This is a genomic window from Nodularia spumigena CCY9414, from assembly GCF_000340565.2.
GTDB lineage: Bacteria > Cyanobacteriota > Cyanobacteriia > Cyanobacteriales > Nostocaceae > Nodularia > Nodularia spumigena.
Genome location: NZ_CP007203.1, coordinates 373,870 through 489,212, shown reverse-complemented (window position 1 = coordinate 489,212; position 115,343 = coordinate 373,870). Strand labels below are relative to the sequence as shown.

The following is a 115,343-nucleotide window of genomic DNA, read 5'->3' as shown; positions in this document are numbered from 1 at the left end:
GGCTCAAGCATTAGATGCGGTTGTGCTATTGGTAGCTCGTTATAATTCGCTGCTTTCTGCTGAGACGTTATTGTCTGCTAAACAGCTTGTGGGCGATCGCTTGGTGGGAGTTGTGATTAATGATATCCCTACCGAACAATTAGAAATAGTTGACGCTCAATTATGTCCGTTTTTAGAAAAGCAAGGCATTCCCGTATTAGCAACATTGCCCAAAAGTGACTTGCTACGCAGTGTTAGTGTTGGTAAATTAGTAACCCAGTTAAATGCTGAGGTTCTCTGTCGTCACGATCGCCTGGATTTGATGGTGGAAAGTTTGGCAATTGGGGCGATGAATGTCAATTCGGCTGTGAAGTATTTCCGCAAACGCCGAAATATGGCAGTAGTCACCGGAGGCGATCGCGTGGAAATTCAACAAGCCGCCCTAGAAACGTCTACACAATGCCTGATTTTAACCGGACAACTACCACCACCCGCCTTTATTCTCACCCGTGCCGAAGAGCTAGAAATCCCCATTCTATCGGTTGATCTAGATACTCTCACTACTGTGGAAATTATTGAGCGGACTTTTGGTCAAGTCCGGGTACACGAACCGATTAAGGTTCAGTGCATTCGCCAGTTGATGACTAAGCATTTTGACATTGATCGCTTGTTATCTAAACTCGGCTTAACTCCCGCCGGGGCATTACCTTAAAAGCACCGGAGCACCGGAGCACCGGAGCAGGGGGAAAGACACAGACAGAGCTTGTACCCCTTCCCCTCTGCCTCTTCGGTTCACCGGGATATTGATAAACCCGCCCCTACTTCTTGAACTGGTGTGACGAAGCTATTCAGCTACTGAAGCAAACATCAGGAAAATGTAGCAATATGTAACTCAAGTTGGCTTTTCACTTACACTCTGTTTGGTAGAATAGCTGGGTTGTTTAATCTGATTACATCCCCTCTTTGAGCCAGTCAACAGACCTTACCAACCTCGATACATTAGCGCAGGAACTGGCGACCATTCAGCAAACGGGTTCTAAGCGAATCGCCTTGCTGGGTTCTCGCCATGTGCCAATTACGCATCAGAATCTCATTGAAATGATGACCTATGCCCTGGTTCTATCAGGGAATAGGGTGATTACCTCTGGGGCCACAGGTACAAATTCAGCTGCCATTAAGGGAGCAATGCGGGCAGATCCCAATTTATTGACGGTGATTTTACCCCAAAGTTTGTCACGCCAGCCCCATGAATCACGGCAACAACTAGAGCAGGTGATGCATCTGGTGGAAAATCCCAGTAATGATAATCTGTCTTTAGCTGAAGCTAGTTATATTTGTAATAAGGAGATTGTTTCTCGCTGTCAGCAACTGATTTGTTTTGCATTTCACGACAGTCGCACTCTGCTCCAAACTTGTGGAGATGCAGAAGAACAAAGAAAAGTGGTAACGCTTTTCTACTTTGACTAAAGTGCAGTAAGTCCTTGTCCAGGTAATGATAGATATAGGAAACTGCGAATTGGTAATAGGTAGTTGGGTTCGCCAAATTACCTGTTACCTATTAATCACAGTTAACTAACAACTACTATTGATTGGTTTAATCATGCTATCGCAACTGCCTGTGTCTGTTATTTTGTTGTATTCTATTGCTGCTGCTGCCGTTCTGATATATCTGCCGTTTTTATTGGTAGCTTATGCTCGTGTGCAGATTGGCTTTGAGGCGTTAGCTACTCCTCGCGCCAAGTTTGATAAATTGCCCCCCTATGCTCAAAGAGCCACCTGGGCGCATCAAAATTCCTTTGAAGCATTTATGTTGTTTGCCACCGCAGCATTGATGGCTTATGTTACTGGTGTTGATTCTTCTACAGCAACAGTAGCAGCGATCGCCTTTGTTGTGGCGCGTTTGCTATACTCAATTTTTTATATTTTGAATATACCTCTATTGCGATCGCTAATGTTTGCCATTGGCTCTCTTGGCTGTGCGACTCTAATCACCTTGAGCATTATCCAAGCTAGTTAATTGGGGAGTGGGGAGTTGGGAGTTGGGAGTTGGGAAAGAAAGTTTTTTTGACTTTTGACTTTTGACTTTTGACTTTTGACTTCCCCCCAGGGGTTCTCCAATCTAAAATCCAAAATCCAAAATCTAAAATCTAAAATTGTTTATGGCTTCCACTTTTTATATTTTGAATATACCTCTATTGCGATCGCTAATGTTTGCCATTGGCTCTCTTGGCTGTGCGACTCTAATCACCTTGAGCATTATCCAAGCTAGTTAATTGGGGAGTGGGGAGTTGGGAAAGAAAGTTTTTTTGAATTGTGACTTTTGACTTCCCCCCAGGGGTTCTCCAATCTAAAATCCAAAATCCAAAATCTAAAATCTAAAATTGTTTATGGCTTCCACATATTCCTTTGACATTGTAAGCGACTTTGACCGACAAGAATTAGTGAACACTATCGATCAAGTTGTGCGAGATATCAAAGGTCGCTACGACCTCAAAGATACTCAAACTACACTGGAGTTAAAAGAGGAAAGCATTAATGTCAGCACTGACAGCGAGTTTACCTTAGATTCTGTTCACACCATCCTCCGCGAAAAAGCCGCCAAGCGTAACCTTTCTCAGAAAATTTTTGAGTTTGGCAAAGTTGAATCAGCTAGCGGGAACCGTGTCCGTCAAGAAATCACCCTCAAAAAAGGTATCAGTCAGGAAATTGCGAAACAAATTTCCAAATTGATTCGGGACGAATTCAAAAAAGTCCAAGCCTCAATTCAAGGTGATGCTGTCCGGGTTTCTGCTAAAGCTAAGGATGATTTACAAGATGTGATGCAACGGGTAAAACAAGAAGATTTTCCTGTGGCTTTGCAATTCACTAATTACCGGTAAAAAATTTATAGGGTAGAAAAAATCTACCCTACACTACTGGGGTGACAAGCTTAAAATAGTGCATTATGTTTCTCTTGTGGAACAGGCAAGATGCCTGTTCTGGGGGGACTAGTAGCCCACCCCACAATATTTATGCTTATGCACAAAATTAGCCTTGTCAGTCCACTACTGCAATTAATTAAGGCTGTCCGCCAATGCTTTTTTGAAACGCTGGACGTTCAGACATCCGCTTGATATAGTTCAACACGCCTGGATAGTCGCTCAGGTCTAATTTGAGCATGATGGGGATGTAAGCCAGGATAGACCCCACAGCTACATCAGCAACAGTGAATTCTTCACCCAGTAAAAAAGATTGTCGCTCAAAAATCTCATTCAAGGGAGTTAACAAACGGGGCATTTCTCGCTCTCGATTTGCTTCTACAAAAATCCCTGTAGCCAGGGTAGAATTGCCAAATAAGACCCATTGAGAAAATATACCCCGCGCTTCTGGTGAAAGTGGGGTTTTGCCGTATTTATCGGCAAGATACAGTAAAATTGCCCCTGATTCCCAAAGGTGGAAGTCACCATCGACAATTGCTGGGACTTTAGCCATTGGGTTAATCTTCAGGTATTCAGGCTGCTTGTGTTCGCCCGCCTGCATATCCAACATCACAAATTCATAGCTAACGCCCAGTTCTTCCAGATACCACTGGACAATTGAGGCTCGACTACGAGCGCCGCCGTAAAGTTTCAGCATAATTATTTTAAATTAAAGAACTTTGTGAGTATGGGAATGCTGTTTCACATTATCTTCTTTATTCACAACTCTAGCAGCATTGAGTACCCGCTTACGCTCAGTGGAATATTTAAAATCAGTGTAAGTTGTACCCAGAGGAATTAGGGACTTGGCAATTTCACGACGTTTGTAGGTGCGAGCTGCTGCAAACGCCCGGAAGGCGAATTCTTCTCCAAACTGAGTCGAATCTGGAAAACCATCTGGTAACACAGGTGTATTACCGTCTAGGACAGATCCTAGAGTGGTTGCACAAGCTAGGTGATAGGAGGTGGGAATACCTTTTAACAAGGCTTCTAAAGCAGCAGAGGGAATTGGTTCTACAACTTCAACTTGATAAACTTCGCCGTCTTCTTTGATGAAGCAGGTTGATAGACCTATAACGATATAATCGTCAGCAGCTAAATCAGGCGCATCTTGATAGGAAATTGCTGTGGTCATAAAAAATTTTCTCAATACTTAAAAATTACGCAGTGCTACCCTCTTTTGTCGCCTACAGCACTTAGTTAGGCGACACACCTGCACTTCCCGCCGTTCATCATACGCCAAACAGCAAGCAGCTATGGAATTGGGGCTTCTCAGTAATCAGCTCAATGAAGGGCTTATTGGCATTCTACCAATTTGTGGCTCTCACTACTTGATTAGTCTTTAAGATTGATATTTATTATTTCTGGAATTCAACTTACGGGTGACGTATTAATTATTAGGTTTGAGCATTAATTGTTTAAGTAAGGTGATTCAACTTTTTGTATGTAGTAGCTGAAATTCAGCCTTGTACTGACATTAAAGTAATCATAGACACCTTATTAACTGACACAGGGGCGCAACTACCATCACGACGAAAACTGTAATTTGATTTCACAGAGCAAGTAGCTCAGGCAATACAATATGAATAGCCATTCATTTTTAGCTTCTGGTAACCAGCAAAATAATCAATATAATTTTGTCTCAAATAGCAATTTTTATGCTAACAAGCAGGAGAATAACGGTAGCGGTGGATCTGCTTTAGGGGACGACTACTTACGCTCTTGCGCTTTGAGTTCAGCTCGACAAGGAAATTATACTGAGGCGATCGCTTTACTAACCCAATTAATTGATCGTCGTCCCCAAAATTCCGTTAACTATAACAACCGGGGATTGATTTATTTTCAGAGTGGCGAAATGCCAAAAGCTTTGGGTGATTACAACACAGCACTGCAATTGAATCCCAATTTAGCTAGCGCTTATAACAATCGAGCCAATTACCATGCAGCCTGTGAGGAATTCGCCGCAGCACTGGCTGACTACGACAGGGCGATTGATTTGAATCCTAGTTATGTCCGGGCGCGGATTAACAGAGGGATTACTTTACGTGATTTGGCACAATACGAAGAAGCAATTGAGAATTTTGAGGTAACAATGCTTTTCGGTCAACTAGAAGGTCATATTTGGGCAGAACGGGGCAGGACTTATCATCTTTGGGGTGATTGGAATTGTGCGATCGCTGACTATCGTCGCGCCCTGACTCAACTACCCCAACTAGATCGCAAAAAGGATATCTCTGGTTACCGATTGCGTTTACAGATCCAAAATTGGTTAAACGAGCTGTTGTTTCCTGAAAATCTCGATTAGGAGATTTTGGTCAGCCAACCTACGGGCGTGTCAGTGCTTGACTTCCAGCTTAAGAATTCCCAAAAAATCTTTGGAACTTTTAATTGTGAATTGGACTATCGCTAATGACTATAGCCGATGGTACTGCATACAAACATCCGGTATGTATAGGCAATAACGCCCGTCAGGAAATTCGATTTTTCTATATAAATTCTTCATATTTTTCTTAGGGTAATAACTCTAATACTTTAACTTCCTGACCATCTTGATTCACGAAGACTACTGGAAGCTGATTAGGGTCAAATCTATAGGCTTGCTGTTGTCTAATGCTATGAGCTTGTTGGGGATCGAAATTACGGTTAAATTCCGTTTGCAAACTCTCGACCCGTTCTTCCATCAGCTTTACCTCTGTACGGACTTCTCGCAACCTTTCTTGTTGTGTCCAGTGATAAGGTACAAGTTGCACTAGAGCAGATACTGCTGCTGTGGATATTGCCAAATTAACCGCTATCTTTGCTGTGGTTTCCAAGGCCATAACCTGGTAGGAACGTTGACGAAGATGCCGTTTTGGGCGAGGAACAGCCCGGCGTTGTTGTGGCGGTTGTAGCGGTGGTCTAGACGGTTGACTCGCGTTCATTATGCTAAATAGAACCTTACTGATTGAATGGCAATATCATAGAATGCACACTGGTAATGATTACAGCTTGATTTAGCTGCCATATTACTTCATTTTTCCCAAATTGCTACACGTATATTCAAAGTTAAAAAATAACTCAATGTACGTAAGTAGCTAGTATTCAAAAACTTTTGGCATCCAGCCACTAGCACCCTGTTTGCCAGATTATTATTCTTTTAAAAGATTCTGTCAATTCCGAGTTGTGGTGATATTTATGAATAGCTTTCTGAACTTTTCCTCTGTGTGGGAAATTCAAACGTGTTCCATTGTACTCAAAAAATATTTTTAGTTGCCATTTTTTAGCCTGTTAATATCGGCTAGTTTTGGTTGAAAGTTATATAGCTACCTTGCTATTTATGCCAAATTTTCTCTGGGCAACACTGCAATTACCGCAAAGATTGAGTCTTTAATTATACTTAAATATGAGGCTAAGAATATGGCGGTGAATTGATTTGTTGATGCTTACCGCGCTGGATTTTTTTTATTGTAAATACAACAACCAGGACTAGCCTGATTGTTGTTTGAGAGTGGGGCGATTTTGAATATGCCCCACTTACCATGTCACAAGGTGGCGTTATTTATAAAGTTCTGTTGCTAAACGCCAAGCCAGAATTCCTGGAATCAGGGCTACAGCTAGAGCAATGTACACTTGAGTGTCTGAGATAGGCATGGTCGGAACCCTCCTGAGCTTCAAATCAAATTGAACAGTTCGTTTACTACTTTTCACTGTTTTGCCAAGAATGTGGAATATCTTGTTACAAGATGCAACATAAGCAGTGATTAACCAGTAGCCATTCGTGATTTTTCAGCAAAAAAAATTTATAAAACTATGGGTTTTTATTTGGGGATCGATTTCGGTACTTCTGGCCTTAGGGGTGTGGTGATTAATCATGAAGCTTGCACCCAGGCAGAAATTAAGTATGCTTGGGCAGATGAGGCGGTTTCTGACTTAGCAACTGCTTGGGAGACGGCTTTATTTAGACTCCTGGCACAAATACCTGAGAATTTGCGCCGAGAAGTCAAGGCGATCGCTATTAATGGTACTTCATCCACAGTCTTGCTAACTGATGCTGCTGGTAAGCCTGTAGATACACCTTTACTGTACAACGATGCACGGGGATCAGTGGTGTTGGAGCAGTTGCGAAATATTGCACCACCGCATCACAATGTATTAAGTGCTACTTCCAGCCTAGCCAAATTATTATGGATGATGCAACAACCTAGTTTTAGTCAGGCGAAATATTTTCTGCATCAAGCTGATTGGTTAGGATTTCTGCTACATGGCTATTTGGGAATTAGCGATTATCACAACGCCTTAAAGCTCGGCTATGACGTAGAGCAGTTAAAATATCCAGCATGGCTAGAGAAACTGCAATTACCGATTCAGCTACCAAAAGTGTTAACTCCCGGTACTCCCATAGCCAAATTACGCCCGGAAATTGCCACTCAGTTTAATTTTCCTGGTGACTGTTTGGTGTGTGCTGGGACAACTGATAGTATTGCGGCTTTTTTGGCTAGTGGGGCTAAATCGCCGGGGGAAGCTGTGACTTCTTTGGGTTCGACGCTGGTAGTTAAATTATTGAGTCGGACGCGTGTGGAGGATTCACGATACGGTATTTACAGCCATCGTTTGGGTAATTTATGGCTGACTGGGGGGGCTTCTAATACTGGGGGGGCTGTGCTAAAACATTTTTTTAGTGCGGCTGAGTTGGAAAGGTTTAGTAGTCAGATTGATGTGACTACAGCCAGTGGGTTAGATTATTATCCGTTGTTGCAGGCAGGCGATCGCTTTCCGATTAATGATCCCGATTTATTACCACGATTATCACCACGTCCTGATGATCCTGTGGCATTTTTGCATGGGTTGTTGGAAGGTATGGCTAAAATTGAGGGGCGTGGCTATGGTTTATTGCAGGAAATGGGGGCGGATAGGTTAATTCGTGTTTATACTGCTGGTGGTGGGGCGGGGAATAGTGCTTGGTGTGCTATTCGGGAAGGGGTTTTAGGGGTGTCTGTGGTTTCGTCGGTGCATACTGAGGCTGCTTTTGGTTCGGCGCTTTTGGCTTTGCGGGGGTTGGGTTTTTTTTAACGAACCGCAAAGGACGCAAAGTACACGAAGGAAGAAGGAAGAAGGAAGATTAAGAGGTGAGAATAATGCGTTTGATGCCGTCTTTGAGGAGAGGGACGTTAAAGTTGATCAGGAGGGCGAGGGGGTGTTTAGTCATTTTTAGGTAGGATAGGACTTGGGCTTCGTGTATTGGGGCTAGGTTTTGGACGGCTTTCAATTCAATAATTAGCGAGTTTCCTACTAGAAAATCTAATTTCCCCTCACCGACTGGACGACCTTTGTAGTGTACTTTGACTGGATACTCAGACTGGTGAGGTATCTCGCGCATCAGAAATTCTTCTCTCAACGCCCTGTGATATACCTCCTCCAAAAACCCAGAACCTAAAATCCTATGTACCTCAATCGCCGCCCCAATCACTTCATAAGCCAGATTTTCTAGCTGACCACTTGGCTGTCTCATCTCTACTTTCCTCCTCTTCCTTTGTGTACTTTGCGCCCTTTGCGGTTCGTTTCCATCAAACCCTATGGCAAAATTTACTAAAGTCCTTCCAGAATTAGTATTCCCAGCATGACCGCAAACATTACCAACCTCCCCAGCCTTTACGACGCATTCACCACCGAAGCCAAATGGCAAAAATTTTGGCAAGAAAACCAAGTCTACAAAGCTGACCCCAACCACCCCGGTGAACCTTACTGCATCGTCATTCCCCCTCCCAACGTCACCGGCAGTTTACACATGGGTCACGCCTTTGAAAGCGCCTTAATTGATACCCTCATCCGCTACCACCGCATGAAAGGGCGCAATACCCTATGGGTTCCCGGAACCGACCACGCCAGCATCGCCGTTCACACGATGTTGGAAAAGCAACTCAAAAAAGAGGGTAAAACTCGCTACGAACTGGGACGCGAACAATTCTTAGAACGGGCTTGGCAATGGAAAGCCGATTCTGAAGGTACAATTGTGAATCAGTTAAAACGCCTCGGTGTCTCCGTTGACTGGACACGGGAACGCTTTACTTTAGATGCAGGTTTATCGCAAGCTGTTCTGGAAGCTTTTGTTAGTCTCTACGAATCAGGATTAATTTATCGTGGAGAATACTTAGTCAATTGGTGTCCAGCTTCTCAGTCGGCGGTGTCTGATGTGGAAGTGGATAATCAAGAGGTTGATGGAAATCTTTGGCATTTCCGCTATCCCCTCAGTGATAATTCTGGGTTTGTAGAAGTGGCGACGACTCGACCAGAAACTATGCTTGGTGATACAGGTGTGGCGGTTAATCCCAATGATGACAGATATAAACACTTGATTGGCAAAACCTTAACTCTGCCCATTATGAATCGGGAAATTCCGATTATTGGTGATGAGTTTGTTGACCCGAAATTTGGGACTGGTTGTGTAAAGGTGACTCCAGCCCATGATCCCAATGACTTTGAAATGGGTAAGCGTCACAATCTGCCGTCAATCAATATCATGAATAAGGACGGGACTCTCAATGATAACGCTGGGGAGTTCCAAGGACAAGACCGCTTTGTGGCTAGAAAAAATGTGGTTTCTCGCTTAGAAGCCGATGGTGTGCTGGTGAAGGTGGAGGATTATAAGCATACTGTTCCTTATAGCGATCGCGGTAAAGTCCCAGTTGAACCATTATTATCTACTCAGTGGTTTGTCAAAATTCGCCCAATGGCTGATAAAGCCTTAAAATTTCTCGACAATCAAAATACGCCGGAGTTTGTCCCCCAACGCTGGACTAAGGTTTATCGTGATTGGTTAGTCAAGTTGAAAGATTGGTGTATTTCTCGTCAACTATGGTGGGGTCATCAAATTCCGGCTTGGTATGCTGTCAGTGAAACCGATGGTCAAATTACCGATACCACACCCTTTGTCGTTGCTAAATCAGCAGATGAGGCTTGGGAAAAAGCTAAATCACAATTTGGGGCAGATGTCAAGTTAGAACAAGACCCAGATGTATTGGATACTTGGTTCTCTTCTGGACTTTGGCCATTTTCCACTTTGGGCTGGCCTGAACAAACTCCAGATTTAGAGACTTATTATCCTAACAGTACTTTGGTAACTGGCTTTGATATTATCTTTTTCTGGGTTGCCAGAATGACGATGATGGGGGGACACTTTACTGGGAAAATGCCATTTAATGATGTTTACATCCACGGGTTAGTGTTGGATGAAAACGGTCAGAAAATGTCGAAGACTAAAGGTAATGGTATTGACCCACTATTATTAATTGACAAATATGGCACTGATGCCCTGCGCTATACCTTAATTAAAGAAGTTGCGGGTGCGGGTCAAAATATTCGCTTGGAATATGACCGTAAAAAGGATGAGTCTGCATCAGTAGAAGCTTCGCGCAACTTTGCTAATAAGTTGTGGAATGCCGCCCGGTTTGTGATGATGAATTTGGATGGACAAACCCCAGCACAACTGGGTGAACCAATTCCTACAGAATTAAGCGACACTTGGATTCTTTCCCGTTATCATCAAGTTATCAACCAAACAAGTAATTACATTGATAACTACGGTTTAGGTGAAGCTGCAAAAGGTCTGTATGAATTTATCTGGGGTGATTTTTGTGATTGGTATATTGAATTAGTCAAATCCCGGTTACAAAAAGATGCAGACCCCGCATCCCGCAAGGTAGCACAACAAATTCTGGGTTATGTACTGGAAGGGATTTTAAAATTACTCCATCCTTTAATGCCTCATATTACTGAGGAAATTTGGCAAACTCTCACCCAACAACCAGCCGATTCTTTAGAAACTTTAGCTTTACAAGCCTATCCTGAAGCCGATAATAACCTAATTAATCCAGAGTTGGAAGCGCAGTTTGAATTACTAATTGGCACAATTCGCACAATTCGCAATTTACGCGCCGAGGCGGATATTAAGCCAGGGGCGAAAATCACCGCTAATTTACAAACTGGTAATCCCCAAGAACAGCAAATTCTCACTGCTGGACAGGATTATATTCAAGATTTGGCCAAGGTGGAGAATTTAACGATTGCTGGTGTTCCAGAAGCGCCTGAAACAGAGGCAAAAAGCCCTAGAGGTGCTGAGAAAAAACCTCAGAACGGTTTGAAGGCAATTGGCTTAATTATCGCGGCGGTGGTCTTTGTGAGGGTAGGTTGGGCTACGGGAAATACGATTGATCAAATTCCCTTGATTGGCACATTCTTTGAAATAGTTGGTTTGGGTGTTACATCTTGGTTTGTTGTGGAAGTTCTACTCAAACAGCAGACTAGACAAGAGTTTTGGGCTAAGTTTTTCCCCCCAACGCCTCAGAAAGAAATATCACAGACACAATTAGAACAGCCACAAGCACCAGAAAATGCTATATCTGGTGTTGTGGGGACTGTACAAGTGGTAATTCCTCTGAGTGGTGATGTAGTAGATATTGCTACCTTGCAGGCCAAACTGGAAAAAACCCTCAACAAAGTTGAAGCAGAGGCTCAGTCTTTGAGTGCAAGGTTAAGTAATCCTAAGTTTGTGGATAAAGCCCCGGCTGATGTGGTAAAAGGAGCGAGAGAATCTTTAGCAGAAGCTGAGAAACAAGCCGAAATTTTGCGCGATCGCTTGCGTAGTTTAGTATAGGTGCAATAGGTAACAGTTGATCTAAATCTTGTGGGGTGGGCAAAGATGCCCGCCCTTGTCTAAACTTAAAAAATATTTTGGCAATTCAAATCTGAAGCTAAAGCCATGCTATATCTAGCTCAAGTCAATAAAAATGAATTTTCAGATAAGTATCAGTTACGGTTGTTAGCACGTCAGGAAAGTCAAAACCTTTGGGTAGTTATCCCAGAAGAAAGTTTTATTTTATTAGAAAAAGTCACTAACATAAGTGACAACCTGCTGGTTTTAGTGCAGCTTTCCCCGACAGGTGAAATTGAAAGTTTAGCAGATGCTAGCAAATGGGTAGTGCATTTAGTGCAAACTTACCTCAGCAGTGGTATAACACCAGAACAGTTGCAACAAGAAGCAGAACGCGCCGAAAGTTGGCGACAGTCTCTAACTTTACAAAATCAAGACTTAGCACGTCGTTCTCTAGAGTTAGAAGCCCGTCGGGAACAAATTCAAGCTTTAGAAGAAAGTCTCAAACGTGACCGAAATCGTCACAATAGAGAATGAGATTAACTCTTAGCTCAATTTTATCCATTTTGGCTGAAATCAAGCAGCGTCAACGATATATAATGAAAGTAAAAATACCACAATAGTAGCGAAAAGTTTCAGTGAGTAACTTTAATCCGCAGTCACAACCACATAAGGTAGACCCTGATTCTAACTCTGTGCAGAGTTATATGAATATCTTGCAAGGGGTTATTGCGCGGATGGCAAATAATAGCGCCAACTGCAAAACTTGGTGTATTTCTCTGGTTTCGGCAACTTTAGTAGTATTAGCAGATAAGAATAAGCCTACTTATGCTTGGATATCTCTCATCCCCATTCTGCTGTTCTTTTTACTAGATTCATATTATTTGGGTCAAGAACGCAGCTTTCGGGATATATATAATAAATTTGTCAACGATTTACATTCAGATAAACTGACAATTGATCGGCTTTTTGATCTGAAGCCACCAAAAGGGATGAATGTTGTCAATTTATTATTTACCTCTAGTCTTTCTTTTTCTGTTTACCCGTTTTATTTAACATTATTAATCACCGTCATTATTGCCAGATATTTCATTTTATAATCGAGATACTTAGATCCCCGACTTCTTGAAGAAGTCGGGGATCTGATTTTTTATTCATTTCTCGATGATCATCAAAATTCAAATATATTTTTATTTTTACGAAGTAATTAAAAACTTATAAATTTTAATATTTTAGCCGGATCTCTATTTATAGCTATATAGAACAATGCTATGCTACGTATAGAACAAAACGCTGAAAAAATGCACATTTGTATTTGAATTGGCTAAAATTATGAAATAATTCACAGTGAGGCTATATTAATGACGGATTTGCGGTTTCGAGTAGGACTTTCGTTTGCTGGAGAATCTAGAGATTTTGTAGGACAGGTTGCTAACGAATTAGCAATGGAATGGGGTAGACAGAAAATTTTTTATGACAATTTTCATGAAGCCGAACTTGCCATACTTAATCTAGATAAACATTTACAAAATATTTATCATAAGCAATGTGATTTAGTTGTTATTTTTATTGGTAAAGATTATGAACAAAAAGATTGGTGTCGTTTAGAATGGCGCGCTATACGTGACTTAATAAAAACCAAAAATCAGGAATCACCTTTAGCAATTATGCCAATTCGCATAGATAGTGGTGATGTATCTGGTCTATTTTCAATTGACGGTTATATTGATATCAGAGATCGAAAACCTCATGAAATTGCTTCTTTGATTAATCAGCGATTGGCTTCATTAGGATATTCCCATTCTTCATTCACTACGCCACCTCCTTCACCTCCTCCACAAGATATACCTGATTCTCAGCCACTATTACAAAAATTCGAGTTTAAATTTGCTAAACTAACATCAAAACAATTTTTAGGTGTCAATAAAATTCAGCGTAATGATTATTTAGGAGAAGCTGAAGGCTTTACAGAAGATTTAGGTCAGGGTATAAACCTAGAAATGGTAAAGATTCCTGGTGGAATTTTTACGATGGGTGCTTCCAAAAAAGAGGAACGAAGTAGCGATGATGAACGTCCCGAACACCAAGTAACAGTTCCATCCTTTTATATGGGAAGATTCCTCGTTACTCAACCACAATGGGTAATAGTAGCTGCATCTTTTCCACAAATTAATAGAAAACTAGAGACTCGACCATCTCATTTTAAAGGAGATGACAATCTTCCTGTAGAGAGTATTTCGTGGTATGATGCAGTTGAGTTTTGCAAAAGACTGTCTCAAAAAACAGGTCGTGATTATCGACTACCCAGTGAGGCAGAATGGGAATATGCTTGTCGTGCCGGCACCTATACACCTTTTCATTTTGGTGATATAATTACAAGTGAAGTGGCTAACTATGATGGTAACTCCACTTATGGTAATAGCCTGAAAGGACAGTATCGGCAAAAAACAACGCCTGTAGGCAGCTTTCCTCCTAATGCCTTTGGCTTGTATGATATGCACGGAAACCTGTGGGAATGGTGTTTAGATACCTGGCACAGTAACTATAAAGTTGCGCCAAGGGATGGTAGTGCTTGGATTGATAATGATAATCAAAAGCTGCTGCGCGGTGGTTCCTGGTACTACTTTCCGAGGCATTGCCGTTCTGCGTTTCGTAACTACGTCGACCCGGACAATAGGAACATCCTCATCGGTTTTCGGGTTGTAGTTTCCGCCGCGAGGACTCTTTAGCCCTTTGCACTCTAGCCCTCTGCTCTTTGCTCTTTGCTCTTGTTCCTCTTTGCCCTTTCCTAGCGTAGTGAAACGGAGCGATCAATTTTTTTTGCAAAAATACACGCCTACAATTTAAGATAGCATATAAAATCTATTTTGTAAACCAAACAGCGAAATTCCTCAAATTTAAATGGAAGAATTACCAATTATCCAAAAAACCTACGACCTGATTAAATGGTACATCCCAATTCTGACTCGGTTGCCCAGAATTCATAAATTTACCTTGGGTGACAGAATGACCAATCAATTATATGATTTGCTAGAGGGCTTATTAACCGCTCGCGATCGCCAAGAAAAGCTTAGTGTGTTAGAACCCCTCAAAAGTATTATAGATATTTTAAAATATCAAACTAGGATATTATTTGCAGGACTTACGCAAAATTATGGAAAAACGAACCACGTTCGCGAAGCGTCTCCCCTTCTCCCTTTGGGAGAAGTTAAGAAGGTTTCAGAGAGTTCTTGCGTAAGTCCTAATTTGATTTTAATTTAATTCTCCCCTCTCCTTGATAAGGCTATCGTGTACACACAAGTATTCTCAAGTTACTTCATAACTGTTTGATCCCCCCTAACCCCCCTTAAGAAGKGGGGAAATTTTTCTTAAAGTCCCCCTTTTTAAGGGGGATTTAGGGGGATCAGATCACTTGTGTGTACACCGTAGTTCCTTGATAAGGAGAGGGGTTGGGGGTGAGGTTCTACACTCTTGCGGGTAAAGATGCTCTTGCAGGTTTGTTTAACGCATCACCTTTGCTGTTGTTGACTTCTTCCGCAGCTAATAACTCGCGAATTAACCGGGCGATGGCTTTTTGCGTCAAGCGATTGGTAATTTGTTGACCCAAACGCTGGACACCTGGATTTACTAACAATTGAGCGAGTTGGGGCGCAAGTTGTAGTGGGTCAAAACCACGGGTGGCTTGGAGAATATTTAAAATATTTTTAATATGCTCTAAGGTTTGTTGTTGTTCAACTGTCGCTCCTGGGGTTTCGTTAACTGCTGTCAAACCTACTCGTTCTCGTAGTACATAAGTGAAATTGTGTAGAATATTTTTGCCTACAGCATTGATTCCATTCAGAAATTCATCTACCAGCCTGTCGCGAATAAATGAACCGCGTTCAGAAGAAAGAAATTCTACGCCCTGGTCTAAAACTAGATTGAAGTCGTAATCTTGATTTTTCTTCGCGTTACGTAGCAAGTTTTCTAAACGATTCCACCGGAATTTTTCATCTTTAAACAGCAAGTTTTGCAGAGATGTTCTTAATTGCGGTGCTTGGTCGGTTAACAGGCGTTTCGCAACATAAGGATATGCTTCGCTGAGAACTTTAAATTCGGGGTCTATATATATCGCGATACCTTCCAATGTTACCAGGGAGCGAATAATTAAGGCGTAGTAGGGCGGTACACGGAAAGGATACTCATACATCAAAGCTGAGAGTTCATCTGTGATGCTTTTGATGTTTAAGTCAGCAACACTGGCTCCTTGAGCATCAGCGAACACTCTCGCAAATGCGGGAATAATTGGTGTTAAGTCTGTTTCTGGGGATAAAAAATCTAACTTTACGTAGTCGTTGGCTAAACCTTCAAAGTCACGGTTAACAACGTGAACGATCGCCTCAATTAAACCATATCTTTGGGGCGGCTGCACCTCACTCATCATCCCAAAGTCGAGATAAGCTAATTTCCCCTCTGGTGTAGCTAACAAATTACCTGGGTGGGGGTCAGCGTGGAAAAATCCGTGTTCTAGTAGCTGGCGCAGAGAACATTGTACACCCACTTCAATCAAATAACGAGCATCGATCCCTTGGGCGTTAATTTCGGCTGTTTGGGTTAATTTTGTGCCGTTTATCCACTCCATCGTCAAGACGCGACGATTGGTGTATTCCCAGTAAATTTTGGGTACGTAAATGTCTTCTATATGTCCATATAACTCAAAGAAGCGTTCGGCATTTTCTCCTTCATGAATATAATCCATCTCTTCAAAGATGCGATCGCCTAATTCATCGAGAATACCAACTAAATCACTACGAATTCTTTTAACTCGGTTTTTTACCCAAGCCGCCAGTTGGCGCAAAATAAACAAATCAATGGCAATTCTTTCTCTTAAATCAGGGCGTTGAACTTTAATGGCGACTTCTTCACCAGTTTTCAGTTTACCCTTATAAACTTGCCCCAAAGAAGCTGCGGCAATTGGATGACGCGAGATTTGGGCGTAAATCTCCTGGGGTGTTGCGCCTAATTCTTCTTCAATAAATTGGTATGCAATTTCGTTAGCAAACGGCGGTAATTGGTCTTGTAACCTGGTTAATTCTTCCAGGTATACCGGAGGAACCAAATCCGGTCTAGTGGATAAAGCCTGTCCAATTTTAATGTAAGCAGGTCCCAATTTCGTCAGTAATTCTCGCAACTGAACGGCTCGGCGGCGTTCTTTTTTCACGACTATTCCCCGGCGGCTGTCCCACCACAACCCAAAAACAAAGGAAATAGTCGGCCCCAACACTGCAAAAATCCGTTGTAAAACTTTCAGGGGGCGTTTGCGATAATATGCTCCTATCTCTTGGGGATCGTAAAGTATGGCATCGGTTTCTAAATTTTGGTTTATGCGTTTTGGTGAACGAACAACCAAAGTTGATGCGCCATTTTCTGTTACTACTTCAGTCACTTGTGGTTCGTCCTCGGTTTGTCGGGAAGTCGGGGGAAATGTCTTAACAATCATGAACTCAGCCATCGGTCGGATTAAGCTTGTAAATTATTGTAACAATAAGTTTACAAACAAGCATCTCTCCAAAATGGATAAAATTGTGGGGTAAGCTCTGTGCATCCCCCAGAACAGGCAAGATGCCTGTTCCACAAGAACATCATCATGCACTATTTTAGCTGTGTCAGTCCAGTGGGTTTTGTTCACTGCCGGCAATGGAAACCAAGTGTAGATTTTCCATTGCAAAGCGTTGTATCATAAAAATATACACAAAATGCACCAAAGACAGGTAACGAAAAGATAGTGCTGAGTATTGTGTAACTTAAAAGTCTCGGCATCTGCCCTCACGGAGAATTTGGCTTGATGTTGCTTTACCTGCGAATCCAAAATTTTGCCCTAATTGACCAACTGGAACTGGAATTTGGCGCTGGACTTAATGTGCTGACAGGTGAAACCGGCGCGGGAAAATCGATTATCTTAGATGCGATTGATGCGGCTTTGGGCGGTAAAGTCTCTAGTCGAGTGATTCGCACTGGTACGAATCGCTCAATGGTAGAAGCTACTTTTACATCGAATCCGGCCTTAACTGCTTGGTTGATTGAACAAGAAATCGATTTGATTGAAGATAACTGTGTCATAGTTAGCCGAGAAATTACCGCCACTGCTAGTAATATCCGCAGTCGGTCACGGGTGAATGGGGTGTTGGTAAATCGGCAAATTATGGGAGGTTTGCGCGATCGCCTGGTGGAAATTACCGCCCAAGGTCAAACTGTACAGGTGGGACAATCTGCCCAAGTCCGGGAATGGTTAGATGTGTATGGTGGTGACTCGTTACTACAACAGCGTCAAATTATCGCCACGGCTTTTACTGCTTACCAAAAAGCCCATCTGGTATTAGAAAAACGCCGGACATCAGAACGGGAACGTCTCCAGCAACTCGATTTACTTACCTATCAAATACAAGAATTGGGAGCTGCGAACCTCGATGATCCCCAGGAATGGGAACAATTGGTGCAGGAACGAGAACGGCTCAATCATGTCGTGGAACTGCAACATATGAGTTACAAGGTGTATCAGTCCTTGTATCAAAACGATAATGAAACCCCAGCCGCCGCAGATTTATTGGGGGACAGTGAAGCGACATTAATTGACATGGTAGAGTATGATTTCCAACTGCAACCTTTGTTAGATTTGGTGAGGGATGCTCAAACTGTGATGATTGAGGTGGGAAGACAAATTAATGCTTATGGAAGTAGTTTAGAAGCTGATCCCCAACGATTGGAAGAAGTAGAAGAGCGGATTCAAGAGTTAAAACAAATGTGTCGCAAGTATGGACCGACTTTGACAGAAGCGATCGCATATTACCAACGCATTCAAGGGGAATTGGCAGAACTCAATGATAGCGAACAATCGATTGAAAGTTTAGAACAACAGGAAGCTGCCTGTTTTATCCAGCTTACCCAAGCTTGTGCAAAGTTAACAAAATTGCGTCGTCAAACCGCCGCACATTTAGAATCTCAATTGCTGTGTGAACTTAAACCTTTAGCGATGGAAAAGGTGAAATTTCAGGTGGAGATAGCGCCGATTTCCCCCACAGCCGCAGGTGCAGATAAAATTACCTTTATGTTTAGCCCGAACCCTGGGGAACCTCTGCAACCTTTAATTGCGATCGCCTCTGGTGGTGAAATGAGTCGGTTTTTATTAGCACTAAAAGCGTGTTTTTGTCAAGTAGATGCCGCCGAAACAATGGTATTTGATGAAATTGATGTGGGAGTTTCTGGGAGAGTTGCTCAGGCGATCGCCGAAAAATTACATCAGCTCAGTCAAAATAACCAAGTATTATGCGTCACCCATCAGCCTTTAGTTGCAGCGATGGCTGATCGACATTTCCGTGTAGATAAACAAACAATTACCCAAAGTAATAATACAGAGCAGCGTACTGTGGTGCGAGTCACTAATTTAGAAAATCTCAGCCATCGCCGAGAAGAACTAGCGCAGTTAGCCGGGGGTAAATCTGCCACAGATGCGATCGCCTTTGCCGAGTCCTTATTATTACAAGCCGCCAATCATCGTCGCCAAGAAATAAATTAGCTCCAACTCCCCCCTCTCCTTAATAAGGCTAAGGCTACCGTGTACACAAAAATGATTACAGCGATTTTCGGGTAAATGAACCACATTTTTTTGTTTCACGCAGAGGCGCAGAGGCGCAGAGAGGAATCAAGAGTGTTGTCTAAATAGATGAAAACTGCTGTAAATTACTCAAAATCATTTTTTGTAGGGTGTGTTGTCGCGTAGCGCAACGCACCATCCTAGATTTTCGGTGCGTTAGGACTAACATCTGCTATGCTTTCTCTCCCCTCCTCGCTTGCACCGGAGGGGCTGGGGGTGAGGTTCTATACCACAGGTAAAGCCACATTCTGCAAAATAGTCATTGGCCCTTGTTCTTTGATAATCTGCATTTGTTGCTCATTCCGCACTAGCAACCCACCCGCAAATCCCAAGGAGTTGACAGATATAGAATCAAAATGCTCGTGCGATCGCGGTACAATTAACATCCATTCTCGTGTAGCTAAAAGATTGTACGCCCCAGATTGTCTATTGTCGTCTACAGCCTCTAAACCCACAGCACTCAATAAGCTCTGATATAGCTCCAGCGTTGCTGCTGCGGCTTCTAAGGGTGAATTACTCCAATTTGGGTCTAATTTCGCTAAAGCATGAATAAAGGGCAATTCCGGTACAGTTGTCACAGAATCTGTAAATTGTGCTGATTTCAGTAGCGGTTCTATCGGTATTTGCACCCCTGACGGTGTTAGTGGTAAGGGTACTATTTGCAGATGTTTATGTGGCTGACTTGCTCCAGCAATTTTACCACCATTGTAGAACGCCAAACCCTCAAACTCAGCTAGACACGCCCACATAGCTGCAAAATCTTCTAAGTTGAGTAATTTTTCCTGTTCTTCAAAGGCGCGGGTAATAATTAGCAGGTGATAGTCAACAACGTTGAATTTGTTTAATATACAAACATGAGTCTGGGAAATATCGGCGACGAATAAATCTTGCTCATAGGGAAGAAAGGGATTAGTTTTTTTCTCTTGCCGTTTGGCTGTGTCTTTGCGGGCAAGATTAGATAAAATTCTGACTAGAAATTTGCTCCCATTCTGCTCGACAAATTCAAAATCTGTTGGTATTGACAGCAAAGCTCCACATTTTAAGGCATTTTCAGTCTGCTCTTTGATACTTTTCCACAACGTTCCGGGTTTTAGTAAGATTTTTCCCTGTGCCATTTCTTTTTTTTGGGCATTGTGAAATATTTTATCAGTTTTGAGGAATTTAATTATTTATATATCAATACGGTTCAGTTAAGGGCAGCACTGACACAAAATTAAGAAGAAACGAACCACGTTGGCGCTAGTCTCTCCCTTTGGGAGAAGGTACGAAGGACACAAAGGAAAGAAGGTTTTAAAGAGTTTTTGCATAAGTTATCACAGGTTTTTTGATCTAACTGAACTGTATTTATTTATATATAGCGCTTCCGCCGTTTGTAGGTACTAATAAAGAATGATTTAATCACAGATGTAGACGCGTTAGCGTCTTGCCGTAGGCTACACAGATAATATCATACCTAGTAGTTGAGGAAACGCTATATTTGTTTTTAAGTTAGATGGTTCTATGTTTTTTTAATTCCATTTTGTTAAGTTTTTAGAAGAACATAATTTCACCTAATTCAACGAACATTTCTTCAAACATATCATCCTCTGTGTCTTGGTGCATATGGCGCAGGTTTACTGGACCACAGAGGAATTCTTTGATAGTGATTTTCTGCTCTCGGAATTCTTTGACAAAATCGCGGATGGCGGCGATTGTTTGAATTTCTGCTTCTACTTGTTCCGCCATACTTCCAATTGCATCTATTCCTTCTCTCGCGGCTTTTCGACAGTCCGAAACCATCGCGCCTTCTGGGGTTCTTTTGACTGAGCGAAGTTCCTCTTTTAATGTCTCATATTGATTTTTGAGGATTTCATTTTGCTGTGTTATCCTCGTACATTGGCGCGTTAAATCGTCTTCACTACTAATATCAATATTTGTGCCTATTTGATGTTGCTGTTCAATTTCCAATAGTCGAGCTAAGTCACCTTCTTGGTAGGCTTTATTAATTTCTTTCATGATTTCGGTATGACGCATTTGAGTTTCGCTATCTTTTACCTTGTCTGGGTGAAATATTTCTGCTAAGCTTAAAAATGTTTGCCGAATTTTTCTGGCTGCATCCGATTTTTTACTAGAAGAAAAGTCTAGATCCTCTGGCGTTTGTTGATATTGATGATTTTCTTCTGTATGCGTTCCTGAAAAATCATCTTCTGGGTCTTTAGTTTCAAATAATTCGTCTAGTTCTGTGTCTTCATCTTCTGAAAAATTTTGGGGTTTGGGACTGATAATTCTCGCTATTTGCAGTTGATAGTAAATTGCTTCAATATCTTTTTTGCTCTGCTTACCCAATTTTCTCCGAGTCAAAATTTCATCAAACAAAGTATGAATTTCTCGGTCGATATCTACGAGTTTTTGGAACTGGGGATGACATCTTTGAAATATATCTGCGGCTACAGAACGCATCTGTTCCACAAAATTTTGCAGTTCTGTGCGTTTTCTCTTAATTTGTTTCAATAACCACTGGTGTTCTTTACCTAAAGTCTCTAGACGGATATGGATAGATGAAAGCGCCAGTGATTTTGTCGTTGGGGACTGGGATGAAGATGTTGATTTTTTTGGCATAAGAGCGGCCAGTCTGAATAAGTTTACACCTTATTAAGATCCTACCGCCAAAACATTCAGTTAACTAAGTTAATCCAGGCGATCGCACTGGTAACAATTGCGAGAAACTGAAAGCAGATCATTCAGAATGGAGAACCTCATGACCTGGACTAAAGTTCTTGCGGCTGATGCGCTAGCATCAGAGGGGAGACAAGTGGTAAAAGTTGGTACAAGGAAAATTTTGCTTGTGAACCACGAGAGTCAGGTTTATGCTGTGGATAATACCTGCCCTCATTTAAAAATGCCGATGAAAAATGGTAAAATTACTGAAGGTGGGGCAATTGTTTGTCCTATTCATCGCAGTGCTTTTGACCTCCGTACTGGTGAGGTTCAGGACTGGTGTCCCTGGCCACCTGTTGTCGGTACAATTCTATCTAAGATTTCACAGTCAAAGACACTATCGGTTTTCCCTGTGCGTGTGGAAGAAGGTAGTATTTGGATTGACTTAGAGGAATAGTCACATTGCAAGCGATCGCTTTTCTTAGTCTAACCCAAATCGCGGGCGATCGCTTGCGCCCATATTTTCCCCGCCCCACATTTTGCCAAAATAACCCGAACATTGCTCAGAAACTACCGAGAAAAGCCCTGAGTCAATTAATCGCATCAAATCGGGTTGCTATAGTGAAAATACAAAGTTATCAGGGGAAAATTAAATTATGCTCGAAAATCGAGACTATACACTAATTATCGACAAAAGCGGTAGCATGGCTACCCCAGATCAAAAAGGTGGTAGAACTAGATGGGTATCAGCACAAGAATCCACTTTAGCCTTAGCGAGTAAGTGCGAGCAATTTGATCCAGATGGCATCACTATATATTTATTTTCCGGTAGATTCAAGCGCTATGATAATGTGACAGCCGCTAAGGTAACACAAATCTTTCAAGAAAATGACCCCTCTGGTTCTACAGACTTAGCATCTGTGCTGAAACACGCCACGGATGATTACTTTCAACGTAAAAGTTCGGGTCAAACTAAGCCCAATGGTGAAATCATCTTGGTAGTTACTGATGGCGAACCAGATGACCGCAAAGCGGTAATGAAGGTAATTATTGAAACCTCTCGCCGTCTGGATACCGAGCAAGAATTAGGTATTTCTTTCATTCAAGTTGGTACAGATGCACAAGCTACCCGCTTTCTGAAAATCTTAGATGATGACCTCCAAAGCGCTGGCGCTAAATTTGATATCTGCGACACCATTACAATGGAAGATATGGAAGATGTTAGTCTATCGGAAGTGCTACTCAATGCTATTACCGATTAGCACCGTTAGGCGTTCGTTAAAAGTCTCAAGGCTGATATAGCAGTTATCGCCTGTTTACGTACGCGTTCGCTTTTGCGTTCGCGTCTTCCTCGGCTTTGGGAGAAGGGGAGAAGAATTAATTAACCACAGATAAACACAGATATAGGACTTACGCAATAACTCTCTGCAACCCTCTTTCCTTCGTGTCCTTCTCCCAAGGGGAGAGGCTAGCGCCAACGCGTTCTTCTCCCTTGGCGCTAGCCTCTCCCTTTGGGAGAAGGGGAGACGCTACGCGAATGTGGTTCGTTTTTTCATGATTTTGCGTAAGTCCTGAGATAAACACAGATAATTCTTGACCTGGCAGGCTATTATACGCTATATAATCTGCTTTTTCAAGTTTTAACTTGTTACTCTATTTACGCCGTGACTTACTAATTTAAAAGCATGGATTCTATGGATAAGATACTAGCTGAACTCAAAGCTGAATATGAAGCCAAACCCGTAAAACCACAACCACAGAAAAATTCAGCTAAATCATTTACTCCACAACCACCAAAATCTTTATCTTTAGATGATAGGGTTTTGGCAGAACTTAGGGCTGATTTTGCAGCAAAAGATGAAGCTGAGGAGTTAAAAAAACAGCAAGAATTAGAACAGGAAAAAATTCGCCAAGCTCAAATTAAAGCCCAAAAACTAGAAGCTTTGAAGGTTGAAGCACAGAAATGGTTAAAGAAATTAGATCCGTTTTCTTCCGAAGGTCTTTGGTTTGAAAAGTTTGCTGAAAGTTACCCTTCAAAATTAGAGGCGGCGATTGAATATTTACAAAGTAACGGATAAATACAATTACAGCGTATTGCAGGTTTATGAGGTACTCTCAAAAATAATCAACCAGTTTCCCTAGTGGTGAGATTCGTGGGCAAATTAGATAATTCCTCTAGAAAATATCTAGAGGTTTTTATCAAAAAATAGGATGATTTTCTGACCAAAACTTTGCTCTCAATTAACTAAATTTGTAAGGATTTAAACCACTTATTCACAACTGTGTTAATGGTTTGTTTAATTTGATGTTTGCGATTCCACTTTTGAAAAGCCATTTCGTATTCTTCACCTTTGGTTTGAAAGGTATTCCAAATATCCAGCCCTAATGTCAAGCCGCAAAATAGTAAAAAATACAATGACCAAGCAAGACCGCCACCACCGACGATATCTAGCAGCATCAAAAAACTGTTAATAATTGCGTAATTACCAACACGTTTCTTAAATCTTCCTAGACGGTAGGAATTAAAAGCTTCTCTCTGTTGAATTTCGCTATGTTGCGATCGCCAGTCAATTTCTGCTAGATTTAGAGCATCTGGTGATATATCTAACTCTTTAGCAATTTCCAAAAGTTGCTGATAAGAAAATTCCTTATCTTGGTCATCAGCTTGACGAGCGATCGCTAACTGGAGAATTCGCTGCACATCCTCTTGGCTATAAGAACGAAGGCTCTGAGGTTCAAATGCCGTCATAATTATTATCTCTTAGTGTGAGCCACCATTAATCTTGTTTGTACTATCTTTACATTAGCAAATCTAGAAAAAGATATGGGGTGTTGGTTATCTACCTCAACCGCACCTTACCCCCAACTCCTCTGGGAAAAGACAGAACCTCACCCCCAGCCCCTCTCCTTATTAAGGAACCACGGTATACACACAAGTCCAAAAACCTTTCATTTGGTAGGGTGCGTTATGGACTTTAGTCCTAACGCACCCTACAAAAAAAGATTTGGGGTAACTCAATCATTTGTGTGTACACGGTAGCCTTATTAAGGAGAGGGGAGAATTAGATTACCGGGGTTGGGGTGGTTGAAAAGCGTAAATATCTTGAATGGCTTGTACCCAACCATCAGAGACAGATTCCAGGATGCGATCGCCTTTTTCCTTCGTTGCGGTGGTCGCGTCGCCAATTACACCACTTTTACTCACATCCCGCGTCGCCCAAGACACAGGTAACTTACCCTCTAAACTCAGTAAACTGCTTTGGGGTTGTTCTGGTGGATACTCTGCAACAGCTAAATCCATTTTGACCTGTTCTGGTAAAATCGCCAACATAATGCTAGTTTCCGCATCTCCCGCGTGCATTCCTTGAGTTGCTTCCTTCGGTGTTAATAATTCTTTGGTGATATGAGGCACACGCCAAGTAAACAAAGGAAACACCAAAAAATCATCATATTGAATATGCAAATCCCGCGCCACCATTTGCATAACTTGGGGTTGTCCGCCGTGGGAATTCATCAACACCAATTTTCTAAACCCAGCCCGGTAAATACTTTCACCCATTTCCATAATAATTGCTGTCAGGGTTTGAGTACTTAAAGTTATCGTTCCGGGAAAATGCCAATGCTCATTCGATTTACCATAATAGAGAGTGGGTAAAGCATAGGCGGGAATCCTAACATCCAGTTTTTTCAGGGCTGCTCCCAGAACTCCTACACCAATAGCAGCATCAACAATCAGAGGTAAATGAGGGCCATGCTGTTCAATCGCCCCCACTGGTTGAATGATTACCACATTTTCCTTATCCGGCATAGCCTGGATATCAGTCCAAGTTAGGTAGGGAAAAAACCGTTCTGGGGGAATAAAGCTGTGCATCTTACTACTATCGCGTCATTTTTATGTTAACGAGATTTGAGAAGAGGAACGGGGGCAGGGGGCAGGGTGCAGGGGAGAAGAGGAATGGTTTTTAAGTAACCGGAAGTTTAAAGTAACTTCTAACTCCTCCCTGCTCCGGTGCTCCCCTGCCTCTTCAGTCTCTAGTACACCAAGCAGTAAGAAGGAAAAAAGTCAATGGTTGAAGATCATGAATCTATTCGTACCCTATCAGTTGATATTGGCGGTAGTGGTGTCAAAGCGCTGGTTTTAGATATTACAGGAAATCCCATAACCAAAAGGATGCGTTTAGAGACACCCCAACCGGCTAAACCAGAAATGATTATTGATGCTATGGAAGTGTTAGCAGCATCTCAAGGCGAATTTCATCGCGTTTCCGTCGGTTTTCCTGGTGTAGTGCGCCAGGGAGTCACAGAAACAGCCGCTAACTTATATCGAGATTGGATTGGATTTGACTTAGAAACAGCATTATCACAACGTCTCAACAAGCCTGTACGAGTGATTAATGATGCCGATATGCAGGGTTTTGGGGCAGTAACAGGTAAAGGCTTAGAATTGGTAATTACCTTGGGTACAGGTTTTGGTTCGGCTTTATTTATCAATGGTAAACTTGTGCCAAATATGGAAATGGGACATCATCAATTTCGCAAAGGGAAAACCTATGAAGAACAACTCGGACGCACAGAGTTAGAAAAAATTGGTGATAAAAGATGGAATAAGCGTTTAGATAAAGCGATCGCCTCTTTACAAAGTCTGTTCAATTATGATTACCTTTACATTGGCGGCGGTGAAGCTGTCAGAGTAAATCTTGAGCTACCCTTAAACGTCAAACTCATCCCGAATATCACTGGTTTATTAGGTGGAATTGCATTGTGGAAAGATTAGCTAGGGAATGGGGAGTGGGGAGTGGGGAGTAGGGCGCGTTCATACTCTCTGAAATCTACCTTCTGCGTAAGTCCCACGAAAGATGTCCAAATTAATTATCCAACTTATGTATTTCGATATAATGAATCAGGACTTACGCAAAATTATGAAAAAACGAACCACGTTCGCGTAGCGTCTCCCCTTCTCCCAAAGGGAGAGGCTAGCGCCAAGGGAGAAGGAAAGAGGGTTGCAGAGAGTTATTGCGTAAGTCCTAATTTAATTCAACAACTCAAACGCCCAAGTATTCCTATGTGCTTAGTTTAATTTAATATGTGCTTGGTTTAATTTAAATTGTCGCGTAGCCGGGCTACGCCCGCTCCCTATTTGTGCCAGTTGCATCGCTTGTATAATACAAATGTACTTTAATTTAGCGTAGGCGTAGCCCGCCGCAGGCATCGCCTGTGCCAGTTGCGTAAGTCCTACATTTAAGTTATCTGTTTTCAGCAAAGATTAAGCAAGCAAAAATAGCTGAGTTCGGAGAGGTTATTTGCGATCGCCTTCTAAAACACATCAAATCATTTGAGAATATTTGTAGTTGTATGAAATAGCGATAGCGAAGCGCTCCGCAGGAATCGCCTAATCGCAGACTTGAGAAGATGATTGTTGAGGCGATCGCATTTTTATTCTCCTCATGGTTTACAGCCTTTTTTTATTTATCACTCCCTGAGTTCTGTAATCTGGTCTTGAAGTGAACCAAGGCTTATGTAAAACTGATGATCTTTCGCTTCAAAGCCTACATCAGAGGAACTAAAACATGGCGCGTCTAGCACTGCTGAGTGTATCTAACAAAACTGGTATAGTTGACCTGGCTCGTCGCTTGGTCGAAGAATTTAATTTTGATTTAATCAGTAGTGGGGGAACCGCCCAAACCCTCAAGGATGCGGGGCTACCTGTCACCAAGGTTTCTGATTATACGGGTTCACCTGAAATTTTAGGTGGTCGAGTTAAAACCTTACATCCTCGCATTCATGGCGGAATTTTGGCGCGGCGAGATATTCCCCAACATTTGACAGATTTAGAAAATAACCAAATTCGCCCCATAGATTTAGTGGTAGTGAATCTTTATCCCTTTGAGGAAACTATTGCTAAACCTGGGGTAACTTTATCTGAAGCGGTGGAACAAATTGATATCGGTGGACCGGCGATGTTACGGGCTGCATCGAAAAATTTTGCCCATCTCACGGTATTATGCGACCCAGCACAGTATGAGGAATATTTGCAGGAATTAAGGCAAAACAACAATTCTGCATCTCTGGAGTTTCGCCAAAAATGTGCTTTAAAAGGTTTCTCTCACACAGCTAGTTATGATCAAGCGATAGCAGCTTATCTCAGCCAACAATCTCAAGATTCTCTACCCCAGGAATATAACCTTTCTGGGCAGCAATTGCAATCTCTGCGTTACGGTGAAAACCCCCATCAAGCTGCTGCTTGGTATCAAAGCGGGACTACTCCCACGGGTTGGGCTGCGGCGACGAAATTACAAGGTAAGGAACTGAGTTATAACAATTTGGTTGATTTAGAAGCCGCCCGCCAAATTATTGCTGAGTTTACTGATACCCCAGCAGCCACGGTGATTAAACACACAAACCCCTGTGGTGTAGCTGTGGGAACTACCCTGGTGGAAGCATATCAAAAAGCTTTTAATGCTGATTCGGTTTCAGCTTTTGGGGGAATTGTGGCACTTAATCGCCCCATTGATGCAGCGACAGCGAATGAGTTAACTAAGACATTTTTAGAATGTGTGGTTGCGCCTGGTTGTGAACCTGAAGCCCAAGAAATTTTGGCGGCGAAATCTAAACTACGGATTTTGACATTAGCAGATTTGAGTAGTGGTTTCCAGGATACCGTGAAAGCGATCGCAGGTGGTTTTTTAGTCCAAGCTGCTGATGATGCTCAAGCTGATACCAGTAAATGGCAAGTAGTCACCGAACGTCAACCCACCCCGGACGAGTTAGCCGAATTATTGTTTGCTTGGAAGGTCTGTAAACACGTTAAATCCAATGCTATTGTGATTACAAGCGATCGCACTACTTTAGGCGTGGGTGCTGGTCAAATGAATCGCGTTGGTTCAGTTAAAATTGCCTTAGAACAAGCTGGCGCAAAAGCTCAAGGTGCAATTCTCGCCAGTGATGGATTTTTCCCCTTCGATGATTCCGTGAAAACAGCCGCAGCAGCCGGAATTACTGCCATTGTCCAACCAGGCGGCAGTTTGCGCGACCAAGATTCCATCAAGGCTGCAAATGAACTGGGTTTAGTCATGGTATTAACTGGTATCCGCCACTTTTTACATTAAATCTTGGGGATTTAGCTTGTGCCAGTTGATAAACTGTCACATCTTACACTTGTCTTTGGAGCAAACAGCAGTATTGTCTAGTTGTGTGTGAGGAGCAAGTTAAAAATAAAAAGCGTTTGGGGTGGAAACACGGCAACACTCCCAGGCGCTTTTTAATTTATAATTCGTAATGTGAAAATTGCGGTTTTGAGTGTGATAGAGATTTAAACGCAGCTATCAATTTATCAAAAATTGATTTGTCAAAAGCTGTCAGTTAGACAGTGTTAGTCTGTGGACTGGATAATGCAGACATTACCAGGATGAAGCAGAAAGTAAACTTCAAACCCTATCTAGTACAAGTTATCTATTAGACATCTCCGAAAACCATCTAACCTTGACCATGACTCAGGGTAAAGTCCATTGGCGCACCACCAACACTCAGATTATACTCTTCCCATTCTTTTTCTAACTCATCATGATGAGAAATTGCCGCCAGGGTTTGATATAACCTTGCGGGAGGGTTTTTACGTCGCCATTGTCCTGCTAATTGAGCAGCTGGCAAAGCATGGGCGCGATGATAAATAATTTCCCAACCATTTTGTGTAGCATTAACAATCACAAATCGATCTCCCGATTTTAAATTGTAATTTTTAGGAAGAATGAATTAACCACAGATAAACACAGATAAACACAGATACAGTTTTCTGCTAAATGTTTTGGTGTGGGCAAAGATTTATGCCCTGTTTACAAATAATGTTGTATATTCTTGACTAATACACAACATTTTTATTTACAGCAATTTGCAGGTATATGAGGTAAAAAAGCAATAGTGAAAATATTGTGGGGGAGGGCAAGGACTGCCCGCCAGAACCTACCTACAAAAATGAAATGTGCTGTATTTAAGATTTGCGTTCTAGGGGGTTAGCAATGTAGTTGAATGCTGGCTCAGAATTCCAAGGGCCACGCTGGTCTTTACCATCGCCATCTGTAGATAGATTGTAATAAATATCAACCGTTTCATCAGGTTGAATATTACCAAAGAATGGGTCGGTTAATTTACCTAATGAATCGAGGGCTTTCATAAACATTCGAGTATGAGAAACTTCTCGTGTTAATAGATGCACCAAAGTATTTTTCGTTCCTTGGTCTGTTGCTAACTTAATCAATTCTTCGTAAGTTTGACGAGCGCCAGCTTCAGCCGCAATATTAGCTCTCAAATCCCGAACTACATCCCCGCCTTCATTCAAGTAATTTGCCGTCCAAGCACTTCCTTGACTATCTAGAAAGTGAGGTCCCATACCTCTGACAGCGAACAGAGTGCTTTTGTATGCCTCTGTTTGATCCATATTTTTGGTATGACCTTCAATCAGTCTACCAACCATTTCTAAATGGCTGAATTCTTCCAAAGCAATGTCTTGGAGCATATCTCGAATTCCAGCATTTTCTACATGAAATGATTGTACCCAATATTGCAAAGCTGCTGATAGTTCTCCCGTTGCTCCCCCAAACTGCTCTAGCAATAATTGAGCAAAACGAGGGTCAGCTTCAGTAATGTTTACAGCGTGAATTGGTTCTTTTTTGTGGTAAAACATAATCTACCTCTTACAGAATTTTTAAAGCAAAAAAATAACGCAATCTGATAAAATTGTGATAGAATAAAGTGATTATAATTAGGTTTCAGCCTCACAACCTAAAAAGCCGCTAGAGATACTACCAAACGGTAGTATCGATGCGTTGGATTTAAACAATTAAGTTTTACGCTGAGAGAACGCCGCCATTATCGTTAGTTCTAAACTTGTGATATTCAGCTTACGAGACGATTCTGTGAAAAGGTTTAGCAGACGCACGCGTTCTTTCTCTAGTTCTTTCTCTATTTATCACCTAGCTGCTAATTTAAATTAGGCATTACTGCGGCTGGTAAACAGTCCCCACAAATAAATAGCAATCATTGAACCAATAACTGCTACAAAAAGACCAGGGATACTTAAACTAGCAGCCGTTAATTGCAGCGTTCCCGTTTGGATTAGCGAAAATACACTACCTCCAATAAACGCACCGATAATACCCAAAATCATTGTTGAGAGTATACCACCACCTTGAGAACCGGGATAAATTGCTTTACCGATTGCACCAGCCAAAAGTCCTAATATTACCCAAGCAATAAGATTCATAAATTTCCTCTATATCTCAACTGTATTCAGTTTATCAATTGCTATTTACAATTGTTTCTGTCAGAGGAAAGAGTTATGAAAATCAAAAGGTAGAGAAAATTTTATTTGAGTTTACTATATATTAAATTAAATCAATTAATCTGATTTCCGATGATGAATGTGTGGGCAATTGATGAATTGCCCTGAATCGCAACCACTTTATATTTAGCTTAAATTGCTCTAGAAAATCGCTGTTCTCTGGTTTGACTATAATTATCAAAGATAACAGCGATGTTTCTCACCAGTAACCTACCGATATCTGTAATCTGGATGTGGTTGGTTGATATATTGACGAGTTCATCGGCTTGCAGGTGCGCTAATGCTTTTAACTCATGGTGAAAATATTCATCGAAATTGATGTGATATTTCTCGGCAATATCTTGCTTATTCAGATGAAAATGAGACATAATACACATGATCACATCTCTTCTGATGATGTCATCTTGACTCAGTTTAATTCCTTTACTAATGGGTAAAATATCGGAGGCGATCGCCTGATAATAATCCTTTAATGGTTTGTGGTTCTGCACATAAGCATCATGAAGCATACTGATGGATGTCGCACCAAATCCTAAGAGTTCCGTTCCTGCGTGGGTGGTGTATCCTTGAAAGTTGCGCTGGAGGGTGTGATTTTGTTGTGCGATCGCTAATTCATCATTATCTTTAGCAAAATGATCCATCCCAATAAAAAGATACTTGTTACTCGTCAATTCTTCAATAGTCATTTTGAGAATTTGTAACTTTTCTTGGGGTTGCGGTAATGCGGCTTGCGGAATATTTTTTTGTGCTGGCTTCATCCACGGTACATAGGCGAAGTTAAACACAACAATCCGGTTAGGATCTAATGCAATTGTCTTGTTGACAGTTTCTTGAAATGTCTGGAGAGTTTGATAAGGTAAACCATAAATTAAATCTACATTCACACTGTCAAACTTGGCTGCTTTAATCCAAGTCATGACATCAAACAGTAATTCTTCTGGTTGGAGGCGATTTACAGCTAGTTGTACTTGGGGATTAAAATCCTGAATACCAAAACTAATGCGGTTAAATCCTACTTCACGCAAAAAGTAAATATACTCTTGATCAACATAGGCGGGATTAATTTCAATGGAAATTTCGGCTTGTGGATCAATATTAAAGTTTTCCGTGATGTGTTTCCATAAAAATTTGACTTGATCCTGATTTAAATAATTAGGTGTACCACCACCCCAGTGAATTTGCAGAACTTTTCTGTCTGAATCAATCAAGCGCGCCATGTTCTTGATTTCGCGCACCAAATGCTCTAAGTAAGGTTTGGCGATATTCTTATTTTGGGAAATTACTGTATTACAACCGCAGAAATAGCAAGCACTCTCACAAAAGGGGATATGGAAATATAAAGACAGAGGAGATTTTCGGTAATTGGAGGCGGCGATCGCATCGTGAAAATCAGTTACAGTAAATTCTGGGCTTAACTCTGTAGCGGGCGGGTAACTCGTGTATCTGGGTGCAGGATTATCATACTTTTTGATCATATCCAGATCAAATTTGACACTAGGCAAGACAAAAACCATCAAAACCTCCAAGAAACTGCGATTATTCCGCCTCATGTAGCGCTGCGGAAATCAAACTACCAATGAATCTGTATACTCTCTTATTTAGTGTAGAGAGTCGCGGGAGTGCGTGATGTGTTGACTCCAACCAAACAGCCTAAATAATTTGAAATGATCGGGTTTGTTGGTTTCGGCAATCATTTTTCTCTCACAGAATCATTTAACTATAAATATTGGTATAAATATAAAAATATTAATATTTCTTTAGATTTTTCCGGTTATGGAACCTCACCCCCAACCCCTCTCCTTATTAAGGAGAAGGGAGACTTTGATTAAGTAGTTATTAATTTTTGAGGGTGCATACTCGGTATCATAAGCGTAAAAACTCACAAATTCAGACTCTGTTAAAACCATATCCCCTCGTGGGTGTGGTTAACTAATGACTAATGACTAATGACTAATGACTAATCACTAATGACTCCCCATAGCGAGTTGACTTTTCAATATTTTAACTGATGTGTTGTTTCTATAATTTATGCTTATATAACTATTAAAAGGTAAAAAAAGAAAGCAGTCTCATGGTTAAGTCTCTCGAAACTTCCAACCCTGAATTACTGAAGCCAGGTATTAAAGCGCCTGTTCAGGAAACGTTGTTAACACCCCGGTTTTATACCACTGACTTTGAAGCGGTGGCAAATTTGGATATTTCGGCGAATGAGGCTGAATTACAGGCGGTTGTGGAAGAGTTACGTGCTGACTATAACCGCCATCACTTTGTCCGCGATGAAGAGTTTAACCAATCGTGGGATCACGTTGAGGGAGAAAAACGCCGCGCTTTTATTGACTTTTTGGAGCGTTCATGCACTTCAGAGTTTTCGGGGTTTCTGCTGTTTAAAGAATTATCTCGCCGACTCAAAGCCAAAAATCCCCTATTGGCTGATGCTTTTAATTATATGGCACGGGATGAAGCCCGCCATGCGGGATTTCTGAATAAATCAATGGCAGATTTTAATCTGTCTCTAGATTTAAGCTATTTAACTAAACATCGCACATATACTTTTTTCCCGCCAGAGTGGATAATTTACGCAGTCTATCTATCGGAGAAAATTGGTTACTGGCGTTATATTTTAGTTCATCGTCATATCCAAGAAAATCCGGAATATCAATTTTATCCCCTGTTCCGTAAATTTGAAAGTTGGTGTCAGGACGAAAACCGACATGGGGATTTCTTTAAGGCACTATTGCGATCGCAACCCAAATTATGGAACAATTGGCGATCGCGTTTGTGGGTGCGTTTCTTTTTGCTGACTGTATTTGTCACCCATACCATTACAGTATTTGAACGAGCTTCATTTTATGAAGCCATTGGTATACATCCCCGCAAATACAATAATCGCGTCATTGAGGAGACAAATAATACCTCATCACGGGCATTTCCTTTGATTCTGGATACGAATCACCCGCAGTTTTTCTGGCGGTTAGAACAGTGTTTCCTCAGTACTCAGAAATTGACGGAGATTAAAGAAAGTAATCGTTCTCCATTTGTCAAGTTCTGGCAAAAAGTTCCCCCCATGTTCTCGATTATTTCCAATATGTTGCGGCTTTACCTGATTAAACCTATTGATGCGGAATCAACACGCGCCACAGTTCGTTAAACACCGACCGAATTTAAATAGGACTTACGCAAGAACTCTCTGAAACCTTCTTAACTTCTCCCTTGGCGCTAGCCTCTCCCTTTGGGAGAAGGGGAGACGCTACGCGGTAAGCGAAGCTATGCCGAAGGCGAAGCCTCTCGTAGAGAAGGCTTTACGTGGTTCGTTTTTCCATAATTTTGCGTAAGTCCTGTTAAATATGCTTCCAACAAACCCCTTGTAGAGACGTTTCCTGAAACGTCTCTACATTCTTTCTTGGAGATATACACCCAATCAAAAATCATCGCTGCTCACCCTCCCCGCAAATATAAAAACTTTGTATCCTAAATTCAATAGGACTTAAGATTTCTTTGAAAAACTTGTGCAAGAAGATTTTAGACTAATTGTTGATTTAGTTACAGTTCTCGCCGTCGCCGCCTGTGGTGGACTTTTAGCTTCACTGTTACGCCAACCTGTGCTACTAGGCTATCTGATCGGCGGGATGATTGTCGGGCCAGCCGGTTTGGGAGTGATTAAAGAAGTTATTCAAGTAGAAACTCTGGCTCAGTTCGGAGTCGCTTTTTTATTATTTGCTTTGGGTGTGGAATTCTCCTTTGCAGAACTCAAAAAAGTCAAAGCGATCGCATTGGGAGGTGGTGGACTACAAATAGTCTTAACGATTCTGTTCACCGTTATAGTGTGCGGAATCACCGGTGCTGGGGAAGATTTACCTGCTAAAGGTGTATTTTTGGGGTCAATTTTATCTTTATCTTCCACCGCAGTTGTCCTCAAGTGCTTAATGGAGCGTAACGAAACCGAAACACCCCACGGACAAGTGATGTTGGGGATTTTGGTAGTCCAGGATTTAGCCCTGGGATTAATGATCGCGGTATTACCAGCCCTAAATCAACCAGCAGAAACCATTGGAATTGCAGTCATAACAGCGTTACTGCGATTGGCTTTATTTGCTGGGGGCGCAGTAGTAGCGGGGATTTGGCTGATTCCGCCTTTGTTGCGAATCCTCGCCCGCACGGAAAGCCGAGAATTATTTTTATTAGGTGTGGTAACGCTGTGTTTAGGTATTGCTCTACTAACTGAACATTTGGGACTATCCATTGAAATGGGGGCGTTTGTCGCTGGTTTAATGATATCAGAAGTGGAATATGCCGACCAAACTTTAACTTATGTCGAACCACTGCGAGATATTTTTGCTAGTTTATTTTTTGTCGCCATTGGGATGTTAATTGACCCGGTGTTTTTGTGGAATAATATCGAATTGATTTTGGTATTGGTAGCACTGGTATTTGTCGGGAAGTTTTTAATTATCACGCCTTTGGTGAAACTGTTTCGCTATCCGTTGAAAACAGCTTTAATTGCTGGGTTAGGACTGGCGCAAATTGGGGAATTTTCCTTTGTGTTAGCCAGTGAAGGACAAGCTTTGGGGTTAGTTTCTCGGCGAATATATTTGCTGATTTTAGGAACTACAGCAGTTACACTGATGCTGACTCCCTTTGTGTTGCGATTAGTGCCATTTTTATTTAATTTTGCCGAATCAATGCCTTGGTTGCAACCATATTTAGAAGAAGTTTATCCCCGTGATGTCTCAGAGAATTTACCCTCAAAAAGTCATTTTGTCGTCTGCGGTTATGGGCGAGTGGGTAAGAATTTGGTGAGGTTGTTACAAAAGCACGATTTACCTGTGGTAGTTATTGACCAATCAGAAAGAAGGATACAGCAATTACGGGAGGAGGGTGTGCCTTATGTTTATGGTAATTGTGTGAGTCTTCACGTTTTGGAAACTGCGGGGGTAAATAATGCGAAGGGAATGGCGATCGCACTTCCTGACCCCATGAGTACCCGGTTATCTTTAAAACGGGCTTTAGAATTGTGTCCAGAATTAGATTTGGTTGTGCGTGCGACTCAAGATAAAAATATTGAAGTCCTGTATCAATTGGGAGCGAAGGAAGTTGTCCAACCAGAATTTGAAGCTAGTTTAGAAATGGCTAGTCATTTATTAACAGGCTTAGGGTTTTCATCCTTGGTAGTGCAACAGGAAATGAAGCAAATTCGCAACAATCATTATTTAACATTACGACCAGAGCGATCGCCTTCACAAGTTTCCCGTGATTTACAGCAAGCTACTCGTGATTTAAATCGCCGTTGGTATACCCTACCAGATACTTCACCTTTGATTAATATGAGTTTAGGCGAAGCGGATATCCGCTACTTAACAGGCGCAAGTTTGATGGCTATTCGCCGTGCTAACGAAGCGGAAATAGATTATCCCAATGCTCAAACTATTTTAGAAGCAGGCGATCGCTTGTTGGTAGTAGGCGCAGCTGAGGAATTAGCAGCTTTAGAAGAATTTGCTCAGGGAAAGGTGGCTGTTCCTGGAGAAAATAAAGCTTGTCAGTGGGTGACGATTAATGCTGATTGTCCCGTTTTAGGTATCACCCTTGCAGATTTGGATCTGTACCCAGAATCAGGAGTCCAAGTACAAGCGATCCGGCGAGATGGTAAATTTATCCGCAGTCCTGAGCAAAAAACAGATTTGCGAGTTGGTGATCAAGTGTTGTTGTGTGGTAAATTGTCGATTTTAAATCAACTACAACCATTTTTTGCGAGCAGCACCACACCTTTAACGACATCTTATTCTTGACTTAGCATTACTTAGGTGGGCGTAAATAAAGTTAACTAGCGGGGGTCGTCATTTGTCCTTTGTCATTGGTCATTGGTAAGGGTTTTATGGGTGTTTACGAGTCGTAATATAGTTTGGTTTTTCCATACCCACCTACTTACTTAGACTTGTAGTAGGCGATCGCCTGTTTCCAAATAGTGGTTTGCCGATTATAATCATCCACAATACAAACACAGTTGTGATCTTGCCAAGCAACCTTACCTGTCAACAGATCACCCGTGACCAATTTTAACTCGATCACTGTTTTTTGTTTAATCAGTTCTTGTAGTTGGCGAATGCTAGGTAGTGACGTATCAAATTCAGTTGTAGCCATTTTTAGTTATAAGGGAGTAGGGAGTAGGGAGTAGGGAGTAGGGAGTCGGACTGGGAAAATTATTTGCTCTGATTTCACCCAATATCAGATACTCAATACCCCATATCTAATCATTCATAATTCATCATCGGAAAAATGGCAATCGAATTTACTAAGTATCACGGTCTGGGAAATGATTTTATTTTAGTTGACAATCGCGCCTCATCTTTGCCAGTATTGACTCCAGAGCAAGCAATTCAATTGTGCGATCGCCACTTTGGTATCGGTGCTGATGGTGTAATTTTTGCCCTACCGGGAGAAAACGGTGCAGATTATACCATGCGAATTTTTAATTCCGATGGTTCAGAACCGGAAATGTGTGGTAACGGAATTCGCTGTTTAGGCAGATTTATCGCCGATTTAGAAGGCGAATCCCGAAACAAAGACTCATATCGCATTCATACCTTAGCTGGGATGATTACACCTCAACTCATGGCTGATGGTCAAGTTAAGGTGGATATGGGTTTACCCAGATTATTAGCTGGAGAAATTCCCACTACCTTGGGTACTGCTGAGACAAAAGTAATTAATCAACCCTTAGAAGTAGCCGGTCAAACTTGGGAAGTTACCTGTGTCAGTATGGGAAATCCCCACTGTATAACCTTTGTCTCAGATGTCGCCGCTATTCCCTTAGAAATTATCGGTCCTCAATTTGAACATCACCCAGCCTTTCCCCAACGCATCAACACCGAATTTATTCAAGTCGTGAGTCGAGACTATGTAAAAATGCGGGTATGGGAACGAGGCGCAGGTATAACATTAGCCTGTGGGACAGGTGCTTGTGCTTCCTTAGTAGCGGGGGTATTGACCGGAAATTGCGATCGCATCGCCACAGTAGAATTACCTGGTGGTCCCTTGCAAATTGAATGGTCAGAAATCGACCAACGAATTTACATGACAGGGCCAGCCCAAAAAGTATTCACAGGTCAACTGTAACAGCTTGTAGTGAGGGCTTCAGCCCTCCTCATCTCAATACAGAAGTCCGGGAAAAACAAACCACAGAGGACACAGAGGACACAGAGTCAAGAGATTTTGAGAGGTTGTTTGCTATGATTGAGCATCTATGCAAACATTTATCACAAAATGCCGCGATTTTTGAGATTAATCATTATTATAGTTTTCCTCAGTGCATTTTTACTCATATCCCAGCCAACTTGGGCGCAAGATTGGCGACCAGTTCGGGTGGGATTTAATGGTAACAAAATCCTCTGGCGACAAAATCCTGAATTTACACCTCTCCACCGTTCTAATTACCGCAAAATTGAAGGGATAGAACTTGTACCAGGTGCTAACGGTGGTGTAGTTTTGGGTACAGATGATGAAAACTTGGGTTCCTATGTGTACATTATGGGAAGCAATTAAATCAGTTAAGAGTTATCAGTTAACAGTTATCAAAGGATGGGGTGGGGTTCTCGTATCTCACTCAACTGAGAACCGCTATATGAGTTTTCAATCGTCAGTTAATGCCGAAATGTTGCGGAAATGAAACCCAATTATATTTCTTTAGGACTTACGCACAGGTCATGAAGGAATGAACCACGAAGGACACGAAGGACACGAAGGAAAGAGAGTTTTAGAGATATTTTGCGTAAGTCCTGTTCTTAACTGACAACTGATAACTGATAACTGATAACTGAATAACTAGACGTTAAACCGGAATAACATCACATCACCTTCTTGCACAATATATTCTTTTCCTTCACTGCGAACTAAGCCTTTTTCCTTCGCAGCATTCAGAGAACCATGTGTAACTAAAGCTTCATAAGAAACGGTTTCAGCGCGAATAAATCCCCGCTCAAAATCAGTGTGAATTACTCCAGCAGCTTGGGGTGCAGACATTCCCGCGTTAATTGTCCAAGCACGGGTTTCTTTGGGACCAGAGGTGAAATATGTCCGCAAACCTAACAGGGTATAAGTAGCCCGAATTAAAGATTTTAAACCGCCTTCTTTGACACCTAAAGATTCCAGAAAATCAGCCTTATCTTCTTCTGGTAATTCCACTAATTCGGCTTCTACTTGTGCCGAAACAACCACAACTTGGGCATTTTCTGTAGCTGCAACTTGCCGAACTTTTTCGACAAAATCATTACCCGTTGCTAATTCTTCTTCAGAAACATTAGCAGCGTAGATAATTGGTTTATTGGTCAGTAGTTCTAGTCCCTTAATAATTTCTGCTTCTTCTTCAGCTAAACTTACTTGACGAACAGATTTACCTTCATTTAAAGCCGCAGCTAATTTTTCTAAAACAGTAATTTCAAACTGTGCATCTTTGCTGGTGCGGGCTTGTTTACGAGTGCGGTCAATTCGGCGCTCAATTTGCGCTAAATCAGATAAACCCAGTTCTAAATTAATGATTTCAATATCTCGCGCTGGGTCAATAGAACCGGCGACGTGAATAATATCTTCATTTTCAAAACAACGTACCACATGGATAATTGCATCAACTTCGCGGATGTGGGACAAAAATTGATTTCCTAGTCCTTCTCCTTGACTAGCACCTTTAACCAAGCCGGCGATATCGACAAACTCAACTCGCGCTGGTATAGTTTGTACAGAACTGGCAATGTTAGCCAGAACGTTTAAGCGCTCATCCGGTACTGAGACGATGCCCACATTCGGTTCAATCGTGCAGAAGGGAAAGTTAGCTGCTTCGGCTTTGGCGTTAGCGACTACAGCATTAAATAAAGTAGATTTTCCGACGTTGGGAAGTCCGACAATTCCGGCTCTTAGCATTTTCGATGTGAGATTTTGTTAACTACAAAGTCAATTTAAACAGGTTCAGGGATGGTTTGGGGTATTGTCCCTGGAACCGTTTGCGGAATAGGTGCTGGGACTGGTTCTGGTGCTGGTGCTGGAACTGTTTGGGGAATGGGGGTTGGGACTGGTTCGGGTACTGGTGCTGGTAATGGTTGGGGACTGGGTAATGGGTTCGGTTCAGTGTTGGGTATTTGTGGTTCTGGTATAGAAATAGCTGTGGGATAAGTCACGATAGGTCTAATTTTATTATTCAACTTTTCCACCCTAGATGACAACCCATGCAACCTACATCCCCCAAAATGGCTATCCCAGTTAAAGATGATTCTAATTTTCAGCTATTCAACTTGATATTTATGTAACCGTTCAGGAGTTAGAAGAGCGATCGCCAAAGGCGGAGTGTTCCGTAGCAAAGCCCCAAAAATTCTCCCCAAAATCTGATAAATTAAGAGCAATTGTCAGGAATATATTAGATAATTAAAGCAACCAATAGGAAATAACAATGGATGATTTTTTGTTTTTAACCCGTGTATTCCCCTCCGTTGATATTTTTGTAGGATTGAAACCAGCTTTAAAAAGAAATACAAAAGGCAAAACAATTTTTAGTTGTTTTGATGTTGATGACAATTTAGTAGCTAGTCGGGTATTAAAAGAAGCGCGAGGTCTAAAAAAACTGGCGGTTCCTTCAATAACTCATAAGATACATATTAAATCATTCAATGAAGATTACTATCTTGTTGATGTCAAATTAATGATTGAAGACTGCATTAAAGATAAAATTGCCTGCGTTAAAAGAGATTATGGGTTAACACCTGAAGAATATTATCAAGAAATCCTAGAAGCTCGTGCAAAAGCCAGTTTAATTAAAAATGTGGCTTTAAAAGATGAGTTGGATTTTCCAGACAGTGAGGAATTGGAAGCTAAGAATGAGTAGATAAAACAAGCTTCTACAACGGGAAAAGGGTTTCTGAGTAATCTACAGTGGTTGGCTTCTGTGTATTTTTATTTATTCATCTCAAAGAAGAATTCTGTAATATTTATACTACATTTTTAAGTGCGAAATGTGGATTATTAGATAATTAGATTCGATTCTTGATCTGCAAACTCACAAATGATTTTTATATCAAGTTAAAGGCAGTTCGTTTTGACAAAAATGCGAAATCAAGACCAAACCCCCTTATTAGATGCCTTAAAAGCTTGTACAGCCCATGCTCACGCGCCTTTTTACACGCCAGGACATAAGCGAGGTGTGGGCATTTCTCAACCCTTGGCTGATTTACTGGGGAAAAAAGTGTTTGGTGCTGATTTAACAGAATTGGCAAATTTAGATAATTTGTTTGCACCCCAAGGCGTGATTTTAGCAGCGCAAGAATTAGCCGCAGAGGCTTTTGGGGCGGAAAAAACTTGGTTTCTGGTGAATGGTTCTACCTGTGGAATCGAAGCGGCGATTCTCGCTACCTGTGGCACTGGGGATAAAATTATTATGCCCCGAAATGTGCATTCTTCTGTAATTTCTGGCTTAATTCTTTCTGGTGCTATCCCGATTTTTCTCAATCCTGAATATGACTCAGTTTTAGATATTGCTCACAGTATCACACCTGAAGCTGTGCAAACGGCACTGGAAAAGCATCCTGATACTAAGGCAGTGCTGGTAGTATATCCTACATATTACGGTGTTTGTGGAGATTTACAAGCGATCGCTCAAATTACGCATCAATATCATATCCCCTTACTGGTAGATGAGGCACACGGCGCGCACTTTGCATTTCATCCTGATTTACCTACCCCAGCTTTAGCCGCAGGTGCAGATTTAACTGTCCAGTCTACGCATAAGGTGCTGGGTGCAATGACACAGGCATCAATGTTACACGTCCAAGGGGATAGGATAGACATTGACCGTGTAAATAAAGCTTTGCAACTTGTGCAGTCTACCAGTCCGAGTTATATACTTTTAGCTTCTTTAGATGCCGCACGTCAACAAATGGCATTATGTGGAAAAGGGCTGATGTCTCGCACTTTAGAACTTGCAGAGGTAGCGAGAAGGAGAATTAGCGAAATTTCGAGATTATCGGTTTTGCAAATGCCCAATTTAGATCAAACACGGTTAACTGTTACTGTTTCTGGGTTAGGTTTAACCGGATTTGCAGCTGAAGAAATTTTAGATGAAAAACTGGGTGTGACGGCTGAGTTTGCATCATTGCAACATCTGACTTTTATTATTAGTTTGGGTAACACTTTATCTGATATTGAGCAATTAGTACAAGGTTTTATGAGACTGAGGAGTGGGGAGTTACTTCGACTGCGCTCAGTAACCGGGGGAGTGGGGAGTGGGGAGAGTACAAGGAAGGGGTTCGTTTTATGGGATAATTTAGGATGTGTTTCTCCCCGTGAAGCCTTTTTTGCGGTTAGTGAAATTTTACCTTTATCAGAAACAAGCGATCGCATCTGTACTGAAATCGTCTGTCCTTATCCTCCGGGAATCCCCATTTTAATGCCTGGAGAACTAATTACTCCAGCAGCCTTAGAATATTTACAACAAATTCAATCAATGGGTGGATTTATAACTGGTTGTGCAGATACCAGTCTCAAAACTTTAAAGGTTTGTTAGCGCTTGGCCTCTAGTTGGGTTGAATTTTAGAAGGAACGAACCACAAAGGACGCAAAGTACACGAAGAAAGAAAAAGAAGAAGAAGAAAGAAAGAAAGAAAGGTATATTTGGCGTAAATTATATCAGTGATCGGTTTAGTCCCAGTCCCAGTCCCAGTCCCAATTCCCAATTCCCCATTCCCTATGTTCCTTTTTATTCAAGTTATAGTATGTTTCCTCGCCGTGATTGCTGTTGGAATGCGGCTTTCCCATAGTGCTGATGTTGTAGCTGAGAAAACTGGGCTGGGACGTACCTGGGTTGGTGGTCTACTATTATCTGGTGTGACATCTTTACCAGAGTTGGCGACAGGTGTCAGTGCAGTTACTGTATTAAACGCCCCAGATTTAGCCGCAGGAGCAATTTTAGGTAGTTGTCTTTTCAATTTGATGATTTTGGGACTGCTGGATATTTTTAGCGGACGCGAACCATTACTCAAACGCGCACCTGTGGGGCTGGGATTAGCCGCTAGTCTGGGTTGTGCGATGTTGGGCGTAACTGCGGCGGGAATGCTTTTCACTCAGCAAGGAATTTCTCTAACTTTAGGATGGGTTGGTGTTCCCAGTTTATTATTAATTTTGCTTTATATCGTCAGCGCCAAAATGATGACGCAGTTTGAACTCAGACGACGCGCCGCAGCTATTTTAGAAGCAGAACCGGAGGCTTTGCAATACCAGCACATTAAGCGAGGACAAGCTTATCTGAATTTTACCTTACTTTCTATAGCTACTGTACTCCTGGGTGTGTGGTTGGCGTTTTTGGGGGACCAGGTTTCCGCAGTTACGGGACTAGGACAAAGCTTTATCGGGGCGTTGCTGCTAGCTGGGGCGACATCATTACCGGAAGTGGTGGTATCTGTGGAAGCTATTCGCATGAATGCAGTGGAAATGGCTGTGTCGAATCTTTTTGGCTCAAATCTCTGGAATTTAGCGATTCTGGGAATTTACGATGTGGTTTACCTCAAAGGTAATTTGTGGTTGGAAATTAGTGATGTGCATCTATTAACTGCGATTATTGCGATGATTATGACTTCAGTAGCAACTGCTGGTTTAATATATCATGCTGTCAGTCGTACCCAAATCTATGTGACTTGGGATGGACTGACTCTCATCGCTCTCTACATTGGGGGAATGTATATCATATACCGCAGTTGAGTTGCTAAAGCTCCAGCGATCGCACTCGCAAATAAAGAAGTTAAAGCTGTCCCAAATAGCCACCAAGCCGCATTCGCCACAATTCTTTTAGTTTCCTCGGCTTGGATTTTCCCTTGTTCTTGAACTGCTTCTAGGCGTTTTTGTACTTCTTGCTGGATGCGTTCCCCTCTTTGCAATACACCATCCCGCGCCGCTTCGATTTGGTCAATAATCCTGTTAGCATCCTCTGGGGTAATATCTTCACGAGAACTGAGGATAGCAACTAGGGTATCACGATCAAATTGATTTAGGCGATCGCGCAAAGCTTCAAATCCTGCTTGGGGGTCATCAAATAACTTGGCGAAGTCTTGCTGAATCCCTTCATAATTTAGTTCTGGACGCTCCAAGGAGTTGAGGTAATCGCGAATTTTGCCAAAAACTCCATCAATTACAGATTGCAACCTTTCCTGAACTTCCTGGAATTGATGGACAATTGCATCACGCACCGATTCAATTTGATCCACAATCCGGTTAGCTTCTTCCTCAGAAATATCTTCCCTTTCAGATAATAAAGCCACAATTGTAGAACGGTCAAATTTAGCGAGGCGTTCGCGAAGCGCTCCGAAGGAATCGCCTAAATTCCCCACTCCCACTTGCGGATCTCGCAGCAACAATTGCAGATCACGTTTGATGCTTTCGGGGTTGAGTTCTTCTTTATCAGTATGACGCAAATAATTTTCTAAATGAGTTTCAAAATCCGTCACTCTTTGAGCCGCACGACTAGCGTAGCGTCTTGGCGCTTTGATAATACTGTTAATCGCCTTTTGTACCTGATCAATTCTTTGATTAACTTGCTCTTCGCTTAAATCTTGGCTTTGACTGAGAAGTTTTACTAGAGTATCACGATCAATTTGCGATAGGCGATGGCGGAATGCTAAAGCACCCTCTCGCGGATCAGCTAATAATGTTTCTAAATCTCCTCTAATACCTTCTGGGTTGAGTTCTTCCAAGTTAGTATTACGGAGATATTCAGCTAATTTATCGACTGTGGTTCGGGGTAATTGTAAAATGCGATCGCGTACTGATTGAATTTGATCAAAGATTTTGTTTACCTCATCCTCGCTCAAATCTTGGCGTTGACTGAGCAATTTTACCACTGTATCACGGTTAAAATTAGATAGGCGATCGCGGATTAAATGCATTCCGACTTCTGGCTGTTCTAGTAAAGTGCTAAATTCACGTTTAATACCTTCAGGATTTAATTCTTCCTTGTTGGTATTCCGCAGATAATCTTCTATTCTTTGCCATAATTCATTAACTTTTGCTGTTGCTTGTGCTTGGCGTTCTCGTTCTTGATTCAAAACTTGATTACAGATACTTTGCAGTTGATTAACAATATTATTAGCTTCTGCATCACTCAAATCTTGACGATGTAACAGTAACCGCACAAAAGTATCATGCTCAAAAGCTTGTAGCCGAATCTCTAAATCAGTAAAATCCTGTAATAAACTCGTAAAATCTCGTTCAATAGCCTCGTAATTCAGTTCAGCTTTACTTGTAGAACGCAGATAATTTTCTATTCGCAAGCGCAATTCTTCACCTTTTTCGCGTACTTCCGCCTGTTGAACAATTTCTAAAACTTCCTCACGAACGCTTTCCATCTGATGAGTAATTTCTGTTACTCTCCCCTCGCTAATATCACCGCGCTGTTTGAGGAAGTTTCTAAAATCTTCTTGATTAATTTCTGTCAATTCCCGGCGCGTCGTTGTCGGATTTGCTTGTGGGTCGTAGATAACTTCTTGAAATTCATCTCTAATTGTCGTGCGGTTAAAATGCCAAGGTAAAGAATTCAGAATATAATCTTCTACATCCGCCTTGATAGTATTGTCTGGTTGCTGTGGTAATTTTGCAGCTATTTGTGCAGTGGTTTTATCTCTGATATCTTCTAACTGATGTGTAATTTTCTCCACATCTATATCTTGAACCTTATCCCTGAGCTTTTGAACCTGAGTTGTAATTTTTTCGATATCAATATCAGAAAAATCTACCCGATCTAATACTGCTGGTAAAGCAGTATTTAAACCATATTGCATTCCTTGTTTAATTAAAGCATTGCGACCATTACCATTTTGTTTAACTCCCACCAATTCCTGAAGCCGTTCACCTAATTTTTCTGACTTCAACTCTTCGGGTGTAGCCGATTTCAGTAAATTAATTACTTGCTCAGTCGGACTTTGACGAGCCACAACTTGTTTCCAAGCATCTTCTAATTGGTCTGCAATTTGATTAATCTGTTGTTTTGATAAATTTGTCTGATTGCTAATTAAATCAATAAATGTTTGGCGGTTGATATTTTCTAGGAAATCACCATCAGCAATTGATGATAAATCTACATCACTGAGGATTTTATTAAATTCTTTGCGAACATCTGCTAAATTCAGTTGTGGTATTTGCAGAGATTTTAAAGAACTTTGTAATGTATTCTTAATCCCTTCAGCATTTAAACCCGAAGTTAATTCTCGCCGCACTGCATCTGTAATTTCTTCCGCAGTAGAAACCGCTTGTTTTTTCGCCACATTCGCGCCAATTGTCGCAGTTGCAGTTCCCAATATAGCCTGTAATCCTGCATTAGTAGTATTGATAAAAGAACCAACCAAAGAACCCAGAGTTGATGAACCTAACCAAACCACTAATGTAAAATAGCTAGACCAGATAACTACACCCATAATTGCGCCTAAGAGTATACTTTCAATTAAGCTCAATTTTACTGCGAGAAAACAAGCGAGAAATAAGGCAATACTGGCAGTTATTAATGCCCAAAATCCTACTTTTTTTTCAACTTTGCGAATTTTCCCGCCCCAGGAACTCGACTCAGACCGAGCAGCAGAATCAGTTCCTAAAGATAAAATTCCTACAGCCAGGGAAAAATTAGTTAATAAAAATTGAAAAGCCAAAGCCATTAAAGTCCCAGCTAATAGCGCGACTATCAACTTGGGACCAGAAAACATTAATGATACTTGTTCAGGACTTAAAATTTCTGACATTCCATTCCTGGGTGCTATTTCCATAGATAGCCAAACACCCTGAAAAATGGTTTCCATACTTTGAAACATAATAGTATTTTCCTAATAGCGCTCAATTTAATAGCCATTTGCTTCTAAAAAGCCTTACTTAACAGTTTAAATTGCTAGTTATCTAGACCTACACTTTCTTAGGTAATAAATCCCCTGTCCAAAAGTCATACTTTCTTTCATAACTTGTGCCTAAGTCCTAACTTTGATTAAATTCCTCTATTTAATTGCTAATTCTTTGTATAAATTCACTTATGTCTAATGACAGAGAGTGCAATTATGTCAAGGGATTGATGGAATTTTTTCCTAAAAATGTGTAAATAAATATGTTGATAGCATTTTTCTATATGAGAATGCACTTTCATACTTTACTAGTCTGTGATCCCAGGTTTTCGGCTGGGGGAGAATTAAAGTGCAAAATTACAGAAAATTTAGACGATATCAATAAATTTAGATTTGATTAGGAGATTTAAAAATGGTTACTAATGTGCGTAGACGAGCTGTAGGTACTTTTTCTCACCGTAGAGACGTTGAACAAGCACTACATGAATTGAAAAATTCCGGCTTTTCAATGGATAGAGTTTCTGTTATCGCCAAAGATGCAGAACAGAAAGGCGATATTGCAGGGACTAAAACAAGAGAACAGGTAGGTAATAAAGCTGATGAAGGTGCAACAACTGGGGCGCTTTCTGGCGGTGCTTTGGGCGGTATAACCGGCTTATTAGTTGGTTTGGGAACTTTAGCAATTCCCGGAATTGGACCAATTATGCTAGCAGGTGCAGCCGCAACAACTTTGGCTACAACTCTCGCTGGTGCTGGTATTGGTGCAGTCGCAGGGGGTTTAATTGGTGCATTAATCGGCTTAGGAATTCCCGAAGAACGAGCCAAAGTTTATCACGAGCGAGTTGAACGAGGACATTATTTAGTCATGATAGAAGGCACAGACGCAGAAATCACCAGAGCCGAACCAATTTTACATCGCTACGGTATTGAAGAATTTGGTGTTTATGACTACCCTAATGAGCAAGTAGAACATCTCCCAGAGCATGATTCCATCAGACGTGAGACTACACCAGTTTCAGAGACAGTTCGTACCAATTACTCAGCAACAAGCGATGAGCCAACGGTAGTCATTATTGACAATCGTGATGAAAAAGTTTAATTACAAAACCTTCGTTTTATTAGGAGTAGAAAGAGCATGAAAAAGTTGCTCTTCGCTACTCCTAAATCACAATTTTAATTTGTGAGGAAGACTTACAAAAATGAAAAAAATAACTCCTTTCTTAATTGGTTGCGTTTTATTGTTTGGTGCTGCTGCTTGCGATGGTACTGCTAGAACAACCCGGACTGCTCCAGAGCCTGGTCAAGTAGGAGAAGTACCTTCTCCACAAGAAACACAAGCTGCTAGAGAAGACGCTCAGAGCCGAATTCGCAGAGAACAACTAGATGCTGATATTCGCGCTCGTGAAGAAAGAAATTTAGCTGCTGGTGGCGATCTTACTGATAGAACTGCGGAAGACTTAGCCAGTGAAGTGCGTTCTAAATTAGAGGCTAATATCCCTGATGGCGTATTAACAGTTGACGCGACAGAAGAAGGTATAGTCACTGTATCAGGAACTGTAAATAATCAGGATGAGTTATCTAAGATTAAACCATTAGCACAAGAAATCAATGGTGTTAATGATGTGATTGTTAACGCAGTTGTTGCTCAACCTCAAGGCTAATTTGGTTAATTGTCAAGCCAATTTAGTCTGACAATGTAAATAATTCCAGTGTAGTGAGGGATAGGTTCCCTCATTACGACTAAATCCGCTAATTTAGTAAAAATCTTTAAGTTCAAATCACAAACCTGTTTGTGATATTTATGGATATCTAGTATTTTATAAGAAATAATGTAGCTACCAAAATTAAAAAACTATGGAAACTGAACAAAAGCAACTAGAACCAGTTGATGCAATAGCCGCACCTGGTGGAATTCTACCACCGGCTGGGGGAGAAACTGCACACTTATCTAAGCTACCTCCTGCTTATGAACCTGAAGCTCAATGGCGACGAGTTGCGAGAAGAATAACTGAGTTTTTAGAACAACTTCCTGCATATGTAAGTGGCTTTTTTCAGAAATATCAGCGCTCTTTGATTAATGTTGCTTTAATTTTGACAGCAATTATTACAGTGAAGGTAGTAGCTGCAATCTTAGGCGCAATTAATTATATTCCTCTACTATCACCAAGTTTTGAGTTGATTGGTATTGGTTATTTCACTTGGTTTTGTTTGCGTTATCTGACTAAATCTGAAACTCGCCAAGAATTAACTGAGAAAATTCGATTATTTAAACAGGAAATTGTGGGGGAGTAATTTTAAATATAGAACCTCACCCCCAGCCCCTCTCCTTATTTTCGCGTAGCGTCTCCCTTTGGGAGAAGGAGAGGGGGGAGAATTTGTTTATTTGCGATGAAATTAGAATTGGGATTATGTCTTAAATATAGAACCTCACCCCCAGCCCCTCTCCTTATTAAGGAGAGGGGGGAGAATTTGTTTATTTGCGATGAAATTAGAATTGGGATTATGTCTAAAGGTAGAAAAAATAGGAGTTTTATTATCTAAATTAGTTCTAAAGATAGTAGTTTTATTATTTTAATTAGCTTAATCTAGTTCTGGCAGTTATTTCAAAAGGCATAATATTTATGACTAATAAAAAAGTTAATAATCAGGCTATTGATTCATCTGAACGTGTAGATGTAGATAATTATGATCGAGGCATAATACCTGCGGAAACTGTAGCTCGTAAACAGAGAGAAGGCGAAAATTATAAAACTCTTCCTACAGAACAAACACAGGAAGATGCATCTACAAATGACCAAAGCAATGCAGATAGCATAAATACCACTGATGGCTACACGATAGACCAAGAAGGTTTAGTTAATAACTATGCTGTGGAGCCAGAAATGTATTATGAAACACCGGGAGACGCTCGAAAACAGGCGATTCAAGACAGCGCTGAACGTGTTGAAGAACTCCAAGAAATCAATCAGGATCAAGAAGGTAAGTTGACAGAAAAAAGAGATACCAGGGGTAAAGGCCCAGGAAGAATTTAGTGCTTTTTACTACAGACATTCAAATCCACCCCCAACCCCTCCCATATCAAAGGTTTATCCTTTTCTTCCCCCCGTTGCGGCTACGGTGTACACACAAGTCCAAAAACCTTTCATTTAGGTAGGGTGTGTTATGGACGTTAGTCCTAACGCACCGCAACTTTGGGATGGTGCGTTGCGCTGCGCGAGAACACACCCTACAAAAAAAGGATTTTGAGAATATTTAACATTTGTGTGTATACCGTAGCCCGTTGCGGGGGGATTTCGGGGGGTGCGAGGAGGGGAGTTTAAATGGTGAAGGATGCCATTTCGTAATTATGCCATTGCCTTTGATACCATTCGGCTACTAGGGGACGGAGAATAAATTTAGGATGACGATCGCCTGTAACATCAATGCGTAAACTAGAATAAGGTCGTTTCTTTTTAGAACCGTGACCATGACGACCAACGAATAAATGCGATCGCGCTACTATTTTACTATTATCTCCCACGGTTTCTCTTAAATCTGCGCCTTCATTTCTTTGGCGACGCAAACTATACCCACTACCTCCACATATAACCCAATGAATATTAGCATCGGCGTGTCCTGTATCCAAGGTTTGCAAGTGTTCTAAGCAGTGCGCGTGACCGTTTAAGACTAAATCTACTAGAGGTCGTCCCTGTATCAAATCACCCACTTCTGCGGCTACTGCATCCAGGACACTACGCAGGCGATCGCGAACCGCTAAAGTTTGCGCTTGTTGCCATTTTGTCGCTTCAGTCACATAAGGCGGATGGTGGAAATAAATAATTCTTCCGCGCACATCTGCGTTCTTCCACGATTTAATCAGTCTTTGTTTTAACCATTCCAGTTGTGCGATATCAGTCACGGCGTGTTTATCCGTGTTTAATTGCTTGTCGATATCAACAATCAATTCCTCAATTTGGGATATCTGACCCTGCAAATCATCCAGTTTCTCAGCGTCGCTGGGATTCTCCGGATTTAGCTGGGCTGAGGTTTCCATGATTTGCTGTTTTTGTTCCTCAAAATCTTGACGGCGTTGTTCCAAAACTCGGCGCTGTTTCCTACCTGCGTTTGTTTTCGGTAATGGTGCTGGTTCATTAAATGTATTCGAGTCCAGGGCAAAAAAGTCAATACCTCTGTAACAAAACGTATAATAATGATTTGGTAAGCGGGTAAAATGTCCTGGTTGATAATTAATACAGCGACCTGTATCTGTCTGAGCCGTATAGTAATTATCTAAGTGTTGCCCTAATTCACCGGGAAGCTGAAAGGCTTTGAGATAGTCTAAAAATGCTTTTGCATAAGCGCTACCTTTCCCAGAACCATGTAAGCCTACATCCAGATCTAATTGCGATCGCAATAACCGCCGAATTGGTAAAGTAGTCAAAGAAAGTAAACTCAAGACCAGTGGGAGGTCATAATAATCGTGATTTCCCGGTACTGGTAAAATGGGAAAATTAAAAACCATCTGGTCATAAGCAATATTTTCTGGATCTTCTCCACCGACCAGAAACTCTCGGTAAGGTCGGATAAAGTTCTGCTGGTAATATTCACTCGACCCCACCAAATAAATCACATCACCTGTGTGTAACATAAAACTGCATTCAGGGCGATGGGGTAGCATTTGTTCTGCAACCTGTCGCTGTGGATTATGTCCCCGGTGACTACCAGTACCACTGTCACCCAACACCAAAAAAGAAAAATCAGAATTATTAGCCTGATCATCTGCTAACACCAGGCGAGTTTGGTCAATACCCCGCTCTAAAATTAACGGGTCTTGCCATTTTACCCGTTCCTGCATTTTACTAATTTTTTTAGCGATCGCTGAATCGGAAACGAGTTTCAATACAACTTACTCCTCAGTGTTAATTCCTGCTTCTAAACCTGACTCATTTCCCCATTCTTCGTTTGAGTCTTTCATTTCAATATTTAAATTAGGAAGACCCTCTAGTTTTTCCGCCGGACCAACTGCTTGATTCAATGGCACAAAAATTTTCAAGCCTGATGGTACACAATAAACTTCAATGGGAGTTGTGCCAATCATTTCACCATCTAAAACCACCTTTTGAGGCGGTTCAGCTTTAATTTTAAATCGATTTCCGCGCAGATAGCCAATATCGTCTCTTTCTGCGGCGCTGTTGCTGGAAGCCGATTGGAATAGATGCAATGTGGCGGCGATCGCTCCGGCTTTACTTTCGGGAGCCACGATGGTTAAATCTAATAATCCATCATCATAAATAATTCCTGCTGGTCCCTGAGCCAAAACAGAACTAGGAGGAGCAGCATTAGCCACCGTGACGGCTGAGGCTGTAGTTGTAATGATCCTATCCTCGGTTTCAATTTCTACTTCAAAACTCTCTAAATTCCGCAGTTGTTGCACCCCGGCTAAGACATAAGCCATAATCCCAAAGCGTCTTTTTGCGTCTCTGTCTGCCAGTTCTACAGTTTCCGCTTCAAAACCAATACCTGCCAGTAGTACCATCGGCTTACCGTTACAATAAGCTGCATCCACATATCGAGTTTGTCCCTGCAAAATTGTCATACAAGCAGCATCAATGGTATCAGGTATTCTCAATGCGGCGGCGAAAGCGTTGGCTGTTCCCCGTGAAATAATCCCAAAAGGGATATCAGTATTGACTATCGCCATAGCCGCCGCCGACAAAGTACCATCTCCCCCGGAAGCAATAATCGCTTCTACACCCCGTTCTACAGCTGCTTGCGCCAGTTCATCAGCACCAATTTCTTTGGTGGTTTGATAAATATCCAAGTCAATTTCTGGCTCTAATAATGAGCGAATCATTGCCAGTTCTAGTTCTGGATCACCTTGACCCGCAACTGGATTAAAGATCAGGCAAGCTGAACGGTTCATAGGGTTGAAACTTAAGTTTTAATTAATAAGATACCAAACTATTCATAACATTTGCGTAAAATTATCACTTCTATCTGGTGAGAGGTTTACTAATTTATAAGTAGCCTAGTACAAATTTTACAGTCCTACTTGCTGTTGAGTAAGTCCAAAGAATGTAAACAAATGTAAAAAAAACAATAATAAAGTTTACCTCAATCAGGCAATAACCATCCGAAGACTCACCCACTGCGGTAGTCTAGATGAGAATAAGTTTATCGCCTGGTTTGACATATTGTTTTATGACTTCAGTTATTTCTAGTCCTACGCGCACTATCCGCATTGGTTCTCGTAAAAGTCAACTCGCCCTAGTTCAAACCTACTGGGTACGAGACCAACTCCAGAAAAGCTTTCCTGATATTAGTTTTGAAGTCCATACCATGTCTACCCAAGGCGACAATATCCTGGATGTAGCATTAGCCAAAATTGGCGATAAAGGACTATTTACTAAAGAATTGGAAGTGGGAATGCTCAATCAGGAAATTGATTTTGCAGTTCATTCCTTGAAGGATTTACCAACTAATTTACCATCTGGGTTAACTCTGGCAGTGATTACAGAACGAGAAAACCCCGCAGATGCCCTAGTTGTACATGATAAATATAAAGATAAACAAATTGAGACTCTGCCCGCAGGTGCAGTTATTGGCACATCATCCTTAAGACGACTAGCGCAGTTACGCAACAAATTTCCCCATTTTACATTTAAAGATGTCCGAGGAAATTTAAATACACGCCTGAAAAAACTGGATTCTGGCGAATATGATGCCCTGATTTTAGCAGCCGCCGGTTTAGAGCGCTTGGGAATGAGCGATCGCATCCATCAAATTCTCCCCAAGGAAATTTCGCTCCACGCAGTCGGACAAGGGGCTTTAGGCATCGAATGCCGGGCTGATGACAAGGAAATCATCAACATCCTCAAAGCCATTGAACACAGCGAAACACGCGATCGCTGTCTCGCCGAAAGAGCATTTTTACGGATTCTCGAAGGTGGTTGTCAAGTACCCATAGGTGTAAATACAGTAATAGACGGTGATAATTTAACTCTAACCGGCATAGTCGCCAGTGTCGATGGTCAAAAACTGGTAAAAGACACCGTAACTGGTGCGGCGAAAGATGCCGAAAAACTAGGCGCAGAACTAGCAGCACTGTTAAGAGAACAAGGCGCACAAGAAATCTTAGAGGAAATATTTACCGAGATTCAACGGGGTTCCTAAGCTATTGGGCAAGCGAATGTGATTAGATAAATAATCAGTAAACAGTAAAAAACTGATAACTGATAACTGATAACTGATAAGCAGAAACTACCATGCGGATTCTATTCGTTGCAGCAGAAGCAGCTCCGGTTGCGAAAGTCGGAGGAATGGGGGATGTTGTGGGTGCATTGCCCAAAATATTGAGAAAAATGGGGCATGATGTCCGCATCTTTTTGCCTTATTACGGCTTCCTCCCAGACAAAATGGAGATTCCTGAAGCACCGATTTGGAAGGGAACTGCCATGTTCCAGGACTTTGACGTTTACGAAAGCGTTTTACCTGGTACTGATGTTCCCTTGTACTTATTTGGACATCCTGCCTTTATGCCCCGCCGGATTTATAGTGGTGATGATGAGGATTGGCGGTTCACTTTGTTTGCCAATGGTGCGGCTGAATTTTGCTGGAACTACTGGAAGCCACAAATTGTCCACTGTCACGATTGGCACACGGGAATGATTCCGGTATGGATGCACCAAGACCCTGATATCAGCACTGTTTTTACTATTCACAACTTGGCTTATCAAGGACCGTGGAGTTGGTATTTACAAAAAATTACTTGGTGTCCTTGGTATATGCAGGGACATAACACGATGGCGGCGGCGGTACAGTTTGCTGATCGGGTAAATACAGTTTCTCCCACTTATGCCGAACAAATCAAAACTCCTGCTTACGGTGAAACTTTAGAAGGTTTACTGTCTTTTATTAGTGGTAAGTTATCGGGAATTATTAACGGTATAGACCTTGAGGTTTACGATCCCGGAAACGATAAAGCCCTAGCCCAAACCTTTACTGTCGATACTCTGGATAAACGTAAGGCTAACAAAATTGCTTTGCAAGAAGAAGTGGGTTTAGAAGTTAACAGCAAAGCCTTTTTAATTGGTATGGTGACACGGTTGGTAGAGCAAAAAGGCATTGATTTGCTGTTGCAAATGCTCGACCGTTTCATGGCTTATACAGATGCTCAATTTGTGTTATTGGGAACAGGCGATCGCAACTACGAAACCCAAATGTGGCAGTTAGCATCCCGCTATCCTGGACGCATGGCAACTTATCTACTATATAACGATGCCCTGTCTCGCCGGATTTATGCTGGTGCTGATACCTTCTTAATGCCTAGCCGCTTTGAACCCTGCGGTATCAGTCAAATGATGTCTTTGCGTTATGGTTGTCCCCCCATTGTCCGCCGTACAGGTGGATTAGTTGACACTGTATCGCACCATGACCCCATGAACGCCGCCGGTACTGGTTATTGCTTTGACCGTTATGAACCGTTAGACCTGTTTACCTGTATGATTCGGGCTTGGGAAGGTTTCCGTTTCCAACCTCAATGGCAGGAATTACAAAAACGGGGGATGAGTCAGAATTTCAGTTGGTATGAATCAGCTAAGGAGTATGTAAAGTTATATAAATCGATTTTTGGCTTACCAGAGTCAGAGGAACAGCCACAACCTGAGTTGGTGATCACCGAAGCTGTAAAAAGCAGCAAAGCCTGATTTGTTGAGATTAATAATTTTCTTCACTCATGACCTGTATATTCAGGTTCATGAGTTTTTTTTTAACGCAGAGGGGCGCGGAGGTTAGCGCAAAGGTACGCGGAGCAGGTTGAAAAGTTGCCAATTTGACATATTTATTATCCTGATATTGTCTGTTGTATTTTGAAATAACACTTAATCAGAAAGTGTCTAAATGATCATGTCTATGGCAAAAGTTAAGATTATTATTTATGGTTTGATTGCATTAATTAGTTTAATTAGTACACTAGGTATTAATACTTCTGCCCTGACTCAGTTACCACCAGCTGATATTTCTTTTGCATCTAGTAATTTTATCTGGCCAACTCAAGGGTTTATTTCTCAAGGTTTCCGCAAATATCAACATGAAGGAATTGATATCGCTGGGGCTTCTGGAACTCCTATTTTTGCTGTCGCATCCGGTGTAGTTGTCAAAGCAGGCTGGGATAATTGGGGATTAGGCAATGCTATAGAAATTAAACATCTTGATCAAAGTGTGACAGTTTATGGTCACAACCGCCGTTTATTCGTGACTAAGGGTGAAAAGGTCGAACAAGGTGAAATTATTGCTGAAATGGGTTCTACGGGTAATAGTTCCGCCCCTCATCTGCACTTTGAATTTTATCCTAATGGTCGGGTAGCGGCTGACCCCATTCCCTTGTTAGCATCTGCAACCACAGACAAAAAACCACCGTCTCCCAATCAACCAGTCTCGACACCCCCAACTGCACAGGAAGTTTCACCGTTACCGGTCAGCATTGAGACGGAATGCAATGACATGATCCTTCTTCCAGGTGAAACTGCCAATAATCTCATGAAAATTTGTCAAGACAATGCTCAGTTGTTTCGTCAACCTTAGAAGGGTGGAAGTATGGCGGAATGGCTTGCAAATTCCGACTAATATTTTTTCTGCTTCAAATTAATGAGATAATTGAACTTTTTCACTACCTGGAATCGAATTATGATTGAAATTTAAAATCCACTAGAATTAAATATAGAGCAAAATCGCATAATTCTTGGCAACTTCCCAATTTATTGCATAAAGAGGCGCATTATGGACTACATGGCTTATTCCCATATGTTTATGGCGAACGAGGAAGCAAATGAAAACGTTGAATACAATCTTCCTAATTTTCAGTTGGAATGGAAAAAACTCTTGAGGCCTGCTGGGATAGGTGCAGCCACCGCAGATAATCTCACGAAGTCGCAATTTCACTGGTTAAATTTTCTTAAATCTTCTGCTTGGTTAGCTTTAGCTGGGATTAGTGTATTTTTTGCCACAGTCACTCACGCTCAGACAGTTTCCACATCATACGTAACAACTAATGGTAGTTGTCTCCGTGTCCGTGAAGATGCCAACCTCCATTCGCGAATTTTGGACTGTATCCCTAATCGTACCCAATTAACGACTACGCGAATTATCAATGGTTTCGCTCAACTGTCTCCCAGTGGATTCGTTTCTACTAGATGGATTGGTAGTACACCAAATAATCGCCCTGTTAGAACTATTACTCGTCGTGGTGTTGGTGGGCCAGTTTATTTGAGTTTAGGATCTCGCAGTTCGGCTGTGACGGAAGTTCAAAGAGCTTTGGGTGTGCAGCCTACTGGGTATTATGGCCCTACTACTACTCGCGTAGTCCGACAATTTCAGGCTCGTAATAACTTACGTGTTGATGGTATTGTTGGCCCCGAAACTCGTAATGCGATCTTTAGAAATGGCTACCAAAATGGCTACCAAAGTGGTACAGGTGGGCCAGTTATTCTGGGTTTGGGATCTAGAGGTTCGGCGGTGACAGAAATTCAACGAGCTTTGGGTGTGGAACCAACGGGATATTATGGCCCTACTACTACTCGCGTAGTCCGAGAGTTTCAGGCTCGTAATTATTTACGTGTGGATGGTATTGTCGGACCCGAAACTCGTAGTGCAATACTGAGAAATTAAGCTGAACTTAAAGATAATTTTGCACAATTTCTAAGATGCGTTCGGCTGCATGACCATCTCCATAGGGATTTATGGCGTTTGCCATTGTTTCATAGGCTTTGGGGTTACTTAGCAACTCACCGGCAGCTTGAACAATATTCTGTGTCGTAGTTCCCACAAGTTTTGCTGTACCGGCAGTTACAGCCTCTGGCCTTTCTGTAGTATCTCTGAGAACCAATACTGGTTTTCCCAGGCTAGGGGCTTCTTCTTGCAAACCACCAGAATCAGTTAATAAGAAATGCGATCGCTCAATGGCTCCCACAAGTTCTGCATAATCTAGCGGTTCTGTCAAGAAAATTCGGGGATGATTCCCTAAAAGTGCTTGTAATGGTTCTCGGACTGTGGGGTTACGGTGCAATGGTAGCAGCAAAGCTGTATCAGTAAACTTATCTAATATCCGTAAAAATGCTTGAGCGATCGCTTGCAGTGGTTCTCCCCAATTTTCTCGCCGATGGACTGTGGCTAGCAAGGTGCGATATGAGTTCCAGTTTAAACCTGGCACATTACAGGCGGGTTTGGTAGCAGCTACATTTAACAGTGCATCGATGACAGTGTTACCTGTCATGTGAATTTCTCCCAAAACCCCAGAACGTTGTAAGTTTTCCGCCGCCCAAGGCGTTGGCGCAAAATGTAACTGGGTGAGTTGAGAAATCAGCCGCCGATTCGCTTCTTCTGGATATGGATTAAATAAATCATCAGTTCTTAACCCCGCTTCTACATGACCAACAGGGATTTTTTGATAAAAAGCTGCCAAAGCTGCCGCAAAAGCTGTGGTAGTGTCTCCCTGAACGATGACTAAATCCGGCTTACTTTGCTGGAATAATGCTTCTAAACCCTGTAAGCTGAGGCAAGTAATATCATTTAAAGTTTGCTGAGGCTGCATAATTTCTAGATCAACATCAGCCTTGAGATTAAATAACTGCATCACTTGCTCAACCATCTCGCGATGCTGTCCAGTTAAAATTACCTGTAACTCAAATTTTGGCGACTGTTGAAATACTTGAATGACTGGAGCCAGTTTAATCGCTTCCGGTCGTGTACCCAAAATAATGCCAACTTTCTTTTTAATAGTCATTCTTTAAGAAGATATATAAACAAAAGTATATAAGATTCCCACTCCTACTCCCTCTCCTTCTCCCAAAGGGAGACGCTACGCGAAAGTAAGGAGAGGGTTGGGGTGAGGTTTCATGAGTTTTCTCAAAAAATGAGATGCTCCCTGACTCACTAGAAATCGGCCGAATTTAAATATGCTTTTTTCATAACCTTCCCGAAGGGGATTGTCCTGACATTCTTTGTCGGATATGTCTACTACTATAGCAATCCTATTTAATTATAAAAATTCCCAGTTTTAAAATCCCGCTATCTTCAAGATACCGGGATTCTGATTGGTTCCCAAAAATCAAAATATCAAAAAACCCGGCTTAACCGGGCAGATGCTCTGTTTGTCGAATTGAGCAGGATAAACTATACCTCGATGTCACAAGTTAAAGGACAAGCGGCATATACAGAAGTCTGCATTTGTTCAGCTTCTCCATGTAACCAGCTCAACCACTTGACTTCCTTCGGGTGTACACCTTTAAAAGTCAACACGCCAGCAGCAATCATTACTGCTAAGACATTCAACATGATTAAACCGCCTGATACAAGCAAAACTGCACTAGCAGGCATTACAGATTGCAACACAATTGACAACAAGCATCCGACCGTAGCCATCAAAAAGACTAATGGAAAACCGACAACCAGCAAGCATACTGCCAATGTGAAAGTCCAAATCAAAAAACTTTTGATCATCATCAAGGAGTAGGTCTTTCCTAGATTAGAGCTTTGAGCCGAAACCATGACTTTTCCTCCCAAAAATATACAGCAAGGTTTTTATTTCAGTCATATATCGTTGTTAACGAGTTAACTGAATTGTTTAATGAAGCTTCAGTATATAAAATGCTGTTCATAAAATGAGCATTTCTTTACTAAAGTTTACAGTTGATTTTTGAACATGATGATTGTAACGTCAACTTCACACTTAATTTACGCCCTAGTTTATGGCATCTATCTTGAGGAATAGAGAGTAATAGAGGTTTGCTCTGCCAGTGGGTTTCCAACTTTTGAATTCAGTTTTGCTTAACATTTCTTATGAAAAGTCCTCCGGATTCTCATAATTCTCATAAAAGGCTGAAAAATTGATCCCCGTTGATTTTGCTATCTATTTGTGTGTATGCTTGACACCAAAAATTCTTATTTAGTCTGCCCAGTATTTAAAAAGACATTATATTATAGTTATATATACTGTAGGAATTAGATAGATGTAGTATGTTAAACAAGTCTGTATGAGAAAAAGCAAAACATATTTTATTGAGAATAAAAAATATACAAGTAGGAAAAACATAATGTAACGGATTGTTGCGTTGAAATTCTCAGTAGCCTTTCTATGGGCTTCAGAGCAGTCACAAGAGATTTTTCCCTGATTTCACTTGATTAATTCCACATTTTAAAGTTATATGACAGAATCACAGGTTCCATCCAATAATTCAAATCCTCCTGCTCCCCGAAACGTACCGCCACCTCCGCCACCTCCGCCATCGTCACAGATGCAACGCCAGTCGACACAAAGGTTGGATATGTCAACCAATACGAGTTCCACTCAACCGGCTCGTAATCGTCCGGGTAGTCCCCCACTGGTGCCTCCTTCTTCTGTAACTGCCAAAACTAGCCCTCAAACTCCGACGCTGAGTTTAGCGCAGCTAATTAGACAAGCTTATGATTTAGAATATTCTGATCTTCATTTGGGAGTAGGTGAAATCCCCCGTTTCCGCAACCGAGGAGAAATTCAGACAACGGATTATCCCGAAACAGATAAAGATACATTTATCAGTTGGTTGCGGGAGGTGTTGACAGATGCAGAAATTCAGCATTTTCAAGAGCATCTAGAATTTGATGGTGCAACTCAGTACGACTTTGCCCGCGTGCGGATTAATGTTTTTGGCTCCCTCAAAGGCTATGCAATGGTGCTGCGGTTAATTCCTCTGAAAATCTTGTCTATGGAACAGTTGAGATTACCGACAATTTTACGGGATATTTGCCATTACCATAAAGGGTTGATTTTAGTTACGGGGCCAACTGGTTCTGGTAAATCGACGACAATGGCGGCGATGATTGACTACATCAATAGAGAGATGGCTAAACATATCATCACCATTGAAGATCCGATTGAATTTGTCCACCAAAGCCGCAAATCTTTAGTCAAACAACGGGAAGTAGGAATGCACACCCGGAAATTTGACAACGCTTTAAAAGCAGCTTTGCGGGAAGATCCCGATTTGATTCTGGTGGGGGAAATGCGCGACAAGGAAACGGTGAATACTGCCCTAAAAGCGGCTCAAACAGGTCACTTGGTCATGGGAACTCTGCACACTAATAGTGCGGTGAAAACTATTGAGCGGATTCTCAATCTTTACGCAGGTGAGGAACAAGAGGCAATGCGGGTGGCAATTTCTGAGTCTTTAGTGTCAGTGGTTGCTCAAGGTTTATGCCGCACAACTGATGGTAAGCGGGCGGCTTTTCACGATATCCTGATCAATACTGAGGCAATCAAAGAATGGATCAAGGATGGTAAGTATGATGAAATTACTGAGCTGATGAAGCAAGCCAGTTTTGACGGTATGATTACCATGAATCAATCTTTGCTGAATCTTTACCAAGAAGGTCGGATTACAGAAGAAACGGCTCTGGAAATGTCGCCGACTCCTAATGAAATGGCACAGTTTCTCCGAGGACGAGTTTAGGTAAAATAGGGGGTAAAACTTTGTTTTCCCTCAACCCTATAACTGACTTGACCACAGATAAACTATCTAAACCCCAGTTGTTTAAAGGTATTGCCCTTTTTACACCAGCAGGAGATTTAATTTACTGCATCGACCCTAACAAGCAGGGTCGATGGCATTTACATTTGTGTGCGGCTTTGCAAGAAATCTTAGATTTACCAGAACCGCCACACTTTTTAGTACCTTGTTATACTGCAACTATTGACCACTGGTTAGATCCACAGACGCATCAAGTCAGAACTTTTGCGGAAGCGTATCCAGCAGTGATCCGTCATCAGGCTGTACTTAACGCCATTTTTGGTACGGAGTTAGTTTGGCAAACCGCACCTTGGCAAGAGGGTTTGTGCGATCGCATGGTATTATCCACATATCGCTCAACTTTTCCCCAACTTTGGGAAGACCATGATTTAATTGTGGATTTGGATTGTTCACAATCGAAACCTAAGTATTATCCACCTGCCATAGCTACGCAAAAGTTACAGTTACAAGCAGAGTGCTATGTTTTGCGCCTGTTTGTGGCTGGACATAGTATGAATACCCAACGCATCCTTCAGAATTTCCACGAACTTTTAGAGCGATCGCTGGGGTATCCTTACACCATGAAGGTGATTGATGTTTTAACGAATCCTGAACAGGCGGAAATTGACCAAGTTTCGGCAACTCCAACTCTGGTTAAGGTTTGGCCGCAACCGATTCGGCGCATTGTGGGAGAGATTGATAATGTCGATAAACTTTTACAGATGTTGGGCGCTAAGGAGAAAATTTAATCTTTCTGTTGAAGGATGTTCTAAATACTGTAACTGATTTAGTTATATAGGGTGGGTGATGTGAGGGTTGGGATTTTTGATGACGAACCGCCTTCGCGCAGCGTATGCCCCCAGGGCTTTAGTCGCCTTCGCGTAGCGTCTCCCCTTGGGAGAAGATCGCCAAGGGAAGAAAGATGGAATTAATAGCAAGTAGTTATCAGTTGAATTACTGGATCTAAGTCCCCCACCATACACCTGATAACTGATAACTGATAACTGATAACTGATAACTGAATTTTGGGGATTTAATTGATGCAACAAACTCTAGATTTGTGTCAACTTAATCGGGGTAAGGTTGTTTCTGTTCGCGGTAGTGTGATTGATGTGCGATTTTCTCAACAGCTTCCTGATGTTTATAGTCGGTTGGTGGCTGGGGAAAATCAGTGTGTGGTGATGGAGGTAATGACTCATCTCGATGCGGAAACGGTGCGCGGAATTGCTTTGACACCAACATCAGGTTTGGCGCGGGGGTCTGTGGTAATTAATACAGGACATCCCTTGCAAGTTCCGGTGGGGAAACGACTGCTAGGGAGAATGTTTAATGTGTTTGGGGAGACGATTGATCGTAAAGTAGAAATATCTGGGGGAGAATGGCGATCGCTTCATCAGCCACCAGTACCCCTAATTCAGCAGTCTACAAGTTCAGAAATTCTGGAAACTGGGATTAAAGCTATTGATATTCTCGCACCTTTAGAACGGGGTGGTAAAGCAGGTTTATTTGGTGGTGCGGGTGTGGGTAAAACTGTACTAATTACGGAGATGATTCACAACATAGTGAGTGAGTACCAGGGAATTAGTCTATTTTGTGGAATTGGTGAACGTAGCCGGGAAGCGGAAGAACTATATCGTGATATGCAAGAAGCGGGGGTGTTAGAAAACACGATCATGATTTTTGGTCAAATGAATGAACCACCTGGGGCGAGGTTTCGTGTAGGACAAGCAGCTTTAACAATGGCGGAATATTTCCGTGATGATGTCAAGCAAGATGTGTTGTTGCTGATTGACAATATCTTTCGGTTTATCCAAGCTGGACAAGAAGTTTCCGGGTTAATGGGGCGACTTCCTTCCCGTGTTGGTTATCAACCCACTCTAGAAACAGAACTGGCTGAATTAGAAGAACGCATCGCTAATACCGCAACTGGCGCGATTACCTCCGTACAAGCTGTATATGTTCCCGCCGATGATTTCACCGATCCAGCCGCAGTTCACACTTTTGGTCATTTATCAGCATCAATTGTCTTGTCTCGTAAACGTGCAAGTGAGGGATTTTATCCAGCCATTGATCCGTTAAAGTCCAACTCTAAAATGCTGACACCGCCAATTGTGGGAAAGCATCACTACCAAATAGCCCAAGCAGTCAGACAAACCTTAGCCAACTATGAAGACCTTAAAGATATTATCGCCATTTTGGGCATAGAAGAACTTTCCGCTAGCGATCGCCAAACAGTTACCCGTGCTAGAAGACTAGAGCGATTTTTAACCCAACCCTTCTTTACTACAGAACAATTTACCGGAAAACCAGGGAAACTGGTGAGTTTAGCAGATGCACTTACAGGATGCGATCGCATTCTCAACGATGAATTCTCCGATTATCCAGAGCGATCGCTTTATATGATTGGCACAGTTGATGAAATAATTCGTAGTTCGTAATTCGTAGTTCGTAATTAATAAAATTTAGTATGAAATTAAGAGTTTTATTACCTACACAAATTTTGTTAGAAGAAACAGCTAATAAAATCAATGCCGAAGCTGAAAATGGTGCTTTTTGTATATTACCACATCATATAGATTTTGTAACTGCACTCGTCCCCGGAATTTTATCATTTGATTCACAACAAGGAGAAGAAGTATTTCTCGCTGTTGATCAAGGAATTTTAGTTAAATGTGGTGCAGAGGTTCTCGTCTCAACTAGAAATGCTATCCGGGGTAATAACTTAGAAACATTACAGCAAACAGTAGAAACACAATTTAAAACCTTAAATGAAAGAGAAAAAATGGCTCGTTCCGCCGCCGCTAAATTAGAAATCGGTTTTATTCGAGGTCTTGTAGAAATGGGAGGTGCAAGTAGTGAAGCCCCCACATAATTCATCACCAAAAAAAAGCCAACAATCAGAGACAGACTTTCAAAAGCAGATCAGAACCAAATCAGCCCGTAAACTGCAAGCACGAAGGCGAAAAGACCAAAGTATTTGGTTTAACTTAGGTGTAATTGGTCTTGTTGGCTGGTCTATAACCATTCCGACCTTAATTGGTATTGCTATAGGCATTTGGATTGACACAAGATGGCCTAGCCAATACTCCTGGACATTAATGATGCTATTTATTGGCATTGTTCTGGGCTGTCTTAATGCTTGGTTTTGGGTACAACAGGAAAGTCGAAATGAATAGAATACAGAACCTCACCCCCAACCCCTCTCCTTACTAAGGAGAGGGGAGAATGATAGTTATTAAATGCGAGTTTATAAAGAATTGGTATTACACAAAAACCTCTCCCACTCTCATTCCTCAGTGTACTCTGTGTCCTCTGTGGTTAAAATTTCCAAATATTGATCCCTATAGAGAGTAATCATGAACAACATTATATATTTGTTAATTGCCTTGCCATTAGGATTTACATTGGGAATCTTCTACTTCGTAAACCTGTGGATAACAGTGCGACAAATACCAACAACTCAATGGCCATTTCGGTTAATTGTGGGTAGCTTCGTTGGTCGTACCAGTATCACAATACTCGGCTTATATTTGATTATGGATGGAAACTGGAAACGAATGCTAATTAGTCTTTTTGGATTTGTATTAGCACGGAGTATTTTAATAAACTACTGGCAACCAAGACAGGAATATAACGATGGAAATTAGTCCTGATCATATAATTTTTTGGCAGTGGGGATTTATTAAGCTGAATGCCACTATTGTATTTACTTGGCTGGTCATGTTTCTCTTAGTTCTGGTTTCTTGGCTGATAACACGTAACCTAAAAGTAAAACCGCAAATTTCACGTTGGCAAAACATCTTAGAAATCATTGTAGATGCCATTAATCAGCAAATTCGGGAAGTTAGTCAACAGGAACCCAGTCAATATTTACCTTTTATCGGGACTTTGTTTCTGTTTATAGTTGTCGCCAATATGTTAACAATTGTGCCTGGTTATCAACCACCCACAGGTTCCCTTTCCACTACAGCCGGATTAGCTTTGTGTGTCTTTGTTGCAGTGCCATTATTCGGCATTTTGAATCGAGGTTTATTAGGTTATTTAAGGAATTACATTCAGCCTACACCTTTAATGTTGCCTTTCAATATTATTAGTGAATTTTCCCGGACTTTGGCTTTAGCAGTTCGTTTGTTTGGCAATATTATGAGTGGGACTATGCTAGTGGCTATTTTGTTATCTCTTGTTCCTCTGTTTTTTCCGATTTTGATTCGTTTATTGGGGCTTTTAATTGGGATTATTCAAGCATATATTTTTGCAATTTTGGCAATGGTGTATATTGCTTCTGCTACTCGCGTTTATCGGCGGACAGAGGTAAATAATTAGGGGTTTCACGCAGAGGCGCAGAGGCGCAGAGAGAGAGTAAGAGTTGAGTTTTGAATTTTATACACTAATTTCGGTAGTAATTATGAAGACAGATGAATATAGATAATCTTGGTTTGATTGGTATGGTTTCGATTATTATGGCTGGCTTGACGATTGCAATAGGTTCTATTGGCCCAGCAATTGCGGAAGGTTGGGCGGTGGCGAGGGCTTTGGGTGCAATGGCGCAACAACCAGACCAAGCTAATACTATTACTCGCACTTTATTTGTGGGTTTGGCAATTATTGAATCTACGGCTATTTATTGTTTTGTGGTATCAATGATTTTGATTTTTGCTAATCCTTTTTGGGACTATTTTACTAGCTCATAATTAAGGGAAAGATTATCTATGCTGATTGATTGGTTTACAGTCATCGCTCAAATTATTAACTTTCTAATTCTGGTTTTTCTGTTGTGGCGTTTTTTGTATAAACCCATAACTAAAACTATGCAAGAACGCCAGCGCAGAATTACAAATCGTTGGGAGGAGGCGCAAGTAAAACAAGAGGAAGCAGCACAAGAAGCAGAATTATATCGTCAAAAGCAACAAGAATTAGACCAGCAACGCGCAACTTTCATAAATGAAGCTAAAACCCAAGCCGAAGAGGAACGTAAACAACTAATCAACCAAGCCCGCCAAGAAGTTGAGTCAATGCAGACAGGATGGCGCGAAGCAATTCAACGAGAACAAGATGAATTTTTAGCAACTTTACGCCAACGAGTACAAGAACAAACTTATGCAATTACTCGCCGCACTTTACAGGATTTAGCAGACGCTAACTTAGAACAACAAACAATAAAAGTGTTTCTAAATCGTCTCCAAACATTAGATGAGACACAACGCCAAGAAATCACACAGAAATCAGCAACAGAAATTATCATTTATAGCAGCTTTGATATACCCCAAACCCAGCGTCAAGAAATTATTAAAATTTTGCAGTCACAGCAAATAATTAACAGTAAAAATATTAAATTTACAACCTCCCCTGACCTAATCTGCGGCATAAAATTACAAATATCCAACTATCAAATTTCCTGGACATTCGACGACTACCTGCAAACATTATCAGAACAATTTTCCACAATCATCAAACAAACCACAAATAAACCTTAATTCTCCTCTCTTCTCTCCGCGCCTCTGCGCCTCTGCGCGAAACAAACTCATGAATAAAAATCCCCTACAAACACTCCTAAATAACACCTTTACAACCTTTGAACAAGTATTAAATAACTATCAACCCCAAATCCAAACTCGTGAAATTGGCATAATTAAATCCCTAACTCAAGGAATTGCCAACATTTCAGGTTTACCCAACGTCAAAGCCGATGAACTTCTGCGTTTTTCCGGCGATATATTAGGAATTGCCTTTAACTTAGATGCAAATGAAATTGGTGTAATCTTATTAGGTAACAGCCAACATTTAGCAGCTGGACAAGAAGTACAACGCACCGGGAGAGTTTTAGATGTACCCGTAGGCGAAGGACTTTTAGGACGAGTGCTAAATGTAACTGGTCAAGCTTTAGATAATCAAGGAGCAATTCAGGTAACAGAACGCCGTCCAGTAGAACGACAAGCCGCCGCAATCATGGATCGCGCCCCCGTAACAATACCGTTGCAGACAGGTATAAAAGTTGTCGATGCTTTGGTTCCCATTGGTAGGGGACAACGAGAATTAATTGTAGGCGATCGCCAAATAGGCAAAACAGCGATCGCCACTGATACTATAATTAATCAAAAGCAGCAAAATGTCATTTGTATTTACTGCGCCATTGGTAAACGCGCCTCATCCGTCGCCAAAGTAATCGCTGACTTGCGCCAACATAACGCAATGGACTACACCATTGTCGTAGTAGCATCTGGGGAAGATCCACCAGGATTACAATATATCACCCCCTATGCAGCTACAACCATTGCAGAATATTTCATGGAAAAAGGGCGTGATGTCTTAATTGTCTACGATGATTTAACTCATCACGCTTGGGCTTATCGGGAACTTTCCCTGTTACTGCGTCGCCCTCCTGGGAGGGAAGCATATCCTGGTGACATTTTTTACATTCATTCCCGATTATTAGAACGTGCTACCCACCTACGTGCAGAACTTGGCGGTGGTTCACTCACAGCATTACCCATTGTGGAAACCCAAGCCCAAAATCTTTCTGCGTATATTCCCACTAATTTAATTTCCATCACCGATGGACAGATTTATTTATCTCCTGACTTGTTTCAAAAAGGTGTGTTACCTGCGGTAGATGTAGGTAAATCAGTTTCCAGGGTGGGAGGAAAAACCCAATTACCAGCTTATAGCGCTGTCGCGGGAGATTTACGGCTTTCTTACTCGCAATTTCAGGAAGTAGAAGTTTTCGCTCGTTTTGGTACTCAGCTAGATGAGGAAACCCGCCAAACCTTAGAAAGGGGGCGACGTGTGCGAGAAATATTAAAGCAGCCTCAATATCAACCCTTACCCGTAGCAGAACAGATAGCTGTGTTGTTAGCTGTGACAGAAGGTATTTTTGACGACATCCCCCTAGATAAAATTCAGGAAGCGGCTAGGGCTGTACGTCAACAAGTTACAGAACAATTATCTGAAGTTAGCCAGCGTATTCAAGCAGGAGAAAAGCTGAGTGATCAAGATAGGAATGCTTTGTTAAGTGTAGCCCAAGAGGCAACAGCATTCTTGAAACCCCAGGAGGAATCAGAAAATGCCCACCATTGAGTTATTAAGAGCAAAAATTGGCAGTGTTCAAGATTTGCAGTCTGTAGTCAAAACAATGAAAGCGCTGGCTGCTGTCAGTATTAGACAATATCAAACAGCAGTTGAATCCTTAGCCGACTATAACCGCACCATTGAAATGGGGTTACAAATTGTCCTCAGACAGCGATATTTTTCTGAACAACGGGGTATTTTAGCATCTGCAAATACCAGTAAATCATATAATTCTTTCGGTGTGATTATATTTGGCTCAGACCAAGGCTTATGCGGTCAATTTAATGAACAAATAGCAAATTTTGCAGTAGAGCAACTGAACGATTTACAGCCAAAACATATTAAAATTGTCGCAGTTGGGGCGCGGTTAATTTTGCCCTTAGAAGCATCAGGAAAAACCATCACAGAGCAATTTTCTGTTCCCAATTCCGTCACCGAAATCACTGCAATGGTGCAGGAAATATTACTAAAAATCGAACAATGGCAAACACAGCAACAAGTCGAGCAGATTGTGTTGTTTTACAACAAATCCCTTTCTGGTGCATCCTATCGCCCTACAAATTTACGCCTTTTACCAGTTGACCCCAATTGGTTAAAGAATTTAGAAAAAAAGGCTTGGTCTACCCCAGTATTACCAACCTTCACAATGGATGAAAATCAATTATTTTCCGCATTAATTCGCCAGTATTTATTTATATCTTTATACCTGGCTCTTGCCGAATCTTTAGCTAGTGAAAACGCCAGTCGCCTTTCCTCAATGCAAGCTGCGGAAAAGAATATCGAAGAACGTTTATCAGACTTCAACGCTGACTATCGCCGCCAACGCCAAAGTTCCATTACCGCCGAACTCCTCGATATAGTCTCTGGTTTTGAAGCTTTGACCCAACCGCAACGTTAAAAAATACATAACCTCACCCCCAACCCCTCTCCTTATCAAGGAGAGGGGAGACACAAGTGATCCGATCCCCCTAAATCCCCCTTATCAAGAGGGACTTTGATTCTAGTTCCCCCCTTCTCAAGGGGGGCTAGGGGGGATCAAAACGCTGTTATGCAACTTGATAAGACTTGTGTGTACACTGTAGCCTTATCAAGGAGAGGGGAGACTTATCAAAAGTCTTGTGGGGTCGGCATCTTGCCCGCCCTCATTCTGCAAGTCATATCATGTCCATTTAAACACTTATAATTAAACGTAGATTGGGTTGAAGAACCTACAGAATAATCCAACATCAAAAATCCTGGTTTAGTGTGAATTTCACCAACTTCCAGCCAACCTACAAATAATTTTATATTTCCAGATTTATAAAAGAACACTATGAATTCACCTGATACCCAGAATTATCAATATCAATTTGGTGGTAGTCTTCCTGCTAACGCACCTAGCTACGTGACACGCCAAGCGGATGAGGATTTGTATCAGGCTGTGAAAGCTGGAGAATTTTGTTTTGTCCTCAACTCTCGACAAATGGGCAAATCCAGTTTGCGTGTCCGCACAATGCAACGGTTACAAGGTGAAAAAGTTGCTTGTGTAGCTATTGATTTAACTGCAATTGGAACATCAGAGATTACATCTGAACAATGGTATGCGGGGATTATTGATACTATTGCTGATTCTGAAAATTTAAATTTAGGTGAGCAGTTTGATTTAGATGAGTTATGGTCAGAAAATTCTCGTCTTTCCGATGTGCAGATTTTTGGAAAATTTATTGACAAATTACTAAAATTAAATTCTACACAGATTGTTATTTTTATAGATGAAATTGATAGTGTTCAAAGTTTAACATTTCCGGTTGATGATTTTTTTGCTTTAATTCGAGCTTTTTTTAATCAAAGAGTTGATAATCCAGAATATCAACGCATTACTTTTGTGCTTTTGGGAGTAGCTACCCCTTCCGATTTAATTCGAGATAAAAAGCGCACTCCTTTTAATATTGGCACAGGAATTGAATTAACCGGATTTGAATTTGCAGAAGCTTTACCGTTAATAGGCGGATTTTCTGGACAAACTAGCAACCCTGAAGCTGTATTAAAAGCAATTTTAGATTGGACGGGAGGACAGCCATTTTTAACTCAGAAAATTTGTGCATTTGTCCGTCAATCTGAAACTGTAATTACCCCAGGTGAAGAAGCTGCTTTTGTAGAGAATTTAGTCAGAAATAAAGTAATTGAAAATTGGGAAAATCAAGATGAACCAGAGCATTTTAGAACAATTCAAAACAGAATTTTAAAAAGGGATGAACAGAAAGCAGCATACTTATTAGATTTATATCAGCAAGTATGGCACTCAGACGGAATTGATATTGATAGTAGTATTGAACAAAGTGATTTACAGTTGGCAGGAATTGTTGTTAACAAGGATAGTAAACTAAAGGTTTATAATCAAATTTATCAAACCATTTTTGACAACTTATGGATTGAGAAAACTTTAGCGAATTTACGTCCTTATGCCGATAATTATCGTCAGTGGATATTATCTGAGAAAAAGGACGAATCTCGGTTATTGAGAGGAAATGCTTTAGTAGAAGCGGAAAGTTGGGCGAAGGATAAAAGTTTAGGTTATCAAGATAAAGATTTTTTAGCAGCTAGTCATAAACGACAGAGAGAAGAGGAACTAGCAGAAACAGAAAGACAGGCAGAATTAGAAAGAGAAAGGAAAGAAAAGGAAGGGGCAGAAAGGGCTAGAAAAATTGAAGCTGAAGCTAAACAGGAAGCTGAAAAGCAATTGGTAACTGCTAGAAAAAGAATGCGTTTTGGGGTAGTGGTTCTATTTGTTACTTTAGGGCTTACCGGGTTATTAGGAATAGCTGCATTTAAAAAGCTTGAAACTGCTAACAGAAATATCAAGGAACTCAACCAATCTATTACTAAAATTAAAAAATTATCAGAAGTAGCTTCTCAACTGCAACAAAAAGGTAAAACAAACGAAGCGAATCAGTCTTTAAATATTGCCGGGTTGGTTTTGCAAGATAAAATTAAGAATCCCCAACTAAAAGAGGCTTTGTTAGATAGTGCGCTGGTTTTAGGGTCTCAATACTTAGTTGAGGAAAGAAATGAGGAAAACAAAACAGAGAATTTAATAAAATCTGAGATTTTTACTCCCAGTATAAAAGAATTATCAAGACTAGAAAGTGAAATTGATATAAAAAATTCAACCAATTTAGCTACTTTAGTTTATATATACTATGTTAAAGGTAAATTAGAGGAAGGATCAGATAAAGCTAAGGCTTTAGCAGATTATAAGAAAGCTGAAGAACATCTGAATAGTCTAAAATCTCAGTTTAAATCTAATGTTGATTTATTTACTTTAGACCTAAATATTCTCTACAATGGCAATGCGGATATTGTGGCTTTGCTTTATCGTCAACTTAAAGAATTAGACGAATCTAATGCAGTTTATGCTCAATCTTTAAAGGAGCATTTATTGAATGAATTAGATTATTTAATGCAGCAACATCGATGGAGGGAAGCAGATGAAAAAAATTGGCAGTTCATTCTCTATTCAGCCGGAAGAGAAAGCGAACGTTTTTTAGAATTAACTAATGTCAGAAACTTTAATTGTGGTGATTTGAAAAAACTGGATACACTTTGGGTAAATAACTCCAAGGGGCATTTTGGCTACAGTGTGCAGAAAGAAATATATTTGGCTAGTGGCAATTCTCTCGATTTTGATTGGGAAAAGGGAGAATTTGTAAACTGGAACGAGAAAGGGTATAATGATTTTGCTAATAGATTGGGATGGCAAGTGAAGGGTCAGTGGAGAAGATATTCAGAATTACCCAAGAACCTCAGAGATGAAGAAGGGGAAAAATCCATGAGGGGAGAACTTCCGGGGTGGAGGGGCGACTCGGAAGAGCATTGGTGGGTGGTACTTCTCTCTTCTTGCAGAGACTTGTAAAGTGTAACAGATAAGGCTTAAAGAATATTGTAAAGATTTATTTACGGGATAATTTGAACGGAAGAATAAGGTTTTCGTCGATTCCATACCTGGCACAAGCTCTCGATTCTGCAAGGCGCTTCACAGAACCAAATAGAGAGAGAAAAAAACAGCTAATTTAAAGTCTTAAATATTACCAAAAATCAGCAAATATCTGCAAAAAAGAACTTTTTAGTCATAAATAGAGACACTGCTCCTACCTTCATCTCAAATCATTGACTGTTATTTCTAAAAATCGTCCCTGCAACTTGCGAATTGTAACAATTAGCAAAAATAAATTTCTCAGCCACATCAACAACTTCTGGATTACTTGCCTCCCAATTATCCCAAGGTAATCGCATCTGTCCAGGTGATACTTTTTTACCTTTGCCTTTGATTACTTTCGGCAGAAATTGACTACCCCAAAAATAGCGTTTTTCTGTTTTCGCCTTCGGTTTGTACTTCTTACAAAAACCTCGATATTTAGCAGCACATTCAGTCAAAACTAATAGGTTGGGTTGCAATACTTCTCGGTTAACCTCTCCCCCAACCCCTCTCCTGCAAGGAGAGGGGAGATAGTTTCCCCCATTCCCTTGTAGGGAAGGGGGGCTAGGGGGGTTAGGTCTGCTTTATCCCCAAAGTATTGGGTTAGGTTGTAGCTTGCTTCCTGTAGGGTACGTAGTGAAACCCAACAAAACCCACCCAGTATTTTCGATGTTGGGTTTCGTTCCTTGCTCCGCAACGCTGACGCGAACAACCCAACCTACGCCTGTGCTGTGAAAAAGGGTTTCCCAAAAATGTGATGTACAGTTCAAAATTAACTTAAATTCGCGGTTATTGCACCGAATAGTTACGTGATAGCTGTATCCTAGTTTTAAGTCGCGCTGTAGTCGTGGCATAAAAAGAACTGGTTGTCCTGTAATTATCCCAATACTATCTATGCCTTTTAACATTTTTCCTAAAACCCCAAAACCTGAACCTTCAGAGATGACTGGTTTAATCAAAATATCGGGATGTGACAACCCGAAGCGGTGCGGGGATATTATTTTTATTCATGGGTTAGGTGGTAACGCACGAGGAACTTGGCATCCAGAAGAACGACAAGACGATGATAATTTCTGGTTAACATGGCTAGCACAAGAACGACCAGATTTAGGTATTTGGTCATTTGGCTATAAAGCTGAAGCCTTTGAGTGGAAGGGTTCAACAATGCCACTTTTTGACCGTGCTAGTAATTTACAGGCATATTTAGAAGTTAATAATATTGGCAACTACCCAATAGTTTTTATCGTTCATAGTATGGGTGGTTTATTAATCAAAGAAATGCTGCGTAATGCTCAGACATTTCAAAAAACAGCAGTTCTTGAACAGACAAAAGGCATTGTATTTCTCGCCACTCCTCACACTGGTTCCCATCTCGCTAACTTAGTCGAGAAAATTAGTATTGTGGCACGAACTACTGTTAGCGTTGATGAACTGAAAGCACATCTTCCACAACTGCGTCAACTAAATGAGTGGTATCGTCAAAATGTTGATGCTTTAGGTATTGCAACAAAAGTTTATTTTGAAACAAGACCCACCAAAGGCTTTTTAGTTGTAGACCCAGATAGTGCTAACCCAGCCATCAAAGATGTCCAACCTACCCCTACAGATGACGACCATATTTCTATCACCAAGCCAAAATCAACAAATAATTTAGTTTACATGGGAGTTAGTCAGTTTATTAAGCAAAAATTGCTAACTAATCCAACCATTCTTGAACAACCACCAACAATAGTAAAAGAGAATCACTCATCAATAATGTATGAAAATCCTGATGGTCAAGTTCCTCTTAACTCCCATTTTTATATCGAGCGTCCAGAAGATGAAATTAAATGTTATGAATCCATCCTCCAACCGGGGGCATTAATTCGCATCAAAGCCCCGCAGAAGATGGGCAAAACTTCCTTAATCAGTCGCATTCTCGACCATAGTAAACAAAAAGGTTATCACACAGTTTCGCTTAATTTATGGAGTAAAGAAAATCTTACCGACCTCAATAATTTTTTGCAGGGATTTTGTGCAGTTGTCAGTGAAGAATTAGGGCTAGAAGAACAAATAGATAAATATTGGAAACCCCGATTAAGCAGTCAAATTAACTGCACTAATTATTTAAAAAAATACTTATTAAAAAATATTGATGCTCCTCTAGTATTAGGCTTAGATGATATTGATCAAATTTTCCCATATACCGAAATTGCCCAAGCATTTTTCGCTCTCCTCCGAGCTTGGCACGAAAACGGTAAAAACGAAGAAATATGGCAAAAATTACGTTTAGTAATTGCTCATTCTCAAGAAGCATATATTTCTTTAAATGTCAATCAATCCCCCTTTAATGTGGGTTTATCTGTGGAAATAGGAGAATTCAACGCTACACAAATAAAGGAATTAGTCCAACGACACAAATTAAATTGGTCAGATTCACAAATCGAGCAATTAAGGGGAATGATTGATGGACATCCTTATTTATTAAGAACTGCACTTTATCAAATTGGCACAGGTAATTTAACTTTAGAACAATTCCTGAAAGTTGCTCCCACAGACGAGGGATTATATAGAGGCTTTTTACGTCCCTATCTTTCCCTACTGGAACAAGATGAATCGTTAAAAAGAGCAATGCAAAAAGTTATTAAGAGTGATATTCCTGTTCAGTTAGATTCTGCCCAAAGTTTTAAATTACGCAGTCTAGGCTTAATTGAATTTAAAGGAAATGAAGTTGAATGCCCTTGTAATTTATATCGGCTTTATTTTGGAAAACGCCTATCACAATAATTACGAGAGGCTCAGAGGATGTTTGAAAAGTCCTATTGTCGGTAACAAAACATTCTAGATCCCCCTAAATCCCCCTTAAGAAGGGGGACTTTGATTCTAATTCCCCCCTTAAAAAGGGGGGCTAGGGGGGATCTGCGAGTGCCTAAAATCACAGCCAACCACTTTTCAAACACCCTCTCAGATCCCCGACTTCTTCAAGAAGTCGGGGATCTTTCTTGCTTTACGAATTACGAATTACCTCCAAAGTCTGCACCAAAAAAGCCCACTTATCTGCGGCTTCTTCAATAATCTTCGCCGTAGGCTTACCCGCCCCATGTCCCGCCTTTGTCTCAATTCTAATTAACACAGGCGCATCACCAGCGTGATTCGCTTGCAAAGTTGCCGCAAATTTGAAACTATGAGCAGGGACAACACGATCATCATGGTCAGCCGTGGTAATTAAAGTTGCTGGGTAAGCTGTCCCTGGTTTGAGGTTATGCAGTGGCGAATAACTATAAAGTGCGGGAAATTCCTCTGGTTTATCTGGGGAACCATATTCGGGAACCCAAGCCCAGCCAATGGTAAATTTATGGAATCGCAACATATCCATCACACCGACAGCCGGCAAAGCTGCACCAAATAACTCCGGACGCTGAGTCATACAAGCACCCACCAGTAAACCGCCATTACTACCACCTGCGATCGCTAATCTTGCATGTCGTGTATAATTGTTATCAATCAACCACTCAGCCGCAGCAATAAAATCATCAAACACATTCTGCTTTTTCTCCTTCATCCCGGCTTGATGCCATTCTTCGCCATACTCCCCACCACCGCGTATATTTGGCATAGCATAGACACCCCCCATTTCCATCCATACCAACGTACTCACAGAAAAACTGGGAGTCATTGAGACATTAAAACCACCGTAAGCATAAAGGTAAGTGGGATTATTACCATCTAATTGCATCCCTTTTTTATGAGTAATAAACATTGGCACTTGAGTACCATCTTTACTGCTGTAAAAGATTTGTTTTGTCTCATAATCATCAGGATTAAAATCTACCTGTGACTGCCGGAAAAGTTCACTTTTACCCGTTACCATGTTGTAGCGATAAATAGTACCTGGTGTAGTGAAACTGGTAAAACTATAAAAAGTTTCCGTATCATCACGCTTACCACCAAAACCACCTGCTGAACCAAGTCCTGGTAATTCTACCTCACGCACTAACGCCCCATTCAGGTCAAAAATTTTGATTTGGGTACGTGCATCTTGGAGAAAATCAACCACAAATTGATTATTGAGAATGTTGGCACTTTCCAGAGTCGCCACAGACTGAGGAATAATTTCTTGCCAATTTTCCTGAGCCGGATTTTTGGTATCAATGGCAATTAATCTGCCTCGCGGAGCATTTAAATCAGTACGCAAATAAAATATATGCTCATCATGTTCAATAAAACTATAATCAGCTTCAAACTGATTAATCAGTTCTACAACTTCAGCATCAGGGTTAGTTAAATCTTTGTAGAAAACTAAATTTTTCGCATCAGTTCCCAGCCAAACAGAAATAATCAAATAACTGCCATCTTCAGTGACATTACCACTAAAACCCCATTCTTTCTGGTCATCACGATGGTAAATTAAAACATCTTCAGATTGGGGAGTACCCAGTTGATGATAATAAAGCTTTTGATAATAATTGACATCTTCTAATTTAGTCTTTTCATTTGGTTCATCATAACGACTGTAGAAAAAACCTTGATTATCCTTTGTCCAAGATGCGCCAGAAAATTTAATCCACTTCAAATGGTCTTCTAGGTCTTCACCTGTTTCCACATCGCGGACTTTCCATTCTTGCCAATCTGAACCAGAGGTAGATAGACCATAAGCTAAAAGTTTACCATTTTCACTAATGGCTAATCCTGAAAGGGCAATAGTGCCATCTGTAGAGAGTTTGTTAGGGTCGATTAAAACTTTAGGTTCAGCGTCAAGAGTTTTGAGGGTGTAGAGGACGCTTTGGTTTTGCAGTCCATTATTTTTGAAATAAAAGTAGTTATTACCTTCTTTAAATGGGATGCCATATTTTTCATAATCCCACAGTTTAGTCAGGCGTTGTTTAATTTTTTCCCTAGCAGGAATTTCGTTTAAGTAAGCAAAAGTAATCTGATTTTCTGCCGAAATCCAGTTTCTTGTTTCTGCTGAGTCTGGGTCTTCTAACCAACGGTACGGGTCTGCAACTAAAGTACCGTGGTAGTTATCAACTTGATCACTTTTGTTGCTGATTGGGTATGACATAAGCAATGAAAAATTAAAGTTTAAAAATGTGTAAATTTACCCATGTCCCATTTCCAACCGCTAAGGGACTGACAAATAAAAAAATATGACAAATTTCCTTGTGGAGCAGGCATCTTGCCTGCTAATCACCAAGGACGGGCAGTCCTTGCCCTCTCCCACAAGATGGGATAATTTATGTTCTGGTCTTCCCTTAAGCATTTACTAATTTTTCGCCTTTGAGCATCCGCACTGCGGCTTCGAGTAAAGCTTCTTCGAGGTAGGGCTTGGTAAAGTAGCCACTAGCACCGAGTTGAATTGCCATTTGTCTGTGTTTGTCTGCACCTCGTGAGGTAAGCATGGCAATGGGTAGGTGGTTGAGGCTGGAATCTTTTTGGATGCGGGAGAGCAATTCCAGTCCGTCGCAACGGGGCATCTCGATGTCGCAAAATACGATATCGCAAGGTAGACCAGAACGGAGTTTGTCCCAAGCTTCCTGTCCATCTCGTGCCTGTTCAACGCGATAACCAGCTTTGTTAAATGTCAGCGAGAGTAACTCCCTAACTGTAATTGAGTCATCGACAATCAGCACTGTGGGATCAATTTTTTCTACCGTGGTTTCTGGGAGGTTGGGAATATCTTCTTGTTGCTGCCAAAGTTTATCACCATTGTGTTTAGAAATCCGTCCTTGGAAGATTTCAATAATCTCTAGTACATCAGCGATGGGCATAATGCGACCATCACCTAAGACGGTAGCACCAGCAACACCAATGGGTTTAGGTACGGGGCTTTCAAATTGCTTGATCACAATTTCTTGCTCACTCAGCACCAGGTCAATTTGTAGAGCAATCAAGGTATTTCCCGATCGCACTACCACAACTGAGACCATACCATCATCACGGTTGCCACCATAAACATTACCGCGACTCAGCTGACGATTGAAGGTTAAAAGTTCTTTCAACGGTTGGAAGGGTAGTAATGTATCGCGCCAAGAAATATAGGATTGTCCATCGGCGTGATGCTGAATACTGTTTACGGGTATATCTAGGGTATCTTCCACGCCGTCCATTGGGAAGGCAATCCGCGCTTTATCAGAGACACAGAATAGAGCTTTGCAAATACTTAAGGTTACTGGTAAGCGAATAGTAAAGGTGGTTCCTTTGCCAATAGCCGAATCTGTGTTGACTATACCGCGAATATCGCTAATTTCAGAACGCACTACATCCATTCCTACGCCACGACCGGAAATTTCATCTGCTTTGTCTTTGATACTAAAACCAGGCTGAAATAGCAGGTCATAGACTTCCATGCGCGAAATGGATTTGGCTTGAGTTGCTGTCATCATGCCAATTTGAACCGCTTTTGTCTTGACCCGTTCTGGATCAATACCTGCGCCGTCATCACCGACGGAAATCACTGTTTGGTGACCTTGGTAGAAGGCCCGAATCGTAATAACTCCTACGGGTTGTTTACCAGATTGTTGCCTGATTTCTGGCGTTTCGATACCGTGAGCGATCGCATTGTTGAGCATATGAGTCAACGGGTCGGTGAGATGATCTAAAATCATCTTGTCAATTAAGATATCTCCCCCTTCAATCACCAAATCCACTTGCTTACCATACTTAATGGCGTTGTCCCGTACTCCTCGCCGCAAGCGATCAATAGTTTGGGAAAAAGGCACCATTCGCGCTCGTGTGAGTCCCTCTTGTAGCTGGGTTGTCACTTGGCGGAACTGTCGCGCTACTCTTTCGGTTTCTTCAGTTACAAAGTCAATGTCACTGGCTGATTCACGCACCCGCACAATAAATTCAATCATTTCTTGGGATAGGGTGTGGAAAGGAGTGAAGCGATCCATTTCTAACTCACTAAAACCCATGTTTGAATGGGAATCATTAGTGTGCAAGTTCTTTTCTTTCGTTTCTTTCCGTTCTTTGGTTTTACGACTAGCCAGAAGAGAAGCTTCCAAAAGCGATCGCTCATACAATTCTTGCATCCTTGCTCCCACATCCGACAGATGTTGCACCTGAATCAGCAAGTTATCTAAAGATTGGCGTAACCGTTCATGATCCTGTTCTAAGGTGTTGCGGTTTACCACCAACTCCCCAACTAAATTGCTCATATCGTCCAGTTGCTTAACTGGCACTTTCATTGTTTCTTCAAATCTAGCAGTACGACGGTCTGAAGAACGGGCGATTTTGCTCGTCTGTAGTTTTGTTTTGTTCGGTGATGAATGGGAGATACTTTGATCTGCTTCTGCGAGGAGTTTCTCCAAATCGCTAAATTCATCATCCGCATCTGATAATTCAATGCTATTGCGCGGAGCTTGGTTAGTAGTTAGTTCAAATTGTGGTGCGTAGGATAGTTTGTCATTAAATACCGTTCCCTCTTGGTCATCGTCGCTTGTATTTAGCAAAGCTTCCAGGTCTGCAAAATCTTTTTCTGGTATTGAAGCATCCGAACTTTCTGCTGCTTCCTCTTCTAATAATGCTTCTAACTCTGCAAATTCATCTTGGATACCAGTAGGATCATTTTCTAGAGTAGCTTCTGCTGCTGAACTTACTGATGTTACCTCCTCTTCAGGCAAAACAACATTAGCATTTTCGCTTATTGGATCTGTGTTAAACAGATCATCTGATAAATTTGCTATCTTCTCTAATATGTCCTCACCAAATTCTAGATTCGACTCATCTGCACTGTAATCATCCGCATTATCCAATTGAACATAGGTTGAGTTATCTGTCTCGGATATTTCTGACCCTAAAATTTGCGGATTCTCATCCAGACTATCAAACAAATCAACTTCCAAATCAGCAAATACTGGCGGAGAATCGACAGCATCTATCTGTAGTGGTTCTTTTGTAAATTCTGGTGTTAAATCTAACGCTTCTGGCTCTTGAGCAAAGCCGCTAATTTCTTCGAGAGTCAAGTCCTGCTCATCGTCATCGTTAGAAGAGAAGGAATAGGATGCGGCTAAGTCAGCAAATAAATCATCTGACTCACCAGTATCTGATGGTAATTCCAAATCTGGCTCATCCAAATTCAGATCATCATCTTCCAGTTTCATACTGGTTAAGGACTCTGTAATTGCTACTGGCTCTTGGTCAAAGCCACTAATTTCTTCAAGACTCAAGTCCTGCTCATCTTCATCGCTGGAAGACAAGGAATGGGATGCGGCTAAGTCAGCAAATAAATCATCTGACTCACCAGTATCTGATGGTAATTCCAAATCTGGCTCATCCAAATTCAGATCATCATCTTCCAGTTCCATACTGGTTAAGGACTCTGTAAGAGTCAAGTCCTGCTCATCGTCATCGTTAGAAGAGAAGGAATGGGATGCGGCTAAGTCAGCAAATAAATCATCTGACTCACCAGTATCTGATGGTAGTTCCAAATCTGGCTCATCCAAATTCAGATCATCATCTTCCAGTTCCATACTGGTTAAGGACTCTGTAAGAGTCAAGTCCTGCTCATCGTCATCGTTAGAAGAGAAGGAATAGGATGCGGCTAAGTCAGCAAATAAATCATCTGACTCACCAGTATCTGATGGTAATTCCAAATCTGGCTCATGCAAATTCAGATCATCATCTTCCAGTTCCATACTGGTTAAGGACTCTGTAAGAGTCAAGTCCTGCTCATCGTCATCGTTAGAAGAGAAGGAATGGGATGCGGCTAAGTCAGCAAATAAATCATCTGACTCACCAGTATCTGATGGTAATTCCAAATCTGGCTCATGCAAATTCAGATCATCATCTTCCAGTTTCATACTGGTTAAGGACTCTGTAATTGCTACTGGCTCTTGGTCAAAGCCGCTAATTTCTTCAAGACTCAAGTCCTGCTCATCGTCATCGTTAGAAGAGAAGGAATGGGATGCGGCTAAGTCAGCAAATAAATCATCTGACTCACCAGTATCTGATGGTAATTCCAAATCTGGCTCATGCAAATTCAGATCATCATCTTCCAGTTCCATACTGGTTGAGGATGAGGGACTAAAATCTGCAATTTTGCCAAAAATATCACTAGAAGCCGCCGCAGCAAACAAACTCTCCTCTAAAGCTTTTGCGACATCCTGCTCAAGTACAGAAACAACTTCGTCTTGTTCTGTGGCGCTTTCCTGGTTCCAAAAGTCGTTTAAATTGTCTTCTACTTGAGTAAGTTCTATTGCTAGTGGAGGTGTTATCTCAAATAAATCACTAATTTCTGAATCATCATGAGACAGTTGTGGACTATCTGCAATATTATCAAAATCATCAAATAAAGCATCTAAAGTTAAAGACTCTGGCTGGACTATAGTAGGTTGTGCTTCTAAATCGTCATCCAGTAAAATCTCTTCTGTATCTGCATTATTTGCATTATTTGTTTCTACGAATAAGTCGTCAACACTGCTTTGTTGGTTAGTGGATATTTGTTCTGCTTGAGTTATTTCGCTTGTGGGCAGTAGTTTATTTTCATCTGGTGTTGATGCTAATAAATCACCGCTTAACTCATTTAGGTTAGTATTACCAGAATACTCCTGTGATTCGCTGTAAAGTGCCACAGATGTCGATTTATTTTGCTGATTTAGTTGTTCTGCTTCCGCCAAATTGTTGCCAAATAACAGGTTTAACTCTTCTGTTGTAGTTAGACTGCTGTCCAGATCATCATCGCTTTTACCTTCATCCAATGATAGAAAATCAGCTAAATCGCTATCAACATCTTCAATATTGCTGTCACTGAAATTTATTCCTAATTTATTAGCGGCGCTAATTTCTAAATTTTCCTCTTGTTGCCAAGTTTCATCTAGTTCGGGAGTATCACCTTCAAATAAATCAGCTAGGGTATTTAACTCAGATAATCCTACTAATGGGCCATGTTGGCCAATCTTGCTAATATCTGTGCCTTCTTGATAATTCAAGAATAACATCTGATTACTAGCAGTTTCCGGGACAGTGTTTTCTGTTGCGGCTGAAGTATCCTGAATCGGCTGAAGTTGATCGGATAGTTCAGTTAGGCTAGTTATGCTGTCTGTTGGCTGTAATATATTAGGCTCACTGGCAAAATTATTTGTGGTCGAAGACAGTTCTTCATTGGCTGTCGGTTCTACCACAGATGCTGGCTGGTGAGCAAACAAATCTTCAGGCTCTGACGACTCAGGTTCTGGCAAGTTTAAGAGCGCTGCTAATCGCTGACTACTTACAATCTCGGTTTCTCTGCCTTGGAGAACTAATTCTTGGGCTTGTTTGATGTCGGTAATGACAATTTTGGCGAGGGTGAGATAGGTATTTTCCGGATTAGCGATCGCATTTGCAGCTGCTTGACATAATCTACACCAATGATGCAAATTCCACCTTTGCCCAAGTCTGACTAACTGCTGACAACATTGCTGAAGATTGTTCCGAGATTCGGGTGTTGTCTGTTTTTTAAACAGTTGCAACATTTCCCGCAGTACTGGTAACACCTGAGTTTCAAATTCATCCCCATATTCACCTACTGGCGGTGGTAAGAGCGAATCAGCTTCTGGAGATTCTACAAACAGGGGTGATTCTGTCGATGTACTTTCGGTGTCTGCTTCCAGATTGAGAATATCGTCCCGCAAGAACAGATCGGTAAGTGTGGTGACACTATCCTGCCAGTTTTGTTCTGCTTGTGTGGTGTTTTTCTTGACTTCTCCACTGCTGTTTTGTTGTACCAGCAATTCCAGATGCTCATACAGCCATACAAAGACCGGCTCAGTTTCTGACATCAGAGTATTAGCCGCCTCTTCGGACAGACCGAATGGCCCACTCAAATGTTCTAATAGCACCTTCAGGGTGTCACATACACCGAGAAATAAAGATTCTAACTTTTGGTCAACCTCAACCGGATGTTCTTTAAGAACTTTAAAACAATCTTCCAGGCGGTGGGAGGTGTGCTGAATGCTATTTAGCCCTAGCATAGCCGCACTTCCCTTAATAGAATGAGCCGCCCGGAAAACTTCGTTAACCATTTCCGGGTCGTTCAAGGTACTTTGGAGATTAAGTAACCCCTGCTCAATCGTATTCAGATGGTCTCTGGCTTCTTCTATGAAGTAACCTAAAATCCGCTGTTGTTGTTCCGGCAGCATAGCAAAAGTTATGAGTAGTGAGTGCTGAGTGGTCTTTGGTCATTTACTAATGACTAATGACTAATGACTAATGACTAATTAATTACCTGGAGTCGAGGGTTTCCACGCGGAAACGCTCTACGGAGGATATCAGGTCGCCGGAAACACCTACTAAAAGTTGTAAAGCTCCAGAAACGCGCTGGGCTTCTTGAGAGGTTTCTTGGGCTGTGAGTTCCACCGATTGCATAACGTGGGCGACGGCACGGGACGTTTCCGTCTGTTCTACGGTGTCGCTGGTAATTGAGCGCACCAGAGTGTCAATGCGATTTGCTACTTGAATGATATTTTCCAGCGATCGCTTGGCTTCTTCTGCCAATTTAGTGCCTTTAATTACCTGTTGTGTGCCTTCTTCCATTGCGGTCATGACTGAACCTGTTTCGCTTTGGATTTGCATAACAATCTGTTCAATTTCCTTTAAGGATTTGGCAGATTTATCTGCTAGCTGACGCACTTCATCTGCCACAATGGCAAACCCGCGTCCGGCTTCACCTGCTCTAGCCGCCTCAATACTGGCATTGAGTGCTAGCAAATTGGTACGGGAGGCAATCTGAGAAATTAACGCCACAATTTTAGAAATTTCCTGAGAAGATTCGGCTAATCGCTTCACCTTCCGGGTAGTTTCTGCTACAGTTTCGCGAATTTCTAAAATCCCCGCCACAGTATTTTCTACTGCTTCCCCACCTTTGAGGGCGATCCTACTAGCATCACCGGCGACAATTTCGGCTTCTCGCGCCGCTTCTGCTACCCTTTGAATCGATTCAGTCATCACCTGTACTGAATTTAAGGTTACACCTAACTCTTCTGCTTGTCGCAAGGCATCACTAGATAAAGCTCTAGCAAAGGTTTCGGAGTTGGTTGAACCTTTTGTTACCTCCTTTGCTGCCACTTTTACTTGTTGAACAATATCCCGGAGGTTTTGAATTGTCAGGTTAAAGGCATCCGCAACGGCTCCTAATACGTCGGCTGTGACTTCTGCTTGGACTGTCAAATCACCTCTAGCAGCGCCTTCCACGTCGTCCAACAGGCGAATCACTTGACGTTGCAGGTTTTCTTTGGCTTCTTCTTGTTCGTCAGCTTTGCGTTGGGCTTCATGTGTAGTTGTAAAAATTACACGAGCCATTTCATTAAACCCCGTAGCCAAGCGCCCTAATTCATCTTCGGAATACACTGTGGCTTGCACATTGAGATTACCTTGGCGGACTGCATCAAACTGAGCTTGCAGATCCTTGGTGGTGCGGCGAATTTGTTTGAGTGTCAGATTACCCATAAAGGCTGCTGTCCCGAAACCAGCAATCCCCGCAGCTAGTGACATCGCCCAGCCTGTATTCCTGACTGATTCCCGTTGTTCGGGGGGAGAAAAGTTGGTAGCTGTGAAGCTCACTGTAGCTACAACTAAGGCTGAGAAAACGCCCACTGTACCAGCGACGAACCAGGGTTTCACATCTAGGGAGGCATTTTCTAAAGGTGCTAACCAACCTTGCTCGACGCTGACGTTGGGTTCTAGCTTCGAGACATCTGTTTCGGTAAAGATAGGAACGGCTTCTTTTCCGCCATTATGTGAGCCGGTAATAGAAAACAGTTCATCGTCGCGATTTTTTTCGGTGCGATCGCTACGGGAACGTCGCCCTTCCCTAGGGCTAGATTCAGTTTTGGCGTGAGGTTTCGCGTCTTGACTTTCTAGACTACCAGTCGTGTCTAGTGAACCCGAAAGCATGGTTACATCACCAAAGCTGGAATCTGCTTCTGCTAAGTCAAATCCGGGAATGTTCCCTAAATCATCAAATTCATCAAAGTCATCTAAAAATTCTATATTGCTCTGAGAATTTTCTCCCTTTAGGAGACTATTTGTATCTTCATCCGAACCAAAAGCAGATTTAAATACCTCAAAATCATCAAAATCATCACTATCAAAGTGATTTATATCTAACGCTGCATGATGTGAACTCTCCTGGTCTTTTACCGAATATCTCCCATTTAAGCTTGAGGATGGTGCTGATAATTTTTCTTCAACTTCTATTTCTTCAACTTCTATTTGTTCAACTTCTATTTGTTCAACTTCTATTTGTTCCAACCAATTACTAGGGTCAGCATCAGGTAAATGAGCTTGATAATTATGACTCAAATTATTGGTTTCTCTGGAATCATGTTGGAAATTCTCTTGATGCATCGGTAAAGTTTCGTCTTCCTGGCTATTTATTTCCAGAGCAAAATTGGCCATATTTGGCTCTTCTTCAGGCTCTTCAATCACTGGCTCAGGAGTATGTTCTAAACTATTACTCGTTGAAAAATTGGCGGCTGCAAAAGCTGTGTCATCTAAATCTTCATCATAAACTAGCGACATTTCTTCAGAGTAATCTGTTTCACTACTTGATAAATCACTGGTAATTTCCGGATCATTAACGCTTTTTGCTGCCATCTCTTCTTGCCAAAAAACGGGTAATTCTAATTCAAATGGCTCATTTGCGGTGTTGGCATGAGATTCTTTGCCGTTTTGATTTTGACTCAAAGCAAAAGGATCTTCGCTAAGAGGTGCTGTTGAATCTGGCGTTTGCTCAAATGAAACACTGTCTGAGGAAATCTCAAACGGATTGTTTGAGGGTAGCTCGTCTAAATCTACAAATGGCTGAATTTCCTCCAAGGGATTCAATTCAAAGCTGTTGCTATCTAAGTTGCCAAACACCCCCAAATCTTCTAATTCTGGTGGATTAGATTCCAGATCCTCAGAAATATCTGTGAAATGGTCTGGCTCTGGTTGATGATTTTCTTCAGTACCAATCTGTGAATCTAGTGGTTCTTGATATTGATTGATGCTTTGTAAACCATTATTGGCGAAACCAACAATTTCTGGATCATTAGACAACTGCAAAACCTTTTGGTACTCTTGTTCTGCCACATCATACTGCTGCAAAACGTAGTAGATATGACCACGTAATAAATGGCAGTTAGGGTCATCTGGTACATTTTTCACCACTTCGTCAACTAAAGTGGCGGCAACGTCATAGTTCTGTTGTGCATAGGCTGTACAAGCCTGCTTATATGAATCTAGATAATCGTTTAAACTAGCTGGCATTTGCTCCCTCCCAATTTCATCTTGCCCACCTCGCGCTCCGCAAAATTGCCATTTGATCGAGCAGTCTTAAGCACTGTTTATTACTAGCATCTATTAACCACTCTCCACGCAAAAACGGAGTCATAGTATCCGGTAAATTAGTTGGTGGCATTAAATGCTGGATATCCAGCCAGTCCATACCACCAATTTTTTCTACCGCTAAACCCACGATTGTGTCTTGCTCTTCAATAGCAATCACCGGAATTTCTGCTCTATCTGTGTTTAATGCGGTTGCTTCTCCCAGGAATTGACCCAAATCAGCCACCCAAATTACTCGACCTCGTAAATTTAGAGTACCCAAAAGTAAAGGAGAAGCATTAGGTATGGGAGTGATTCTATCAGGACTTAGTTCCATGACCTCGCGGATACCAGTGGCGGGTAGTGCAAACTCCTGATCTGAGGGAATATAAAACCGCAAATGTAATTCACCTTCAGGACTTTCTACTTGTAATTCTGGACGAAACTGATCTTGACCACTGCCACTTAAAAAGTCCGGTTTGCTGACCATATCGTTTTCATCCTCGCAGCAGTTGTTTGACTGTTCCCACCAATTCGGTTGGTTGAAACGGTTTGGCTATGTAAGCATCCGCACCTTGCTTCATACCCCAGTAGCGGTCAAATTCTTCACCTTTAGAAGAACACATCACCACGGGGACGTTTTGGGTTTTCGGGTTGGATTTTAACCGACGACAGACTTCATAGCCGTTCATCCGGGGCATAACAATATCCAATACCACTAAATCGGGAGGGGCAGTTTGAATTGCCTCCAATGCTTCTACTCCGTCATGGGCATGGGTGACTATTAAACCACTTGCTTTCAGGAGGTCTGTAATCATCTCCCGTTGTGCGATACTGTCTTCCACAATCAGAACTGTACTCATAAATGCCTATCTACCTCTTGATGTAGACGTTCCTTCTTGGAACATTCCCTGCTCCCCCAAATCTTTAGTGTATAAATTATTTTTATTATTTCACTAATGTATTAGATAATAACCTGCTACCTGAGTCAGATGATTCTGTAATAATATTTTTTCTCCCTGATTTTATGGTACTGATGTTGTGGGTGTTCCCACATAAGACCTAACCTTAATGTATTTCTCCACGAGCATGAGTAGCTCTGTATCCCCAAAGGGCTTGGTTAAATAATCGGTTGCTCCGACCATTGTCGCCCTGACTCGATCTATAAATTGATCTTTACCCGTTAGCATAATAATCGGTATATTTTGAAATGCGGTAGAGTGTCGCAGCATGGCACAAATTTCGTAACCATCCAATTCCGGCATAGCAATGTCACATAGGATTAAATCTGGCTGGAGTTGAAAAATGAGACTGATGGCTTCTAAGGGATTGGTCAAGGCGATCGCTTCATACCCCTGTGCCTTTAAGATAGACTTTACAGTTTCACAGATAGTTTTGGTATCGTCAATACATACAACTCGCACCTTGTACTTTTCATCGACTTCTGACTTTTGTCTGTGTGTCTGTGAATTAGTCGTATTTGAATATACTAATTGTAGCCAGCCCTGTTCTAGATATGGATATATAGCCTTGGCCACTGTCAAGATATCTCGGTTGAGATGGCGAGCCAGTTGACGCAGGGTTTTCTTACCATCTGCCCAATGCTGTAGCTTTTTTATTGTTGCTGCTGGGAGTGAAGATTGTAGTTGAACCATATCAGCTAGGATTGGTAATTGTTCAGAAGACTGAATATGTGGATAAAGTTGTTTCCATGCCTGGATTTGCTGCGTAAGTTTGTATACTAAAGGGGCAATTTCTAAGCTGGTTAATTGCGGGGTCAGGGTCGCACCCTGCCGAAAAATGAAACTACCCTGGTGTAAACTCAGCAGGTCAAATATTGTCTCGTAAACCAAACTGTGAATGATACTATGGGCTACCTTGGGGTCGATGATATTCCGTTCTAACAATGCCCAGAGATACCCATACTCTGGTGCATTCTGTGAACCTAGACAGGCAAGTTGCTGTTCATCAAGTCGCGTCGAGACGCGGTAATGAAGTAAGTAATCATCAATGCGCGACAAATTAGTATCACCTTGTTGAGAGTAGATAATTTGACCGTTGAGAAAGAAGACGAACCAAAACTGTTTTTCACTGTGCCACGAATTGTGATATCTGGCTGTCTCCTGAGTTGTGAGCTTGTCGCTATTGTGAAAGCAGGCTTCCACCAAAAGTTGTCCAGTTCGCTGTCCTAACGAAATCAATTGCAGGATACTGCGAATATCTATTTCATTTAAATTTCCCTGCATTTAGCTTGAAGGCTCTCCTGATAATTCCATTGACATTTTCTGTTAATTTTGATGATGAAAGTTTCTTTGTTTTTAGCAGATGAATCAGGTATTAGTACTCAAAATATGTTTTCCTTTACAACCAGTACACATCAGAGGCTACATTTAGCTAGAAACTGTAAATTTTTGTAATATGTTTGGCTAAACCTAGAGATAACACGGAAGTCATCATCACTGCCTGCAGTACAAAATATAAAGGCATAAGCAAATCTTTCTATAATTATCAAGACGTTTATCTTACGTCTATATAGAGTTTTGTCTGTCTTTATTTGCTAAAGTTAGGTTAAATTAAAACAACTTAGTAGAATTATCTCAGGTATATCCCCCCAAAGACGGGCATCAAGTACACAAGAGGACAAACGGTGTGCTGTATTTAGCAGAAGTACAAAAGCAAAAAGGCGGCTTACTCAGTGGTGGACCGAAAACCGAACTGAAACTGCTAGCGTGTCAGCGAACCGACCAGAATTGGAGTACTGTGTCGGAAGAAGCAATTACCTCTGAGGACGCTAGTAAATTAAATGATGGCGCACTGGTGCTGGTGGAATTGAATCCAAATCGTCAAGTACAACGGGTTCAAGAAGCTGGTCGGCCATTAGTTAATATTTTGCAAAATTTTTCCCGTCAGTTGGAAAAATTTAAGCTCAAAGAAAATGAAATTGACCAGTGGAAAGAGTCACTCACATATCAGGCGCAAGAGATGAATCGCCGTGAAATGGATATGGAGGCTCGTTTAGAACAGTTACAACAAATGGAGGAAGAGTTTCAACGTCTGGAGTCTCAAAAACAGGAAGTTGAGACCAAAAGCGAGCAGATTTCACAGTTACAAGCAGACATTGAGCGGAACCGTCAGGAACTAGAGGGCGCTTGGGATCATTTGCGGGGTGAGCAACGCCGTTTAGAGGAGTGTCAAGCCGATTCCTCACAGGGGAAGGTTTTAGATGAGGAGCAAAGTCGGTTGATGAGCGAGTTACTTGAGCGCTTGTCTAATAAAGTTGCACCTACGGAAACTGTCAGGGAACACCTGAATGTAGCTTTGGAATTAGTGGCAAGCCAGCAAGCTACTTTAAACTCAAATTGGGAAAAACTAGAAGAGCAAAAAACTGTAGCAACTCAACAACAAGCAGAAGTTGAGCGTTTATCGCAAACTTTAAGCGATCGCCAAAACGCATGGCAACAGGCACGCGATTTGCTTGAACAACACAAAGCTCAATTAAAAGTGAATACAGCAACTCTTGCCAGTAAGCAGGATTATGTTCAGATAATTAAGGAACAATTGCAACATCAGGATCTATTACATCAACAAATTCGCTCTTTGGCCGCAAGTTCCAGTGATGTGGTACTGAGCCAGCAAATTGATGTAGAAGCTTTGGAAAGGATGTCTTTAGAAGAACTAAAACAGGTAATACAAGACTTGACATATAAATTAGAAATGGATTCTAGCTTTGTCCACGATCAGGAGCAAGAACTGGAATATAAGCAGGAAACCATAGAAAAACTGCAAAATCAAATCAAGGAAGCAGCCGGCCACGAGAAAATCCATTTGGAAATCGAACTGGCTGATGAAAAAGACCTCTACCAGATGTTAAACGAAACTTTGGTAGGGCAACGCCGGAATTTGCAACAACGGCAAAAGTTGATTAAGCAATATGAAAATATCCTGCTACAACGACAAGGACACACTGTTACCACTACAGAAGAAGATCCCCAAATAGACTTCGCTCCGATTTTGTTACAGATGAAAACCCAGCGACAGCAACATTCGCAAGAAGTACAAAAGTTAGAACAGGAGATTTCCCAGATCCGTGCTGCTATTGAGATGGATCAAGGGATGATTGACAATCAAACTCAAGAGCAAAATGAAAAGCAGCAAGAATGTCAAGAGATAGAAACAAATTTGCTATCCCTGCGAACAGCCACCTCTGAATGTTGGGGTCGTGTGAATCTTTATCAAGAGACATTACAACCAATTCAGGATTCTCTCGACGGATTACGGCATAAGCTGGAAGGAATTGCCGAATCTTTGGCTCAATTTGAAGAAACTGATGACCATCAACTCCAGACTATTAATGAAATGCGTCACACTCTCCAGAATTTGATGTCGCAGTCAGAGTTGCTCGCTTCTTAGTGAGTGCTGAGTGCAAAAGCGCAGGGCGGGGCGTAAGCCGTTGCTGAGTCAAAGTTTTGAGTTAAGAGTTAGGACTAATCAAGCAGATCCATTCACCTTGAACTTGGGCGATCGCACCCCCAGGAAATGGATCGGTTTGTGAACGATTTGGTGCTACAATCAAAGCCGTTAATTTTTCAATGTGTTCAAAACTGGAAGCATCAGTCAGAATTTGCTGCAATATCTGTCGCATCACGCGACGTTGCAGCGCTAAAGGTGCTTTCTGTAATACCCGACGATTTAACCTCAATTCAGCCCAATTTTCCCCACTCACTACTCCCCATTCCATTGCTTCTGACCTCAACTTCTGGGCTGCTTGCTCTAAATATTCCACTTCGGCTTGCAAAAGTTCTGCTGTTTGGGCTAAGGCTGATTCTACTTTGGGGTTAAAATTTGCTTGTAAATATGGAATTAACTCTTGGCGAATGCGGTTGCGGGCGTATTTGACATCAAGATTAGTGGAATCTTCCCAAATTGGTAGATGAAACTCTTGACAAAATTCCTCTGTTTGTGTACGAGTAATTTCTAAAAGCGGACGCACTAAGCAAATATCCGCAGTTAGCGGCCTTTGCCAAGTGAGTGCTTGTAACCCATCACCACCAGTCCCGCGCATTAAATTGTAAAGGAGAGTTTCGGCGCGATCGCTTGCAGTATGTCCTGTCACTATATACTGATAATTATTTGCTTGAGCGATCGCACTTAAAGCTGCATACCGCCAATTACGCGCCGCAGCTTCACTATTTAAAGGTTCCCTAGCTGTTGCTAAATAAAAAGATACACCCCAAATTTTCGCTAATTTCTCCACATGACTGGCATTAGCTTCAGAGTCAGTACGCCAGCGATGATCACAATGAGCTATACCTAAATCCCATCCCCATTTCGGTTCTAAATCTAACAGTATTTTAATTAAACACAGAGAATCCTGACCACCAGAAACTGCAACCAATAGCCTTTGATGACGCTCAAATAACTGTCGTGAGCGAATGGTGCGATGTATTTTTGCGTGTAGGTTAGTCCATACCATTTTTGATAATTTTTACAGCAAGAATTATTCGACCACAGATGAACACAGATGAACACAGATAAATACAAATAAATACAGATAAAATAGTACCTAGCAGATTAAGAAGCGCTATATTTCATTTACTTGCAAGGTGCTGTAATTCCCCTCCTCGCTGGCGGGGAGGGGCTAGGGGTGGGGTGGTTAAAAAAACCAACCGTAAGAATGCAAACCTTTACCCAAAAGATTTACACCCAGATAGCAAACCCAAACGACAACAAAGCCACTAGCGGCTAAAATTGCGGGGCGACGACCTTGCCAACCGCGAGTAATTCGGGCGTGGAGATAGGCTGCAAAAACTAACCAAGTAATTAACGCCCAGGTTTCTTTCGGGTCCCAACTCCAGTAGGAACCCCAAGCTTCGTTAGCCCAAACCGCACCTGCAATAATGCCAATAGTAATCAGGGGAAATCCTAGTCCAATGACGCGATAACTGATATTGTCCAGGGTTTCAGCTAGGCTCAGGCGCTGTGGGGAAAGTAGTTCGTTGGCAGTTACTACGGAGGTAAGTTCGGTAGCAGTGACTAAATTTAAAACCGCAGTATTACCCTTGCCATTGTTATTACTTTCAAAAGGAGAAAAGCCATTATTTTCTGCTGGGGGTGTGGCTGGTTGAGTAAGGAGTTCACCAGCTTTGAGCAAGCGGTAGCCGTTACTGCGATAACCGCCAGTACCTACAGAACTGCCTTGTAGTTGGATATTTTGACCACGGGTGACAATTAGAAAGGCGATCGCTAGTAATGATCCCACCATCAAAGCCGCATAACTCAACATCATCACACTGACGTGCATCATCAGCCAATTAGACTTGAGCGCAGGTACTAAAGGTTCTGCTGATTGCATTTCTGAGGGTAGGGTGAGAGCAGCAAAAGCAGTGATCCCCATTGCTACAGGTGCAGTAACAACTCCTACTAAGCGGCTACGGCTGGTATTCTCAGCAAACAGATGCACTGCGGTAATTCCCCAAACCAAGAAAAAGAGGGATTCATACAGATTACTCAGGGGAAAATAGCCAGCTTCGATCCATCGCGCCCCTAATAAGGTAGCTATACACAAATTAGCGATCGCCATCCCCGCAGTTCCCAAAGTCCCAAGTGTCGGTATATTGGGAAAAGCAGCCCCGCACCAATACACCAGCATTGTGAGAAATAATACAGCAAAAGTGGCATTGTCCAGCCAGCTCTGGAGTTCAACCAGATTCATAAAGTGTTCTCCCCAGTTGATTCATTAAAATAGTGATTCTGACTGTTCTGATCCTATCTGGTTACAGAGCCATCACACACGATTTTTAGACCACTTTTACGATTACCCACTTACCACTGTCTTGTATAGACGCAATTTATCGCCTTTGATCACTCAGGGATGAACTTGGCGCACCTGCTGAGGTATCACCTTTTTTGAGAACTATAAAAATATCGTAGCGAGTACTGCGATTATCGCTAACAGCAGATGTCACCCCAATTGAGCTTGTGGCATCTAGAAAAGTTTGTTGTTTAGGAAATAAAGAATTTAGAGTAAAATTTTTCACAGCCATTTCCATATCCAAGAAAAATTGCCCATTTGTGGGCTTGGGTTCTGTAGGAACCGTTTCTTGAAATTGCGAGCTTCTAGCCAGTGTTTTATCAGGTTTTGGGACAATTTTATCTGTGATGGGAGCGCCCACGACCAAAAAAGCAATATCGTCATCTAACCAGCCACGGCTGGCGGTTAAAGTATTAAAAGGTGTAATCCAATTAACAACGGGTTGACCTGCAACGGTACTCGGTTGAATCTGGAACTGGTATTGGGTTTTCATCACCTCATCCAGCTTTTTCAAAGATGCTTCAGCCGACTTGCGTAGACTTTGCCCGCCGTCAGCATCCCTTGCTTGTACCATGAATAACAAACCTGCGCGGAAATCCTGAGAAGAATCATCATTTGAACTATTAGGAATCACCGATACAGAAAACTCACCTTGCATCCAACTGAGAAAATCTTGATCTAAATCCAGTTCGGTGAGTGACTTGATACTACTTCGTAACTGTTCTGGTGATATAGGCGAGAGGGGATTTTTTTGTGATGTTAAAACGTAATCTTCCCAAAACCGTTGTAAGTTTCCGCCAGAAAGCATCATTAAAGTTTCGGCTGGTACACGGTTTTGCATTGTCCCGGCTTTGTTTTCCACTTTCAGGACACGCTGACTATTAGGATTGAGCCAGGAAATGCCCTGTAAGCGTATTCCTTCTGGTTCCAAGGTCATCGACCCGGCTAAACCTTGGTTATTTTGCAGTTGAGCTAAAACTTGAGCAGGTAAACGACGGTTGGGAGCAGCAGCAGCTATTCTGGCGGCTATGGGGACATTTAGATAAAACTGAGCAAAGGGGCGATAATTGGAAATTTTCCGAAAATTATCGCCAAAACCACCTACTGTTGCTAGGGATGCTTTGCCTTGATATGTATCAATTGCTCTTTCTGTGGCTTGGGGATGGTCAGTAATGACTAGAAACCGTTCATCTAGTAATGCGGCTGAAAGCTTTTCCCCTGATTGATTATCACTTTGTCTAATGGTAATTCCCTGATAGGTACGGTCGTACCATTTACCTTGTTTCAGGGTTTTCGGTTCAGACAAGATGCTTTTTGCTGCTTCTAGGTTGTTCACGGGTAATACCATGAGCATCGACTGTTGAGCGCTAGCAGCATCGCCATCATTATCCACCGGTTTGAGTGCAGGTTGAGTTGGTGGGGACAAAATCGCTAGGGTGACTTCATCGCCTACCCAAGGGGCGATATCTTTCTGGAAATCATAACCATTTTTAGTTAAAAAGCGATCGCGCAACTGGACTAAATTTTTATTTATTTCGGCTTGGGTTTCTGTTGTTCCCAACTTTTGCAATTTTTGCCACTGTTGAGGATCTGTGGTTAAAGAAACCGTAAACAGCGCATCTTGAGGGATAATATTTGTACCCACTGGCAAGCCTTTAGAAGATGTTTGCCTTTGAGTTAACAACCAGTATGCGGCACTTCCCGCACCAATCAATAATCCAGCAGTCAATAGTGTCAGCAGCAGAGACGGTTTCTTTGTTTTCTTTTTTCTAACAGACACAATAGGCAGAGCCATCTAAACCAATACCTCATCCTTTGTTACATTGAGCAGACAAGTTTTCTGGGATAGTTACGTTAGGGATAAATTCCTCAAATATACATCCATGACTCCCAGCACTTTGAGAGTATAGCTAACTTAAAAAACCTGCAAGCCATGACCGAAGCGATTTTAGATTTTAGATTTTAGATTTTGGATTAAATGAAAATCTGAAATCTAAAATATTTGGTCTCAAGCCTCTGGGTTCACGCAGAAGAAAAACAAAAAGTTTTCCATGTTTAAGCCTCTTCTTTATAAGGAGAGGTTAATCCAAAATCGTAAATCCAAAATCCAAAATTAAGTGACCGAAAGAGGCAGGGGAGCAGGGTGCAGGGTGCAAGGGGGAGTAAGAAATTACTTTAAACTTCCGGTTACTTAACAACCATTCCTCTTCTTTGACGATGGTAGTTTTTGCACTCTACTGAGAGGATTTTTAGCTGTTCTTGTCTTTACTTAATACTAAGTGGCTTGATCTTTTCCATTCGCGGAAGTCAAGTTTGTATCACCCAAATATTTAGTTAAATAAGGCGAAAAAACTTCATATATTAAAGTTAAAGGCTTTCCATGATGCCAAAACAAGTAATGACGACCCCAAAAAGGTCCAGAAACCTCAAAACCCGACTCTAGTGCATCTGAATAGCCGTAGTAAATTCCTTGAATATCCCGATATAACTCTGTACGAATGCGAGCTAAACTAGCCCAAATTGGTAGGGAACGATTTTGCAAAAATTCATCTATATGACTAGCTTCCCACCATGACGTGGCGTAACCTAATCGCTGTCCTGAAGCGGTACGTAACCATACCTGTCGCCGTAGTCGTGGCCCTGGTACAGCTTGAATTAAATTTGGGGCATTATCGGAATTCATGCCAATCAAAGACATATCAATTACATCCACTTCTGTGGGTTCACCCGTGAGTAATTGTAAATGCCTTGTGGGCGAGCCGTCACCTAAAAGTAACAATTGCCACGCTGGTGCTAACTGTGAGTGAGGCAAACTTTTTTGGATAACTTCCTCCCCACCTTGCCAAATCGGAGCGAGGCGATGCCATGCTGTTGGCAATGTTGAATTGTTTGTGCTTGTAAAAGTTGCAGTCAATGTTCTTTACAAAAGTTCATCTATCTCTATCAAAGCACAAAAATTTTGCTTTCAATAGCAAGTTGAGATGTACAGAGATAACTTTTGACCCATAATGACCCATAAATTGTAAAAGGACGCAGTGATGCGTCCTTTATACTCAAAATTAAGCACATAAAAATGCGGATGGCGAGACTCGAACTCGCAAGGCAAAGCCACACGCACCTCAAGCGTGCGCGTATACCAATTCCGCCACATCCGCGCTGATTGTCCAGAAATAAACTATAGCACAAAAAAATTAAAATAGTGAGAAAATACTGAGCTTTAGGAAAAATTACGAAAAATTTAAGTGGAAGTGAAAATAAATCCTTGAAATAAGGATATATTACCGACAAAAATCTAGTGGCTTTACAAGTCAGATGCAAACCACGCCCAAAAAAGCCTAATTCGACAAACTGGCTCCAGACTAGCAGATGCAATATTGTTAATCTAGTTAAGATCCGTCAAGACACCGAAGCCAAATCCTCTTTAAACTCTGCTCAGGATGAGGCTAAAAAAACTCCTGTGATAATTTGAGATAAAGCGAAAGCATTGTGGCAAATGGGATGGGAGACAATAACTATCTACTGGTACTAATATCAAAGCTAAAAAATGAAGTTTGACAAAATATTAATTGCCAATCGGGGAGAAATCGCCCTTCGTATTCTCCGAGCCTGTGAAGAAATGGGCATCGCTACCGTTGCGGTTCACTCCACTGTTGACCGGAATGCTCTCCACGTCCAACTTGCCGATGAAGCGGTTTGCATTGGCGAGCCTGCTAGCAGTAAAAGTTATTTGAATATTCCCAATATTATTGCTGCTGCTTTGACACGTAATGCCAGCGCCATTCATCCTGGTTATGGATTTTTATCAGAAAATGCCCGATTTGCCGAAATCTGTGCCGACCATCATATTGCCTTTATTGGCCCCACACCCGAAGCTATCCGGCTGATGGGGGATAAATCCACAGCCAAAGAAACCATGCAAAAAGCTTTGGTTCCCACAGTACCCGGTAGTGATGGGTTGGTAGAATCCGAGCAAGAAGGATTGTTAATCGCCAAGGATATGGATTATCCGGTGATGATTAAAGCCACAGCTGGCGGCGGCGGAAGGGGAATGCGTTTGGTGCGTTCTGAAAGTGAATTTGTCAAACTTTTCTTAGCAGCCCAAGGTGAAGCGGGAGCAGCTTTTGGGAATTCTGGCGTTTATGTAGAAAAATTTATTGAACGTCCCCGCCATATTGAATTTCAAATTTTGGCAGATAATTACGGTAACGTAATCCATTTGGGTGAACGGGACTGCTCAATTCAGCGCCGCAATCAAAAGTTACTAGAAGAAGCACCAAGTCCGGCACTTGACCCAGAACTACGAGACAAAATGGGACAAGCTGCTGTGAGAGCTGCTCAGTTTATTAACTTTACTGGGGCGGGAACAGTGGAGTTTCTTCTTGATATGTCTGGTAAGTTCTATTTTATGGAAATGAACACCAGGATTCAAGTTGAGCATCCTGTGACAGAGATGGTTACAGGAATAGACTTGGTTGCCGAACAAATCCGGATTGCCCAAGGGGAAAGACTGAAGATTACCCAGGATCAAGTAGTCTTGCGGGGTCATGCTATTGAATGCCGGATTAATGCTGAAGACCCAGACCATGATTTTCGCCCCGCACCGGGACGAATTAGTGGCTATCTTCCCCCTGGTGGCCCTGGTGTCCGCATTGATTCTCATGTTTACACCGATTACCAAATTCCCCCTTATTATGATTCCCTGATTGGTAAATTAATCGTTTGGGGTCCAGACCGCGCCACTGCAATTAACCGCATGAAACGCGCACTACGAGAGTGTGCCATTACCGGACTTCCTACTACTATTGGATTTCACCAAAAGATTATGGAAAACTCCCAATTTTTGCAAGGTAATGTCTACACCAATTTTGTGCAGGAAATGAAGCTTTAGGGAGTGGGGAGTGTGGGGAGTGTGGGAAGTGTGGGGAGTGTGGGAAGTGTGGGAAGTGTGGGATATAAGCCCACCTCTTCTCCCCTGCACCCTGCACCCCCCTGCCTCTTCCATCTCTCTAATTCAAACGAGTCATCATGGTGATTAGTCCTTGCTGACCGAGAAGAATTTCTCTGATTAGGCTGAAAATGCCCACCCAAATAATGGGGGTAATATCTACCCCTCCTATCGGTTGTACTAGCTTTCGCATTGGCACTAAAAAGGGTTCAGTCGGCCAAGCTATGAGGTTAAAGGGCAAACGATTCATGTCTACTTGTGGATACCAAGTCAGAATGATGCGGAAAATAAACAAAAATATCATCAGTCCCAACACAGGGCCGAGAATCCAGACAGTCAGGTTAACACCAGTCATCGGTTTGAGCTACTATTTATGAACTTAGAAAGAATTTAGGCGATCGCCAGCAAATTGGCAGCGTTGTTAAGTATTCTTTCTTTAATTCTAACTAATTGAACCAAGGACACCTTTTTTCACTCAGCACTTTTTTTGCGAGACAGCATATTAGAATTATGATGAAGTGTGTAAAAAAAGGTTTAGAAATATGACCCCTTCATTAGCAAATTTTCTTTGGAGTCTACTCTGGGGTGGTTTGATTGTAGTCGTCCCCGCTACAGTTGGGCTGATTTTCATTAGCCAAAAAGATAAAATCCAGCGTTCATAATCCTTTTCAGAGTCCCTTGGACTCTCATTTATCACCGATTGTCTGTCAGCTATTTTAGTTAAAACTCATTTAAAGCAGTTTAGCTAATTGCACTAAATGCAGAAAGTCCTCCCACTGAGGACAAGGTATACTTAGTTGACAGACATCGGCTTTTTTGCTGGCGGTAAATAGCTTGAGAAGCTCTCTTTGCCAAAGGCTTTGAAGCTTAAATCTATTGTGAATATTGTGCCTGACTAGAGTAGTGATTTTAATTGTGACTCGCTAACATAGATTTGATATTTGGAAAAGAACAATGGTAAATTTTGGGCTGAACTCAGCCACCGTTCTGGCTCAAGTCAATTTTGGGACGAACTCAGCCAGTATTCTAGGAATTTTCCTGGCTGTGTCTGGGGCAGCACTGTATTTTCTCCGCACTGTGCGTCCAGAACTGTCACGAGATCAAGATATCTTTTTTGCAGCTGTGGGCTTACTCTGCGGCTTCATTCTCATTTTCCAAGGATGGCGTTTAGACCCAATTTTGCAGTTTAATCAGCTGCTTTTAGTGGGTTCAGCTGTGTTTTTTGCGGTGGAAAGTATTCGTTTACGAGGTATAGCGACTCAACAAGCTAAACGTAACACTCCCATTGTGGATGACGAGCGAGAAGTCAGCAGAAACTATTCGTACAATCGCAGGGGATATGAGGCTGAGGTGGAGGATGATTTTGAACCACTGCCTTATGAAGAAGAAGAACCACCTGTACGTCCTCGGATTCGGGGTAGTAGGGATACTCGTTCTCCTCGTGATGACTACTATGAGGAACAACCCCCACGTCCTCCAGAACGCCGCAGTAGTAGGGAAAGACCAGAAAAAGGAGCAAAAAGCCGTCGTCCTAGTTCTAGCCGTCCTGTGAGCCGCAATCCTGAGAGTTTTGAACAAGAGGATTGGAGTGGTTCTAGTAGACCAGTTGATGATTGGGAAAATCCAGAACCAGAAGTGAGAAAATCTTCTCGTCGTAGCACTAATAGACCACCACGCCCAGATACTCCAGACCAGGATATCCCGCCCAGACCCAGAAAGCGCCGCCCGCCTGCTGACTCAAGTTCGCGCAGACTGCGTGAGGATGATGATGCCATACCAACTGAATACGTACCCTTTAACCCGATTGAAAAACCCAATCAGGAGCCAAATAATTCGACTGATTTTGATGATGGTATTATTTAAGACTTTTGGGTGATAACTAGGTCTGGAGGCGATGGAAAATAATTGCGGTGAAAAGACTTACGCCTAGATGTTGGCTCCAAAGACCAATTCATTGGAGCCTGGTTTTTAGCTTTGCTAGTTTATTATTATCTTGCGGTTCTAACGAAATACCCATAGGGTCTACTTCTCTTAACAGTCGCTACACTGAAGAGCAACCAGCGTTAAGTGGAAATGGGCGCTTTTTAGCGTTTATATCTAATCGCAATGGTAGTCACCAACTGTTGGTATATGATTTGACAGAACAACGGTTGGTTGCCATACCAGGCTTAAATAGACGGCAGACAATTGCCGAAAGTCCAAGTTTGAGTTACAACGGGCGTTACATTGCTTATCTGACCAGCGACCAAGGTAGACCTGTGGTGGCACTTTACGATCGCGCTACGCAAAAATCAGAAATTATTACTCCCACTTATCGCGGCTGGGTCAGAAACCCCGGAATTAGCCCAGATGGACGTTTTGTTGTGTTTGAAACCGCTAGCCGTGGTCAGTGGGATATTGAAGTTTTAGACCGGGGACCGAATATTGAGTTAGATATTCCCAATGGTGCGAGTGTCAACTAATTTATCTGTGTTTATCTGTGTTCATCTGTGGTTAATTACTTCTTCACGCTGATGTCAATGGTAGTTTGAATATTTGACGTAAAGTAGTCCTGACAGCGTTTAGTCGAGGGATAGGGGGCGTTGTAGTACGAGAAATTCGGGGTTATTCCCGGCAAACAAATGGCATGAGATATTTGTCTATGCTTTTTGGAACTATTGGTTATGAGTTGTTTGACTAATGACCATTGACTAATGACTAATGACTAATGACCAATGACCAAATGACTAATAAAATTATTTTTATACCTGTATTTGTTGCTGGCTTGGGTTTATTGGGTGGCTGTGTTGGTTATCCTCGCCTGGCGAATTATCCTTTTGATCCTGGTGGTCGGAGTCTTAATAGTCGGGCTTCGGAACTAAATCCCCAAATTTCTGGAAGATATATTGTTTTTACAAGCGATCGCCGGGGTAGTCAAGATGTATATATGTTTGATACACTGACTCGCAGTTTGGTAGATTTACCCGGTTTAAATGCTTTAGATACCATCGCCTCTGACCCTAGCGTGGCTGAAAATGGTCGCTACATTGTTTTTGCGGCTAGTCGTCAGGGGCGATCTACTATTTTTCTCTATGACCGAGAAACCAGACAATCAAGAAATTTAACTAATAACTTGCAAGCCGAAGTCCGCAACCCCAGTATTAGCGCTGACGGTCGGAGGATTGCTTTTGAGTATAGTAACAATGGGCAATGGGATGTTTTAGTTTATGAACAATCGGGAGAAAGGTTAAATATAGCTCAAGATCCCCGTTAGACCTTTGAGGCTATTACTCTTATTTCTTCTGCTATATAAAACCTAAACAAAACTAGACTTTACTTTCTACTTCAACGGGAGCATGGGAGCAGTTATCCCTCAGTAGACTTTCACGCCTTAGCCAGACGCGATTGTGTTCCAATTAAGTTTCTGAAAAAGACTACCACCATCATTGCTTGGTTTTCGCGTCGGCAATAGTCTCAATTCAATACTTGATATCACCGTATTATATATCAAGTAGTTGATTTTTTCCTAAAATATATATTGATTTTTGTCAATATAAGTATAGTTTTGTCTATGAAATTGTCAAATTAGGACTTGCTCCCCACTCCCCACTCCCTATTCCCTATTCCCCACTTCTTGCTGCACAGATTCGATGAGCGATCGCACTTGTTGAGTACCTTGGGACGGTTCAAAGGAAAGCGGGAATTTCCCCCGAACAATCATCCGCAAACCCAGAGGTGCAAGACTGAGTAATCCTTTGAGGTCTTTAAAGTAGTTACCAACAACTTGGATACCAAATTGACGTTCATCGATCCAACCACCTTCTTTCACTAAATCGACTAATACTTTGCGGTGGCGAATTGAACGACTGTCTTTGGCTTCTTTGCGTTGGAGAATTTCCTGTTTAATTTTCGTGATTTGCTCTAATGGTGCTACTTCCATTGGACAAACTGAATCACAGTAAAAACAACGAGTACAACCCCAAACTCCTTTAGTTCCTTCGTTATAAGTTTCTAAGCGATTTTCGGTTTCACTATCACGAGAGTCGGCGACCATGCGAAAAGCTTTAGCCAAAGCATGAGGTCCCACAAAATCTGGATTAACTTCACGAGCATTACATTCAGAGTAGCAAGCACCACACATGATACAATTGCCAGTCTGATCAAGACGCGATCGCTCCAGAGGTGTTTGTAAGAATTCCCTTTCTGGAACTTGTCGCGCTGCTGTACTTACATAAGGAGCTACTGCATCTAGATGATTCCAGAAACTACTCATCTCCACAACCAAATCCTTAATCACGGGCATATTACCCAGAGGAGCTACTGTAATTTCCCGAATAGTGTTGGCGTTATTCTCCAAAGCAGGAACTTGAGGCAATCTAGCCAGTTCACTGCCCACATTTTCCTTACAAGCCAAAGCTGAACGCCCATTGATTCGCATAGCACAACTACCACAAATGGTGTTGCGACAATTTTTGCGAAAAGCGAGTGTTCCATCCTGTTCCCACTTAATTTGATTGAGGCAATCCAGGATTGTATTGCCAGAATCTACCTCTAAAAGGTAAGTTTGTACAACAGGAGAAGAATTTTGTTGCTGCCGAATGATCTTAAATAAAACTTCCATTATCACTAACCAAAATCTTAAAATTACATCACCAGCCTCAGAAATCTTGAGTAAAGGCTGCTGGTTGCACAAATTGAGATATACTCTTGTTGCCCTGCATTCCCAGCCAAGTTTTAATAGGCTGATAATCAAAGCGTAACTGATTCTAGTTTAAGGATAACCATTAAAATTTAATTTGCACCAAGTGCTAGAAGTGATATTATTGTCAAGCTCCAAAACCAAACTCAAATCAGGTAATGGTGGCTCTAGCGTTTAACTGACTTGTTTGGCAGTACAACCGCAAGTGAGTTGATCAGGAGAAAGACCGACGTTCATCTCCTCCATAGTAAAGATATCCTAACTAAATGCAGTAATGTTTCTCAATATATCTTGGTGCTAAGAGCAATGAGAGCCATTGCTGAGAAAAATCCTTGATCTAGTCGAAAAGGGGAGTTTTTTGTGGAGATGGAAGTGCTAAACCTGTTGATAAACATCTGGTGACAATCAAGCATTTGGTAAATAAGGGAAAATTTATTCTTCCCAAAGACAGACGTATATAATGGCTGTCCGCTTTTTGTCTGGTGAGCATAAAGCAGCAGGACAATCCTCTGTTGGTTTCGTTTGTACGAAATCAAGAAAATCTGGGATTTAACTCATTTGTCAAAACTGCTGGTCTAAATTTAGATAAATTTTTATAAAAGCTATGCTGCAATACTCACTAGAGCAATAAAGCATGAGGAAAATCCTCGCCGCTTTTTGCCTCTCCAAGGTTAGATATTTAGATTAAAGTCTATCAGCAACTTAAATTCAAAACTAAACAATTATTTTGCTATTATTAGTTCATGCTAGTATTTAATATAAAATTAGGAAGTAACAAATCCAGTACCAATAGCTGGATAAGCATGGTTAATCCTGCTTTGTTAATTCGTAATGTAGAGACAAGAAAATTCACGTCTCTACAGGCAGGACAAAGGTGTATGTCCGTAAGTGCCTATTCAAATACTATGCTGTCCTGGGCTGGAGAGTCAGACTTGGGAAAACCTAACAACTCAAGGGCAATAAAGGCCAGCACTGAAAGTTGAAAACCTGCAATTTATTGGGTCTACGACTTATTTGTAGTAGAACTCAAACCTATTGTGAAGGTGGCTGAAATTTACACCGCTACAGTAGCGCCAAAAGAGGAAATCAATTGATTTTCGATGGCGATTAATGGTTAAAAGTGCCGTAAAATCACCTAAATTAATGTTGGTGGCCACCATGACCTCTAATTAGTTGTGGATGACCATAATATAGGCGCTGATAGCTGAACCTATAAACAGGAATTTATCCCCCACCCTAGGGTCATGAGTAGTCAAATACTGGCATGAGACAACTTCGTTTATCAGTTTGGAGAGAGTAAGGAAAATTTGAGCGTAATGACTGAAACTGCAACCGCACCATTAACTGGAAAAGCATTGCTTGCTAAGGTAAAAGAACTTTCTAATTTACCACGCCGAGAAAGAGCCAAGCAGTGCGGCTACTACACCGTTACTAAGAATAATCAAGTCCGCGTTAATCTCACAGATTTTTATGATGCTTTGCTATCGGCTAGAGGTATTCCCCTTAGTCCAGAAGCACCTAAAGATGGTCGTGGACGTGAACCGACATATCGAGTCAGTGTTCACCAAAACGGTCAAATTGTGATTGGTGCTACCTACACTAAGGCAATGAACTTAAAGCCTGGTGATGAGTTTGAAATTAGACTGGGATATAAGCATATTCACTTGATTCAACTTGGTGAAACCGACAAAAAAGCCACCTCTGAAGATATCGACTCTGAAGAATCAGATGAAGATGTGGATGAGTAAGAGTAAGTTTGCTGATGGTGAAGGCTTGATAATTCATTGCTAGCACTACAGCTAACGGCTAATTCTCTTGGCTGAAATTTTGTAAGATGATAAAAATACGATTAGACCCCTTGCAGAAGTCACGGATTTTAGTAGAGTCTTGATTAATAAGCAAGCAGTCTATCGTGTTTTTTTGTGTCTATTTTGATAAACATAGTCAATACCTTACGAGAATTTATAGAAAATGCATCAGTACCTGTTGTAGTGATGACATTTTTTATTAGCTGGATAGGATGCTGGTTACCAATAGCAGCAGTAATAGCAATTACACTGAATTGGCAACCGACCAAACCTTTACAGCCAGAACAAAAATTACCTTTATTAGTCCCACTTTATCTATTAGCGCCCCTGGTTCTCTGGGGAATAATTTGGCTATCCCATAAATCTTTCTCAGATTATGGCTTTGTGGGTAATGTTTCCCTGCTGGGTTCCTTAACGCTTGGTTTTGGTTTAGGAGTTTTCAGCCTAGCAATGATGTTTACCTGCCAATTCTTGCTAGGCTGGTGTTATTTGGAAAAATCAAATATCAAATTGATACCATCCATCTTGCCAACTATTTTATTGGTAGCGCTGTTAGTTGGGGGTATAGAAGAGTTAGTTTTTCGTGGTTTCTTGTTAACTGAATTAGAGCGTGATTATCCAGTATGGTTAGCTGCTGCAATTTCTAGCTTAATTTTTGCCCTGCTGCATTTAGTCTGGGAGCAACGGGAAACTAAACCCCAAATCCCTGGATTGTGGCTGATGGGAATGATGTTGGTGTTGGCGAGGATTGCTGATGGTGGTAGTTTGGGTATAGCTTGGGGATTGCACGCTGGCTTAGTCTGGGCGATCGCTACTGTAGATACAGCAGAACTTGTTATTTATACTGGTAAAACTGCGGAATGGTTGACTGGTAAAAACAAAAAACCCCTAGCTGGGGCGGCGGGAATTATTTGTGTATTGGGAACTGGGTTAGTTCTTTGGTTATTGTCGGAATATTAAAACTATATTCCATCAGAATTGATGAGATGGTGGGTTACTGAATATTAACGAACCGCAGAGGCGCAGAGGACACAGACAGAGAAGATAGAGGCAGAAGACAAACGTTGCTCAAATGTATTTAACTATTTCCCACTAGAGTTGGTAATGGTGGGTTACGCTGTCGCTAACCCACCCTACGATTTTTGGGCGATTTATTTTTGGGAATTGTACCCGACTAATTAGCTGATCAAATGCAGCTGGCTGATAACCGTACTAATCAGATTATGGGTAATGGGGAGGCTATCAATTACCATACCTAAGCACAGCAGCATCATGTAGGAGATGGAATAGAGAAACAACTCTCTGGCTACAGTGCGATCCTCTGGGTTGTGTAACAAACGCCAAGATTTGTGGACAAATAATCCTCCCAGACTCACAGCGATCGCTCCATAGACAAATCCACTGGCGTGCAAGGGATAAACTAGTAAGATAGTCGCACCAACTGTCACCAGTGTGTAGTACCAAATCTGCTTGACGGTTGCTATATCACCCTCAACCACAGGTAACATGGGGATGCCAACTTTAGCGTAATCATCCCGAATCATCAGCGCTAATGCCCAGAAATGGGGAGGTGTCCAGAGAAAAACTATGGCAAAAATTAACCATGCTGCCCAGCTTAAAGTCCCTGTAACAGCAGCCCAACCCACTAAGGCCGGAATGGCTCCTGCGGCTCCACCAATGACAATATTTTGAGTGCTGTGGCGTTTCAACCAGTGGGTGTAAATCAAAATATAAAAGACAATGCCGGAGAATGCTAGGCAAGCAGCCAGTAAATTTGCGAATACTGCTAGTAGTGTAAAAGACATAACTGCTAGAGCGATCGCAAAAATTAGCGCATCACGAGGCTGCACCTTACCCGAAGGGATAGGACGATGACGCGTCCGTTCCATATCATAGTCAATATCCCGATCATAGATACAGTTAATTGTCTGGGCGCTAGCAGCAGCCAAAGTGCCACCAGTAAGAGTTACTAGCAGCAACAATGGATCTACTTGTCCCTGTGCAGCAATCCACATACTTCCAGCCGTGGTAATCAACAGCAACGGGATAATCCGGGGCTTTGTTAGTTGATAGTAGCTTTGGATAACTTGGAGAAGTGTTTGGTGGTGGCGAGAGACATTAGTCTCAATCATTTTGGCTCTTGTTCCTTATTTTTCAACAACTTTTATGCAGCCCCTGCTCATACTGAGTTGACATTAAAAATAGTTACTGAGACTAAGGGAAGATGAGGGAAATGAGGAGAATGGAGAAGATCAGGAAGATTTGCTCCCTAATCTCCCCCCGATCCCCCATATCCCCTGGCTCAGACTGGCTCAGAAAGTCGAGACTTCTCTTAGGGGCGCAGGCGGTTTTGGTTTTTATGGTTTTACCACTTCTAGTTGTTTGGGGTTGTTGCTAGATGTGATGTCAAGTTCGTTTCATCACTAAATAACTAATAGCTAATTGCCATTACTCATCAGTAATCATCTTGATTACAGCAATAGAAAAACGAACCTGAATTAAGTTAGGCATTCGATCCATTTGCTTGTGTACTGATAACAGTTGCTGTGGAACCAACAGGAAAAGCGTTGATTTCACGGGACATAGCCCAGTCACGCAATGCTAGAACTGTAAAAGCTACTAAAGTACCCAACAAAACCGCCCCCACAGTTTGGTGAGAAACTGTCAAAACCTCAACTTGGAGATGTAACCGGAAAGTGGCAACTCCCAAGACTAGTTGTAACAGCAATAACCCACCTGCAATATTTGCTAGCCGCCGCAAAGTTGGATGCAGTGCTGGTGTCCGGCGGGAGATGAATACCACTGCCAAAGTCGCTACAGTTGGCGGTACCAAGCCAAAAATATGGCTATACATCACATTACAAAGCTGAGAATCACCAAAGCATTGGTGTAATGCCCAGCGAGACCCTACCAAAGCACCGAGTATACTTTGCAAGTAAACAAAAATAACGGCACTTAAACCCAACCAAGGTAACTTACCAACAGTGCCAGTTCCTTGATAGGGAGTGAGGGCTATGCCGACAATCAGTAGGGTAGTGAAAAACAACAGCGCCGTTCCCAAATGGGCGGTAACAATATCAAACCGCAACAGTTGGGTGACAGTGAGTCCTCCCAAAATACCTTGGAAGACAATTAAAAACAGGGCAAATGTGGATGCCCAAGGTAGCCAAGTGGGTAAAAAACGCCGATGCCACCAGGATAAACCAGCAAGGGCGATCGCGCTTAAACCAATTAACCCTGCATCCAATCTATGAAACCACTCCAAAAAAACTTGAAGATTCATTTGTTTGGCTGGTACCAGTTCCCCGTAGCATAATGGCCAGTCCGGACAAGCAAGCCCAGCATTCATCACACGGGTGGCACTGCCTATGGCCATCAAAATCAAGGTGGCTATGCACATTTTCCACACCAAGCGACGAATCAGTTCCTTGGGCTTTCGCTGCTCAGTTGCCGCTTCATTTTGTTGTTCTAGGACAAATTCATTCATGAACAGTACCTTCCACCCGTTCTTGGTGGTAACTCTCTTAAAATTTTCAATTTTTAGTAACGACCCATCTACACCCTAACGTATGAGCTAGAGTTTAAAAGATTGGCTTGCACTTATACTTTGGATCACTCCAGCTACTTTTAGCCGGAGCTTTAGGTATTTTTTAACGAGATAGCAATTGATAATTAATCATTAACTTTGCTAATCTAAATTCTTTCTTAAATTTTTTCACAGATTTTTACTGATTTATTTTTAGTCTTGGCAGTATCGAATAAATCTCTTGTACCCAAAATTAGTAACTTAGCCCGAAAAATTAATAAAATCTTAAAACCATGAGACTCCAGATTTTATTGCCTGCACTACCTTAGTAAGTGAGTAGCATAGAGATAACGTAGTAAATTCATTTAAGTAAACCGTGAACATTCCAAGTTCCATCTGGACATTAATAATTGGTGTCGTCCTAACGCTATTAAGCCTTTGGTATGGTCAAAATCACGGTCTGTTGCCAGTAGCCGCCACAGACGAAGCCTTTCTAGTGGATGGTCTGTTTAACACAATGATGATCGTTTCCACAGGTATATTCTTACTTGTCGAAGGTATTTTGATTTACTCTGCAATTAAATATCGTCGGCGGGCAGGTGATAACGAAGATGGACCGCCAATTGAGGGCAACGTGCCTTTAGAAATCCTCTGGACGGCGATCCCAGCAATTATCGTTCTCGGTATTTCAGTTTATAGCTTTGAAGTGTACAACGACATCGGTGGCTTTGATCCTCACTCTGTTCACGAAGCACCGATTACTCAGGAATCCATGACAATGGGGGGAACAGCTCTTGCCGCAACTTTAAGCGATACCCCACCCAGCACAGGCTCCAACCTGAATCAGGAAAAGTCTGATGAGGCCATGGAAGACCCAGCAACCGCAGCAGTCCGCAATGCTGACCAAATTCCCCAAAAACGAAATGCGCCTGGGGTAGGTAGTGTGGCTCCCACAATTGGGGGTAGTCCAGAACGAGCAGGTTTACCACCAGAATTGCGCGTTAATATCACTGGTCTACAATACGCGTGGCTTTTCACATATCCTGATACAGGTATCACTACAGGTGAGATGCACGTTCCCGTTGGTCGGGAAGTCCAAATTAACATGACAGCTAATGATGTCATCCATGCTTTCTGGGTTCCAGAGTTCCGCTTGAAACAAGATGCTATCCCCGGTAGACAAAGCGAAATTCGGTTCACACCCAGATTAGCTGGTACTTACGACCTCATTTGTGCTGAACTTTGTGGCCCTTACCACGGAGCGATGAGAAGCCAAATAGTGGTAGAAAGCCAAGAAGCTTATGATGCTTGGATGACAGAACAATTAATTGCGAGTAGCGAAACTCTCAATCAAGCTGTTGCTGTTAATTCTGCGAATTTATCCGCAGATGAATTTCTGACTCCTTACACTAAGGACATGGGGATTCAACCAGAAATAATCAATCAAGTCCACAATGCTCATCATCATCAGTGAACAGGCTGATAACTGTTAACTGTTAACTGATAACTAATTAACTTATGACACAAACTCAGTTAGAAAAAACTGCCAATATCCCGCCTCATATAGAAGAAGCAGAAGAAAGACATTGGCGAGACTTCTTTGGTTTCAGCACCGACCATAAGGTGATTGGAATTCAATACCTAGTGACTTCCTTTGTTTTCTACTGTATTGGCGGCGTAATGGCTGACTTGGTGCGGACAGAACTACGCACCCCGGAAGTAGATTTTGTTAGCCCAGAAATTTATAACAGTCTATTCACACTGCACGCCACAATCATGATTTTTTTGTGGATTGTGCCAGCAGGTGCTGGATTTGCTAACTATCTGATTCCCCTGATGATTGGGGCGAGAGATATGGCATTTCCTCGCTTGAATGCTGTAGCTTTTTGGATGATTCCCCCAGCCGGGATTTTGCTCATCGCTAGTTTAGCTCTGGGTGATGCGCCTGATGCTGGTTGGACTTCCTACCCTCCCTTGAGCTTGGTGACAGGTCAAGTGGGTGAGGGAATTTGGATTATGAGTGTCCTGCTGTTAGGTACATCGTCGATTTTGGGAGCGATTAACTTTATAGTTACTATTCTCAAAATGCGTGTCCCCAGTATGGGCGTTCATCAAATGCCTTTGTTTTGCTGGTCGATGTTGGCAACTTCGGCTTTGGTGTTGCTATCTACACCAGTTTTAGCAGGGGCGCTGATTCTGTTGGGCTTTGACTTGTTAGCAGGAACAACATTTTTTAATCCCACCGGCGGGGGTGATCCGGTGGTTTACCAGCATATGTTCTGGTTTTATTCTCACCCGGCGGTCTATATCATGATTTTGCCTTTCTTTGGGGCGATTTCGGAAATTTTGCCAGTTCATGCCCGTAAGCCGATTTTTGGCTATAAGGCGATCGCCTATTCTTCCCTGGCTATCAGTTTCTTAGGGCTAATTGTCTGGGCGCACCATATGTTTACCAGTGGTGTCCCCGGTTGGTTACGAATGTTTTTTATGATCACCACCATGATCATTGCTGTACCCACAGGAATTAAAATTTTTGGTTGGTTAGCAACTATCTGGGGTGGCAAAATCAGCCTCAATAGTCCGATGATCTTTGCTATGGGCTTTTTGGGAACCTTCGTAATTGGCGGGATCAGTGGTGTAATGTTAGCCGCAGTCCCCTTTGATATTCACGTTCATGATACATACTTTGTAGTAGCCCACCTGCACTATGTCCTTTTTGGTGGTAGCGTCTTAGGGATTTTTGCCGCTATTTACCACTGGTTCCCGAAAATGACGGGACGAATGATGAACGAATTTTGGGGCAAAGTTCATGCTGTTTTAACCATTATCGGTCTGAATATGACCTTCTTACCCATGCACAAGCTAGGTCTGATGGGGATGAACCGCCGAATTGCTCAGTATGACCCCAAATTCACTTCATTGAATGAAATCTGTACATACGGCTCATATATTCTAGCGATTTCGACATTACCCTTTATCATCAATGCTGTTTGGAGTTGGTGGTATGGCGAAAAAGCTGGTGATAATCCTTGGCGGGGACTCACCCTAGAATGGATGACTACTTCACCACCAGCCATTGAGAATTTTGAGCAGCTTCCGGTATTAGCTACCGGCCCTTACGACTATGGCGTAAGTGACAAAAAAGTAGATATTCAGGCGGTGTTAAATATCGAACCTGGTGAACCATACCCAACTATTGAGTCTGGCGTTTAAGAGGGAGTAGGGAGTAGGGAGTAGGGAGTAGGGGAGAATAAAATTCCCAATTCCCAATTCCCAATTCCCAATTCCCAATTCCCAATTCCCCATTACTTTACATTTTTAAAGATTCATGCAAAGTCAAATAATTGACCCAGCGAAAACTGAACTGAATCATCACCACACAGCAACGGATGCTCATCACGAAGAACATCCAGACCATCGTCTGTTTGGGCTAGTGGTGTTTCTCATCGCTGAAGGAATGATTTTTCTGGGGATGTTCGGAGCTTATTTAGCTTTCCGTGCTACCTTACCTGCATGGCCTCCAGAAGGCACGCCAGAATTAGAACTATTGCTACCCGGAGTCAATACTATCAATCTGATTGCTAGTAGTTTTGTGATGCACAATGCTGATACCGCTATCAAAAAAAATGATACCAAGGGTATGCAGATTTGGTTGACAATTACGGCGTTGATGGGTGCTACTTTCTTGGTGGGTCAGGTTTATGAATATGCTCACCTGGAATTTGGTCTGACTACCAATTTGTTTGCTAGTTCATTTTATGTGTTAACTGGCTTCCACGGTCTGCACGTTACTATCGGTGTTTTGGCTATTGTGGCTGTTTTGTGGCGATCGCGTGTCCCCGGTCACTACAGTAACGAAAAGCACTTCGGTATTGAGGCGGCGGAAATCTATTGGCACTTTGTGGACGTAATTTGGATTATTTTGTTCGGATTACTGTATTTACTTTGAGTATTAATTATTAGTTGTTCACTCCACGCGAATAACTAGACCAGCCCTCATCCGGGGGCTTTTTTGATGAATTTTAAATTATTTAAATTATTTAGATTCAACTCTTGTAGGTGGGCAACTTGCACGCCCATGTTATGCAAGTTAAATATAGAACAGCTTACTCAGGAAAAAAAGCACTTTGCTATAAATCCCCAAAAAAGACCTTTCTCTGTCATCTTGCAGAAATCGATAAAGTTGTATTAAGCTAGGCGGGAACTGATGTTAATGATGTACACAAAGCTGTTAATACATCAGTAATACCTTGTATTTGCTATCACATCAATTGCTCAATACATCTGGGAAGAAAAACCCAACAAGCTTGATTTCTTGAAAACGTTCCCTTGCGTTAGCAAGGTAAGTAATTTCTACGGAGGAAGTCAGTCAGTATGTTAAAGCAACTTTTGAAAGGTAGCTCTATTTTCGTTATTTTGCTTGCAGGTAATCTTTCTGCTTTAGCACAAGTTCCAGAATCAAAACCTCAAACTCAAGCGTCTCAAGCGCTACAAAAACCACTTCAAATCTCCCAAGTACAAACGACTGTGAGCCAGGAAGAACTGCAACAATTTGCCAACCTTCTCCCAACGTTGCAAGAAATTGGTCAAACATCTCAACACAGAGCTGTACAAGCTATTGAGCAATCAGGCCTCAGCGTAGAGCGATTTCAAGAGCTTTCCGAAGCACAGCAGTCCCCTGGAGCTATACCATCTTCACCAGCAACTCCAGAGGAGCAACAGTCTTTTAACCAAGTAGCCCCTGAAATCCAGTCAATCCAAGAGGAAACACTGGACCAACAGGAGGAAGCAGTGCGGGCTGGGGGTTTAGAACCAAACCGCTTCAATGAGATATTGGTCGCCATTCAGGAAGACCCGACTTTGCAACAGCAGGTACAGCAGCTGATGCAGAACAATTAGGATAACACCAGCAATACCTTAGCCAAATTACGAGGGTGAGATGATAATGCTTCAACCATGAACTCCCGTTTCTTGCTAGGCTTGGCAAAAACAATCAGTCCTAAAAATTCCTTGAAGGTTTCCCACAAGGGTTTTTTAATGTATTGACGGTAGGATAAGGGTTTTAGATTCTAAACAACCTTTTTCTCGAAACGCTTATGTATGCTTGTTTTTGCCGTTTTTGCCAAAAATTATCAAGGCTCTTATTTTGGCTAAGGTATTGTTATCCCATTTTGTGGTGTGGGCTACATATGGCTTCGCCACGCAAGCTATCGACTACGGTAGGGGCGGGTGTACCAATGTCTCTAGCCGTGACGATGAAATCATCGGCGTAACGCACCACACCAAGTTTTGGATTGAGGGCTTTAATATAATTTTCTAAGCCATGCAAGCCGATATTGGATAAAACGGGTGAAATCACCCCGCCTTGTGGCGTACCCCGTTCTGTAGGCTGGCAGCTTCGGTTACATTCGTGGTCTGCACTCCACCCCGTTCATTACTTACTTGAGGTGTTACCGGACTATATATCAAGAAATAGAAATTAACCGTAGGGTGGGTTAGCGACAGCGTAACCCACCTAGAATTGTTAAAACACTGCGCGCAGCCGAAGTTTTAACGGTGCGCGGCGTGGTGGGACAACACACCCTACACTTGATTGGTCTTTACATCTGTGGTGACAATTAATAGCGAATACGTGGATCTACATAAGCATTGAGTATATCAATTAAAATGCTGGCGGTGACAACGATTGCCCCAAAAAATACTAATACTCCTTGGACAGTAGGATAATCACGATCAGAAATGGCTTGATATAGGCGATTTGCTAAACCAGGCCAAGAAAATGTGACTTCCGTTAAAATCGCCCCACCCAGCAGAGATGCAAAAGTTAATCCTAAGACTGTGATAACTGGAATTAAGGCATTTTTCAAAGCATGGGAGACTAAAATTTTATTTTCAGCAATTCCTCTGGCTCTAGCGGCTTCTACGTAATCTGCTTTGAGGGTTTCCTTTAAATTTACGCGCACAATGCGCTCAAAAATCCCACTGAGCAAAATTCCTAGAGTCAGACTAGGCAGGGCTAAATGGTGCAAAGATATAAAAAACTGACTGAAATTTACCGTCAGTAAGCTATCAATGGTATATAGTCCAGTGATCGCAGTAGGAGCCGGAAGATTAGGCGGAAAACGGTTAGAATTAGGAAACCAACCCAATTGCACAGAGAAAATTAACTGTAAAAGCATTCCAGCCCAAAACATCGGCAGTGCGTATGTAATAATACCAAATAACCGTCCCCCAATATCAAAATAAGTACCGGGACGAGAAGCCGAAACAGTACCCGCGATAATACCGACAATCAGCGCGATCGCCATACTTGATACTGCTAACTCTACCGTAGCGGGGAAATACTGCCCAATAATGTCCCAAACAGACTGTCCCCGACTGGTTAAAGAAGTCCCCAAATCAAAGCGCAGTAAGTTTCCCAGATAATTCAAATACTGTAACCACAGGGGAAGATTTAAACCTAATTGTTGGCGTAACTCCTCTTTGGCTGCTTCCGGCGCACGTCCCCCCAGAATCGCATCTGCTGGATCTCCTGGTGTGGCTCTTAGTAATAAAAATACAATGGTAATAATAGTCAACAATTGCAGTGGAGCCAGAACTAACCGCGAAGCAATGTAATATTGTAAAGCTTTAGATCGAGACATATTTTCAAAGTGTTCAAATAAATTCGACAACCCAAAAGTTAAAACCTCACCCTGTCCTACCGGACATCCCTCTCCTTAGTAAGTCCACCGTTTACACACAAATCGGAGTTACTTTGAGATCCGGGTTT

Annotated in this window: 95 protein-coding genes, 1 tRNA gene and 4 pseudogenes (1 of these 100 running past the window's edge); 59 read left to right on the top strand and 41 right to left on the bottom strand. The window is 41.8% G+C overall.

Features of this window, described 5'->3' with window-relative positions:
* The 5 genes and pseudogenes from NSP_RS02260 to NSP_RS02245 all read left to right on the top strand — a co-directional run.
* Positions 1-691, top strand: the 3' portion of a protein-coding gene (locus NSP_RS02260; protein ID WP_006196309.1) for a phosphotransacetylase family protein. Its footprint begins 404 nt before the window's first position; only the last 691 of its 1,095 coding nucleotides appear in the window; its start codon lies off the left edge, out of view; it ends in the stop codon at positions 689-691.
* A 251-nt stretch (positions 692-942) separates the two neighbouring features.
* Positions 943-1,446 carry a hypothetical protein gene (locus NSP_RS02255; RefSeq protein ID WP_006196310.1) on the top strand — a complete coding sequence of 168 codons (504 nt, stop codon included), beginning with the start codon at positions 943-945 and terminating at the stop codon, positions 1,444-1,446.
* A 133-nt stretch (positions 1,447-1,579) separates the two neighbouring features.
* On the top strand, positions 1,580-1,996 hold the full coding sequence (locus NSP_RS02250) for an MAPEG family protein (RefSeq protein ID WP_006196311.1): 417 nt from the start codon (positions 1,580-1,582) through the stop codon (positions 1,994-1,996).
* Between the two features lie 148 nt (positions 1,997-2,144).
* Positions 2,145-2,252 (top strand): annotated as a pseudogene (locus NSP_RS27460) (MAPEG family protein); the annotation flags it as partial.
* 114 nt (positions 2,253-2,366) lie between these two features.
* Positions 2,367-2,858, top strand: a complete 492-nt coding sequence (locus NSP_RS02245; protein WP_006196312.1) for a YajQ family cyclic di-GMP-binding protein — start codon at positions 2,367-2,369, stop codon at positions 2,856-2,858.
* 178 nt (positions 2,859-3,036) lie between these two features.
* On the opposite strand, the gene NSP_RS02240 is transcribed toward NSP_RS02245, so the two are convergent.
* Positions 3,037-3,594: a glutathione S-transferase family protein gene (locus tag NSP_RS02240; RefSeq protein ID WP_006196313.1), complete on the bottom strand. Its 558-nt coding sequence runs from the start codon at positions 3,592-3,594 to the stop codon at positions 3,037-3,039.
* A gap of 12 nt (positions 3,595-3,606) precedes the next feature.
* A complete protein-coding gene (locus tag NSP_RS02235) occupies positions 3,607-4,071 on the bottom strand; it encodes a hypothetical protein (RefSeq protein WP_006196314.1) in 465 nt (154 codons plus the stop codon).
* 447 nt (positions 4,072-4,518) lie between these two features.
* Between NSP_RS02235 and NSP_RS02230 the strand changes: the two genes are divergently transcribed.
* Entirely contained in the window at positions 4,519-5,241 is a 723-nt protein-coding gene (locus NSP_RS02230; RefSeq protein ID WP_006196316.1) for a tetratricopeptide repeat protein, read from the top strand.
* A gap of 205 nt (positions 5,242-5,446) precedes the next feature.
* On the opposite strand, the gene NSP_RS02225 is transcribed toward NSP_RS02230, so the two are convergent.
* Complete coding sequence (locus NSP_RS02225; RefSeq protein WP_006196318.1) at positions 5,447-5,857, bottom strand: slr1601 family putative cell division protein; 411 nt, start codon at positions 5,855-5,857, stop codon at positions 5,447-5,449.
* A 613-nt stretch (positions 5,858-6,470) separates the two neighbouring features.
* Entirely contained in the window at positions 6,471-6,566 is a 96-nt protein-coding gene (gene psaM / locus NSP_RS02220; RefSeq protein ID WP_006196319.1) for a photosystem I reaction center subunit XII, read from the bottom strand.
* A gap of 159 nt (positions 6,567-6,725) precedes the next feature.
* Between psaM and NSP_RS02215 the strand changes: the two genes are divergently transcribed.
* Positions 6,726-7,985 (top strand): FGGY-family carbohydrate kinase, encoded by a 1,260-nt coding sequence (locus NSP_RS02215; RefSeq protein ID WP_006196320.1) that lies wholly within the window; start codon positions 6,726-6,728, stop codon positions 7,983-7,985.
* 49 nt (positions 7,986-8,034) lie between these two features.
* On the opposite strand, the gene NSP_RS02210 is transcribed toward NSP_RS02215, so the two are convergent.
* Positions 8,035-8,424, bottom strand: a complete 390-nt coding sequence (locus NSP_RS02210; RefSeq protein ID WP_006196321.1) for a GxxExxY protein — start codon at positions 8,422-8,424, stop codon at positions 8,035-8,037.
* A gap of 108 nt (positions 8,425-8,532) precedes the next feature.
* Between NSP_RS02210 and NSP_RS02205 the strand changes: the two genes are divergently transcribed.
* The 5 genes from NSP_RS02205 (at position 8,533) to avd (ending at position 14,823) form a co-directional block, all read left to right on the top strand.
* Positions 8,533-11,565: a valine--tRNA ligase gene (locus NSP_RS02205; protein ID WP_006196322.1), complete on the top strand. Its 3,033-nt coding sequence runs from the start codon at positions 8,533-8,535 to the stop codon at positions 11,563-11,565.
* A gap of 105 nt (positions 11,566-11,670) precedes the next feature.
* Positions 11,671-12,099 (top strand): hypothetical protein, encoded by a 429-nt coding sequence (locus NSP_RS02200; protein ID WP_006196323.1) that lies wholly within the window; start codon positions 11,671-11,673, stop codon positions 12,097-12,099.
* A 101-nt stretch (positions 12,100-12,200) separates the two neighbouring features.
* Positions 12,201-12,662 carry a hypothetical protein gene (locus tag NSP_RS02195; RefSeq protein ID WP_231859523.1) on the top strand — a complete coding sequence of 154 codons (462 nt, stop codon included), beginning with the start codon at positions 12,201-12,203 and terminating at the stop codon, positions 12,660-12,662.
* Positions 12,663-12,923: 261 nt separating this feature from the next.
* Positions 12,924-14,291 (top strand): SUMF1/EgtB/PvdO family nonheme iron enzyme, encoded by a 1,368-nt coding sequence (locus NSP_RS02190; protein ID WP_006196325.1) that lies wholly within the window; start codon positions 12,924-12,926, stop codon positions 14,289-14,291.
* Positions 14,292-14,463: 172 nt separating this feature from the next.
* The gene (gene avd, locus NSP_RS02185) at positions 14,464-14,823 is read left to right on the top strand and encodes a diversity-generating retroelement protein Avd (RefSeq protein ID WP_006196326.1); all 360 of its coding nucleotides are present in this window, start codon (positions 14,464-14,466) and stop codon (positions 14,821-14,823) included.
* 202 nt (positions 14,824-15,025) lie between these two features.
* Here avd and NSP_RS02180 read toward each other — a convergent pair whose 3' ends face one another.
* Positions 15,026-17,041 (bottom strand): ABC1 kinase family protein, encoded by a 2,016-nt coding sequence (locus NSP_RS02180; RefSeq protein ID WP_017803762.1) that lies wholly within the window; start codon positions 17,039-17,041, stop codon positions 15,026-15,028.
* A 345-nt stretch (positions 17,042-17,386) separates the two neighbouring features.
* Here NSP_RS02180 and recN point away from each other — a divergent pair, with 345 nt between their 5' ends.
* Complete coding sequence (recN, locus tag NSP_RS02175) at positions 17,387-19,114, top strand: DNA repair protein RecN (RefSeq protein ID WP_006199018.1); 1,728 nt, start codon at positions 17,387-17,389, stop codon at positions 19,112-19,114.
* A gap of 302 nt (positions 19,115-19,416) precedes the next feature.
* On the opposite strand, the gene NSP_RS02170 is transcribed toward recN, so the two are convergent.
* Both NSP_RS02170 and NSP_RS02165 read right to left on the bottom strand, forming a co-directional pair.
* On the bottom strand, positions 19,417-20,307 hold the full coding sequence (locus NSP_RS02170; RefSeq protein WP_006199019.1) for an ATP adenylyltransferase family protein: 891 nt from the start codon (positions 20,305-20,307) through the stop codon (positions 19,417-19,419).
* Positions 20,308-20,722: 415 nt separating this feature from the next.
* Entirely contained in the window at positions 20,723-21,790 is a 1,068-nt protein-coding gene (locus tag NSP_RS02165) for a J domain-containing protein (RefSeq protein WP_006199020.1), read from the bottom strand.
* A 139-nt stretch (positions 21,791-21,929) separates the two neighbouring features.
* Between NSP_RS02165 and NSP_RS02160 the strand changes: the two genes are divergently transcribed.
* The 3 genes from NSP_RS02160 (at position 21,930) to NSP_RS02150 (ending at position 23,907) form a co-directional block, all read left to right on the top strand.
* Positions 21,930-22,286 (top strand): Rieske (2Fe-2S) protein, encoded by a 357-nt coding sequence (locus tag NSP_RS02160; RefSeq protein ID WP_042203083.1) that lies wholly within the window; start codon positions 21,930-21,932, stop codon positions 22,284-22,286.
* Between the two features lie 199 nt (positions 22,287-22,485).
* A complete protein-coding gene (locus NSP_RS02155) occupies positions 22,486-23,091 on the top strand; it encodes a vWA domain-containing protein (RefSeq protein WP_006199022.1) in 606 nt (201 codons plus the stop codon).
* 423 nt (positions 23,092-23,514) lie between these two features.
* Positions 23,515-23,907: a salt stress protein, Slr1339 family gene (locus NSP_RS02150; RefSeq protein ID WP_006199024.1), complete on the top strand. Its 393-nt coding sequence runs from the start codon at positions 23,515-23,517 to the stop codon at positions 23,905-23,907.
* 167 nt (positions 23,908-24,074) lie between these two features.
* Here NSP_RS02150 and NSP_RS02145 read toward each other — a convergent pair whose 3' ends face one another.
* Both NSP_RS02145 and NSP_RS02140 read right to left on the bottom strand, forming a co-directional pair.
* Complete coding sequence (locus NSP_RS02145; RefSeq protein WP_006199025.1) at positions 24,075-24,578, bottom strand: 2TM domain-containing protein; 504 nt, start codon at positions 24,576-24,578, stop codon at positions 24,075-24,077.
* Between the two features lie 318 nt (positions 24,579-24,896).
* Positions 24,897-25,700 (bottom strand): creatininase family protein, encoded by an 804-nt coding sequence (locus NSP_RS02140; RefSeq protein WP_006196537.1) that lies wholly within the window; start codon positions 25,698-25,700, stop codon positions 24,897-24,899.
* 195 nt (positions 25,701-25,895) lie between these two features.
* Between NSP_RS02140 and NSP_RS02135 the strand changes: the two genes are divergently transcribed.
* From NSP_RS02135 to NSP_RS27335, 3 genes and pseudogenes are all read left to right on the top strand, one after another.
* Positions 25,896-26,603, top strand: a complete 708-nt coding sequence (locus tag NSP_RS02135) for an ROK family protein (RefSeq protein ID WP_006196538.1) — start codon at positions 25,896-25,898, stop codon at positions 26,601-26,603.
* Between the two features lie 793 nt (positions 26,604-27,396).
* On the top strand, positions 27,397-28,935 hold the full coding sequence (gene purH, locus NSP_RS02125) for a bifunctional phosphoribosylaminoimidazolecarboxamide formyltransferase/IMP cyclohydrolase (protein ID WP_006196540.1): 1,539 nt from the start codon (positions 27,397-27,399) through the stop codon (positions 28,933-28,935).
* A gap of 170 nt (positions 28,936-29,105) precedes the next feature.
* Positions 29,106-29,192 (top strand): annotated as a pseudogene (locus NSP_RS27335) (zinc ribbon domain-containing protein); the annotation flags it as partial.
* Positions 29,193-29,317: 125 nt separating this feature from the next.
* Here NSP_RS27335 and NSP_RS02120 read toward each other — a convergent pair.
* The 4 genes and pseudogenes from NSP_RS02120 to hemN all read right to left on the bottom strand — a co-directional run.
* A pseudogene (locus NSP_RS02120) lies at positions 29,318-29,533 on the bottom strand (DUF3891 family protein); the annotation flags it as partial.
* A 280-nt stretch (positions 29,534-29,813) separates the two neighbouring features.
* Positions 29,814-30,506, bottom strand: a complete 693-nt coding sequence (locus tag NSP_RS02115) for a manganese catalase family protein (protein ID WP_006196542.1) — start codon at positions 30,504-30,506, stop codon at positions 29,814-29,816.
* Positions 30,507-30,812: 306 nt separating this feature from the next.
* The gene (locus tag NSP_RS02110; RefSeq protein WP_006196543.1) at positions 30,813-31,085 is read right to left on the bottom strand and encodes a GlsB/YeaQ/YmgE family stress response membrane protein; all 273 of its coding nucleotides are present in this window, start codon (positions 31,083-31,085) and stop codon (positions 30,813-30,815) included.
* Between the two features lie 209 nt (positions 31,086-31,294).
* Positions 31,295-32,677 (bottom strand): oxygen-independent coproporphyrinogen III oxidase, encoded by a 1,383-nt coding sequence (gene hemN / locus NSP_RS02105; RefSeq protein WP_006196544.1) that lies wholly within the window; start codon positions 32,675-32,677, stop codon positions 31,295-31,297.
* 557 nt (positions 32,678-33,234) lie between these two features.
* Between hemN and acsF the strand changes: the two genes are divergently transcribed.
* Together acsF and NSP_RS02095 are read left to right on the top strand one after the other, a co-directional pair.
* On the top strand, positions 33,235-34,311 hold the full coding sequence (gene acsF, locus NSP_RS02100; RefSeq protein ID WP_006196545.1) for a magnesium-protoporphyrin IX monomethyl ester (oxidative) cyclase: 1,077 nt from the start codon (positions 33,235-33,237) through the stop codon (positions 34,309-34,311).
* Positions 34,312-34,669: 358 nt separating this feature from the next.
* Positions 34,670-36,946 (top strand): cation:proton antiporter domain-containing protein, encoded by a 2,277-nt coding sequence (locus NSP_RS02095; protein WP_006196546.1) that lies wholly within the window; start codon positions 34,670-34,672, stop codon positions 36,944-36,946.
* A gap of 136 nt (positions 36,947-37,082) precedes the next feature.
* On the opposite strand, the gene NSP_RS02090 is transcribed toward NSP_RS02095, so the two are convergent.
* Entirely contained in the window at positions 37,083-37,298 is a 216-nt protein-coding gene (locus tag NSP_RS02090) for an Hfq-related RNA-binding protein (RefSeq protein WP_006196547.1), read from the bottom strand.
* Between the two features lie 135 nt (positions 37,299-37,433).
* Here NSP_RS02090 and dapF point away from each other — a divergent pair, with 135 nt between their 5' ends.
* Positions 37,434-38,273, top strand: coding sequence for a diaminopimelate epimerase (gene dapF / locus NSP_RS02085; protein ID WP_006196548.1), 840 nt, complete (start codon positions 37,434-37,436; stop codon positions 38,271-38,273).
* Positions 38,274-38,432: 159 nt separating this feature from the next.
* A complete protein-coding gene (locus tag NSP_RS02080) occupies positions 38,433-38,699 on the top strand; it encodes a hypothetical protein (protein ID WP_231859522.1) in 267 nt (88 codons plus the stop codon).
* 279 nt (positions 38,700-38,978) lie between these two features.
* Here NSP_RS02080 and ychF read toward each other — a convergent pair whose 3' ends face one another.
* Together ychF and NSP_RS26655 are read right to left on the bottom strand one after the other, a co-directional pair.
* Entirely contained in the window at positions 38,979-40,070 is a 1,092-nt protein-coding gene (gene ychF / locus NSP_RS02075; protein WP_006196550.1) for a redox-regulated ATPase YchF, read from the bottom strand.
* A 35-nt stretch (positions 40,071-40,105) separates the two neighbouring features.
* The gene (locus NSP_RS26655) at positions 40,106-40,324 is read right to left on the bottom strand and encodes a hypothetical protein (protein ID WP_044482799.1); all 219 of its coding nucleotides are present in this window, start codon (positions 40,322-40,324) and stop codon (positions 40,106-40,108) included.
* Between the two features lie 269 nt (positions 40,325-40,593).
* Between NSP_RS26655 and NSP_RS02065 the strand changes: the two genes are divergently transcribed.
* From NSP_RS02065 to NSP_RS02055, 3 genes are all read left to right on the top strand, one after another.
* Positions 40,594-41,025: a hypothetical protein gene (locus tag NSP_RS02065; protein ID WP_006196551.1), complete on the top strand. Its 432-nt coding sequence runs from the start codon at positions 40,594-40,596 to the stop codon at positions 41,023-41,025.
* A 219-nt stretch (positions 41,026-41,244) separates the two neighbouring features.
* Entirely contained in the window at positions 41,245-42,699 is a 1,455-nt protein-coding gene (locus tag NSP_RS02060; RefSeq protein ID WP_006196552.1) for an aminotransferase class I/II-fold pyridoxal phosphate-dependent enzyme, read from the top strand.
* Between the two features lie 182 nt (positions 42,700-42,881).
* Positions 42,882-43,889: a sodium:calcium antiporter gene (locus NSP_RS02055; protein ID WP_042202240.1), complete on the top strand. Its 1,008-nt coding sequence runs from the start codon at positions 42,882-42,884 to the stop codon at positions 43,887-43,889.
* Here NSP_RS02055 and NSP_RS02050 read toward each other — a convergent pair.
* Positions 43,853-46,981 carry a hypothetical protein gene (locus tag NSP_RS02050; RefSeq protein ID WP_006196554.1) on the bottom strand — a complete coding sequence of 1,043 codons (3,129 nt, stop codon included), beginning with the start codon at positions 46,979-46,981 and terminating at the stop codon, positions 43,853-43,855. The two genes, NSP_RS02055 and NSP_RS02050, sit on opposite strands and share 37 nt — an antisense overlap.
* A 433-nt stretch (positions 46,982-47,414) precedes the next feature.
* Between NSP_RS02050 and NSP_RS02045 the strand changes: the two genes are divergently transcribed.
* The 4 genes from NSP_RS02045 to NSP_RS02030 all read left to right on the top strand — a co-directional run bounded on the left by NSP_RS02045 (position 47,415) and on the right by NSP_RS02030 (position 50,034).
* Positions 47,415-48,101 (top strand): general stress protein, encoded by a 687-nt coding sequence (locus tag NSP_RS02045; RefSeq protein ID WP_006196555.1) that lies wholly within the window; start codon positions 47,415-47,417, stop codon positions 48,099-48,101.
* A gap of 100 nt (positions 48,102-48,201) precedes the next feature.
* Positions 48,202-48,663: a BON domain-containing protein gene (locus tag NSP_RS02040; RefSeq protein WP_006196556.1), complete on the top strand. Its 462-nt coding sequence runs from the start codon at positions 48,202-48,204 to the stop codon at positions 48,661-48,663.
* 193 nt (positions 48,664-48,856) lie between these two features.
* Complete coding sequence (locus NSP_RS02035; protein ID WP_006196557.1) at positions 48,857-49,294, top strand: CAAD domain-containing protein; 438 nt, start codon at positions 48,857-48,859, stop codon at positions 49,292-49,294.
* 329 nt (positions 49,295-49,623) lie between these two features.
* Positions 49,624-50,034: a hypothetical protein gene (locus tag NSP_RS02030; RefSeq protein ID WP_006196558.1), complete on the top strand. Its 411-nt coding sequence runs from the start codon at positions 49,624-49,626 to the stop codon at positions 50,032-50,034.
* A gap of 284 nt (positions 50,035-50,318) precedes the next feature.
* Here NSP_RS02030 and NSP_RS02025 read toward each other — a convergent pair whose 3' ends face one another.
* Both NSP_RS02025 and NSP_RS02020 read right to left on the bottom strand, forming a co-directional pair.
* Positions 50,319-51,881, bottom strand: coding sequence for a metallophosphoesterase (locus tag NSP_RS02025; RefSeq protein ID WP_006196559.1), 1,563 nt, complete (start codon positions 51,879-51,881; stop codon positions 50,319-50,321).
* Positions 51,882-51,887: 6 nt separating this feature from the next.
* Positions 51,888-52,904 (bottom strand): YegS/Rv2252/BmrU family lipid kinase, encoded by a 1,017-nt coding sequence (locus NSP_RS02020; RefSeq protein ID WP_006196560.1) that lies wholly within the window; start codon positions 52,902-52,904, stop codon positions 51,888-51,890.
* A gap of 278 nt (positions 52,905-53,182) precedes the next feature.
* Between NSP_RS02020 and hemC the strand changes: the two genes are divergently transcribed.
* From hemC to NSP_RS02000, 4 genes are all read left to right on the top strand, one after another.
* Positions 53,183-54,154, top strand: a complete 972-nt coding sequence (gene hemC / locus NSP_RS02015) for a hydroxymethylbilane synthase (RefSeq protein WP_006196561.1) — start codon at positions 53,183-53,185, stop codon at positions 54,152-54,154.
* 92 nt (positions 54,155-54,246) lie between these two features.
* On the top strand, positions 54,247-55,686 hold the full coding sequence (gene glgA / locus NSP_RS02010; RefSeq protein ID WP_006196562.1) for a glycogen synthase GlgA: 1,440 nt from the start codon (positions 54,247-54,249) through the stop codon (positions 55,684-55,686).
* Between the two features lie 205 nt (positions 55,687-55,891).
* Positions 55,892-56,563: a M23 family metallopeptidase gene (locus NSP_RS02005; RefSeq protein WP_006196563.1), complete on the top strand. Its 672-nt coding sequence runs from the start codon at positions 55,892-55,894 to the stop codon at positions 56,561-56,563.
* Between the two features lie 195 nt (positions 56,564-56,758).
* Positions 56,759-57,646, top strand: a complete 888-nt coding sequence (locus tag NSP_RS02000) for a peptidoglycan-binding domain-containing protein (RefSeq protein WP_231859521.1) — start codon at positions 56,759-56,761, stop codon at positions 57,644-57,646.
* 7 nt (positions 57,647-57,653) lie between these two features.
* Here NSP_RS02000 and wecB read toward each other — a convergent pair whose 3' ends face one another.
* From wecB to NSP_RS27145, 3 genes are all read right to left on the bottom strand, one after another.
* On the bottom strand, positions 57,654-58,760 hold the full coding sequence (gene wecB / locus NSP_RS01995; protein ID WP_006196565.1) for a non-hydrolyzing UDP-N-acetylglucosamine 2-epimerase: 1,107 nt from the start codon (positions 58,758-58,760) through the stop codon (positions 57,654-57,656).
* A 389-nt stretch (positions 58,761-59,149) separates the two neighbouring features.
* Entirely contained in the window at positions 59,150-59,524 is a 375-nt protein-coding gene (locus NSP_RS01990) for a hypothetical protein (RefSeq protein ID WP_006196566.1), read from the bottom strand.
* 633 nt (positions 59,525-60,157) lie between these two features.
* Positions 60,158-60,289 (bottom strand): hypothetical protein, encoded by a 132-nt coding sequence (locus tag NSP_RS27145; protein WP_269454108.1) that lies wholly within the window; start codon positions 60,287-60,289, stop codon positions 60,158-60,160.
* An 11-nt stretch (positions 60,290-60,300) separates the two neighbouring features.
* On the opposite strand from NSP_RS27145, the gene NSP_RS01985 reads away from it, so the two are divergent.
* The 12 genes from NSP_RS01985 to NSP_RS01925 all read left to right on the top strand — a co-directional run bounded on the left by NSP_RS01985 (position 60,301) and on the right by NSP_RS01925 (position 72,478).
* Positions 60,301-61,464: a type IV pilus twitching motility protein PilT gene (locus tag NSP_RS01985; RefSeq protein ID WP_006196567.1), complete on the top strand. Its 1,164-nt coding sequence runs from the start codon at positions 60,301-60,303 to the stop codon at positions 61,462-61,464.
* A gap of 38 nt (positions 61,465-61,502) precedes the next feature.
* On the top strand, positions 61,503-62,270 hold the full coding sequence (locus NSP_RS01980; RefSeq protein WP_042202243.1) for a circadian clock KaiB family protein: 768 nt from the start codon (positions 61,503-61,505) through the stop codon (positions 62,268-62,270).
* 291 nt (positions 62,271-62,561) lie between these two features.
* Positions 62,562-63,959 (top strand): F0F1 ATP synthase subunit beta, encoded by a 1,398-nt coding sequence (gene atpD, locus NSP_RS01975; RefSeq protein WP_006196569.1) that lies wholly within the window; start codon positions 62,562-62,564, stop codon positions 63,957-63,959.
* Between the two features lie 29 nt (positions 63,960-63,988).
* Positions 63,989-64,393, top strand: coding sequence for a F0F1 ATP synthase subunit epsilon (locus NSP_RS01970; protein ID WP_006196570.1), 405 nt, complete (start codon positions 63,989-63,991; stop codon positions 64,391-64,393).
* A complete protein-coding gene (locus NSP_RS01965) occupies positions 64,377-64,697 on the top strand; it encodes an AtpZ/AtpI family protein (protein ID WP_017803758.1) in 321 nt (106 codons plus the stop codon). The genes NSP_RS01970 and NSP_RS01965 overlap by 17 nt, the downstream gene beginning before the upstream one ends.
* A 180-nt stretch (positions 64,698-64,877) precedes the next feature.
* Positions 64,878-65,168 (top strand): ATP synthase subunit I, encoded by a 291-nt coding sequence (locus NSP_RS01960; protein ID WP_006196572.1) that lies wholly within the window; start codon positions 64,878-64,880, stop codon positions 65,166-65,168.
* On the top strand, positions 65,158-65,844 hold the full coding sequence (locus tag NSP_RS01955; RefSeq protein ID WP_006196573.1) for a F0F1 ATP synthase subunit A: 687 nt from the start codon (positions 65,158-65,160) through the stop codon (positions 65,842-65,844). The genes NSP_RS01960 and NSP_RS01955 overlap by 11 nt, the downstream gene beginning before the upstream one ends.
* Before the next feature lie 92 nt (positions 65,845-65,936).
* On the top strand, positions 65,937-66,212 hold the full coding sequence (locus NSP_RS01950) for a F0F1 ATP synthase subunit C (RefSeq protein ID WP_006196574.1): 276 nt from the start codon (positions 65,937-65,939) through the stop codon (positions 66,210-66,212).
* A gap of 18 nt (positions 66,213-66,230) precedes the next feature.
* Positions 66,231-66,995: a F0F1 ATP synthase subunit B family protein gene (locus NSP_RS01945; RefSeq protein WP_006196575.1), complete on the top strand. Its 765-nt coding sequence runs from the start codon at positions 66,231-66,233 to the stop codon at positions 66,993-66,995.
* 49 nt (positions 66,996-67,044) lie between these two features.
* Positions 67,045-68,595, top strand: coding sequence for an alternate F1F0 ATPase, F1 subunit alpha (locus NSP_RS01940; protein WP_006196576.1), 1,551 nt, complete (start codon positions 67,045-67,047; stop codon positions 68,593-68,595).
* Positions 68,582-69,484, top strand: coding sequence for a F0F1 ATP synthase subunit gamma (locus tag NSP_RS01935; RefSeq protein ID WP_006196577.1), 903 nt, complete (start codon positions 68,582-68,584; stop codon positions 69,482-69,484). The genes NSP_RS01940 and NSP_RS01935 overlap by 14 nt, the downstream gene beginning before the upstream one ends.
* 414 nt (positions 69,485-69,898) lie before the next feature.
* A complete protein-coding gene (locus NSP_RS01925) occupies positions 69,899-72,478 on the top strand; it encodes an AAA-like domain-containing protein (protein WP_006196579.1) in 2,580 nt (859 codons plus the stop codon).
* Positions 72,479-72,729: 251 nt separating this feature from the next.
* Here the strand turns inward: NSP_RS01925 and NSP_RS01920 are convergent, their stop codons facing one another.
* Positions 72,730-73,020, bottom strand: coding sequence for a hypothetical protein (locus NSP_RS01920; protein ID WP_006196580.1), 291 nt, complete (start codon positions 73,018-73,020; stop codon positions 72,730-72,732).
* Between the two features lie 415 nt (positions 73,021-73,435).
* On the opposite strand from NSP_RS01920, the gene NSP_RS24645 reads away from it, so the two are divergent.
* Positions 73,436-75,307, top strand: coding sequence for an AAA-like domain-containing protein (locus tag NSP_RS24645; RefSeq protein ID WP_017803756.1), 1,872 nt, complete (start codon positions 73,436-73,438; stop codon positions 75,305-75,307).
* Between the two features lie 220 nt (positions 75,308-75,527).
* Here NSP_RS24645 and NSP_RS01905 read toward each other — a convergent pair whose 3' ends face one another.
* The 6 genes from NSP_RS01905 to NSP_RS01880 form a co-directional block, all read right to left on the bottom strand.
* Entirely contained in the window at positions 75,528-77,582 is a 2,055-nt protein-coding gene (locus NSP_RS01905; RefSeq protein ID WP_006194263.1) for a prolyl oligopeptidase family serine peptidase, read from the bottom strand.
* A gap of 190 nt (positions 77,583-77,772) precedes the next feature.
* Positions 77,773-83,637, bottom strand: coding sequence for a response regulator (locus NSP_RS01900; protein WP_006194264.1), 5,865 nt, complete (start codon positions 83,635-83,637; stop codon positions 77,773-77,775).
* Between the two features lie 82 nt (positions 83,638-83,719).
* The gene (locus NSP_RS01895) at positions 83,720-86,746 is read right to left on the bottom strand and encodes a methyl-accepting chemotaxis protein (RefSeq protein WP_006194265.1); all 3,027 of its coding nucleotides are present in this window, start codon (positions 86,744-86,746) and stop codon (positions 83,720-83,722) included.
* A 16-nt stretch (positions 86,747-86,762) separates the two neighbouring features.
* A complete protein-coding gene (locus NSP_RS01890) occupies positions 86,763-87,293 on the bottom strand; it encodes a chemotaxis protein CheW (RefSeq protein ID WP_006194266.1) in 531 nt (176 codons plus the stop codon).
* A 7-nt stretch (positions 87,294-87,300) separates the two neighbouring features.
* Complete coding sequence (locus NSP_RS01885; RefSeq protein ID WP_006194267.1) at positions 87,301-87,666, bottom strand: response regulator transcription factor; 366 nt, start codon at positions 87,664-87,666, stop codon at positions 87,301-87,303.
* A 162-nt stretch (positions 87,667-87,828) separates the two neighbouring features.
* A complete protein-coding gene (locus NSP_RS01880; protein WP_006194268.1) occupies positions 87,829-89,049 on the bottom strand; it encodes a response regulator in 1,221 nt (406 codons plus the stop codon).
* 403 nt (positions 89,050-89,452) lie between these two features.
* On the opposite strand from NSP_RS01880, the gene hmpF reads away from it, so the two are divergent.
* Positions 89,453-91,213, top strand: coding sequence for a pilus motility taxis protein HmpF (hmpF, locus tag NSP_RS01875; RefSeq protein ID WP_006194269.1), 1,761 nt, complete (start codon positions 89,453-89,455; stop codon positions 91,211-91,213).
* 61 nt (positions 91,214-91,274) lie between these two features.
* Here the strand turns inward: hmpF and tilS are convergent, their stop codons facing one another.
* From tilS to NSP_RS01850, 5 genes are all read right to left on the bottom strand, one after another.
* Positions 91,275-92,276 (bottom strand): tRNA lysidine(34) synthetase TilS, encoded by a 1,002-nt coding sequence (gene tilS / locus NSP_RS01870; RefSeq protein ID WP_006194270.1) that lies wholly within the window; start codon positions 92,274-92,276, stop codon positions 91,275-91,277.
* 180 nt (positions 92,277-92,456) lie between these two features.
* The gene (gene ccsB / locus NSP_RS01865) at positions 92,457-93,515 is read right to left on the bottom strand and encodes a c-type cytochrome biogenesis protein CcsB (RefSeq protein ID WP_006194271.1); all 1,059 of its coding nucleotides are present in this window, start codon (positions 93,513-93,515) and stop codon (positions 92,457-92,459) included.
* A gap of 136 nt (positions 93,516-93,651) precedes the next feature.
* Entirely contained in the window at positions 93,652-95,409 is a 1,758-nt protein-coding gene (locus tag NSP_RS01860) for a DUF3352 domain-containing protein (RefSeq protein WP_006194273.1), read from the bottom strand.
* Between the two features lie 480 nt (positions 95,410-95,889).
* Positions 95,890-96,528, bottom strand: coding sequence for a chorismate lyase (locus tag NSP_RS01855; RefSeq protein ID WP_006194274.1), 639 nt, complete (start codon positions 96,526-96,528; stop codon positions 95,890-95,892).
* 160 nt (positions 96,529-96,688) lie between these two features.
* Positions 96,689-96,769: transfer RNA gene (locus NSP_RS01850), tRNA-Leu, on the bottom strand.
* Between the two features lie 389 nt (positions 96,770-97,158).
* Between NSP_RS01850 and accC the strand changes: the two genes are divergently transcribed.
* Positions 97,159-98,502 carry an acetyl-CoA carboxylase biotin carboxylase subunit gene (accC, locus tag NSP_RS01845; RefSeq protein WP_006194275.1) on the top strand — a complete coding sequence of 448 codons (1,344 nt, stop codon included), beginning with the start codon at positions 97,159-97,161 and terminating at the stop codon, positions 98,500-98,502.
* A gap of 118 nt (positions 98,503-98,620) precedes the next feature.
* On the opposite strand, the gene NSP_RS01840 is transcribed toward accC, so the two are convergent.
* On the bottom strand, positions 98,621-98,914 hold the full coding sequence (locus NSP_RS01840) for a YggT family protein (protein ID WP_006194276.1): 294 nt from the start codon (positions 98,912-98,914) through the stop codon (positions 98,621-98,623).
* A gap of 187 nt (positions 98,915-99,101) precedes the next feature.
* Here NSP_RS01840 and psbX point away from each other — a divergent pair, with 187 nt between their 5' ends.
* The 4 genes from psbX to NSP_RS01820 all read left to right on the top strand — a co-directional run bounded on the left by psbX (position 99,102) and on the right by NSP_RS01820 (position 101,812).
* Positions 99,102-99,221 carry a photosystem II reaction center X protein gene (psbX, locus tag NSP_RS01835; RefSeq protein WP_006194277.1) on the top strand — a complete coding sequence of 40 codons (120 nt, stop codon included), beginning with the start codon at positions 99,102-99,104 and terminating at the stop codon, positions 99,219-99,221.
* 292 nt (positions 99,222-99,513) lie between these two features.
* Complete coding sequence (locus NSP_RS01830; RefSeq protein WP_006194278.1) at positions 99,514-100,422, top strand: Ycf66 family protein; 909 nt, start codon at positions 99,514-99,516, stop codon at positions 100,420-100,422.
* 47 nt (positions 100,423-100,469) lie between these two features.
* Positions 100,470-101,021, top strand: coding sequence for a TolB family protein (locus NSP_RS01825; protein WP_006194279.1), 552 nt, complete (start codon positions 100,470-100,472; stop codon positions 101,019-101,021).
* 245 nt (positions 101,022-101,266) lie between these two features.
* Positions 101,267-101,812 carry a TolB family protein gene (locus tag NSP_RS01820; RefSeq protein ID WP_006194280.1) on the top strand — a complete coding sequence of 182 codons (546 nt, stop codon included), beginning with the start codon at positions 101,267-101,269 and terminating at the stop codon, positions 101,810-101,812.
* Between the two features lie 339 nt (positions 101,813-102,151).
* On the opposite strand, the gene NSP_RS01815 is transcribed toward NSP_RS01820, so the two are convergent.
* Positions 102,152-103,159 carry a succinate dehydrogenase/fumarate reductase iron-sulfur subunit gene (locus NSP_RS01815; RefSeq protein WP_173403248.1) on the bottom strand — a complete coding sequence of 336 codons (1,008 nt, stop codon included), beginning with the start codon at positions 103,157-103,159 and terminating at the stop codon, positions 102,152-102,154.
* 1,394 nt (positions 103,160-104,553) lie between these two features.
* Here NSP_RS01815 and NSP_RS01810 point away from each other — a divergent pair.
* Entirely contained in the window at positions 104,554-104,985 is a 432-nt protein-coding gene (locus tag NSP_RS01810; RefSeq protein ID WP_006194282.1) for an AbrB family transcriptional regulator, read from the top strand.
* A 216-nt stretch (positions 104,986-105,201) separates the two neighbouring features.
* Complete coding sequence (locus NSP_RS01805; protein WP_309145435.1) at positions 105,202-106,005, top strand: CPBP family intramembrane glutamic endopeptidase; 804 nt, start codon at positions 105,202-105,204, stop codon at positions 106,003-106,005.
* A gap of 218 nt (positions 106,006-106,223) precedes the next feature.
* On the opposite strand, the gene NSP_RS01800 is transcribed toward NSP_RS01805, so the two are convergent.
* Together NSP_RS01800 and NSP_RS01795 are read right to left on the bottom strand one after the other, a co-directional pair.
* Positions 106,224-107,177, bottom strand: coding sequence for a heme o synthase (locus NSP_RS01800; RefSeq protein WP_006194284.1), 954 nt, complete (start codon positions 107,175-107,177; stop codon positions 106,224-106,226).
* Positions 107,178-107,548: 371 nt separating this feature from the next.
* On the bottom strand, positions 107,549-108,532 hold the full coding sequence (locus NSP_RS01795; RefSeq protein ID WP_006194285.1) for a COX15/CtaA family protein: 984 nt from the start codon (positions 108,530-108,532) through the stop codon (positions 107,549-107,551).
* Between the two features lie 415 nt (positions 108,533-108,947).
* Between NSP_RS01795 and NSP_RS01790 the strand changes: the two genes are divergently transcribed.
* The 4 genes from NSP_RS01790 to NSP_RS01775 all read left to right on the top strand — a co-directional run bounded on the left by NSP_RS01790 (position 108,948) and on the right by NSP_RS01775 (position 113,470).
* Positions 108,948-110,045 carry a cytochrome c oxidase subunit II gene (locus NSP_RS01790; protein WP_006194286.1) on the top strand — a complete coding sequence of 366 codons (1,098 nt, stop codon included), beginning with the start codon at positions 108,948-108,950 and terminating at the stop codon, positions 110,043-110,045.
* A gap of 44 nt (positions 110,046-110,089) precedes the next feature.
* On the top strand, positions 110,090-111,784 hold the full coding sequence (ctaD, locus tag NSP_RS01785; RefSeq protein ID WP_006194287.1) for a cytochrome c oxidase subunit I: 1,695 nt from the start codon (positions 110,090-110,092) through the stop codon (positions 111,782-111,784).
* A 115-nt stretch (positions 111,785-111,899) separates the two neighbouring features.
* Positions 111,900-112,520 carry a cytochrome c oxidase subunit 3 gene (locus NSP_RS01780; RefSeq protein ID WP_006194288.1) on the top strand — a complete coding sequence of 207 codons (621 nt, stop codon included), beginning with the start codon at positions 111,900-111,902 and terminating at the stop codon, positions 112,518-112,520.
* A gap of 425 nt (positions 112,521-112,945) precedes the next feature.
* On the top strand, positions 112,946-113,470 hold the full coding sequence (locus tag NSP_RS01775) for a DUF4168 domain-containing protein (protein WP_006194289.1): 525 nt from the start codon (positions 112,946-112,948) through the stop codon (positions 113,468-113,470).
* A 262-nt stretch (positions 113,471-113,732) separates the two neighbouring features.
* On the opposite strand, the pseudogene NSP_RS01770 reads toward NSP_RS01775, so the two are convergent.
* A pseudogene (locus tag NSP_RS01770) lies at positions 113,733-113,957 on the bottom strand (reverse transcriptase domain-containing protein); the annotation flags it as partial.
* Between the two features lie 232 nt (positions 113,958-114,189).
* Entirely contained in the window at positions 114,190-115,215 is a 1,026-nt protein-coding gene (locus tag NSP_RS01765; protein WP_006194291.1) for an ABC transporter permease, read from the bottom strand.
* Positions 115,216-115,343: the final 128 nt, after the last annotated feature.

Coding starts and splice junctions, on each gene's coding strand:
- NSP_RS02035 (WP_006196557.1), top strand. CDS start 48,857: ATGGAAACTGAACAAAAGCAACTAGAACCAGTTGATGCAATAGCCGCA.
- psaM (WP_006196319.1), bottom strand. CDS start 6,566: ATGCCTATCTCAGACACTCAAGTGTACATTGCTCTAGCTGTAGCCCTG.
- NSP_RS02055 (WP_042202240.1), top strand. CDS start 42,882: ATGTTCCTTTTTATTCAAGTTATAGTATGTTTCCTCGCCGTGATTGCT.
- NSP_RS02045 (WP_006196555.1), top strand. CDS start 47,415: ATGGTTACTAATGTGCGTAGACGAGCTGTAGGTACTTTTTCTCACCGT.
- NSP_RS01860 (WP_006194273.1), bottom strand. CDS start 95,409: ATGGCTCTGCCTATTGTGTCTGTTAGAAAAAAGAAAACAAAGAAACCG.
- NSP_RS01970 (WP_006196570.1), top strand. CDS start 63,989: ATGAAATTAAGAGTTTTATTACCTACACAAATTTTGTTAGAAGAAACA.
- ccsB (WP_006194271.1), bottom strand. CDS start 93,515: ATGAATCTGGTTGAACTCCAGAGCTGGCTGGACAATGCCACTTTTGCT.
- NSP_RS02180 (WP_017803762.1), bottom strand. CDS start 17,041: ATGATTGTTAAGACATTTCCCCCGACTTCCCGACAAACCGAGGACGAA.
- NSP_RS02030 (WP_006196558.1), top strand. CDS start 49,624: ATGACTAATAAAAAAGTTAATAATCAGGCTATTGATTCATCTGAACGT.
- NSP_RS01830 (WP_006194278.1), top strand. CDS start 99,514: ATGGTAAATTTTGGGCTGAACTCAGCCACCGTTCTGGCTCAAGTCAAT.
- NSP_RS01840 (WP_006194276.1), bottom strand. CDS start 98,914: ATGACTGGTGTTAACCTGACTGTCTGGATTCTCGGCCCTGTGTTGGGA.
- NSP_RS02230 (WP_006196316.1), top strand. CDS start 4,519: ATGAATAGCCATTCATTTTTAGCTTCTGGTAACCAGCAAAATAATCAA.
- psbX (WP_006194277.1), top strand. CDS start 99,102: ATGACCCCTTCATTAGCAAATTTTCTTTGGAGTCTACTCTGGGGTGGT.
- purH (WP_006196540.1), top strand. CDS start 27,397: ATGGCGCGTCTAGCACTGCTGAGTGTATCTAACAAAACTGGTATAGTT.
- NSP_RS01890 (WP_006194266.1), bottom strand. CDS start 87,293: ATGGTCAGCAAACCGGACTTTTTAAGTGGCAGTGGTCAAGATCAGTTT.
- NSP_RS01800 (WP_006194284.1), bottom strand. CDS start 107,177: ATGATTGAGACTAATGTCTCTCGCCACCACCAAACACTTCTCCAAGTT.
- recN (WP_006199018.1), top strand. CDS start 17,387: ATGTTGCTTTACCTGCGAATCCAAAATTTTGCCCTAATTGACCAACTG.
- NSP_RS02005 (WP_006196563.1), top strand. CDS start 55,892: ATGGCAAAAGTTAAGATTATTATTTATGGTTTGATTGCATTAATTAGT.
- NSP_RS02205 (WP_006196322.1), top strand. CDS start 8,533: ATGACCGCAAACATTACCAACCTCCCCAGCCTTTACGACGCATTCACC.
- ctaD (WP_006194287.1), top strand. CDS start 110,090: ATGACACAAACTCAGTTAGAAAAAACTGCCAATATCCCGCCTCATATA.
- NSP_RS02190 (WP_006196325.1), top strand. CDS start 12,924: ATGACGGATTTGCGGTTTCGAGTAGGACTTTCGTTTGCTGGAGAATCT.
- NSP_RS02050 (WP_006196554.1), bottom strand. CDS start 46,981: ATGTTTCAAAGTATGGAAACCATTTTTCAGGGTGTTTGGCTATCTATG.
- NSP_RS01990 (WP_006196566.1), bottom strand. CDS start 59,524: ATGGTTTCGGCTCAAAGCTCTAATCTAGGAAAGACCTACTCCTTGATG.
- NSP_RS02145 (WP_006199025.1), bottom strand. CDS start 24,578: ATGACGGCATTTGAACCTCAGAGCCTTCGTTCTTATAGCCAAGAGGAT.
- NSP_RS02240 (WP_006196313.1), bottom strand. CDS start 3,594: ATGCTGAAACTTTACGGCGGCGCTCGTAGTCGAGCCTCAATTGTCCAG.
- NSP_RS01960 (WP_006196572.1), top strand. CDS start 64,878: ATGAACAACATTATATATTTGTTAATTGCCTTGCCATTAGGATTTACA.
- NSP_RS02115 (WP_006196542.1), bottom strand. CDS start 30,506: ATGTTTTACCACAAAAAAGAACCAATTCACGCTGTAAACATTACTGAA.
- tilS (WP_006194270.1), bottom strand. CDS start 92,276: ATGGTATGGACTAACCTACACGCAAAAATACATCGCACCATTCGCTCA.
- NSP_RS02155 (WP_006199022.1), top strand. CDS start 22,486: ATGCTCGAAAATCGAGACTATACACTAATTATCGACAAAAGCGGTAGC.
- NSP_RS01880 (WP_006194268.1), bottom strand. CDS start 89,049: ATGCAGGGAAATTTAAATGAAATAGATATTCGCAGTATCCTGCAATTG.
- NSP_RS02170 (WP_006199019.1), bottom strand. CDS start 20,307: ATGGCACAGGGAAAAATCTTACTAAAACCCGGAACGTTGTGGAAAAGT.
- NSP_RS02135 (WP_006196538.1), top strand. CDS start 25,896: ATGGTTGAAGATCATGAATCTATTCGTACCCTATCAGTTGATATTGGC.
- NSP_RS01810 (WP_006194282.1), top strand. CDS start 104,554: ATGACTGAAACTGCAACCGCACCATTAACTGGAAAAGCATTGCTTGCT.
- NSP_RS24645 (WP_017803756.1), top strand. CDS start 73,436: ATGCCTTTTAACATTTTTCCTAAAACCCCAAAACCTGAACCTTCAGAG.
- NSP_RS02235 (WP_006196314.1), bottom strand. CDS start 4,071: ATGACCACAGCAATTTCCTATCAAGATGCGCCTGATTTAGCTGCTGAC.
- NSP_RS02020 (WP_006196560.1), bottom strand. CDS start 52,904: ATGAACCGTTCAGCTTGCCTGATCTTTAATCCAGTTGCGGGTCAAGGT.
- NSP_RS01895 (WP_006194265.1), bottom strand. CDS start 86,746: ATGCCAGCTAGTTTAAACGATTATCTAGATTCATATAAGCAGGCTTGT.
- NSP_RS01940 (WP_006196576.1), top strand. CDS start 67,045: ATGAATAAAAATCCCCTACAAACACTCCTAAATAACACCTTTACAACC.
- acsF (WP_006196545.1), top strand. CDS start 33,235: ATGGTTAAGTCTCTCGAAACTTCCAACCCTGAATTACTGAAGCCAGGT.
- NSP_RS01935 (WP_006196577.1), top strand. CDS start 68,582: ATGCCCACCATTGAGTTATTAAGAGCAAAAATTGGCAGTGTTCAAGAT.
- accC (WP_006194275.1), top strand. CDS start 97,159: ATGAAGTTTGACAAAATATTAATTGCCAATCGGGGAGAAATCGCCCTT.
- NSP_RS02210 (WP_006196321.1), bottom strand. CDS start 8,424: ATGAGACAGCCAAGTGGTCAGCTAGAAAATCTGGCTTATGAAGTGATT.
- NSP_RS02090 (WP_006196547.1), bottom strand. CDS start 37,298: ATGGCTACAACTGAATTTGATACGTCACTACCTAGCATTCGCCAACTA.
- NSP_RS01765 (WP_006194291.1), bottom strand. CDS start 115,215: ATGTCTCGATCTAAAGCTTTACAATATTACATTGCTTCGCGGTTAGTT.
- hemN (WP_006196544.1), bottom strand. CDS start 32,677: ATGGTTTTTGTCTTGCCTAGTGTCAAATTTGATCTGGATATGATCAAA.
- NSP_RS02225 (WP_006196318.1), bottom strand. CDS start 5,857: ATGAACGCGAGTCAACCGTCTAGACCACCGCTACAACCGCCACAACAA.
- NSP_RS02040 (WP_006196556.1), top strand. CDS start 48,202: ATGAAAAAAATAACTCCTTTCTTAATTGGTTGCGTTTTATTGTTTGGT.
- dapF (WP_006196548.1), top strand. CDS start 37,434: ATGGCAATCGAATTTACTAAGTATCACGGTCTGGGAAATGATTTTATT.
- NSP_RS01925 (WP_006196579.1), top strand. CDS start 69,899: ATGAATTCACCTGATACCCAGAATTATCAATATCAATTTGGTGGTAGT.
- NSP_RS02165 (WP_006199020.1), bottom strand. CDS start 21,790: ATGCCAAAAAAATCAACATCTTCATCCCAGTCCCCAACGACAAAATCA.
- NSP_RS02060 (WP_006196552.1), top strand. CDS start 41,245: ATGCGAAATCAAGACCAAACCCCCTTATTAGATGCCTTAAAAGCTTGT.
- atpD (WP_006196569.1), top strand. CDS start 62,562: ATGCAACAAACTCTAGATTTGTGTCAACTTAATCGGGGTAAGGTTGTT.
- NSP_RS01985 (WP_006196567.1), top strand. CDS start 60,301: ATGTCAACCAATACGAGTTCCACTCAACCGGCTCGTAATCGTCCGGGT.
- NSP_RS01905 (WP_006194263.1), bottom strand. CDS start 77,582: ATGTCATACCCAATCAGCAACAAAAGTGATCAAGTTGATAACTACCAC.
- NSP_RS02000 (WP_231859521.1), top strand. CDS start 56,759: ATGGACTACATGGCTTATTCCCATATGTTTATGGCGAACGAGGAAGCA.
- NSP_RS01950 (WP_006196574.1), top strand. CDS start 65,937: ATGAATATAGATAATCTTGGTTTGATTGGTATGGTTTCGATTATTATG.
- NSP_RS02110 (WP_006196543.1), bottom strand. CDS start 31,085: ATGAATCTTATTGCTTGGGTAATATTAGGACTTTTGGCTGGTGCAATC.
- NSP_RS02140 (WP_006196537.1), bottom strand. CDS start 25,700: ATGCACAGCTTTATTCCCCCAGAACGGTTTTTTCCCTACCTAACTTGG.
- NSP_RS01780 (WP_006194288.1), top strand. CDS start 111,900: ATGCAAAGTCAAATAATTGACCCAGCGAAAACTGAACTGAATCATCAC.
- NSP_RS02150 (WP_006199024.1), top strand. CDS start 23,515: ATGGATTCTATGGATAAGATACTAGCTGAACTCAAAGCTGAATATGAA.
- NSP_RS01885 (WP_006194267.1), bottom strand. CDS start 87,666: ATGAGTACAGTTCTGATTGTGGAAGACAGTATCGCACAACGGGAGATG.
- NSP_RS01795 (WP_006194285.1), bottom strand. CDS start 108,532: ATGAATGAATTTGTCCTAGAACAACAAAATGAAGCGGCAACTGAGCAG.
- avd (WP_006196326.1), top strand. CDS start 14,464: ATGGAAGAATTACCAATTATCCAAAAAACCTACGACCTGATTAAATGG.
- NSP_RS01815 (WP_173403248.1), bottom strand. CDS start 103,159: ATGGAAGTTTTATTTAAGATCATTCGGCAGCAACAAAATTCTTCTCCT.
- wecB (WP_006196565.1), bottom strand. CDS start 58,760: ATGACTATTAAAAAGAAAGTTGGCATTATTTTGGGTACACGACCGGAA.
- NSP_RS01955 (WP_006196573.1), top strand. CDS start 65,158: ATGGAAATTAGTCCTGATCATATAATTTTTTGGCAGTGGGGATTTATT.
- NSP_RS01775 (WP_006194289.1), top strand. CDS start 112,946: ATGTTAAAGCAACTTTTGAAAGGTAGCTCTATTTTCGTTATTTTGCTT.
- NSP_RS02245 (WP_006196312.1), top strand. CDS start 2,367: ATGGCTTCCACATATTCCTTTGACATTGTAAGCGACTTTGACCGACAA.
- NSP_RS02065 (WP_006196551.1), top strand. CDS start 40,594: ATGGATGATTTTTTGTTTTTAACCCGTGTATTCCCCTCCGTTGATATT.
- hemC (WP_006196561.1), top strand. CDS start 53,183: ATGACTTCAGTTATTTCTAGTCCTACGCGCACTATCCGCATTGGTTCT.
- NSP_RS02200 (WP_006196323.1), top strand. CDS start 11,671: ATGCTATATCTAGCTCAAGTCAATAAAAATGAATTTTCAGATAAGTAT.
- NSP_RS02250 (WP_006196311.1), top strand. CDS start 1,580: ATGCTATCGCAACTGCCTGTGTCTGTTATTTTGTTGTATTCTATTGCT.
- NSP_RS01900 (WP_006194264.1), bottom strand. CDS start 83,637: ATGCTGCCGGAACAACAACAGCGGATTTTAGGTTACTTCATAGAAGAA.
- NSP_RS01945 (WP_006196575.1), top strand. CDS start 66,231: ATGCTGATTGATTGGTTTACAGTCATCGCTCAAATTATTAACTTTCTA.
- NSP_RS02160 (WP_042203083.1), top strand. CDS start 21,930: ATGACCTGGACTAAAGTTCTTGCGGCTGATGCGCTAGCATCAGAGGGG.
- glgA (WP_006196562.1), top strand. CDS start 54,247: ATGCGGATTCTATTCGTTGCAGCAGAAGCAGCTCCGGTTGCGAAAGTC.
- NSP_RS01820 (WP_006194280.1), top strand. CDS start 101,267: ATGACCAATGACCAAATGACTAATAAAATTATTTTTATACCTGTATTT.
- NSP_RS02215 (WP_006196320.1), top strand. CDS start 6,726: ATGGGTTTTTATTTGGGGATCGATTTCGGTACTTCTGGCCTTAGGGGT.
- ychF (WP_006196550.1), bottom strand. CDS start 40,070: ATGCTAAGAGCCGGAATTGTCGGACTTCCCAACGTCGGAAAATCTACT.